General features: G+C 56.7%; 93 protein-coding genes, 2 tRNA genes and 1 pseudogene (1 of these 96 running past the window's edge). 45 read left to right on the top strand and 51 right to left on the bottom strand.

From position 1 onward, the window contains the following. Nucleotides 1-1,375, bottom strand: partial view of a 1,4-alpha-glucan branching protein GlgB gene (gene glgB, locus M2407_RS21370; protein ID WP_020837385.1) — the 5' portion only. It extends 812 nt beyond the left edge of the window; only the first 1,375 of its 2,187 coding nucleotides appear in the window; its start codon is at nt 1,373-1,375; its stop codon lies beyond the left edge, outside the window. A 496-nt stretch (nt 1,376-1,871) separates the two neighbouring features. Next, the gene (gene asd / locus M2407_RS21365; RefSeq protein ID WP_020837386.1) at nt 1,872-2,975 is read right to left on the bottom strand and encodes an aspartate-semialdehyde dehydrogenase; all 1,104 of its coding nucleotides are present in this window, start codon (nt 2,973-2,975) and stop codon (nt 1,872-1,874) included. Nucleotides 2,976-3,188: 213 nt separating this feature from the next. Between asd and M2407_RS21360 the strand changes: the two genes are divergently transcribed. Next, entirely contained in the window at nt 3,189-3,782 is a 594-nt protein-coding gene (locus M2407_RS21360) for a YhgN family NAAT transporter (RefSeq protein WP_041415736.1), read from the top strand. Between the two features lie 48 nt (nt 3,783-3,830). On the opposite strand, the gene gntK is transcribed toward M2407_RS21360, so the two are convergent. From gntK to M2407_RS21340, 4 genes are all read right to left on the bottom strand, one after another. Next, nucleotides 3,831-4,358 carry a gluconokinase gene (gene gntK, locus M2407_RS21355; RefSeq protein WP_020837388.1) on the bottom strand — a complete coding sequence of 176 codons (528 nt, stop codon included), beginning with the start codon at nt 4,356-4,358 and terminating at the stop codon, nt 3,831-3,833. 184 nt (nt 4,359-4,542) lie between these two features. Continuing rightward, the gene (gene gntT / locus M2407_RS21350; protein WP_046372451.1) at nt 4,543-5,859 is read right to left on the bottom strand and encodes a gluconate transporter; all 1,317 of its coding nucleotides are present in this window, start codon (nt 5,857-5,859) and stop codon (nt 4,543-4,545) included. 365 nt (nt 5,860-6,224) lie between these two features. Beyond that, nucleotides 6,225-7,220, bottom strand: a complete 996-nt coding sequence (gene gntR / locus M2407_RS21345) for a gluconate operon transcriptional repressor GntR (protein ID WP_020837390.1) — start codon at nt 7,218-7,220, stop codon at nt 6,225-6,227. A gap of 131 nt (nt 7,221-7,351) precedes the next feature. Further along, nucleotides 7,352-8,047 carry a pirin family protein gene (locus M2407_RS21340; protein WP_020837391.1) on the bottom strand — a complete coding sequence of 232 codons (696 nt, stop codon included), beginning with the start codon at nt 8,045-8,047 and terminating at the stop codon, nt 7,352-7,354. Nucleotides 8,048-8,433: 386 nt separating this feature from the next. Between M2407_RS21340 and M2407_RS21335 the strand changes: the two genes are divergently transcribed. After that, nucleotides 8,434-8,952: a GNAT family N-acetyltransferase gene (locus M2407_RS21335; RefSeq protein WP_122080407.1), complete on the top strand. Its 519-nt coding sequence runs from the start codon at nt 8,434-8,436 to the stop codon at nt 8,950-8,952. Beyond that, nucleotides 8,949-10,127, top strand: coding sequence for a P1 family peptidase (locus M2407_RS21330; protein ID WP_201895921.1), 1,179 nt, complete (start codon nt 8,949-8,951; stop codon nt 10,125-10,127). The genes M2407_RS21335 and M2407_RS21330 overlap by 4 nt, the downstream gene beginning before the upstream one ends. Before the next feature lie 60 nt (nt 10,128-10,187). Here M2407_RS21330 and iolE read toward each other — a convergent pair whose 3' ends face one another. The 4 genes from iolE to iolD form a co-directional block, all read right to left on the bottom strand. Beyond that, complete coding sequence (gene iolE / locus M2407_RS21325) at nt 10,188-11,084, bottom strand: myo-inosose-2 dehydratase (protein ID WP_046372448.1); 897 nt, start codon at nt 11,082-11,084, stop codon at nt 10,188-10,190. Nucleotides 11,085-11,144: 60 nt separating this feature from the next. Further along, entirely contained in the window at nt 11,145-12,029 is an 885-nt protein-coding gene (locus tag M2407_RS21320) for a sugar phosphate isomerase/epimerase family protein (protein ID WP_044554812.1), read from the bottom strand. Between the two features lie 39 nt (nt 12,030-12,068). Beyond that, a complete protein-coding gene (locus tag M2407_RS21315; RefSeq protein WP_046372447.1) occupies nt 12,069-13,082 on the bottom strand; it encodes a Gfo/Idh/MocA family protein in 1,014 nt (337 codons plus the stop codon). 64 nt (nt 13,083-13,146) lie between these two features. Beyond that, a complete protein-coding gene (gene iolD, locus M2407_RS21310; protein ID WP_116691632.1) occupies nt 13,147-15,087 on the bottom strand; it encodes a 3D-(3,5/4)-trihydroxycyclohexane-1,2-dione acylhydrolase (decyclizing) in 1,941 nt (646 codons plus the stop codon). A gap of 534 nt (nt 15,088-15,621) precedes the next feature. Between iolD and iolC the strand changes: the two genes are divergently transcribed. Next, a complete protein-coding gene (iolC, locus tag M2407_RS21305; protein WP_130016900.1) occupies nt 15,622-17,550 on the top strand; it encodes a bifunctional 5-dehydro-2-deoxygluconokinase/5-dehydro-2-deoxyphosphogluconate aldolase in 1,929 nt (642 codons plus the stop codon). Nucleotides 17,551-17,746: 196 nt separating this feature from the next. After that, entirely contained in the window at nt 17,747-18,583 is an 837-nt protein-coding gene (locus tag M2407_RS21300; protein ID WP_020837400.1) for a MurR/RpiR family transcriptional regulator, read from the top strand. Nucleotides 18,584-18,628: 45 nt separating this feature from the next. Here M2407_RS21300 and iolB read toward each other — a convergent pair whose 3' ends face one another. After that, complete coding sequence (iolB, locus tag M2407_RS21295; RefSeq protein ID WP_020837401.1) at nt 18,629-19,450, bottom strand: 5-deoxy-glucuronate isomerase; 822 nt, start codon at nt 19,448-19,450, stop codon at nt 18,629-18,631. A 178-nt stretch (nt 19,451-19,628) separates the two neighbouring features. Continuing rightward, nucleotides 19,629-21,134, bottom strand: coding sequence for a CoA-acylating methylmalonate-semialdehyde dehydrogenase (locus M2407_RS21290; protein WP_020837402.1), 1,506 nt, complete (start codon nt 21,132-21,134; stop codon nt 19,629-19,631). 553 nt (nt 21,135-21,687) lie between these two features. Between M2407_RS21290 and M2407_RS21285 the strand changes: the two genes are divergently transcribed. Together M2407_RS21285 and M2407_RS21280 are read left to right on the top strand one after the other, a co-directional pair. Continuing rightward, nucleotides 21,688-23,115: a sugar porter family MFS transporter gene (locus tag M2407_RS21285; RefSeq protein WP_046372444.1), complete on the top strand. Its 1,428-nt coding sequence runs from the start codon at nt 21,688-21,690 to the stop codon at nt 23,113-23,115. Between the two features lie 46 nt (nt 23,116-23,161). Next, nucleotides 23,162-23,998, top strand: a complete 837-nt coding sequence (locus M2407_RS21280) for a TIM barrel protein (protein WP_048760461.1) — start codon at nt 23,162-23,164, stop codon at nt 23,996-23,998. A gap of 68 nt (nt 23,999-24,066) precedes the next feature. Here the strand turns inward: M2407_RS21280 and fetB are convergent, their stop codons facing one another. The 5 genes from fetB to M2407_RS21255 form a co-directional block, all read right to left on the bottom strand. Next, nucleotides 24,067-24,840 carry an iron efflux ABC transporter permease subunit FetB gene (gene fetB / locus M2407_RS21275; protein ID WP_116691628.1) on the bottom strand — a complete coding sequence of 258 codons (774 nt, stop codon included), beginning with the start codon at nt 24,838-24,840 and terminating at the stop codon, nt 24,067-24,069. After that, nucleotides 24,827-25,504, bottom strand: coding sequence for an iron efflux ABC transporter ATP-binding subunit FetA (gene fetA / locus M2407_RS21270; protein ID WP_020837409.1), 678 nt, complete (start codon nt 25,502-25,504; stop codon nt 24,827-24,829). Before fetA ends, fetB begins: the two co-directional genes overlap by 14 nt. 184 nt (nt 25,505-25,688) lie before the next feature. Beyond that, a complete protein-coding gene (locus tag M2407_RS21265) occupies nt 25,689-25,970 on the bottom strand; it encodes a FaeA/PapI family transcriptional regulator (protein WP_041415077.1) in 282 nt (93 codons plus the stop codon). A gap of 15 nt (nt 25,971-25,985) precedes the next feature. Continuing rightward, entirely contained in the window at nt 25,986-27,152 is a 1,167-nt protein-coding gene (locus M2407_RS21260) for an FKBP-type peptidyl-prolyl cis-trans isomerase N-terminal domain-containing protein (protein WP_048760459.1), read from the bottom strand. A gap of 2 nt (nt 27,153-27,154) precedes the next feature. Beyond that, nucleotides 27,155-27,568 carry a hypothetical protein gene (locus M2407_RS21255; RefSeq protein ID WP_020837412.1) on the bottom strand — a complete coding sequence of 138 codons (414 nt, stop codon included), beginning with the start codon at nt 27,566-27,568 and terminating at the stop codon, nt 27,155-27,157. Nucleotides 27,569-28,331: 763 nt separating this feature from the next. On the opposite strand from M2407_RS21255, the gene M2407_RS21250 reads away from it, so the two are divergent. The 9 genes from M2407_RS21250 to M2407_RS21210 all read left to right on the top strand — a co-directional run bounded on the left by M2407_RS21250 (nt 28,332) and on the right by M2407_RS21210 (nt 37,355). Then, entirely contained in the window at nt 28,332-28,862 is a 531-nt protein-coding gene (locus tag M2407_RS21250) for a fimbrial protein (RefSeq protein ID WP_020837413.1), read from the top strand. A gap of 88 nt (nt 28,863-28,950) precedes the next feature. Beyond that, entirely contained in the window at nt 28,951-29,502 is a 552-nt protein-coding gene (locus M2407_RS21245) for a fimbrial protein (protein ID WP_048760457.1), read from the top strand. A 102-nt stretch (nt 29,503-29,604) separates the two neighbouring features. Next, a complete protein-coding gene (locus tag M2407_RS21240; RefSeq protein WP_259219650.1) occupies nt 29,605-32,106 on the top strand; it encodes a fimbria/pilus outer membrane usher protein in 2,502 nt (833 codons plus the stop codon). A 19-nt stretch (nt 32,107-32,125) separates the two neighbouring features. Then, complete coding sequence (locus tag M2407_RS21235) at nt 32,126-32,881, top strand: molecular chaperone (RefSeq protein ID WP_020837416.1); 756 nt, start codon at nt 32,126-32,128, stop codon at nt 32,879-32,881. Between the two features lie 11 nt (nt 32,882-32,892). Then, nucleotides 32,893-33,507 carry a fimbrial protein gene (locus M2407_RS21230; RefSeq protein WP_116691625.1) on the top strand — a complete coding sequence of 205 codons (615 nt, stop codon included), beginning with the start codon at nt 32,893-32,895 and terminating at the stop codon, nt 33,505-33,507. Between the two features lie 14 nt (nt 33,508-33,521). Then, on the top strand, nt 33,522-34,526 hold the full coding sequence (locus tag M2407_RS21225) for a fimbrial protein (RefSeq protein ID WP_128865306.1): 1,005 nt from the start codon (nt 33,522-33,524) through the stop codon (nt 34,524-34,526). A gap of 18 nt (nt 34,527-34,544) precedes the next feature. After that, on the top strand, nt 34,545-35,084 hold the full coding sequence (locus M2407_RS21220; protein WP_020837420.1) for a fimbrial protein: 540 nt from the start codon (nt 34,545-34,547) through the stop codon (nt 35,082-35,084). Nucleotides 35,085-35,106: 22 nt separating this feature from the next. Further along, nucleotides 35,107-36,741: a PglL family O-oligosaccharyltransferase gene (locus M2407_RS21215; RefSeq protein ID WP_187962036.1), complete on the top strand. Its 1,635-nt coding sequence runs from the start codon at nt 35,107-35,109 to the stop codon at nt 36,739-36,741. Nucleotides 36,742-36,743: 2 nt separating this feature from the next. Continuing rightward, nucleotides 36,744-37,355, top strand: coding sequence for a LuxR family transcriptional regulator (locus M2407_RS21210; RefSeq protein ID WP_122080418.1), 612 nt, complete (start codon nt 36,744-36,746; stop codon nt 37,353-37,355). 13 nt (nt 37,356-37,368) lie between these two features. Here M2407_RS21210 and ctlX read toward each other — a convergent pair whose 3' ends face one another. Continuing rightward, complete coding sequence (ctlX, locus tag M2407_RS21205; RefSeq protein WP_128865293.1) at nt 37,369-38,295, bottom strand: citrulline utilization hydrolase CtlX; 927 nt, start codon at nt 38,293-38,295, stop codon at nt 37,369-37,371. A 41-nt stretch (nt 38,296-38,336) separates the two neighbouring features. On the opposite strand from ctlX, the gene M2407_RS21200 reads away from it, so the two are divergent. Continuing rightward, entirely contained in the window at nt 38,337-38,852 is a 516-nt protein-coding gene (locus M2407_RS21200; protein WP_020837427.1) for an Lrp/AsnC family transcriptional regulator, read from the top strand. A 1-nt stretch (nt 38,853) separates the two neighbouring features. Here M2407_RS21200 and M2407_RS21195 read toward each other — a convergent pair whose 3' ends face one another. Then, the gene (locus tag M2407_RS21195; RefSeq protein ID WP_259219625.1) at nt 38,854-39,765 is read right to left on the bottom strand and encodes an arginase family protein; all 912 of its coding nucleotides are present in this window, start codon (nt 39,763-39,765) and stop codon (nt 38,854-38,856) included. A 240-nt stretch (nt 39,766-40,005) separates the two neighbouring features. On the opposite strand from M2407_RS21195, the gene M2407_RS21190 reads away from it, so the two are divergent. The 4 genes from M2407_RS21190 (at nt 40,006) to M2407_RS21175 (ending at nt 46,878) form a co-directional block, all read left to right on the top strand. Further along, complete coding sequence (locus M2407_RS21190) at nt 40,006-41,220, top strand: SrfA family protein (RefSeq protein WP_201895916.1); 1,215 nt, start codon at nt 40,006-40,008, stop codon at nt 41,218-41,220. Continuing rightward, on the top strand, nt 41,220-44,165 hold the full coding sequence (locus M2407_RS21185; RefSeq protein WP_259219613.1) for a virulence factor SrfB: 2,946 nt from the start codon (nt 41,220-41,222) through the stop codon (nt 44,163-44,165). Before M2407_RS21190 ends, M2407_RS21185 begins: the two co-directional genes overlap by 1 nt. Next, on the top strand, nt 44,162-46,360 hold the full coding sequence (locus tag M2407_RS21180; RefSeq protein WP_259219611.1) for a virulence factor SrfC family protein: 2,199 nt from the start codon (nt 44,162-44,164) through the stop codon (nt 46,358-46,360). Before M2407_RS21185 ends, M2407_RS21180 begins: the two co-directional genes overlap by 4 nt. 107 nt (nt 46,361-46,467) lie before the next feature. Then, nucleotides 46,468-46,878 carry a VOC family protein gene (locus M2407_RS21175; RefSeq protein ID WP_048760442.1) on the top strand — a complete coding sequence of 137 codons (411 nt, stop codon included), beginning with the start codon at nt 46,468-46,470 and terminating at the stop codon, nt 46,876-46,878. A 55-nt stretch (nt 46,879-46,933) separates the two neighbouring features. Here the strand turns inward: M2407_RS21175 and M2407_RS21170 are convergent, their stop codons facing one another. Beyond that, nucleotides 46,934-47,773, bottom strand: a complete 840-nt coding sequence (locus M2407_RS21170) for a putative oxygenase MesX (protein WP_122080423.1) — start codon at nt 47,771-47,773, stop codon at nt 46,934-46,936. Between the two features lie 312 nt (nt 47,774-48,085). After that, nucleotides 48,086-49,285, bottom strand: coding sequence for an NAD(P)/FAD-dependent oxidoreductase (locus tag M2407_RS21165; RefSeq protein ID WP_048760547.1), 1,200 nt, complete (start codon nt 49,283-49,285; stop codon nt 48,086-48,088). A gap of 301 nt (nt 49,286-49,586) precedes the next feature. Between M2407_RS21165 and pitA the strand changes: the two genes are divergently transcribed. Then, complete coding sequence (gene pitA / locus M2407_RS21160) at nt 49,587-51,089, top strand: inorganic phosphate transporter PitA (RefSeq protein ID WP_020837436.1); 1,503 nt, start codon at nt 49,587-49,589, stop codon at nt 51,087-51,089. A 75-nt stretch (nt 51,090-51,164) separates the two neighbouring features. Here pitA and uspB read toward each other — a convergent pair whose 3' ends face one another. Beyond that, nucleotides 51,165-51,500, bottom strand: a complete 336-nt coding sequence (gene uspB, locus M2407_RS21155) for a universal stress protein UspB (RefSeq protein ID WP_020837437.1) — start codon at nt 51,498-51,500, stop codon at nt 51,165-51,167. Between the two features lie 613 nt (nt 51,501-52,113). On the opposite strand from uspB, the gene uspA reads away from it, so the two are divergent. The 8 genes from uspA to M2407_RS21115 all read left to right on the top strand — a co-directional run bounded on the left by uspA (nt 52,114) and on the right by M2407_RS21115 (nt 61,286). Further along, on the top strand, nt 52,114-52,560 hold the full coding sequence (uspA, locus tag M2407_RS21150) for a universal stress protein UspA (protein ID WP_012147365.1): 447 nt from the start codon (nt 52,114-52,116) through the stop codon (nt 52,558-52,560). Nucleotides 52,561-52,818: 258 nt separating this feature from the next. Next, nucleotides 52,819-54,162, top strand: a complete 1,344-nt coding sequence (gene gdhA, locus M2407_RS21145; RefSeq protein ID WP_020837438.1) for an NADP-specific glutamate dehydrogenase — start codon at nt 52,819-52,821, stop codon at nt 54,160-54,162. A 338-nt stretch (nt 54,163-54,500) separates the two neighbouring features. Then, nucleotides 54,501-55,487, top strand: a complete 987-nt coding sequence (locus M2407_RS21140) for an autoinducer 2 ABC transporter substrate-binding protein (protein ID WP_020837439.1) — start codon at nt 54,501-54,503, stop codon at nt 55,485-55,487. 112 nt (nt 55,488-55,599) lie between these two features. Continuing rightward, on the top strand, nt 55,600-57,099 hold the full coding sequence (locus tag M2407_RS21135) for a sugar ABC transporter ATP-binding protein (protein ID WP_046374940.1): 1,500 nt from the start codon (nt 55,600-55,602) through the stop codon (nt 57,097-57,099). Next, nucleotides 57,092-58,081: an ABC transporter permease gene (locus tag M2407_RS21130; RefSeq protein ID WP_046374939.1), complete on the top strand. Its 990-nt coding sequence runs from the start codon at nt 57,092-57,094 to the stop codon at nt 58,079-58,081. Before M2407_RS21135 ends, M2407_RS21130 begins: the two co-directional genes overlap by 8 nt. Nucleotide 58,082: 1 nt before the next feature. After that, the gene (locus M2407_RS21125) at nt 58,083-59,036 is read left to right on the top strand and encodes an ABC transporter permease (protein WP_020837442.1); all 954 of its coding nucleotides are present in this window, start codon (nt 58,083-58,085) and stop codon (nt 59,034-59,036) included. Between the two features lie 13 nt (nt 59,037-59,049). Beyond that, complete coding sequence (locus M2407_RS21120) at nt 59,050-60,687, top strand: FGGY-family carbohydrate kinase (RefSeq protein ID WP_020837444.1); 1,638 nt, start codon at nt 59,050-59,052, stop codon at nt 60,685-60,687. Continuing rightward, nucleotides 60,687-61,286, top strand: a complete 600-nt coding sequence (locus M2407_RS21115) for an SIS domain-containing protein (RefSeq protein ID WP_130016910.1) — start codon at nt 60,687-60,689, stop codon at nt 61,284-61,286. Before M2407_RS21120 ends, M2407_RS21115 begins: the two co-directional genes overlap by 1 nt. 55 nt (nt 61,287-61,341) lie before the next feature. On the opposite strand, the gene M2407_RS21110 is transcribed toward M2407_RS21115, so the two are convergent. The 5 genes from M2407_RS21110 to M2407_RS21090 all read right to left on the bottom strand — a co-directional run bounded on the left by M2407_RS21110 (nt 61,342) and on the right by M2407_RS21090 (nt 68,472). Beyond that, complete coding sequence (locus M2407_RS21110) at nt 61,342-63,240, bottom strand: bifunctional UDP-sugar hydrolase/5'-nucleotidase (RefSeq protein ID WP_259219597.1); 1,899 nt, start codon at nt 63,238-63,240, stop codon at nt 61,342-61,344. A gap of 318 nt (nt 63,241-63,558) precedes the next feature. Then, nucleotides 63,559-64,317 carry a 16S rRNA (guanine(1516)-N(2))-methyltransferase RsmJ gene (rsmJ, locus tag M2407_RS21105; protein ID WP_128865301.1) on the bottom strand — a complete coding sequence of 253 codons (759 nt, stop codon included), beginning with the start codon at nt 64,315-64,317 and terminating at the stop codon, nt 63,559-63,561. An 8-nt stretch (nt 64,318-64,325) separates the two neighbouring features. Beyond that, nucleotides 64,326-66,362 (bottom strand): oligopeptidase A, encoded by a 2,037-nt coding sequence (gene prlC, locus M2407_RS21100; protein ID WP_259219588.1) that lies wholly within the window; start codon nt 66,360-66,362, stop codon nt 64,326-64,328. A gap of 120 nt (nt 66,363-66,482) precedes the next feature. Continuing rightward, nucleotides 66,483-66,944 (bottom strand): HIT family protein, encoded by a 462-nt coding sequence (locus M2407_RS21095; RefSeq protein ID WP_046374935.1) that lies wholly within the window; start codon nt 66,942-66,944, stop codon nt 66,483-66,485. An 85-nt stretch (nt 66,945-67,029) separates the two neighbouring features. Next, nucleotides 67,030-68,472 carry an amidase gene (locus tag M2407_RS21090; protein ID WP_259219584.1) on the bottom strand — a complete coding sequence of 481 codons (1,443 nt, stop codon included), beginning with the start codon at nt 68,470-68,472 and terminating at the stop codon, nt 67,030-67,032. Between the two features lie 109 nt (nt 68,473-68,581). On the opposite strand from M2407_RS21090, the gene M2407_RS21085 reads away from it, so the two are divergent. Continuing rightward, nucleotides 68,582-69,499 carry a LysR family transcriptional regulator gene (locus M2407_RS21085; RefSeq protein ID WP_259219780.1) on the top strand — a complete coding sequence of 306 codons (918 nt, stop codon included), beginning with the start codon at nt 68,582-68,584 and terminating at the stop codon, nt 69,497-69,499. On the opposite strand, the gene M2407_RS21080 is transcribed toward M2407_RS21085, so the two are convergent. Further along, complete coding sequence (locus M2407_RS21080; protein WP_259219582.1) at nt 69,491-69,898, bottom strand: ASCH domain-containing protein; 408 nt, start codon at nt 69,896-69,898, stop codon at nt 69,491-69,493. The genes M2407_RS21085 and M2407_RS21080 overlap by 9 nt on opposite strands. Before the next feature lie 135 nt (nt 69,899-70,033). Here M2407_RS21080 and M2407_RS21075 point away from each other — a divergent pair, with 135 nt between their 5' ends. The 4 genes from M2407_RS21075 to M2407_RS21060 all read left to right on the top strand — a co-directional run bounded on the left by M2407_RS21075 (nt 70,034) and on the right by M2407_RS21060 (nt 74,793). Further along, on the top strand, nt 70,034-70,876 hold the full coding sequence (locus M2407_RS21075) for a 23S rRNA (adenine(2030)-N(6))-methyltransferase RlmJ (protein ID WP_020837454.1): 843 nt from the start codon (nt 70,034-70,036) through the stop codon (nt 70,874-70,876). Between the two features lie 129 nt (nt 70,877-71,005). Next, nucleotides 71,006-72,358 carry a glutathione-disulfide reductase gene (gorA, locus tag M2407_RS21070; protein ID WP_046374911.1) on the top strand — a complete coding sequence of 451 codons (1,353 nt, stop codon included), beginning with the start codon at nt 71,006-71,008 and terminating at the stop codon, nt 72,356-72,358. A gap of 159 nt (nt 72,359-72,517) precedes the next feature. Next, nucleotides 72,518-73,012, top strand: a complete 495-nt coding sequence (locus M2407_RS21065; protein WP_020837458.1) for a molybdopterin-dependent oxidoreductase — start codon at nt 72,518-72,520, stop codon at nt 73,010-73,012. After that, nucleotides 73,009-74,793 carry an ATP-binding protein gene (locus tag M2407_RS21060; RefSeq protein WP_201895911.1) on the top strand — a complete coding sequence of 595 codons (1,785 nt, stop codon included), beginning with the start codon at nt 73,009-73,011 and terminating at the stop codon, nt 74,791-74,793. The genes M2407_RS21065 and M2407_RS21060 overlap by 4 nt, the downstream gene beginning before the upstream one ends. Here M2407_RS21060 and M2407_RS21055 read toward each other — a convergent pair. The 3 genes from M2407_RS21055 to M2407_RS21045 form a co-directional block, all read right to left on the bottom strand. Next, nucleotides 74,783-75,634 (bottom strand): helix-turn-helix domain-containing protein, encoded by an 852-nt coding sequence (locus M2407_RS21055; protein WP_044554851.1) that lies wholly within the window; start codon nt 75,632-75,634, stop codon nt 74,783-74,785. The genes M2407_RS21060 and M2407_RS21055 overlap by 11 nt on opposite strands. A gap of 466 nt (nt 75,635-76,100) precedes the next feature. Beyond that, nucleotides 76,101-79,202 carry an autotransporter outer membrane beta-barrel domain-containing protein gene (locus M2407_RS21050; RefSeq protein ID WP_259219566.1) on the bottom strand — a complete coding sequence of 1,034 codons (3,102 nt, stop codon included), beginning with the start codon at nt 79,200-79,202 and terminating at the stop codon, nt 76,101-76,103. A gap of 69 nt (nt 79,203-79,271) precedes the next feature. Further along, nucleotides 79,272-82,286 (bottom strand): autotransporter outer membrane beta-barrel domain-containing protein, encoded by a 3,015-nt coding sequence (locus M2407_RS21045; protein ID WP_409049659.1) that lies wholly within the window; start codon nt 82,284-82,286, stop codon nt 79,272-79,274. Nucleotides 82,287-82,887: 601 nt separating this feature from the next. Between M2407_RS21045 and M2407_RS21040 the strand changes: the two genes are divergently transcribed. Next, the gene (locus M2407_RS21040) at nt 82,888-83,130 is read left to right on the top strand and encodes a hypothetical protein (protein WP_259219558.1); all 243 of its coding nucleotides are present in this window, start codon (nt 82,888-82,890) and stop codon (nt 83,128-83,130) included. Nucleotides 83,131-83,183: 53 nt separating this feature from the next. On the opposite strand, the gene spy is transcribed toward M2407_RS21040, so the two are convergent. Then, a complete protein-coding gene (gene spy / locus M2407_RS21035; RefSeq protein ID WP_020837467.1) occupies nt 83,184-83,681 on the bottom strand; it encodes an ATP-independent periplasmic protein-refolding chaperone Spy in 498 nt (165 codons plus the stop codon). A 611-nt stretch (nt 83,682-84,292) separates the two neighbouring features. Between spy and pdeR the strand changes: the two genes are divergently transcribed. Beyond that, entirely contained in the window at nt 84,293-86,287 is a 1,995-nt protein-coding gene (gene pdeR, locus M2407_RS21030) for a cyclic di-GMP phosphodiesterase (RefSeq protein ID WP_046374906.1), read from the top strand. A gap of 16 nt (nt 86,288-86,303) precedes the next feature. Here pdeR and M2407_RS21025 read toward each other — a convergent pair whose 3' ends face one another. Continuing rightward, complete coding sequence (locus tag M2407_RS21025; protein ID WP_020837470.1) at nt 86,304-87,170, bottom strand: crotonase/enoyl-CoA hydratase family protein; 867 nt, start codon at nt 87,168-87,170, stop codon at nt 86,304-86,306. Between the two features lie 339 nt (nt 87,171-87,509). On the opposite strand from M2407_RS21025, the gene yhjD reads away from it, so the two are divergent. The 3 genes and pseudogenes from yhjD to M2407_RS21010 form a co-directional block, all read left to right on the top strand. Further along, a complete protein-coding gene (yhjD, locus tag M2407_RS21020; RefSeq protein WP_201895909.1) occupies nt 87,510-88,529 on the top strand; it encodes an inner membrane protein YhjD in 1,020 nt (339 codons plus the stop codon). A gap of 328 nt (nt 88,530-88,857) precedes the next feature. After that, nucleotides 88,858-90,180 (top strand): MFS transporter, encoded by a 1,323-nt coding sequence (locus tag M2407_RS21015; RefSeq protein WP_259219553.1) that lies wholly within the window; start codon nt 88,858-88,860, stop codon nt 90,178-90,180. Between the two features lie 99 nt (nt 90,181-90,279). Beyond that, nucleotides 90,280-91,047: pseudogene (locus M2407_RS21010) on the top strand (CDP-diacylglycerol diphosphatase); the annotation flags it as partial. Between the two features lie 29 nt (nt 91,048-91,076). Here the strand turns inward: M2407_RS21010 and M2407_RS21005 are convergent. Together M2407_RS21005 and pdeH are read right to left on the bottom strand one after the other, a co-directional pair. Beyond that, on the bottom strand, nt 91,077-93,110 hold the full coding sequence (locus M2407_RS21005) for an AsmA family protein (RefSeq protein WP_259219552.1): 2,034 nt from the start codon (nt 93,108-93,110) through the stop codon (nt 91,077-91,079). A 98-nt stretch (nt 93,111-93,208) separates the two neighbouring features. Continuing rightward, on the bottom strand, nt 93,209-93,994 hold the full coding sequence (pdeH, locus tag M2407_RS21000) for a cyclic-guanylate-specific phosphodiesterase (RefSeq protein ID WP_082144866.1): 786 nt from the start codon (nt 93,992-93,994) through the stop codon (nt 93,209-93,211). A 146-nt stretch (nt 93,995-94,140) separates the two neighbouring features. Here pdeH and M2407_RS20995 point away from each other — a divergent pair, with 146 nt between their 5' ends. Together M2407_RS20995 and M2407_RS20990 are read left to right on the top strand one after the other, a co-directional pair. Next, entirely contained in the window at nt 94,141-94,344 is a 204-nt protein-coding gene (locus M2407_RS20995) for a 2-hydroxymuconate tautomerase family protein (RefSeq protein WP_020837477.1), read from the top strand. A 165-nt stretch (nt 94,345-94,509) separates the two neighbouring features. After that, nucleotides 94,510-95,442 (top strand): sugar kinase, encoded by a 933-nt coding sequence (locus M2407_RS20990; protein WP_259219549.1) that lies wholly within the window; start codon nt 94,510-94,512, stop codon nt 95,440-95,442. Nucleotides 95,443-95,790: 348 nt separating this feature from the next. Here M2407_RS20990 and ilvC read toward each other — a convergent pair whose 3' ends face one another. Next, on the bottom strand, nt 95,791-97,266 hold the full coding sequence (gene ilvC / locus M2407_RS20985; RefSeq protein WP_046374902.1) for a ketol-acid reductoisomerase: 1,476 nt from the start codon (nt 97,264-97,266) through the stop codon (nt 95,791-95,793). A 168-nt stretch (nt 97,267-97,434) separates the two neighbouring features. On the opposite strand from ilvC, the gene ilvY reads away from it, so the two are divergent. Further along, nucleotides 97,435-98,334, top strand: coding sequence for an HTH-type transcriptional activator IlvY (gene ilvY / locus M2407_RS20980; RefSeq protein ID WP_020837481.1), 900 nt, complete (start codon nt 97,435-97,437; stop codon nt 98,332-98,334). 116 nt (nt 98,335-98,450) lie between these two features. On the opposite strand, the gene M2407_RS20975 is transcribed toward ilvY, so the two are convergent. From M2407_RS20975 to M2407_RS20940, 8 genes are all read right to left on the bottom strand, one after another. Next, entirely contained in the window at nt 98,451-99,152 is a 702-nt protein-coding gene (locus tag M2407_RS20975; protein ID WP_142816227.1) for a DUF2461 domain-containing protein, read from the bottom strand. Between the two features lie 21 nt (nt 99,153-99,173). Further along, nucleotides 99,174-100,718, bottom strand: a complete 1,545-nt coding sequence (ilvA, locus tag M2407_RS20970; protein ID WP_041415091.1) for a threonine ammonia-lyase, biosynthetic — start codon at nt 100,716-100,718, stop codon at nt 99,174-99,176. Nucleotides 100,719-100,723: 5 nt separating this feature from the next. Next, nucleotides 100,724-102,574 (bottom strand): dihydroxy-acid dehydratase, encoded by a 1,851-nt coding sequence (ilvD, locus tag M2407_RS20965; RefSeq protein WP_048762615.1) that lies wholly within the window; start codon nt 102,572-102,574, stop codon nt 100,724-100,726. A gap of 96 nt (nt 102,575-102,670) precedes the next feature. Further along, nucleotides 102,671-103,597, bottom strand: a complete 927-nt coding sequence (gene ilvE / locus M2407_RS20960; RefSeq protein WP_020837487.1) for a branched-chain-amino-acid transaminase — start codon at nt 103,595-103,597, stop codon at nt 102,671-102,673. 22 nt (nt 103,598-103,619) lie between these two features. Beyond that, nucleotides 103,620-103,877 carry an acetolactate synthase 2 small subunit gene (gene ilvM, locus M2407_RS20955; RefSeq protein ID WP_020837489.1) on the bottom strand — a complete coding sequence of 86 codons (258 nt, stop codon included), beginning with the start codon at nt 103,875-103,877 and terminating at the stop codon, nt 103,620-103,622. Then, nucleotides 103,874-105,520, bottom strand: coding sequence for an acetolactate synthase 2 catalytic subunit (gene ilvG, locus M2407_RS20950; RefSeq protein WP_020837490.1), 1,647 nt, complete (start codon nt 105,518-105,520; stop codon nt 103,874-103,876). Before ilvG ends, ilvM begins: the two co-directional genes overlap by 4 nt. Before the next feature lie 142 nt (nt 105,521-105,662). Further along, nucleotides 105,663-105,761, bottom strand: a complete 99-nt coding sequence (gene ilvL, locus M2407_RS20945; RefSeq protein WP_015962288.1) for an ilv operon leader peptide — start codon at nt 105,759-105,761, stop codon at nt 105,663-105,665. A 133-nt stretch (nt 105,762-105,894) separates the two neighbouring features. Beyond that, a complete protein-coding gene (locus tag M2407_RS20940) occupies nt 105,895-107,127 on the bottom strand; it encodes an MFS transporter (RefSeq protein WP_122080440.1) in 1,233 nt (410 codons plus the stop codon). 341 nt (nt 107,128-107,468) lie between these two features. On the opposite strand from M2407_RS20940, the gene M2407_RS20935 reads away from it, so the two are divergent. After that, nucleotides 107,469-108,992, top strand: a complete 1,524-nt coding sequence (locus M2407_RS20935) for a YifB family Mg chelatase-like AAA ATPase (RefSeq protein ID WP_128865712.1) — start codon at nt 107,469-107,471, stop codon at nt 108,990-108,992. A gap of 27 nt (nt 108,993-109,019) precedes the next feature. On the opposite strand, the gene M2407_RS20930 is transcribed toward M2407_RS20935, so the two are convergent. Beyond that, the gene (locus tag M2407_RS20930) at nt 109,020-109,358 is read right to left on the bottom strand and encodes a DUF413 domain-containing protein (protein ID WP_020837497.1); all 339 of its coding nucleotides are present in this window, start codon (nt 109,356-109,358) and stop codon (nt 109,020-109,022) included. A gap of 119 nt (nt 109,359-109,477) precedes the next feature. Between M2407_RS20930 and hdfR the strand changes: the two genes are divergently transcribed. Beyond that, nucleotides 109,478-110,305: an HTH-type transcriptional regulator HdfR gene (gene hdfR / locus M2407_RS20925; RefSeq protein WP_041415741.1), complete on the top strand. Its 828-nt coding sequence runs from the start codon at nt 109,478-109,480 to the stop codon at nt 110,303-110,305. A 4-nt stretch (nt 110,306-110,309) separates the two neighbouring features. On the opposite strand, the gene yjfF is transcribed toward hdfR, so the two are convergent. The 6 genes from yjfF to M2407_RS20895 form a co-directional block, all read right to left on the bottom strand. Next, entirely contained in the window at nt 110,310-111,302 is a 993-nt protein-coding gene (gene yjfF, locus M2407_RS20920) for a galactofuranose ABC transporter, permease protein YjfF (RefSeq protein ID WP_048762617.1), read from the bottom strand. Beyond that, entirely contained in the window at nt 111,299-112,300 is a 1,002-nt protein-coding gene (gene ytfT, locus M2407_RS20915) for a galactofuranose ABC transporter, ATP-binding protein YtfT (protein WP_170868584.1), read from the bottom strand. The genes yjfF and ytfT overlap by 4 nt, the downstream gene beginning before the upstream one ends. Before the next feature lie 17 nt (nt 112,301-112,317). Next, nucleotides 112,318-113,832: a galactofuranose ABC transporter, ATP-binding protein YtfR gene (gene ytfR, locus M2407_RS20910; protein ID WP_259219527.1), complete on the bottom strand. Its 1,515-nt coding sequence runs from the start codon at nt 113,830-113,832 to the stop codon at nt 112,318-112,320. A gap of 23 nt (nt 113,833-113,855) precedes the next feature. Beyond that, entirely contained in the window at nt 113,856-114,812 is a 957-nt protein-coding gene (ytfQ, locus tag M2407_RS20905; protein WP_020837505.1) for a galactofuranose ABC transporter, galactofuranose-binding protein YtfQ, read from the bottom strand. 315 nt (nt 114,813-115,127) lie between these two features. After that, nucleotides 115,128-115,203 (bottom strand) — tRNA-Trp (locus M2407_RS20900). Nucleotides 115,204-115,255: 52 nt separating this feature from the next. Further along, nucleotides 115,256-115,332 (bottom strand) — tRNA-Asp (locus tag M2407_RS20895). Nucleotides 115,333-115,343 lie beyond the last annotated feature (11 nt).

The following is a 115,343-nucleotide window of genomic DNA, read 5'->3' as shown; positions in this document are numbered from 1 at the left end:
CTTCCGCCAGCGTCACCGCGCCGGGGCGCTCCTTGCCGACGGTGTGGTTGGTATAACGCAGGAAGGCGATGGCCTCCAGGTTCTCGTTACCGCCGTAGTAATTCGGCACCCATTCGCCGTCAGCGCGGCTGTAATCACGGTAGATCATCGAGGCTACCGCATCGACGCGCAGCGCATCTATGCCATAACGCTCCAGCCAGTAAAGGGCATTACCTGCCAGATAATTACGCACCTCGTTGCGGCCATAGTTATAGATCAGGGTATTCCAGTCCTGATGAAAGCCTTCGCGCGGATCGGCGTATTCATACAGCGCGGTGCCGTCGAAGTTCGCCAGGCCATAGGCGTCGCTGGGAAAATGCCCCGGCACCCAGTCGAGGATCACGTTAATGCCGGCCCGATGCGCCGCAGCCACAAACGCCTTAAAGTCAGCCGGAGTGCCGAAACGTCGGGTCGGCGCGTACAGACCTAAAGGCTGATAACCCCAACTGCCGTCAAACGGGTGCTCGTTAATCGGCAGCAGCTCGATATGGGTGAATCCCATGTCCTTGACGTAATCAATCAGCTGCACGGCCAGTTCACCGTAGCTGAGCCAGAAATTATCGTCGGTGTGGCGGCGCCACGAGCCAAGATGCACTTCGTAGATAGAAATCGGGCGGTCAAAATCATTGGCCCGTTGACGTTGCGGGGTGTTTTCTACCACTTCAGGCAACGGAGTGACCAACGACGCGGTGTCCGGTCGCATCTGCGCTTCAAATGCGTAAGGATCGGCCTTGAGCTGGGTGTTGCCGTAGCAGTCGATGATTTCATATTTGTACAACTGCCCGGCCTTCACGCCCGGCAGAAACAGCTCCCAAATGCCATTTTCACGACGCAGGCGCATCGGATGGCGGCGTCCGTCCCAAAAGTTGAATTCCCCCACCACCGAGACTCGCTGGGCGTTGGGTGCCCAAACGGCAAAACTGACGCCTTCGACGTCATCGAGCGTGGCGAGATGAGCGCCCAAACGTTCATAAGGACGCAAATGGGTCCCTTCAGCCAACAGCCAACTGTCGATATCCTGCAGCAGGGTGCCGAAGCGGTAGGGATCGTCGACGATCTGTTGGTGATCGTGCCAGCGCACATCAAACTGATAGCGGAACGGCGTTTTACGGCGCGGCACCGTGGCGCTGAAAAAACCCCGCTCATCATCACAGTTCAGCTGCACCAATCGGCGGCCGGTTTGCTGATCCCGCAGCCAGACTTCGCTGGCGTCAGGCAACAGCGCACGCACCTGCAGGCCGTTGTCGACCGCATGCATGCCAAGCAGGGAAAAAGGATCGGCAGAGTTGCCGGAGAAAAGCTGATCAATCACGTCACGATCGGGAAGTACAGGCATAGTCTTCTTCCTAAGATTAAGAGCATGATTTATAAGAGGCCACGCAGCCCATCGCCTTTCAGGTTACAGCGGCGTTGGCTGTACCTTGAGATCCACAGGGCGTAACGCTTAATCCATAGCCGTTTTGGTTATCATGCAATTCATTCGGTTCCTAAAGCGTGATTACAGTCGGTTATTGATCAATTTTCACCCTACCGACCCGAATACCGCTCTTTATGCTTATTTTTGGTGCTGGCGAAAATTTATCCGCCAGCCCTTTAAGCATAGCTAATGTCAGTTAAAAACATTGCCGCATTACCAGGAAAAAGCTTCATTAAGAAAACTGCCAGCCTGACAGCGTCTTTGCGCTGCTGCCCGCATGGTGGAGTGCCGATGGCTTGTGTGCTTTCTCCCCTTTGCAGCGACTTAGTCCATAGCGCGCCGAAACGGAGAAAAAGGAAGAAAATAAGGCTTTTGAGGGCTGAAAGAGCTCAGCCCTCGGGAAGTACAGTTCAGGTTACAGCAGGATACGCAGCATGCGGCGCAGCGGTTCAGCCGCACCCCACAGCAACTGGTCACCCACGGTGAACGCAGACAGGTATTCCGGCCCCATATTCAGCTTACGCAGACGGCCGACTGGCGTATTCAGCGTCCCGGTAACCGCAGCCGGCGTCAGTTCACGCATGGTCAGTTCACGGTCGTTAGGGATCACCCGCACCCAATCATTGTGGGTCGCCAGCATCTGCTCGATTTCCGGCAGCGAAACGTCTTTTTTCAGTTTCAGGGTGAATGCCTGGCTATGGCAACGCAACGCGCCAACGCGCACGCACAGGCCATCAACCGGGATCACGCTGCTGCTGTTGAGGATTTTGTTGGTTTCCGCCTGGCCTTTCCACTCTTCGCGGCTCTGGCCGTTATCGAGCTGCTTGTCGATCCACGGGATCAGGCTGCCGGCCAGCGGCACGCCAAAGTTATCGGTTGGCAGTTTGCCGCTGCGGGTGGCCGCAGTGACTTTACGTTCGATATCCAAAATGGCCGATGCCGGATCCTGCAGCTCTTTCGCCACGTCTGCGTGCAGCATGCCCATTTGAGTCAACAGCTCACGCATGTGGCGCGCGCCGCCGCCGGAAGCGGCCTGATAGGTCGCAACGGATGCCCACTCGACCAGGTTGTTGGCGAACAGGCCGCCCAGCGACATCAGCATCAGGCTGACGGTGCAGTTGCCGCCGACAAAGGTCTTGATGCCTTTGTCCAGGCCCTGCTGAATCACGTCGCGGTTGACCGGGTCCAGAATGATAATCGCGTCATCCTGCATGCGCAGTGAAGAAGCGGCATCAATCCAGTAGCCTTGCCAACCGGTTTCACGCAGCTTCGGGTAAATTTCGTTGGTATAATCGCCGCCCTGGCAGGTAATAATGATGTCGAGCGCGCTCAGCGCATCAACATCGTAAGCATCTTGCAGCGTGCCCTGCTGGCCGCCGAATGCCGGCGCCGCAGAACCGTGCTGCGAAGTGGAGAAAAAGACCGGGCGAATGGCGTCGAAATCGCGCTCTTCCGTCATGCGTTGCATGAGTACGGAGCCGACCATTCCGCGCCAACCGATGAAACCAACGTTTTTCATATGACTGTCCTGCCTTGGAGGATGACTGCTATAAGTTGTGTGCACTATCTCTCCACCTTACAAAATGTCAGCGCAGGCGCAAAGTGAATTTATTCGATAGCTGAACGATTCTCAGCAATCCTTCTTATATACCCCGTTGTCTTTCAAGCCATCGGGGATGGGTTAGTGCGTGGGTCGGGATGGCCGACACGTTTTTCAGATGCAGAGGTAATGATGACAGAGATGATTTCCGTCACGGTGTTGCTGTTTTTAATCATGGATCCGCTAGGCAACTTGCCGATTTTCATGTCGGTACTCAAACATCTGGAACCGCGCCGACGCCGGGTGGTGGTGATCCGCGAATTGCTGATCGCCCTGTTGTTAATGCTGATATTCCTGTTCGCCGGCGAGAAAATTCTGGCGTTCCTCAACCTGCGAACCGAAACCGTGTCCATTTCCGGCGGGATTATTTTGTTTCTGATCGCCATCAAAATGATTTTCCCTACGCAGGAGGGCAACAGCAGCGGGCTTTCCGCCGGGGAAGAACCCTTCCTGGTCCCGCTCGCCATCCCACTGGTCGCCGGGCCTTCGATTCTGGCGGCGCTAATGCTGCTCTCGCACCAGTATCCGAACCAGATTTCACATCTGGTTGTGGCGCTGCTGATTGCCTGGGGGATTTCTGCCGCTATTTTGCTGATGTCGGACTTGTTCCTGCGCCTGCTGGGCAGTAAAGGCGTGAGCGCGCTGGAAAGGCTGATGGGGCTGATTCTGGTGATGCTGTCGACCCAGATGTTCCTGGACGGCGTGCGGGCTTACATGAAGCTGTAGTGAATAAACGGGCGCCTGTGCGGCGCCGGCTTAGGGTGGCAGCCCGGATTACTGGGCTGCAACATGCCGAATATAGGCAAGAGTATCGGCGACTACGCCATCCAGCGGCTGATCGATATCAATCGCCTGCACATCCGGCTCCTGCGCGCCCGGCTCTTCCAGGGTGGCAAATTGGGAAACCAGCATCTGCGGCTTGAAGAAATGCCCTTTGCGCTGCTTCAGGCGCTCTTCAATCACCGCCTTGTCACCCTTCAGATAGATGAAATGCAGGTTGCGGTTGCCTTCACGCAGGCGGTCGCGATAGCTTTTTTTCAGCGCCGAGCACACCAGCAGAGAGACGTCATTGGTGCGTTCCATGGCAAAGATAGCGTCATTCAATGCGGCCAGCCACGGGGCGCGATCGTTATCGTCCAGCGCATGCCCGGCGGCCATTTTGTTAATGTTGGCGCGCGGGTGCAGGTAGTCTCCGTCCAGCATCGCGGCATGAGCTTCATGGGCAACGGCGCTGGCGACGGCAGACTTTCCGCTGCCTGAAACGCCCATCAAAATAAATACGTGGTGCTGTGGATTACTCATAATGTCATGCCCTTACGGAGTCAGATGTACGTTCTGGCAACGGGATACACCGCCTGCGCCATCAAATGCGCCCCAAACTCAAAAGAATGTCCGACACCCCCACGGGGTGCCGGATAACCTCGCTATTCCCTTTGCATTTCAAGTGGCAGTCAACGCTGCGCCAACCTGAAAAACGACAGGAATATTAGACCACCGTCGCCAGCAGCAAACACCCTACCAGGCCGCAGACGGAAATGATGGTTTCCAGCACCGACCAGGACTTGATGGTTTCCATGATGCTCAGGTTGAAATACTCCTTGAACAGCCAGAACCCCGGATCGTTGACGTGAGAGAAAATCACGCTGCCTGAACCGACCGCGATCACCATCAGCTCCGGGCTGACGCCGGTAGTGGCGATCAACGGGGCCACGATGCCGCCGGCGGTGATCGCCGCCACGGTAGCGGAACCCAGCGCCAGACGCAGCGCAGCCGCAATCGACCAGGCCATCAGAATAGGTGAGACGTTGCTGCCTTCCATCAGGGCGGCAATGTATTTCTCCACGCCGCTGTCGACCAGTACCTGCTTGAACGCACCGCCACCGCCGATGATCAACAGCATCATGGCGATGATTTTGATGGAGTCGGTGATGGTACCCATCACTTCATCCATAGTACGGCCGCGGTTCAAGCCAAAGGTGAAGATAGCGATCAGTACCGCAATCAACGTCGCCATCACCGGATCGCCGAAGAACTCGGCAAAGCGCAGCAGGCTATGGCCCTTCGGCAGCACCATTTCCGCTACCGCACGCAGCGCCATCAGGATCACCGGCACCAACGAGGTGGCAACGCTGATGCCAAAGCTTGGCATTTCTTCTTCGGTGAAGATTTTCGGGTTATACAGGCCTTCAGGAACCGGCTTGTCGATGCCTTTCAGGAAGCGGGCGTAGACAGGACCGGCCAGGATCACCGTCGGAATGGCCAGCAGCGTGCCGTACAGTAGGGTTTTACCCATATCGGCATGGAAGATGGTGGCGATCGCCGTTGGGCCAGGGTGCGGCGGCAGGAAACCGTGGGTCACCGACAGCGCAGCCGCCATCGGCACGCCGACATACAGCAGCGGCACGCGTGCAGACGCGGCGATACTGAAGACCAGCGGCAGCAGCAGCACGAAGCCAACTTCATAGAACAGCGCAAAACCGACGGTAAAACCGGTCAGTACCACCGCCCATTGAATGTATTTTTGACCGAACTTCTCGATAAGCGTAGTGGCGATGCGCTGGGCGCCGCCGCAGTCCGCCAGCAGCTTGCCGAGCATGGCACCGAAGCCCATGATCAGCGCCAGGCTGCCCAGGGTGCCGCCCACGCCGGCCTTGATGGAGCCGATCACTTTATCGACTGGCATACCCTGAGCGATACCCACCGCCAGAGCAACCAGAACCAGAGAGATAAAGCCGTTCAGCTTAAAGCGGATCATCAGCAGCAACAGCAGCGCGACGCCGCCTGCAACAATCACTAATGGCATAATTTTTCTCCAACCTTTTTATCGCAGACTCTCTTTACGATAGGCCGTAAAGCGCGCGTTTGTTGTATTTTTAGGCTCTTCCCGGTGTTAGAAGACGAGCTGTAGGTGGTGCTGAGTCAAGGGTTCTATTTCTCCCTGTAGCGACCCTATCGCGCCGCTACAAGGTCATTGACCTCGTTGTTACCGGTATCATGATACCGGTAACAACAGCAGTGTCGGAACCGGGTAACGGGCTAAAATTCGCGTTCTGGGATAGAGATCAAACTTATGGGGGTAACGCGCGGTGGGCTTACAGATGACTAGCAAAACGCGCCGGGCGGCGCGATTTTCAAATTAAAATTGATGAAACAAAGAGTTAAAAGCGATCAGATGCTGCCGCCGGGGATCACGGTAAAACCGACGTCCACCATGCGCGGGCTGACCGTTTCGCCCCGCAAACGCGCCAACAGGCGTTCAGCCCCGATCTGCCCCATGCGTTCACGCGGCGTCAGGACGCTCGCCAGTTTTGGCACCATCACCTGACCGATATCGTGGCCGTGGAAACCGGCAATCGCCATATCTTTGGGGATCGACAGCCCTTGGCGCTGGCACTCAAAGGTCGCACCAATCGCCAGGTCATCGTTGGTGCAGAAAATACTGTCGATCTGCGGATAATCGCGCTGCGCCTGACGCAGCAGTTCGCCACCGGCGGAATAGGACGACGAACGCGCAGTCATGACGCTGTACGGCTCGAGACCGGATTCGCGCATCGCCTGTTCATAGCCCTGTTGTTTGATAATGGTACGTTCATCCTGACGCGCCCCGAAATACACCACGTGGCGATGACCGTGCGCGATGATTTGCTGAGTCATCTGGCGTGCCGCCTCAAAGTTGTTAAACCCCACGGCCAGGTCAATGCACGGTGAAACGCAGTCCATCAGTTCGACAACCGGGATCCCTGCCACCTCAATCATCTTCATGGTGCGCGGCGTATGGTGGCGTTCAGACAGGATCAGCCCATCAATGTTGTAAGACAGCAGCGAGGTCAGGCGCTGTTCTTCGCGCTCCGGCAAATAGCCGTAGTGCGCCAGCATGGTCTGGTAATTGTGCGCATCGGTGACGCTCTCGATGCCGCGCAGCACTTCGGCGAACACCTGATTGGTCAACGACGGCAGCAATACGCCAATGGCGCGACTGGTGGAGTTGGAAAGGATATCCGGCGCACGGTTGGGAATGTAGCCCAGCTCATCCAGCGCGACGGCAATTTTTTGCTGCAAGATGGCAGAAACCTGCTCGGGATTACGCAGATAACGGCTCACCGTCATCTTGGTAACGCCAACCTTGTCTGCGACATCTTGAAGTACCGGCCGTTTTTTCTTCATTATCAATGAACTGACTAACCGTGAATGGGCGCTCATTTTAGCAAAAAAAAACCGCTGCCGATATTGTTGGTTATCGGACGTCACAACGCAAAAAGGGCTCACTGTGTGAGCCCTCAGTATTTACCGCTTTATCAGACCGGCGGCAGATCGAACAGCAGAATTTCACTGTCTTCATCGGCATGAATCGACAGCGCAGTTTCATCCCACACCGCGAAAGCATCGCTGGTGCCGGCCTGCTGACCATTGACCACTACCTTGCCACGCACCACCTGGATCCACACGCGACGACCGGCTTCAATCGGGCATTCTGCCTGTTCGTCTTGCTTCAATGCCCAGCGGGACAGCGTCATGTCCTGGAACACTTTCAGTGAACCGTCGCGCGCATCCGGCGACAACACCAGTTGGCGGCCCTGTGGCGCATCAAACATGCGTTGCTCATAGCGCGGCTCCAGCCCGACCCGATCGGGAATGATCCAAATCTGGTACAGGTGCAACGGACGATCGTTATTGCCATTGTACTCGGAGTGACGCACCCCGGTGCCGGCACTCATGATCTGAAACTCACCGGCCTGGATCTGCTCTTTATTGCCCATGCTGTCCTGATGTTCTACCGTGCCGCTCAGCACGTAGGTCAGGATTTCCATGTCTTTATGCGGGTGGGTGCCAAAACCCTGCCCTGCGTCGATCACGTCTTCGTTGATCACCCGCAGCGCCGAGAAGCCCATAAAATCGGCATCGTAATAGTTGGCAAAGGAGAAGGTGTGCCAGCTATCCAGCCAACCATGATTGGCATGACCGCGATCTTCTGCCTTACGTAGATAAATCATATTCAACTCTCCTCAATGTTTTTTACAGTCTAGTCCTGGCAGCAGAATATGAAAGCGTAAAAAACTCATCCCTCTGTTCAAAAATTTAGATGGAGTTGCGAAGCCATTGGCAGGGAATTTGTTGAAGGCGGGTGAGCTGAAAACAGGCAAAAAAAAAGCCAGCACCCGAGCTGGCTAAGTAATACTTGGAAGCAATGTGAGCAATGTCGTGCCTTCGCAGCGAGGGTATCAAAGGTTGATACTCTCTCCGGAACGCATCGCAATAATAATCATTATCATTCGCACCTGTAAAGCGTTTTTTTAACCAATCCGGAATAATATTGACTCGACACAATAAACCGATAAATTCAGAGGTTATTCAACCGGTAAGCCAAAGGAGCAGCGTAATGAGTGAAATCGTAGTTCGTCACGTGGAAACGGCAGATGCACAGGCCCTGCATCAACTCTATTCTCAGCCGAAGGCTTACCGTGACACGCTACATCTTCCGCTACCGTCGGTCGAACTATGGCACAAGCGCCTCGCCAACCTCGAACCGGGCACGCATAGCCTGGTGGCCTGCATCGACGGACAGATTGTCGGTCAGTTGAGCGTGATGCTGAATCAGCGTGTACGCCGCCGCCACGTGGCGAGCTTTGGCATCGGCGTCGATGACCACCACCACGGCAAAGGCGTCGGCAGCAGCCTGATGAAAGCGATGATTGACCTGTGCGACAATTGGGCAGACATCGAACGCATCGAGCTGACGGTATTTACCGATAATCAGGCAGCCATCGCGCTATACCGCAAGTTCGGTTTTGAAATCGAAGGGACCAGCCGCGCTTACGCCATGCGCGACGGCGTACTGGTAGATTCTTACCATATGGCTCGCTTTCGCAGTGAACAGCAGAAAAAATCAGCCTCATGAGTGAGATAAAAAGTGATCCAGGGTCGGTAAACCGCCCCTTCACCGTCAGCCGTCGCACCTTCGTGCAAACGCTGGCCTGCGTAACGGGTGCTATCGGCATCCTCTCTCCCACCACCTTCCTGGGGGCCGCAATGCCAAGTTCTCCCGCCGTTCGAACCGGCACCCGTAACCTGATTACCGACGTGCCCGGCCTGAAGGTCGGGGTCGCTCAGGACAGCCGGGTGCGTACCGGCACCACGGTGATCCTGCCGGATAGCCCGGCGATCGCCGCCGTCGATGTGCGCGGTGGCGGCCCGGCAACCCGCGAAACCGATGCGCTGGGGGAAGACAATCTGGTGCAAACCCTTGATGCACTGGTGCTGAGCGGCGGTTCGGTGTACGGTCTGGCGGCGGCAGATGGCGTCGCAGCCTGGCTGGGGCAACAGGGGCGTGGTTACGCCCTTCGTCCGGCACCGGGCGTACCGGTCTCTCCCATCGTACCCACCGCCTGCCTGTATGATCTAAGCAACGCTGGCGATAAAAACTGGCAGCTCGACCCGCCCTATCGCCAATTGGGGATAGAGGCCGCCGGCAAGGCCGGCCACGACTTTCCGCTCGGCACCGTGGGTGCAGGCTATGGTGCCATGACCGGCATGGGCAAGCTGAAAGGCGGGCTGGGTTCGGCGTCGATCGTGGCGACCAATGGCGCTACCGTCGGCGCACTGGTGGCGGTCAATAGCCTGGGATCGGTCGTCGCTCCCGGGACCCGTGCCTTCTGGGCGACGCCTTACGAAATCGACGGCGAGTTTGGCAACGGCGGTGCCGCAGCGCTGGCGCAGTTGCATGGCCAGGGCGAAGACTGGATGCCAGAAGAACCGACGGGCGGCAGGAAGAACACCACCCTGGCTTGCATCGCCACCGATCTGGCGTTGACCCGGGTGGAGCTGAAACGCGTGGCGATGATGGCGCAGGACGGCATGGCACGCGCCATCCGCCCGCTACACAGCCCGTTCGACGGCGATGTGGTGTTTGCCTTATCCACCGGGCAGCGTGAGGTACAAGGCAGCCGAGAGCTGGCGGTGCTGCAGATAGGTGCACTGGCGGCGGACACCCTGGCACGTGCCATCGCCCGTGGTGTCTATGCGGCGACCCCATGGCCCGGCGGACAGGTAACCACCTGGAAAACCCTCGCCTGACGTTGCCAATAAAAAAGGGCGCATCGATGACTCGAGCGCCCCTTGCCGATCGCCTGCGAATTAAATGCCGGCGGTCTCTTTAATATAACGGCGCGCCTTCACCGCATACTCAAACGGGTTGGCCAGCGCCGGATCCTGCTCGGCCTCCACCACCATCCACCCTTTGTAACCGCGCTCATCCAGCAGTTTAAACACCGGACGGAAGTCGATCACCCCATCACCCGGCACGGTAAAGGTGCCTTTCTTCACGCCGTCGAGGAAGCTGAGTTTGTTGGCCTTTACCTCGGCCACCACGTCGTCACGCACATCTTTCAGATGCACATGGTTAATACGCGGCAGGTATTTTTCCAGTATCGCCATCATCGCCTGCTGGCTGCCTTCTGAATAGTAAGCATGGCCAGTATCAAACAGCAGGTAGACGTCGTCGTTCACCATGCTCATGTAGCGGTCGATCTCGGCGGTAGTTTGAATGCCGGTACCCATATGGTGGTGCAGACAAACCTGCATGCCCTTGCCGGCAGCAATCTTGGCCAGCTCATTGTAGCCATCGGCCACTCGCTGCCACTCTTCATCGCTGAAATACGGCTTCTCTTCGAACACCCCTTTGGTGGTGCCCTGAATGCTTTTGCTCTGCTCGGAGCAGCCAATCACCTTGGCACCCATCGCATGCAGGAAATTCATATGGTTAATAAATTCATCAATGGTTTTTTCTTTCAGACCATCGGCGAAGAAGGTGCTGAACCAGGCGTTGCAGATTTGAATGCCGCGGATATCCAGCATCGGCTTGAGCACCGCCGGATCGCGCGGATACTTGCTGCCCACTTCGCTGCCGGTAAACCCGGCCAGCGCCATTTCACTGACGCACTGCTGGAAAGTGTTCTCTTTGCCCAGGTCGGGCATGTCGTCGTTGGTCCAGCCAATCGGGGCGATGGCCAGTTTTACGTTGTCTTTATTCATTTTCAGCCTCAATCATAGGAGCAGCACGCCGGTGATTTCACACCCACGCAGCCGAGAAATTTATTTACCCAACAGCTCTTTTTCGATGCGCTCTCGGGTCGCTACCGCCTGAGTTTTCATTCGTTCCGGATAGCCAAACAGCGAGGTGCAGATAATGGATTCGCCGCCCACCTTAAAATTACGATTGGCAAATTCCATATCGCGCAACGTCTGGAACAGGGCATCGAAATCCACTTCCCCTTCGCCGATACCCATATGCTGGTGCACGGCGGCGTCTACACCCGGCGGGTTGACGATATAGCGGCAGTGCTTGGTATGGTTCATGGTGTCGGCGATCAACACGTGCGAGAGATCGTCACCGGCATATTTCAGCATGCCGGCCACGTCGCCCTGACCTTTGTCGTAGTAGAAGGTGTGCGGCACGCTGTAGAGATACTTCACGTGATCGCTGCGTAACGACTTGACGATATCGGCGGTTTCGTTGCTCAGCTCGCAGAAATCCCACGGGTGCGATTGGATTTCCATGCGGATGCCTTCGCGCTCGATAATCGGCAGCAGCTCCTCCATTGAGCGGTACCACAGTTCTTCACAGATCTCCGGCTCATTGGGGTTACCCGCCAGCTCGGTATTGATCACCTGCACGCCCATTTCCACTGCGATTTCAATCATCCGGCGCCAGTTTTTGACCGCCGCCTGGCGGCGATCTTCGCCCGGACCGGACCAGCGATACACCACGATAAACGAGGAAATCTCCACGCCGGTGGCCTTCAGCGCATTTTTGTATTCCGCCATCACTTCGCGCCCGGCTTTCGGATGCTTGTAGAACGGATTGATCTGCGGGTGTGGCGACTGCTCAATATACTGATAGCCCCAGTCCGCCACCTGCTCAACCATTTTAGTGATGCCAAGGTCCCTGATGACATCCACATCAAAAGCGATCTTCATGGTCATTCCTCTTTAAACGTAAGTGCGGCGCTCAACCCATCAGTTGCCGTAAAAAGCCGGCCGCGGCGGCAAGGTCACCGGCACAATTTCACCGCTGAGTTGCGCGGCCACGCAGGCGTCGGCAGTGACAGAAGCGGCATAACCATCCCAGGCGGAAGGCCCGGTCAGCTTGCCGGCCAAGACGTCATTGATAAAGCCTTGCAGCTCGACGTCATAAGCATCGATAAAGCGGTCTTTCCAGTCGGTCAGAATTTCGGTAGACAGTCGGGCGCCGCTGCGCATCTGCACCGAAGACGGCTCTGGCAGCTTGGCAATGCCGGTTTCACCCACCACCTCACACTGGATGTCATAGCCGTATTGGCAGTTAACGAAAATTTCGACGTCGATGCGCGTGCCTTTGGCGGTTTCGAACAGCACAATTTGCGGATCTTTCAGGTGCGGGAACGCCTTGGGGCTTTTACGCGGGAACACGACCTGCACCGAGACATAGTCGTCATCCAGCAGCCAGCGCAGCACGTCAATCTCGTGGATCAGGGTGTCGGTGATCGCCATATCCGTGGTGTAAGCTTCGCCGACGGTCGGGTTGCGGTGTGCGCAGTGCAGCATCAGCGGTTCGCCAATTTGCCCGCTGGTCAGCACCTGTTTTAACGCGCGGTAACCCTGATCGTAAGGGCGCATAAAGCCCACCTGCACCAGACGTTTACCGTGTTTCGCTTCGGCCTCGACGATGTTTTTGCAGCCCTGAGCGGTGACCGCCAGCGGCTTTTCACAGAATACCGGCTTACCGGCGGCAATCGCGGCCAACACGAACTCTTCGTGACTCGGGCCCCAGGAAGTGACCAGTACCGCCTGCACGTCCGCCGCATTGACCAGATCGTGGCCGTTGTCATACACCTTGGCGTCCAGCTTCAGGTCGCTCACCACCTTGGCGGCGCTGTCGCGATTGATGTCGTTGACCGCCACGATACGGCTGCCCTGCAACACTTTGCTGCAGCGGCGAATGTGATCCCGACCGATTGCGCCGGTGCCAATAACCCCAATGTTCAATGTCATTTTCGTTATCCTCTTCAAATAGTTGCGGCAGACGCAAGGTCTGGGTAATCAAACGGGATCCTGATCAGTAGTCGCGGGCCTTATCGATGTTTTCCTGCAGCTTGCGGGCCACGGCGACGATTTTTTCGCTGTCGGCAACCTGGGCACCGCCCACGCGCCACCAGCTGAGATATTTGTGCACCATGGTTTTTGGCAGCACCTTGATGTCCAGCAGGGTCGACACGGTTTGCCGACGGGCATCGGCCAGCGCTTCGATCAGCTGCTGCTCGGTGGTCACGCTGTAGGTCTTGCAACCGTAGGCCGCAGCCAGCATGGCAAAGTTGACCGGCACCAAATTGCCGTCGAGCTTGCCGCCCTGCGGGTTGCGAAAGCGGAACTCGGTGGTGTAGCTGTCCATGCCGTGTTCCATCTGCAGGTTGTTGATGCAGCCGTTGGTCATGTTGTCGAGCAGCACCACGTTGATTTTGCAGCCTTCCTGAATCGACGTGACCAGTTCGGAATGCAGCATCATAAAGGCGCCGTCGCCGACCATCGCATACACCTCGCGGTTCGGCTCAGCCAGCTTGACCCCCAGCGCGGCATTGACCTCGTAGCCCATACAGGAGTAGCCGTATTCCACGTGATAACCCTGTTCGCCGTGGTTGTGCCACACCCGTTGCAAATCACCCGGCAGGCTGCCCGCAGCGGCGACGATCACGCTGTCCTGCGGCAGATGCTGGTTCAGTACCCCCAGCACCCGGCTTTGGGTTAACAAGGAGTCGGTCTTTTCGATAAATTCGGCAAACACGCGGTCACGATCGAGGTGATCGTCAATTTCAGGAACAAAACCTTCTCCGGTGTATTCCACCGCATAAACCCGGGCGGTTTCCTGCTGTTGCGCGCTGCGTGCGTCGGCAATGGCATTACCCCAGCCGGCGCGATAATCTGCCTGTGCCAGCCGTTCGCTCAGTGCGGACAGCGCTTCGCGGGCATCGGCCAACACCTGCACGCCGTCGAGCTTGCCGGCGTCAAAAGCGCTGACGTTGATATTGAGGAAATCGACGTCCGGATGCTGGAACAGCCATTTTGACGAAGTGGTGAAGTCGGTATAACGGGTGCCCACGCCAATCACCAGATCGGCCTGACGGGCCAGCGTATTCGCCGCCAGACAGCCGGTTTCACCGATGCCCCCCAGGTTGAATTCATGGCTGCTAGGCACCGTGCCTTTGCCCGCCTGAGTTTCTGCAAACGGGATGTGGAAACGCTCGGCGAAGTCACGCAGCGCCTGGCCGGCCTGCGAGTATTTCACCCCGCCACCGCACACCAGCAGCGGGCGACGTTTAGCGGTCAGCAGCGCCAACGCATCCTCCAGCATGCCGGCGGTCGCCGGGCGGCGATCGAGCCGATGCACACGCTTTTGGAAGAAATAGTCCGGGTAGTCATAGGCTTCGCCCTGCACGTCCTGCGGCAGGCACAGCGTCACCGCGCCGGTTTCCGCCGGATCGGTCAGCACGCGCATCGCATTGATGCAGGCGCTCATCAGCTGTTCAGGACGCACTATGCGGTCCCAGTACTTGCTCACCGCACGGAAAGCGTCATTGGTGCTGATGCTGAGATCGTAAGACTGTTCAATCTGCTGCAGCACCGGGTCCGGCTGGCGCGAGGCGTAAACATCGCCCGGCAGCAGCAATAAAGGAATGCGGTTGGCGGTGGCGGTCGCGGCGGCGGTGATCATATTGGCGGCGCCGGGCCCGACGGAAGAGGTGCAGGCATAGATCTGCTGACGCAGCTTCTGCTTGGCGAAGCCGGTCGCTGCGTGGGCCATACCCTGCTCGTTACGCCCCTGATGCACCACCAGCTCACCGCTGTCCTGCTCCAGCGCCTGCCCCAGACCGAGGACGTTGCCGTGGCCGAAAATCGCAAAGATGCCTTTGACGAATTTGGTTTCCACGCCGTCGACCAACAGGTACTGGTTGTCGAGGAACCTGACGAGTGCCTGTGCCATGGTTAACCGGATCTTGCCCATTTACTCACCCTTTTAGATTAGTCTCGCCCGCGCCGGCACCAGCTGCATGCCGAACCAGATAAGCTGTGTGATACTCGCCGTCAGCAAGCGCTGTACCCTGCTTAAGCCGACAACCTGAAACGTGTTGGGATTATAAACAAATATATTTTTCATAAAATCACATTACAGAAGAAACATTTCATTTTGCGATAAAGATCCCATAATGATGAAAACCCCGTTTCATCCATGCCTTTAGAATTCACTGACTTAGCCACCCTTTCATCCGTTGAGGCGTCCGCTCAACACCGCCTGAACTCACAGCAACCCTTGGCACCATCAGCCTGTGACACCAAGGATACCCTTGCCGCCCCTCGGCGTTTTCACCTCAGGGCGGGCGGGGTTTTCGATGCCCTTTACCGTTGTAGCAACGGGGTTTTAAATGCATCACATTTTTGGGGTGTAAATTTCATTCAATCTTGAAATTGAAATTTTTATTCCTCATACTCCAAAAATGCTTCGCAGTCGGGGTTTCGCTTAATACAGAAGGAAACGGGTATGGCTACACAAGAAAAACAGCTTGATGTCATTTGTCTCGGGCGTATCGCCGTCGATTTCTATGCACAGCAAATCGGCGCACGCCTGGAAGATGCCAGCACATTCTCAAAATATCTCGGCGGCTCTTCCGGCAATGTGGCTTACGGCACGGCCATTCAGGGTCTGAAGTCCGGCATGCTGGCCCGCGTCGGCGACGAACATATGGGCCGTTTCCTGCGCGAAGAACTGCAGCGCGTCGGGGCCGACACCCAAAGCCTGATTACCGACCCCCAGCGCCTGACCGGCCTGGTGATCCTCGGCATTAAAGATCAGGAAACCTTCCCGCTGATTTTCTATCGCGAAAACTGCGCCGATATGGCGTTGACGCCGGACGATATCGACGAGGCCTACATTGCATCGTCACGGGCATTGGCCATTACTGGCACCCACCTGTCGCATCCGAACACCCGCGCGGCAGTGTTAAAGGCGCTGGAATACGCCCGACGCCACGGTCTGCGCACCGCGTTGGATATCGATTATCGGCCGGTGCTGTGGGGCCTGACATCGCTGGGCGACGGTGAAACCCGTTTCGTCGAGTCAGAAAAAGTGACCCGCGAACTGCAAGAAGTGCTACATCACTTTGATCTGATCGTCGGCACCGAAGAAGAGTTTCATATTGCTGGCGGCAGCACCGATACCCTGACCGCGTTGAAAAACGTGCGCAAGGCGACCCGGGCCACGCTGGTTTGCAAACGCGGCGCCCAGGGCTGTTCGGTATTTGAAGCGGAGATCCCGACAAGCTGGCAACAGGTCAAACTGCACTCCGGCGTAAGGGTTGAGGTACTGAACGTACTGGGTGCGGGCGATGCCTTTATGTCCGGCCTGCTGCGCGGTTACCTGAACGATGAAGGTTGGGATCAGGCTTGCCGCTATGCCAATGCCTGCGGCGCACTGGTGGTTTCGCGTCACGGCTGTGCGCCGGCGATGCCAACCAAGCAGGAACTGGATGACTACCTGCAGCGCGAACAGGAAGTGAAACGTCCGGATCGCGATGCGCGGCTTAACCATCTGCACCGGGTCACTACCCGCAAACAGCAGTGGCCGGAGCTGTGCGTGTTCGCTTTCGACCACCGCAAACAGCTGGCGGATATGGCGCGAGAAGCCAACGTCAGCGAGGAACGCATTCCCAAACTGAAAACCCTGCTGCTGACCGCGGCGCAACAGGCCGCCGAGGTTGCCGGGTTGCAGGGCAACAGCGGCATTCTGGCCGATACCACCTATGGGCAGGCGGCGCTGAACAGCATCACCGGCCAGGGCTGGTGGATTGGCCGACCGATCGAGCTGCCCAGTTCACGCCCGCTACGACTGGAGCACGGCAATATTGGCTCGCAGCTGATCGACTGGCCGCAGGAGCACGTGGTGAAGTGCCTGGTGTTTTACCATCCGCATGACGCCGCCGAGCTGCGTCGCGAGCAGGATGAACTGATTGGCGACGTGTATCGCGGTTGCTGCAAGTCCGGCCACGAACTGTTGCTGGAGGTGATCCTGCCGGAAAGCAACGCCGACAAGGCCGAAAGCTACTATCTGGAGATGTTGCAATATTTTTACACGCTGGGCATCAAGCCCGACTGGTGGAAATTGCCGCCGCTGAGCGCAGAAAATTGGCAGCGGGTGGGGGCTTTGATAGAGGCGAACGATCCATTCTGCCGTGGCGTATTGATACTGGGGCTGGACTCACCGGAAGAAACGCTGAAGGCCGGTTTCGCCGCGGCGGCAGACGCCCGTTGGGTAAAAGGTTTTGCCGTCGGCCGCACCATCTTCGGCCAGCCTTCACGCCGCTGGTTGCAGGGCGAACTGGATGACGCCGGCTTAATCGAGCAGGTGAAACAAAAATACCTGACGCTGATTGGCTTCTGGCGCCAATACCGCCCAACCTCTCACTCGTCTTAATCGACAAACCCTCCCCTTAAACGATTTTCGCCGCTTTAAGGGGATTTTTTTGCCGGTTTTCTGTGAAGTAACGCAACTTGCAATCGAATAAATCGCTTTTTGGTGAAATGAAACTTCCGCTCCATCTGTTAGAATGAGCTGTCAATAATTCAGGCGTCAGGCCAATACGCCTTAGCCCACACTGCGAGCCGAATGGATGAACAACCCAACTCAACTTTCGCTGTTACAGGACGAGATCCGCCACCGTTATGAAACGCTGAGCAAGCGTTTGAAACAGGTGGCGCGTTACATTTTGGATAACAGTAACAGCATTGCTTTCGATACCGTCGCCTCCATCGCCGCACAGGCCAGCGTCCCGCCGTCGACCCTGATCCGCTTTGCCAACGCGTTTGGCTTCAGCGGTTTCAACGAAATGAAACAGGTTTTTCGCCAGCACCTGATGGAAGAAACGGTCAACTACACCGAACGCGCTCGCCTGTTTCGCCAGACCTCTACCGACGATAACGTTGCGCCGGAAAAGCCGGCGGAAATTCTTAACGTTTTCACCATGGTCAATGCTCAGGCCCTGCAACAGCTGGCGATGCAAACCAGCCCCGAGCAGTTGGATCGCGCGGTTGAGTTGCTGAACAACGCCGAGAATATCTACGTGATCGGTCTGCGTCGCTCATTCAGCGTCGCCTCGTACCTCACCTATGCCTTGCGTCATCTGGAGCGCCGAGCCTTTCTGATCGACGGTTTGGGCGGCATGTTTACCGAGCAACTCAGCATGGTGAAACCCAATGACGTTGTGATCGCCATCAGCTATTCGCCGTATGCGCAGGAAGCGTTGGAGCTGGTGGAGTTGGGCGCCAAGCGTGGCGCACAGCAGATTGCCATTACCGACAGCCAGGTCAGCCCGCTGGCCGCCTTCAGCGACGTGTGCTTTGTGGTGCGCGAAGCGCAGGTGGACGGTTTCCGCTCCCAGGTCGCCTCTATGTGTCTGGCGCAAACCCTGGCGGTATCGCTGGCGCTGAATAACGCCAAAGAAGAGTAATACGGGCAGGATCAACAAGGCCCGGCTAGCCGGGCCTGATGCGAATTATTTCGCCGCTGGGTATCCGTCGCTATTAATCCAGGCGTGGTCTTTTTCCCAGGTGAATTTCCACAGGCGCACCGGCCCGGCCATCACGTTGAGATAGTAGTTGTCGTAACCGGCCAGCGTTGCCACCGGGTGGTAGCCGCGCGGCACCTTGACCACGTCGCGGTTATAGACCGCCATGCACTCGTCCAGCGACCTGTCGTCGGTATAGACCCGTTGCATGCAAAAGCCCTGTTCAGGCTGGATCCGGTGATAGTAAGTCTCTTCCAGATAGGTTTCATCCGGCGAATCTTCCTGATCGTGTTTGTGGCTAGGGTAAGAGCTGGTATTGCCCTCATCCGTGTACACTTCCACCACCAACAGGCTGTCGGCCGGCGCGCTGTCCGGCAAGATATTGTGTACCAGACGCTGATTGCGCCCTTTACCGCGCCGCTCTACGCCCACGTCTGCCGGAGTGATCAGCCGCGATGGCAGGTGCCCGTGGCCCGGCGCGCTGCAAACCGCCAACTCCAACGCACTTTCCGCGCGCACTTCAATTCGATCGTGATGCGGCACATACACCGCATAAGGCGGGGTGCGCTCAAACGGGCTCATCCGTTTACCGATGCTCGGGTATTCCGCTCGCAGGGTAGCGACAGAAGCGATACCGGCGACCAGCACCAGGCACAGTTCTTTGTCGCCGCTTTCCAACTGCAGCGACTGACCGGCTTCGAGACGATAGACGTCAAACCCGACAAAGCGCCAGTCGGCATTCTCCGGGGTGACGTGCTGGATGCGCCCCTCGGCATTTGGCTGCTGACATTTGGCGAGCAATGAAGACATGGTAATTCTCCCAATTAAGTATGAATAGACCCCAAATAATTGGCGTTGCATCATCGTAGGGGTGCTGCATGCCGCGCCCGCATTAATCGGGGCGAATTTATTCGCCCCCTACAGGGTGACTGGGCCAAATACACGCAGCCAACACAGATGCGGCTTGAAAGACGACGGGTATAGTGCCTTAACCCAGCGTCGGCATACTGTATTCAGACACCGTTTGCTGCCCGGTTGGCCAGCGGGCGGTGGCGGTTTTCATCCGGGTGTAGAAACGCACGCCGTCGGTACCGTGAACGTTTAATGCACCGAACACCGAGCGCTTCCAGCCACCAAAGCTGTGGAACGCCATCGGGACAGGCACCGGGACGTTGACCCCCACCATGCCGGCCTGCACTTCCTGCACGAACTGGCGCGCATAGTGACCGTTACTGGTAAAGATAGCGCTGCCGTTACCAAATTCATGGCTATTCACCGTATCGATGGCGGTCTGGTAGTCCGGCACGCGGACAATGCCCAACACCGGCCCGAAGATCTCTTCGCGATAGATACGCATCTCCGGCGTAACGTGGTCAAACAGGGTACCGCCAACGTAGTAGCCGTCCGGGTAACCCGCCACCTGATAGTTGCGGCCATCGGCCACCAGGGTAGCGCCCTCTTCCACGCCCAGATCGATATAACCCAGGACTTTCTTCTGGTGCGCCGAGGATACCAGCGGCCCCATCTCGTTTTCTTCGCCACCCTGTTTAAGCCCTGGACCAACGCGCAACTGAGCGATCAGCGGCTTCAGTCTGGCAATCAGTTTATCGGCCGTGTCGTCGCCGACGACCACCGCCACCGGCAACGCCATGCAACGCTCGCCGGCCGAGCCGAATGCGCCGCCCATCAGGGCATTGACCGTCGCGTCCAGATCGGCGTCAGGCATGATGATGGCCTGGTTTTTCGCCGCGCCGAAGGCCTGCACCCGCTTGCCGTGGGCACTGGCGGTAGTATAGATATGTTCAGCCACCGCAGAGGAGCCGACAAAGCTCACCGCCTGAATGTGGGGATCGGTGCACAGCTGCGCGGCTTCTTCGTTTGCGCAATGCACCACGTTGAATACGCCGTCCGGCAGCCCGGCTTCTTTCAGCAGTTCGGCCATGCGAACCGAGGCCGAAGGCACCAGCGCCGGGGGCTTGAGCACAAAGGTATTGCCGCAGGCCAGCGCGATAGGGAACATCCACATCGGCACCATCGCCGGGAAGTTGAAGGGGGTGATACCCGCGACCACGCCCAATGGCTGCATCAGCGAGAAGCTGTCAACGCCGCTGCCGACGTCCGCAGAATATTCGCCCTTGATCAGATGTGGAATGCCGCAGGCAAATTCCACCACTTCGATGCCGCGGGTCAGTTCGCCCAGCGCATCGGAATACACCTTGCCATGCTCGCTGACAATCAGCGCCGCCAGCTCGTCGCGATGCTGTTCCAGCAGCGCCTTAAAATTGAACATGATGCGCGCACGGCGCAGCGGTGTGGTGCGCGACCAGTCGGCAAATGCCTGGTGGGCCACGTCAATGGCCTGCTTCACCTCGGCGGCAGTGCTCTGCGTCACGCGGCGTTCAACCTGCCCGGAAGCCGGATTATGCACGTCGACGGTTTGATTGCTGCTGCTCAGGCACACCTGCCCGCCAATAAAGTTACCCACGGTTTTCATGTCTCACCCTCTTTTAAGTCCGCTGTCGCCTGACCGTCTGCGGCCGTAGCGTTTTCATCACACCGCTTGCCGGAGACTGCCCGCAAGCAGGCTAAATCCTGACCGGATGAAGCAAACTCTATTTCATTGAAAAAAAAGTTTCAAATAAATTATTTTAGAAAATTTGTTTTTAGTGCGGAAGGTCGCAGTTTTGCCACATCACCGTGCAAGGCCATTACATGAAGGAAAAAAAGCGGTCCCTGTGTTCACGCGCCAACGGCAGGGAATTAGCCCTGACTTTTATACAGAAACAGGCAGCCCACGGGGAAAGACGACCCGGCCAGACGCTAAAGGATCGCGCGGTAACGCTTGAGGGGCATTTGCGGTTTTTTTTGAACTGGATCTAAAAATCAATATTTCATTATTCACTAATTATGAAATAAATGTTCTTGTTTACCGAAGCGTTAACTCGACTATCACCGCCTTAATGACAGGCAGGGTCCAACCCCTTCCGCCTCCTCTTCCCTACAACCAACAGCGCGGGTGGAAGCCAGGAAAAAAATCGGAGCAACACATGTCATCTCAGCGTAAGCATAATACCGGGTACATACTGCGAATATGCGGCATTGCGGCACTTGGCGGCATTTTGTTCGGCTACGACACCGCCGTGATCTCCGGCGCGATCGAATCCCTGAAAACCTATTTTAATCTCAGCCCCGCCGAGACCGGCTGGGCCGTTTCCAACGTGGTGATAGGCTGCGTGGTCGGTGCCTTTGCCGCCGGGCCACTGGCCGGGCGATATGGTCGTAAGAAGGCCCTGATGCTGGCGGCAGTGCTGTTCACCATTTCGGCAGTGGGTTCTTCACTGGCGCCAACTTTCACCTGGTTTGTGATTTACCGCATTATCGGCGGTTTGGCGGTGGGTATCGCCGCGACCGTTTCGCCGATGTACATGTCGGAAGTCTCACCCAAAGACATGCGCGGCCGTGCGCTCAGCATGCAGCAATTCGCCATCGTGTTCGGCCAAATCGTGATCTTCTACGTTAACTTCAAAATCGCCAGCATCGCCAGTGAAGCCTGGCTGGTGGAGATGGGCTGGCGCTGGATGTTCGCCTCCGGCGTGCTGCCCTGCATCCTGTTTTGCATTTTGGTATTTATCATTCCAGAGTCGCCACGCTGGAGCGTGATGGTCGGCCGGGACGATCAGGCGCTGGCGATGCTGACCAAAGTGTCCAACGCCGAACATGCGAAAAAAGTGCTGCAGGAAATCAAAGACTCGATAAAACAGGATCAACAAGCCAGCCAGAAAAAACTCAGCTATGCCGATAAACGGGTACGCTTCATTCTGTTCGTTGGCTGCATGATCGCCATGCTGCAGCAGGTCACCGGGGTTAACGTAATGATGTATTACGCGCCGGTGGTGCTGAAAACCGTCACCGTAAACGCGCAGGAAGCGCTGTTCCAAACCATCTGGATAGGCGTGATGCAGTTGGTCGGTTCCGTCATCGGTGCCATGTTGATGGATCGCATGGGCCGCATCCCGCTGATGCGTTGGGGTACGCTGGGCGTCATCGCCGGCCTGCTGATCACCTCCTATGCGCTCTATACCGAGGCCACCGGCTACTTCGCGCTGTTTGGCATGCTGTTCTTTATGGTGTTCTATGCGCTCTCGTGGGGCGTGGGCGCCTGGGTCCTGGTGTCAGAAATCTTCCCCAATCGCATGCGCTCTCAGGGCATGAGCATCGCCGTCGGCTGCATGTGGCTGGCCAACTTTGTCGTGTCTCAGACCTTCCCGATGATCAACGATAACCCTTATCTGTTCTCAAGCTTCCACGGTGCCTTCCCGATGTGGGTGTTCGCCGTCTGCTGCCTGTTCAGTTACTGGTTTATCGGCCGCTATATTCCTGAAACACGAGGGGTATCGCTGGAAAAAATGGAGGACGTGGTCATGGCAAAACGCTATCGCCAACCTCAACCCGAAATACAACGCACGCCGCTGTAGCTCGGCAAATATCAGGCTTTATCAACTCATTCAGGAGTAATGCATCATGACCATTGCGCCAGACCGTTTTTGCATCAACCGCAAGATCGCGCCAAACCTCGATTTGGAACAGTTTTTCAGCCTGGTGAAAAAGTGCGGGCTCAACAAAGTAGAGCTGCGCAACGATATGCCGAGCGGCAAGGTGACCGATAACCTGAGCAACGATCAATTAAATGCGTTGGCAGAAAAATACGGTATCGAAATCGTCACCATTAACGCGCTCGGCATGTTTAACCTGCTGGACGATCAAGCCGCGTTGCTGAAAAACGCCGAGGCGCTGTTGTCACAAGCTCAGGCAATCCGCAGCAAGGCGCTGGTACTGTGCCCGCATTGCAGCGCGGGCGATAACCGCAGCGAAGAGCAGAAAAAAACCGACACGCTGGCGGCCCTTAAGCTGCTGGCTCCGCTGTTCAGGCAATACGGTGTACAGGGCTATGTGGAGCCGTTGGGGTTCGGTATCAGCTCACTGCGCTCATCGCTGCTGACGCAGTCCCTGATCCGGGATTCTGGCGCGCCGTACAAAATCGTGCTGGATACCTTCCACCACTATTTAAGCGACGTAACGCAGCCTGAATTTGATGCGCAAATTCAGATCGACGGCATTGGGCTGGTGCACCTTTCCGGGGTGGAAGATCGGCGTGCTAAAAGCGCATTAAGCGACGAAGAACGCATCATGCTGAGCGATAAAGATCGGCTGGAGAGCAAAAAGCAGGTGCAGGATCTGGAGCGCCTGGGCTACACCGGCATTTACGCCTTCGAGCCGTTTTCGTCGCAACTGGACAGCTGGACGGCAGCGGATATAGAACGTGAAATCCGTCAGAGCATCGCTCTGCTGCAAGGGTAGCGGCCGCAAAGGGGCGAGCATGCTCGCCCCTGATTTAACCGGGCGCCCCTACCCTTATTTTCTCCAGATTATTTCAACGTGCTGACCACCAACTGATGGCGCTCGTTGTAGAACTTACGGTAGGCCAGGTAGCAGGCGATGATGGTCGACAGACTGGCGGTCGACAACAGCATGAAAGTCACCATAATCTGGTACTTAATCGCCTTGACCGGATCGATACCGGCGAAGATCAGACCCGACATCATGCCCGGCAGGCTGACCAACCCCACGGTTTTGGCAGAGTCCACCGTAGGGATCAACGAAGCACGGATACTGTCGCGGATCAGCGCCGCCGAAGCGAACTTCGGCGAGGCGCCCAGGCTCAGCATCTCCTGAATCTTCTGCTGATCGCTTTTGAAACGCTGCCCCAGGTTGTTGTAGCACAGGCCAACTGCCACCATCGCATTGCCGGCCACCATGCCGGAAATCGGGATCACCTGCATTGGGGTAAACTCAATCGAACCGGTCAGTACCAGCACCGCCAACGTTAATACCGCGCCGGTGGTTATGGCAATAAACGACGTCATAAATGCGTGATCGATATATTTACTGCGCTTTTGCGCGTTGTAGGCAGCGTTAAAGCAGATAAACAGCACCATCAGCACCGTCAGAATGGCGTTATTTACATCAAAAATGTATTTCAGCACGTAGCCGACAATGATCAGTTGCACCACCGCCCGGCAAATACTCCAGATAATGTCTTTTTCCAGCGCCAGCTTTTCTTTATGGCTGATTAAAATAGCAATAATCACCAATACCATCGACAAAACCAAAGATTCATTGCTGATGTTATGCTGGTTCATTGGTCGTCTCCTGCGCCCGAGCGCCATGCGCACTCAAAGTAATCACATCATCCGCATGTTTGATTTCATCTTTATCATGCGTAACCCACAACACCGCGACGCCATGCTGCGCGACCAGTTGATGAATAATTTCATTAACGTTGCGTTTATTATCTTCATCCAGCGCACTGGTGATCTCATCCAATAACAGAACCTTGGGCATAAACTGCAGGTTACGGATCAACGAAATTCGCTGCTTCTCGCCGCCCGATAATTCGTTAACGCTTTTATCCAGCATATTTTCCGCTAGCCCAAAGCGCACCAGGTCGGCCTGCATCTTTTTCCTGTCCGGTTTTTGTTTGCGAATCTGGTAGGGCAACGCGATATTGTCATACACGCTGTCGCCAAACAGCGAAGGGGTTTGAAAACAGTACGACACCTGTTGACGATACTCTTCCGGCGGTATATCGGTAATGGCCTTACCGGCAAAAATAATTTTTCCACGGGTCGGGTCGATCAAGGAAGATACGATTTTTAGCAGGGTGCTTTTTCCGCAGCCAGACGGGCCGGTAATCAGTTTAAATTCGCCCTGATTCAGACCGAAAGACACGGAATCTAAAATAACCTGCTCGTCTATTTGATAATGAATATCATCCAATAACAGTATTTCTTTGCTTTCCTTCATTATAAGCACGCATCCATCATGAAAATATTTGCACCCAGGCCCTCAGTATACGGCCTCAAAAATTGCACTGCCAATGGCTGGTCATTAGTCGTAACAAAGGAGTCGGGCTGAGGCGCTTTTCGCTCCGTCAGCCCTGTGTTGATCCGCTGTGAAGGGTAGTCAAAATGACGAAACAGGAAAGGAATTACATTTTTTTGGGTGATGCACAAATATACCAGCGTAACGAATTATTGATGCTGCGATGAGTACAACGAACTTTACCCTCTTTTTCCAATGCCAATAACAGCGTGCGCGTGGTGTAAATATTTTCACCGCATTTGTCTGCCAGCTCCCTGGTTTTAGGCCAGTGTTCCGGTGCCGGAGGGTGATGTTCCCCTGCCCCCGACGCGCGCTCCATACAGAGTTTTCGTAACACGTTTAGCATATGTGACTTCCTGATTTCATATGTTATCGGCGCCTTGGCCATCGCGTACTCCTTGGGTTACTTTTGCCTGCTCCTGTCCTGCGGCAGCACGTCGGCCACGCGCAAGGTGTAAATCATCGTGGCGCCCGGGGGGATTGCGGGCGGGCTTCCTTTGTCGCCGTATGCCAGAACTGGCGGCACCACCAGCGTCATGGACCCATGCTTGTTCAATTTGCCGATGGCGGCGCGAAACAGCGGTGGATATTGCGACAAAGGCAAAGAGATAGTGGTGCCGGCCAAGTCCATATCCTTGATCACTTGCCCATCGGGCAGGCTCTCGCGTACCACGATATCGACGTTGTCATTGGCGTTTATCTGCCCGCTGCCGGCATAGTCCACACGGTAATAAAAACCGAGCGCATCTTTTTGCACACCAGGCTGCTTGGCGAAATCGGCGAGGTAGGTTTTACCCTCCCCCCGTATCGCCTGCTGTCGCTGCTGTTGGGCCTGCTGCAAGGCAGCGTCTGCGGCCTTTAGCGCGCGGTCGATGGCGGCATCATCCAACCGTTGCTGCCCCGCCAGCGTATCGGCAATGCCCGCCAGCAAGCGCGGGCGATCGGCTTCAATTCCCAAGCGGCGGTTCTCTTCCTGTAAATGCAGAATGTCACGCCCCAGCGAAACCCCGGCGGCGTAGGCCTGCTTATCGGCATCGCTGGCCAGCTCCGGCGGTTGTCGCTGCGCGGCTAGCTGACGGTTGAGCTGCTGCAACTGCTGCTCTTGCTGCGTGACGATCCGCTGCTGCCGTGCCAGAGCCGCCGCCATGGCGATCAAGTCTGGCGGCGTGGCGATGGCCTTACGGATCCCTTTTAACGCGGCCACCAGCGGCCGGATATCAATCGGGTCTGGTTTGGGTGTTGCCTTGAGGGCTGGCGCCGCCGGTTGAGCCTGAGCCGCCAGTTGCTGTTCCAATTGGCGGATGGTTTCGGCTTGCCGTTGCAGGGCCTGATTCAGCGCAGTCAGACGGGCGTTGTCTCCGCGCGTAACAGCGGCGGGTTTGGGCTTGGCAGTCACCGGCTGAGGCGCTGCAGGTGCACTTTCCACCACCGGCACCGCCTGCTGTTGCTCGGCAAATTTCAGCAATGCGGGAATGCCGTCATCCTTGCCAGGTGCAGTCTCTGCCGCCGATGCAGCGCCCCATACCAACAACAGCAGCAAAGCAGCGGCTCCTTCCGCATACCTTCTCATGATTACAGGCTCTCCACCCGGCTCGACAGATCGGACATCAGCTCATGCTCAACGTCGGCGCAGAATTTCTCGGTTTTATATTTATAAAGCGCATCTATGGCTTTACGGGTGCTTTCATCGACATTACTGCGAATGCCGGCATATCCCGAAGCGTTGGACAACAGCCCGTTAAAATAAGCAATCCGTTTCTGATAGCTTTGCGGATTAATATTCTTAAGTGAGTTGACCCGTTGCTGACAAAGCGCGATCCGTTGCTCATCAGTGTTTTCCTTAGGATTACTCTGTGAAACTTTTTTCATGGCAACCGTGCCGGTGCCATTTTTTCCTACGCAACCGGACAGCAGTAAACAGGACATTATCATCAGCGCCGTAGCGACGGCGGAACGGCGAGTTGAATCATTAATTATGGTAATCATTCCGTTTATCATCCCTTAATTATCACTTAGGTCATTATTATGTCGCGAAGCCCTGCTTTATCTGACTGCTTCTGATTAATCCTAACGAGTTAAATAACAAAAACGCACAATAACAGTCGGGCATTGGTAATAATCCGATACACATCTGTATTGTTATGTTTTTGTTAAAACTCAAAAAGAAATTATCGTAGCCACAATGAATGAAAGTCACATCCCAGGCCAGTATTACCGGCGCGTTCACCAATAAAAACAAAGAGTTAACTTTTTACACGCGATTAACGCGCAGAATTCATCATCTGCTGTCTGAGGGCGATATTATCAAAACAATATTGCTAATTGTAGTGCGAACACTAATTCTGGCGATCTAATATCTCGCATATTGCTATTTATATAGTCATTTATTCTGGATAATATTTGTATACGATCTATTGATTTTCAATTATATATATTTCTTTTTCCTTTTGGTTTTATATTCTGTATTTGACTTAACTTAATAAAAGCTATTTCCAACCGCACCTATTATTTGCAAGAATAATCCCAGCAAGACGCTATGGTGATATACCTATTTTTCTTTTATGGATTTCGCTTGTACGACTTCCAAAATATTTCGTTATTCACTCATGAATAACGGAGGGTGGCGTATTGCCCAGAGCAAAAGGATCTGGCTCCAACTACGGCGTCGGCGACATGACGTTGCCGCTGTTGTGGGGGATTTAGATGTGCTGTTCTTTTTATTTAAATACTCTCTACAGGAACTTGAGAAATGAAACTGAATAAATTAATGCTGGCAACCGTGATTGCTTTCGCTTCTGCATCTGTTGCTCACGCCGCATCTAACCAGGGCAGCGGTAAAGTCACTTTTACCGGTGAAATTATTGATGCGCCATGCAGCGTAGCACCGGAATCTGTTGATCAAACTGTCCCTATGGGCCAAATCAGCAGCCGTCTGCTGGCTAAAGAAGGCAAATCCAGCTCTGAGCCATTCAGCATCGAACTGAAAGATTGCTCTATTGCGACCATGAAGAACGTCCAGGTGACCTTCACCGGTACGCCGGATCCAGATAACAGCAAACTGCTGGCACTGAGCGGCACCGCAACCGGCGCTGGCATCAGAATCTATGACAACCTGCATTCCAAAGACGTTGAACTGGGCACCGCAACCGATGGTCAGGGTCTGACCGAAGGTAATAACTCCCTGAAATTCGCCGCTTATCTGCAAGGCAGCAGCGCTTCTGGCGCCGTGGTCCCAGGCGAATTCACCAGCGTTGCAAACTTCACACTGGCTTACCTGTAATCCCCCCTCGGGGACGCCACTTTGGTGTCCCCGTTTTACCTGCACGGACATTGGGTAACGGGACCAACGGCTACAGGGAGACGCCAGCATGACAAACCGGATTTCGGGCGTACTGCTTATCGCGCTCAGCCTTTGCAGCGCAGAGGCGACGGCGAAAAATCAGGGCCACGGCACACTCAACCTAGGTGGCGAGATCGTCGAAACCCCCTGCGGGATTGCCAGCGAAAGCCTGGACCAGACCGTTGATTTCGGCCTGATCTCGATGACCGATGCGGCATTGGATACGCAGCCGGTACTGATCGGCAGCCGCCGCAACTTTGAGATCAAGCTGGTGAACTGCGAATTGGCCAGCATCGTGAAACCCGACTTTATCTACCGCGCGGCCACCGTCACTTTCAACGGCATCGCCGACAGCCGAGATCCCGATCTCTTGGGGGTTTATGGCGAAGCCCAGGGCGTGGCTATTGAGCTACTGACCGCCAACGGCGTTCAGATACCGCTGGGCAGTACCACCGCGGATTACCAGATTGTCGCCGGCGACAACACGCTGCGCTTTGGCGCTCAGTTACGCATTCATCCCGACAGGGCCAGGGCCGGCGGATTCAGCTCACTGGCGAAATTCACCCTGTCTTATCTGTAAGTAACGCCTCGTTAGGCGGGTGCCGCCGTCAGGCACTGAATGACATCACGTATTACGTATTCAGGTCGTACAGGATGACCTGCTATTGGGCGCGGATTTGCCATGAGTGATTATTCTATGACGTCATTACTGACACGGAAAAAAATACCCCTTACCGTCATTCTATCTTTCCTCTGGGTGCATTCGGCTTTTTCCGCCACGGAATTCAATACCGACGTATTGGATATTGGCGATCGCAGCAAAGTGGATCTATCGCGTTTTTCCGACGCCGATTACGTCATGCCCGGCGCCTATTTGCTGGATATCAAAATCAACCAGAAAACCTTGCCGCAGCGCAGCATTCAATATTATCCGTCGCCGGATAAAAAGGATCGCTCTCGCGTCTGCCTGCCGCCGGATCTGGTCGAGAAAATGGCGCTGAAAGAAGACGTCCTCAAAAAAATCACTCTGTGGCACGACAACAGCTGCGCCGATATCAGCGGCATCAAAGGGGCAACCATCTCCGACCGCATCGGCGGCGGCGTCTTGGCCATCACCATCCCGCAGGCCTGGATGAAATATTCCGATCCGGACTGGACACCGCCGGAGCAGTGGGACGACGGCATTCCCGGACTGCTGCTGGACTACAGCATCAGCGGCCAGGTCGGCAAGCAGAGCCACAATAACAACACCGCCGAAAATCTCAGCAGCTACGGGACGGTGGGGGCTAACCTGGGCGCCTGGCGTCTGCGCGCCGACTATCAGGCCAATTACAATCAGCAGGCCGGCGAGCGCGATAACAACTTCGACTGGAACCAGATCTACGCCTACCGCGCGCTGCCGATGCAGGCTGCCAAGCTGACGCTCGGTGAAATCTTTCTCGACTCGGGGGTCTTTGATTCTTACCGCTTTACCGGTCTGAATCTGGCCAGCGACGAGCGCATGCTGCCGCCAAACCTGCAGGGTTATGCGCCGGAAGTACGCGGCATTGCCAAGAGCAACGCCAAGATCACCGTCTCGCAAGAAGGTCGTACGCTGTACGAAACCACCGTGCCCGCCGGGCCGTTTGCCATTCAGGATCTCAACAGTTCGGTACGTGGCCGGTTAGACGTGAAGGTGGAAGAACAAGACGGCACCGTCTCCACTTTCCAGGTCGACACCGCCACCATCCCTTACCTGACGCGCCCCGGCTATGTCCGCTACAACGTCGCGGTGGGTAAACCTTCGGCATACGATCACCGCACGCAAGGGCCACTGTTTTCCGCCAGCGACTTCTCCTGGGGGCTGACCAGCGCCTGGTCGCTGTACGGCGGCGCCCTGCTCGGCGGCGATTACAACGCCTGGGCGCTCGGCCTGGGTCGCGATCTTAACGTGTTCGGCGCCATGTCGGTGGACGTGACGCAGTCCATCGCCCGCTTGCCCAATGTGCCTACCGCCAGCGGCATGTCGTTCAAGGTCAACTACGCCAAGCGCTTCGATGAGCTGAACAGCCAGATCACCTTCGCCGGCTACCGCTTCTCACAGCGCAAGTTCATGAACATGTCGCAGTATCTGCAAGAGCGCTACAACGACTATGACGAACGCTACAACGGCCGCCAAAAAGAGCTGTACACCATTACCGCCAGCAAAACCTTTATGGCGGAAGACAGCGCCAAGGCGATCACCGCTTACCTGACCTATTCGCACCAAACCTATTGGGATGCCAGGGCGCAGGATCGCTACGGGTTATCCGCCAGCAAGCTGTTCAACGTCGGCAATGTCAGCAACGTGACCGCATCGCTGTCGGCCTACCGTACCACCTATCACGGCCGCACCGATGACAGCGTGATGCTGAACTTCAGCGTGCCGATCGGCGATCGCCGCCGGCTCGGTTACTCACTGCAAACCAGCAACAGCGACGTAACGCAGATGGCGTCTTACAACGACTATACCGACCCGAACAACACCTGGCAGGTCAGCGGCGGCTTTAACCAGTCCGGCAAATCGCTGGCTCGCGGCTACTACAGCCATAACGCCTCGTTCGGATCGCTCAACGCCAGCGCCTCTTACCAGCAGGACAGCTATTCGTCGATCGGCGGGACCTTCCGCAGCGGCATTACCGCTACCCGACACGGCATTGCCGCCCACCAGAACTCCAGCAACGGTGGCAGCCGGATGATGCTGGACACCGACGGCATCGCCGGGGTGCCGATCAACAACGGCCGCGCCTACAGCAACCGCTTCGGCCTGGCGGTGATCTCCGATATCACCAGCTACTACAACACCGACACCCGCATCGACGTCAATACCCTGGCGGACGACGTGGAGGCCACCCGAGCGGTGGTGCAAGGCACGCTGACCGAGGGCGCCATCGGCTACCGCCACTTTGAGGTGGTGAAAGGCAGCAAGCTGCTGGCCACCATCAAGCTTGCCGACGGCAGCGAACCGCCGTTCGGCGCCACGGTGCTGAGCGAAAAAGGCCGTGAGGTGGCGGTCGTGAACGACGGCGGCTCGGTCTACCTGACCGGCGTGCAGCCGCAAGAGCAGCTGGACGTCGCCTGGGAAGGCCAACGCCAGTGCCGCATTGTTATACCGGGCGCCGCCAAGCCGCTGGACCAGCTACTGCTGCCGTGCGCCAAACTGTAATCCGTAACGCAGAGAATTGATGATTATGAACAACGTTCCGTTAGCAAAAATGGCCGCGCTGGGCCTGGCTTTGACCGCAGCAGTACCGGCCGCCAACGCAGCGATATCGCTGGATCGTACTCGCGCCGTTTACCTCAGCGACGCGAAATCAATCAGCCTGAATATCGTCAACGAAAACAAGGAACTGCCTTTCCTGGCGCAGTCCTGGCTGGAAAACGAGCAGCACCAGAAAATCACTTCGCCGCTGGTGGTGTTACCGCCGTTGCAGCGGGTTGAAGCCAATGAACGCAGCGTGGTGCGCATCACCAAGACGCCGGAGGCCGATCGTCTGCCGCAAGATCGCGAGTCGGTGTTCTATTTCAACCTGCGTGAAATTCCGCCGAAAAGCAGTAAAACCAACGTGATGCAGTTGGCACTGCAAACCCAGATCAAACTGTTTTATCGGCCAAAGGCCATCGTCGCGCCAAAAGGCGAAGTGTGGCAGGAGAAGCTGGTATTTCGCAAAAGCACCGGCGGTTTCACCGTTGAAAACCCTACGCCGTTTTACATCACCCTGACCGGCATGACTCGCCAAACGCAGAAACAGGGCGGCGGCGCGCTGGGCGACTTCCAGCCGGTGATGCTGAAACCGAAATCGAGCGAAACCATTAAGGTGCGCGACAACGGCCTCAACAGCTTTGTCATCACCTATATCAATGACTACGGCGGTCACCCGGAGCTGCGCTTCGCCTGTAACGGCAGCGTGTGCAACGCCGTGCCCGAGACCAAAAAATAAGGAGATTCCGCATGGCTGAATTCACCGGCGGCCGCCTGCGGCCCCTGCTGATCGCCGCGCTGCTGGTTAGCGGCAGCGCGACGGCGGCAACGCCACTGGGCGTGATCCAAGGCACCACCGGCACCGTCAGCTTTCATGGCGGCCTGCTCAGCTCCCCGTGCAGCCTGACGCCGGACAGCCAGGATCAGTCGATTGATTTGGGTGATGTTAACGCGCGCGATTTTCAAAACGCCGGCGATCAGAGTGCGCCGGTACGTTTTCGCCTCTCGTTCCGCAACTGCCTGCTGGGGGCCAAAGCCTTGGCGGATAACCCGGCAGGGCAACGTAACGGCGATGCCGGGCAGCTCTATTTGCAGGGTGAACAGGCCGCCACGCTGGTGTTTCTCGGCGAAAGCGATATCAACAACCCCGACCTGCTGAAACTGAACGGCGGCGTACAGGGCATCGGCCTGCGTTTGAAAGATCAGCAGGGCCATGCGCTATCGCTCAACCAGCAGAGCCGGCCTTACATTCTGCAGCCCGGCAGCAATACGCTGTGGTTCAGCGCCAGCGTGGAATCCACGCAGCGGGCAGTGATGGCGGCCGGTTTTTCCGGCGTGGCGCACATTCAGGTGATTTACCTGTGAGGTTCACAAACGTGATGAAAAAAACCTACCTTAACTCCTGCCTGCCGCTGGCACTGGCGCTGACGGCTCCAGCCGTGTGGGCCAACGGCTACGTCACGCCGGACGGCGGAGCGAAACAGTTTTATATCGACCTGAATGAAAGCAATATCACCAACAAGGTCGGTTTTACCAAAGAGTTTCCCTATTCGTTAGGCGGCACTTATACCGGCAAGGTCTATTGCGACACCCCGATCCCCGTTAGCCCACACTTTTATAAGTCGGATTCGGCATTGCCTGCGTCCGAATACGGCAATGGCTATTTAAAACTGAATGACTTCCTGGACTTGAAAGCCGAAGTTTGGATCGCCGGCAATAAAAACGCCTATATCACCGTACCGTTTTATAACGAGTCCAATCTGCTCAACCAGCACTCCTGCAAACCGCCTTATTTGCAGGTCAATAACTATGGCAGTGGCTCCAAAGGCAAAATCACCTTCCGGGTACGCAAAAAAATTATTAACGGCGTACAGATCAATGACCGGCAGATCATCGAGATGTATGGCCGTTTGGGGTCAACCGACGCAGGTTTCGGCCCCAATCCGATGGCGCAGGTGTTTATTCAGTCCGCCATTCTCTACGTGCCGGATAAATGTGTGGTGAACGAAGGCCAACTGATCAACGTCGAGTTCGGTGAAATCGGCGGCAGCAATCTGAACGGCGCCAGCTACCCACAAAGTATCCCGGTGCGCTTCCAATGCGAAGGCGGCAGCTTCGAAGACGGTACGCTGAACATCAAACTGGCGGTCTCCGGCACCCCGGCGTCCTTCACCAATAACGCATTTAAAACCGATAAAACCGACCTCGGTATCGAGATCAAACATAACGGCCAGTTGGTGATCCCGAATGAGTTTTACCCGGTGCCAAATATCGGTAACGGCGGTAGCTGGAACCTGGTTGCCGCACCATTGGCCAACGGCGGTAAAGAAATCGCGGAAGGGGAATTCAACGCCTCTGCCACCATTGTGGCGGCCTTCGAGTAATTCAGGGAGAAACAGACGATGCGTTTACGCGCTTTAGCGATGCTCAGTTGCACGCCGCTACTCTTTTCGGCACTGCCGACGCTGGCGGATACCGAGCTGGTCGGCTCACCGCTGCAGTTCCACGGCACCGTGGTGAGTCGCCCCTGCAATATCGAACCGCAATCGGCCGATCAGGTGGTGGAAATGGACACGGTGATCGTCAAAACCCTGTACCGCTACGGCCATAGCAACCCGGTGCCGTTCAACATCAAGTTGACCGACTGTAAAACGGCGGTGTTTAAAACCGTCAATGTCACCTTCAGCGGGAACGAGGACAGCGAACTGCCGGGCAAGCTGGCGATTAATAACGGCGCCAACGGTGCCGCGATCGCCCTGTTTGACAGCAAGGGCGCGGACATTGATTTGAACCAGGCCACCAGCGCGGTGACGTTGCAAGACGGTGCCAATATTCTGAATTTCACCGCCTATGTGCAGGGCCATCCCAGCGCGATACAGAATAAAACCATTACCGAGGGTGAGTTCAGCTCGGTAGCCAATTTCGTACTGGCTTATCAGTAAGTCGGCGCCGCAGGAACACGTCATGATGTCCAAATCTAAAGCAGCCTGGTTATTCGGGCTGGCGGCATTTTATTGCCTGATCGCCATGCACATTTACTGGCCCAATCGCGGCGGCAGCGGATTCTATCTGCCGTGGAATCTGGTCGGCGGGATCTTCATCGCCCTGTTGATCATAGGTGCGATGCTGTTCAGCCGTCCGCCGCTGGCCACCTCCGGCTTCTTTAACCTGCTGGCGTCCGGCAGCCTGATTTTACTCCTGCCGCTATTGTGGGCTCAACAGCCCTGGTTAAGCGAAGCCTTGCCGCGCCTGATGGGATTGGTGCTGGGCGTTCTGGCCTACTTTGCGCTGCTGCAAATCCCGCTCGATCGCCGGTGGCGGCGCAGGCTATTGATGCTGCTGCTGGCAGCGACGGTTATCGAAGCCTTGCTGGGCCTGGTGCAATACAGTTTGCTGCAGCCGGGCAACTGGATGGGCTACAACACCCTGAAAAACCGCCCTTACGGCATCTTCCAGCAGTGGAACCTGATGGCCAGCTTTATGGCTACCGGCCTGGCGTTGGCGCTGTATCTGCTGAGCGCCCGTCGCCCTTTGTCGCGCAGTTTGCAATGGCTGGCCGCCGCCATGCTGCTACTGGCACCGCTGTTGTTGATCGTTATCGCCTCCCGCGTCGGACTGCTGGCGGCCCTGCTGCTGTCTCCGCTCCAACTGTGGATGTTGTACCGCCTTAACCGCCGACGCGCCGGCATCGCCCTGCTGTTGTTGATGGCCGGGGTAAGCGCCGGGCTGTTGCTGGTGATGCTAAATGGCGCTACGCGGGCGCTTATGCTGCCGGAACCGATTTTTTACCGACTTACCTACTGGCAAGAGGCGCTAGACATGATCGCCGAGCGTCCCTGGTTAGGTTGGGGTTACGGCCATTTTCAGCACGATTTTCTGCATCATTTTTACACCACTCACAGCAGCGGTATGGAAAGCGTTGCCATCAGCCACCCGCACAACGAGATATTGCTGTGGGGCGTCGAAGGCGGTCTGCTGAGCCTGAGCGGTATCACCCTGATCGTCTGGGGGCTATGCCGTTTGCTGCGGCACAGCCGCCCCGTTCCGCTACGGCCCGCGCCCTGGCTGGCGGCGTTGCCGATCCTGCTGCACATGATGGTGGAATACCCGCTTTATCTCTCCGCCGCCCACGCGGTGCTGCTGCTGGTGATTCTGCGCGTTAGTGACCTCCGACGCCGTTTGCGGCTGCCCTCCCATTCGCAGCTCCCGCTGCGGCTGACCACTGCGGGCATCGCTGCATTGATGGTGCCGTATCTGCTTAACGGCCTGCACAGCGCGCTGATCATTACCGCTGTAGAAAAAAGCGGCCTGCGGCAATTCGGCCCTATGAGCCAGGTCATCACACCGACGCCCTGGCAGGTCCGTTACGACTATGACATGCAGTTGCGACAGCTACTGCAATACCCGCAAACCCGCGATATGGCTACGTTGCTGAGCTACCAGCAATGGGCTGAAAACGAAATCCGCGTGCGGCCAGACGCCAATATTTACATCAATTTGATGGCGGTCAGCCGGCTACTGCAACAGCCCCAGCGAGCCGCCGATCTGCAACGCCAGGCCAAGCGACTGTTTCCGCACGATGCGCGCTTTGAGGAGTAACTATGCTTAATATCCGGTTCACCCTGTTGGGCAGCGATAACTTTTATCAGCTCGGACTGCGCCTGCTGGTAGAGGATTACCTCCATAACCTGAATGCAAGCAGCCGCGGCGCCTCGGCCGATTTGCTAAATATGGAGCCGATAGAAATCGTCTTCCGCACGCTGGAAGACAGCTGCGGCTGTGCCCGCTGCTACCAGAGCCCTTATCAGACGCCGCGCCATCGGCAAATGACCGTGCTGATCCTCAACGACCGAGATGCTCACTACGAGCACAAGCATCCGGCGCTGTTTAGCATTAATCGGCGCGATGATGATGCCGTCGTTCGCGCAAAACTGCAGCTGGCGCTGGAGCGCTTCTGCCAGCAGCCCTGGGTCGCCCTGCACGCCAGCGGCATCTGGAAATGCCGACAGTGCCGTATTGCCGCCCTGAGCAGCTGCGAAAAGAAGGTGCTGAAGCTGATGAGCTCCGGCATGTCCGCCTGTACCATCGCCGGTATGCTGCAGCGCAGCCAGAAGACCATCAGCGCCCATAAGCGCTCGGCGATGCGCAAGCTGAACGTCCACAAAAGCATTGAATTGAATAAGATGCTGCTGAATCAATTGGGATTGAACTGAGTGGCCGGCGCAGTCAGGCCGGTGCGAATTTACGCTGCAGGAAAATTTCCGCCAGCATGCACCGCGCCCCGCCGCCGCCCAGATCCTCAATGATATCAATAGGTCCAAGCGCCAGGCGCGCATAGCTGCCGATCAGCGTTTGCTGCTTCGGGGTGAAATGAGCCCAGGCCCGGGTGGACATGGCGTAAACCGGGTGGCCGTCTTTGGCGCGCAGCTCCAGCACGTTGCACGCAAAGGCCTCCATCTGGGCAAAACTGACATCGATAATGGTTTTTCCGCTGCGTGTGAGCGAGGCGATCAGCGCACTTTTTTGCGTTTCATTGCGGATGCTTTCAAGGCAAACAATGGCATATTCCGCACCGACGCTCAGCATCACGTTGGTGTGATAGATGGGCCGATTATGGCGGTCCGCAGCCTCGAACCAGACAATCTGGTAGCCGGAGTGTCGTTCAAATTCGCGGCCTACCTCCGGCGAACTGCGTGAAGACCGGCAGGCGTATGCCAGCTTATGCCGGTGATCCAGGATCAGCGATCCGGTACCCTCCAGAAAGCGCCCCGCCAGTTCGTGGGCGGAAAGATCAATTTGCCGTTCAACCACAAAGTCATTGGCGAGCTGCGCGATAATGTCCTGGCGGCGCTCCCGTCGTCGGTTCTTCGCTTCCATCGGAAAGATGAACAGGCTGCCGTCCCCCAGCAGAGCAATCCAGTTATTGGGAAATAACGCATCCGGCGTTTCCTGCCCGCCAGTATCCTCTATCACCGTAACGTCAATACCGGCTTGCGTCAGTGCGTCGACGTAATCATTGAAGGCAGTTAATGCCAACGTTGCCTGATTTTCATTATGTTCCGTGATTTTTTGAAAGAAGTTGCTGTGCCGGGTTTCTTGATTGGCGGCGAAGCCGAATGGCCGCACCATTAAAACGGATTGGGTGGTTTGCATGATGTTTCTCACAGGGTTCGGGATAGCGACGCCGCCCTATTATGGAAAATCAATTTGACGCCAAACAGTGTGATAACTGGCTAAATTGCTCTATATTTTTACAAATCGCCACTTCGAACCGACACTTTGACACCATGAACGATACCGACCGCCAAATCCTCGCGCTGCTGCGCGAAAATGCCCGTAGCTCGGTGACCGAACTGGCCAATAAGGTCCGGGTTTCACGCGCTACGGTGCAAAAAAGAATTGAGGCGCTGGAGGCGCAAGGGATCATTACCGGCTACACCATCCGTGTAAAACCGGGGGTGGAACATAACCGCATCCGCGCCTGGATGTCCGTGGCGGTCGAAGGCACCAAGGCGCAAAGCGTGTTGCAACAGCTGCGCGGCGAGCCCGCGGTGTTTACCCTGCACACCACCAACGGCAAGTGGGATATTTTGGTGGAGATCCGCACCGACAGCCTGGAGAACTTCGACAAAATTCTGGGGCGAATTCGGCGCATTGCCGGCATTTCCAGCACCGAAACCAGCATCCTGCTGTCGACACACAAGGCCTGACTTAAGGTTTGTGCCGATGGAACATCGCCGCGAGCATTTCCACGATCAATGCCGCGTAGCGGCCGTCGGGATCCAGATCCGGGTCGAATACCGATACCGTCATGCCGCAGCACAGCGGATTTTGCAGCAGCTTAGCCCCGATATTTTCCAGCCAAAGACGATCGATACCGGGGCTGCCGGGGGAATCCACCGCCGGCATCACGGCCTGATCCAGCACGTCCACATCAAGGTGCAACCAAAATCGCCACGCTGGCTCGGCGGCCAGCATCTGGTCGATATGCCGTATAATTTCCGCCCTGCCCATCAGGTTGGCGGCAAAAACATCGATACGCGTGATGGCAGTCTGATTGATATCCGGCCAGGCGAAGTCCGCGTCCCGGCACTCTCGCTCACCCAATTGTAAAACCTGGCGATCCGGTACCAGCGGCCCTGCCACACCGGGCCATTCGGTCAACAATGCCTCCCCGCGGCCGGTTGCCAATGCCAGATCCATCCCCGCCACCGCGCCCCACATCTGCTGAGGGTCGTAGTTGCCGGGATGACGAAAGTCGCTGTGCCCATCAATGTGCACCAGCGAAAGTGGCCCTGCGCGGCGCGCCCCCGCCAGCGCGCCCAACAAAATTGAGCAGTCACCGCCAATCACCAGCGGGAAGTCACCACGCGCTTGCACCGCGGCCACCTCTGCAGCCAGCTCTAAATTGAAAGCGCGAATGGCATGGCCATTCCGTATGCGGGTGCCCGAGGGGGCCAGCGGCGAATAGGTCGGCGACACTAACTCATGGATGGCCTCCGCCGCCAGCCGTTGAGCCAACCCCTGTGCCATCAGCGCCTGTGGCGCTCGCCAGGTACCGGGGATATGGCCGGGCCACAGAGGGCGCAGCCCCAGATTGGTCGGGGCCAGAATGATCTGCATGCGGGTCACCTAATGAAAAACTCTCTTCAAGCCAGCTTAGCCTATGAGTCGGTTTTCGCCTCACGGCATCAGGAAACAGGCTGCGGTATTGCCACGCTAAACCGGCTCTATGCGTTTTCTGCCTCGCCCATTAAAGCAAGAGGTGCCTTTTTACGCCTGTCCTTGGCCGTTTGCCGCTTTAGTTCGCGGGTTACCATGACCGTTTATGCGTTTATCGGTAACAGGACAAGGTGCTTGGCAGTGGGAAAACCCTTTTTACGCAGTGGCCGTTTGGATGATGTGCTTGCATTGGGCGAGAATGGACAGCCGGTTTACGCCTGCGCGTTGCAGCTGCGGGAAACTCTGCGCATTCGCCAACAGCAGCTGGCCGCTGATTGTCTGGCTATCCCGCAACCTAACGAGGCGGGCACTCACATTGACTGGTACTCGCCTTTCCCAGGAAAAGTCACCTCCTGGCTGGCGGCGAACGAGGCTCAACGCGCTCAGGCCGTGCACCTGTTGGAGCGTAGCCTGGCAACCTTCAACACCCTGATCGCCGAGACACAGACGACCGACCATCCCAGCCAACGCCTTTTCGGCGCCTTGTTAAGCAAGGCGATGCAAATACCCGATCCCAACCATGTTTATCTGGTCGACGATAAACCGGTGCTGACCTTTTGGGGCTTTATCAGGCCACAGGCACAGTGCCAGGACGATCCGCTGGCCTGCCTGCGCCCAGCCGAAGAGCCGGCAGAAAAACCGACGCCAATTGCCGCCACTCCGCGCGTAGCGGCGGCCCCCGAGCCTCAACCTGCTGCGGAACCCGAAGCCCTGACGCCAGAAATTATCCCCACGCCGGTGCGCCGGCCGTGGCGCCGCTATGTGTGGATGGCGCCAGTGATAGCGATCATGGCCTTGCTGGCGGGTTGGCTGAGCCAAACGAATCCCCCACCAGCCACATCTCCGGCGGTGCTGGTACCACCACCTTCGCCTGTCGGTGTCGCCAAGCCGATCCCCACGCTGCATCTGCCATTGGCGCACGCCACGCTAATGCCGCCGCCGCCCGTCCCGGTGGTGTTGCCGCCGGCGGACAAAAATTCGCTGGTACTGCCAGCCGAAGCGGTCAAGGCCGGCTCCACCCGTTTTCTCAACGGCAGATGGCGCGCGACGGTGGCGTTGAAAGATCCGCTGACCGGCAAACGGCCCAGCCTGCAATACCGTCTCAATAACGGCAAAGGCACCGCCAGCATCACCTACGGCGACGCCATCACCTGCCGGGCGCCGATAGAGGCCGGGCTGATGCAGTCAGGCAATCTGGTGATCAACAGCCGCACCAAAGCGCGTTGCAGCGACGGCAGCCGCTACCCACTGCCGGAAATCGTCTGCAGGCAAAATGAGACCGGCCCGGCGGAATGCACCGGCCGTTACGCTGCGGACACGGTTTATCCCATGACGTTAAAGCGCGAGAGTAAATGATGCTGGCCCCCCTTACGGACTTTAAAAACGCCATTACGCTGATTCAGGACAGCGGCATCCAATTTCTGGACTTTGCCCTGACGCCGGTTTTGGATGCCGATTTTCCGGGCAAGTTTGTCCGCCAGACGGCGAGTGGCCCACTTTTACGCCTGCAGTGGCATGCCGACAGCGGCAAATACCTGTTGCCCGCGCAGCCGGGGCAGGTCGATGAAGTGGTGCGCCCTGAATTCAGTTATCCCCTGCAGCAATCTTTGCGGCTGTTGGATAAGACCTGGCTGCCACTGCCGTTCTTTCGCTACACCCCTTCCGGGGCGTTTCTGGCCGGGCCGGAGAACTGGGCACGCATGCAGCTCCTTCAGTTGGACACCCCCGATCAGGACGGCAACTCGCTGCGGGTGGTGCTGGCATTCGATACCCGTATCGCGACGCCAGGCCTGGAGGCGTTAGCCCCGAGCGAAAGCGATCTCGACACCGGACTAAGCTTCGCGCTGGCCCACCGCAATCACGATCTGGGCGAGTTTCTCGATCTGACCTGGGTGGACGGTTGGCTGCGCGAAGTCTTTACCGAAGGCGCCACCACGTTGGAACAACGTGCCGAAGCTCAGATCTACACCGGGTTGAAAACTTTCGAATATCAGGCGCACTACCTCAACGTGTTGAACATGCTCGGCGACCAACTGGCGGTGCCGCAGATAAAGATCATCGCGGCCACGCTGCAGCAGCCCGCGGTCAACGTGGACGTGATTCTGGACGTCGGCAACTCCCACACCTGCGGCGTGCTGGTCGAAGACCATCCGGAAGAAAGCAACGGCCTGAAGCAGACCTATGAACTGCAGCTACGCTCGCTCAGCGCGCCGCACTGCGTGTACAACGAACTGTTCGAAAGCCGGGTCGAGTTTTCTCAGGTCTCGTTCGGCAAGCCCGGCCTCTCGTTCCAGAGCGGGCGCGACGACGCCTTTGTCTGGCCTTCCATCACCCGCGTGGGCCGCGAGGCCGCACAGCTGGCGCAACAACGGCAGGGCAGTGAAGGCACCACCGGTATTTCCAGCCCCCGCCGCTACCTGTGGGACGAAGAACGCTATGCGCCTGGCTGGCGTTTTAACGGCAAGCAGGAGCCGATGGCCACCGCCGCTCCCTTGACCACCCTGTTAAACGATGAAGGCGTTCCGCTTTCTGCGCTGCCGTTAGCGGAACGGCTACCGGTATTCGCCGCCCATTACAGCCGCAGCGCGGTTATGACGCTGATGCTGACCGAGTTGCTGGTGCAGGCGCTGATGCAGATCAACAGCGTCGCCCAACGGGCAAAAATGCCGAATGCCACCGCCCCGCGCCGCCTGCGAACTCTCATCCTGACATTGCCTTCGGCAATGCCGAAACCGGAACGGGAAATTTTCCGCCGCCGCATGCAGGAGGCGATTGGCCTGGTGTGGAAAGCCATGGGCTGGCACCCGCTGGACGCACCGTTCGACGGCAAGCAAACCCGCTTCCCCGTTCCGCAGGTGCACATGGAATGGGACGAGGCGACCTGCGGCCAGATGGTTTATCTGTACAACGAAACCCAGGTGAACTTCGCCGGCCGTACCGACGCCTTTTTTGCCAGCATGGCCCGGCCGGATCGCCCTTTGGCAGCCGATGAACCGGCAGGAAAAACGCTGCGTATCGCCTCCATCGATATCGGCGGCGGCACCACCGATCTGGCAATCACCCAGTACAGGCTGGACGATGGCGTAGGCAATAACATCAAGATCAACCCTCGCCTGCTGTTCCGCGAAGGCTTTAAAGTCGCCGGTGACGATATTTTGCTGGACGTGATCCAGCTGTTTATCTTGCCCGCCGTGCAACAGGCTATCGAGGACGCTGGGGTCGCGGCCCCGGTGGCCGTGATGGATAAGCTTTTCGGCAATGAAGGCCGCATGGACGGATTTTCCACCCTGCGCCAACAGGCCGCGCTACAGATTTTCATGCCTGTCGGGCGTGCGTTGTTGGCAGCTTATGAGGATTACGACCCGCTGGATGCCCAGGCCGAAGTGGCCGCCAGCCTGGGCGACCTGTTGCCTCAAGCCCCAACCCCGCAAGTGCTGGCGTTTATCAACGGCGAGATCCAGCGCGAAACCGGCACTTCTTCTTTCGATATTTTGCACACGCCGCTGGTCGTCCGCCTGGGTGACTTGCACAGCGCCTTCTTGTCTGACCGGATCGGCATTGGCCGCTGCCTGCGGCTGCTGTGTGAAGTGGTGGCGCTGTACGCCTGCGATGTGTTGCTGCTGACCGGCCGCCCGGCACGTTTCCCCGGCGTCCAGGCCCTGCTGCGCCATCTGCAGCCGCTGCCCGCCAGCCGCATCTTGCCGCTCGAGGGCTATCACACCCGCAGTTGGTATCCGTTTAACAAGCGTGGGCGTATCGATAACCCCAAATCCACCGCCGCCGTGGGAGCGATGCTGTGCCTGCTGGCCATCGACCTGCGCCTGGAGAGTTTTTACTTCAACGTTGGGGATTTCCAGCCCTATTCCACCGTTCGCCATCTGGGCATGCTGGACGGCAATAACATGCTGGCGGACGATAACGTCTACTATCGCGATATCGATCTGGATCGCGCCGATTTTGCGCTGGATCCCGCCGGCTGCTTCCAGTTGCGCGGTCCTTTGCGCCTTGGGTTCCGTCAGTTAGACAACCCGCGCTGGCCAGCATCGCCGTTATATACGCTGACCATCACCGATCCCCTGTTGGCACGCAAGCTGGCAGGCGATGCGGTCATCAGCCTGCGGTTGGCCATTACCGGCAGTGAAGCGCAAGGTGCCGAGGGCGTTAAAATTGCCCACGCCATGCTGGCCGACGGCAGCCCGGTTCACGCACATCAGCTACAGCTTAAACTCAATACCCTGGCTGCCAGCGCCTCTGGTGCAACCCATTACTGGATCGACAGCGGGAGCATTTATCAACGATGAAACCTATCACTTCAGACCCGATAAACCGCCTCAGCAACGGAATTATCCAGGCCATTGACTGGGTCGCCGGCGCACGGCAACAGTCCGCTCGCCTGGACCGGGAAGCCGATAACCTGACGATCCGTTTGCGCCGCAGCTACAATCAGGCGCGGAAGTTGGACACCGCCACACCTCACCGCGTCGCCATCGGCCTTTATGGTCATAACGCGGCTGCCAAAGCCCACCTCTTGGCGGCATTGGCCCCCGGCGCCGCGCTGCTTTCAGAGGATTGCCCGCTGGCAGTACGCTACTGCGCGCCCGCCGTCGTAGCATCTCCAGCTTATCCGGTGAGCATCACCTTGCTGGATAACGCGCAGTTGCTCGCCATGACGGCCAGTGCAGCGTTGATGAACGGCTTTCGCCCGGATGGAGACGCAAGAGCTATTGCCGCACACCTGAATACATTGGAACGCCATCGCCAGCCCATGGCGATTGACGGCATGGACAGCAATGCCATCGTGGCGCTGTGGGACACTCTTCGTCACCACGGCGGCAAATGGCAACAGGCGCTGGACCGCCACTTCTGGCCGCAGGCCGTCTCATTGGCCCCCTATCTGAGCATTGACGACCGGGCCCGCCTGTTCGCACCGCTGTGGGGTGAAGACCCGGCGCTGACCATGCTCTATCGTCAGTTGGCGCATAGCCTCCAGACGCTGGGCTGCTGCGAACGCGTACAGGCCGCCCTGCAAGCTTTGGATCCCGATACGGGTATTCAGCATGCCCACGCGGTCACCACGCCAGCCGAGGTGAAACTTTCTGTACTGACAGAAAACGGCGCCGTCGTGGATGTCGCGCAGGCCGATCTCGCGTGGTTAGCTGCCGAAGTGGCAACACCTCTGCCCGCTGGGCTGCCCGTCGACACTGAGCTTCTCGACATTCCCGCCAGCCTCCGTCGTTCAGAAGGCGATCTGACATGGCGTATGCAACAGGCCAAACGCGTCAATCTGCTGACCCACTACGCCGATAATCTACAGACCAGTCTGTTGCTGGTCAGCGATGCCGCCGGCACGCCACAGGAGGCCAGTCGAACCGGCCATGCGCTGGCCTATTGGGTTAAACGCACCCAGGGGGAAAGTGCTGCGGTACGCAGCCGTCGTAAGCCCGGTTTAATCTGGGCAATCACGCCGTTCGACGCGTCGCGCGAAGGGAAAGCCCGCCCCGACGACGCCGTTCAGCGCTACGTCGGTGAGCCCGGCGACAGTTGGGCCACCCTGTTGGCCATGGATGAACGCGACTGCCGCCGCATGACGGACTATTTGATGGCGCAGGCGCGCCCGGCATTGAAACAAGCGCGCATTCAGGAACTGCAACAAGAATTGCGGCGTGAGCTGAGTGAAAGCCTGCTCGGCAACTGGCTTGCCGCTGCGGATCCGCAGCGTGTGCAACAGCGTAGCCAAGAACTGCTGCGAGCCTTGCAGGCGCAGGCTGGAGCGCATGGTGAATTGCTGGAATGGCTGGTGCCGCAGCGCGACAGGCTACGCCAACTCTTCGTGCAGCAACAGCATGCTTCACCGGCACCGACTGTCGCCGCACCGCCGTTCGATATGGAGATCGACCTGTTTGGTGAGGAAGATAGCGCCGCGACCGGCTCGGTGGAACATGGGCGTTCTTCCTTTGCCCAAAAGGTATTCGCCGACTGGGTTAACCATCTGCGTTGCCTGCCGGACAATGCCCAACTGCTGATCCTGTTGGGCGTCGATAAACCGCAGTTGGAACTGCTGGTCGATGCGCTGATTAGCGCCGCCTGCCGTCTGGAGATTGACGCAACGCTGGAGCGCGCATTGGCTGCAGGTACCCTGCCGGAACAGGGGGAGGATCGTCAGGTCAGCCAGGCGCTGACGGTATTGAGCGATTTCGTTGCCTGGCTGGGCTTCCAGCAGCGCGAGGCGGCTTTGCGCCCCGCCAGCCGCATCAATCCCGGCCAGCCAATCTTTACCCCACCACCGCAGCCCGCGGTCGACTGGGGCAATCAGCAACGCTTGACCAAACTGGCGCCCACGCCGGCGAAAAATGCCGCCTTCTATATCTACGACTGGCTGGTCGGGCTGCAGCGGCTGCTGGCGGAAAATGCGCAGGCGGGCTCTACACTCGCAGCCGCGCCGCATGCCGCGCTGGAAGCCATAGTGGCAACCCTTGCCGGCAATGACGGGCACTGACAAATTCAGGTAGGGCCACGTAACTTAGTGCAGGTAACGACGCTGCAACGTGAAAGGCGACGGGTATATTATACTGATTAATTATCCGTCGATCTGAGGACATCAGCGTGCGCCCATTCAGCCTGAAGAAAATCGATCACCTGGTACTGCGCGTCACCGACCTGGAAAAAAGCCTTCAATTTTATACCCAGATACTGGGATGTGAAATCGCCAGACGGCGTCCCGATCTGGGGCTGGTGCATCTGCGCGTCGGCGTTTCCATGCTTGATCTGGTCGACGTCGAGGGCGTGCTGGGGAAAAAAGGCGGCCAGTATCCCGACGCTCGCCAGCAGAATGTCGATCATTTCTGTTTGCGCATCGATCCTTTCAACGAGGGCGAACTGTTAGCGTATTTGCGATCGCAGGGGATCAGCGTTGATCCCCCCGAATCCCGATTTGGCGCAGAGGGCGACGGGCCGTCTCTCTATTTCACCGATCCAGACGGCAATCGCGTGGAGCTGAAAGGCCCAGCGGCGTAGCGTCGCAAGGATATTCCGCAGAGTTGAATGATTGGCTCCCGCCGCCGGCTTAACCCTAGTGCCTGATACCGTGCAGCGCCATCAGCGCCTCGACGCAGGGCTGATGCTCAGCCACCCACCTGCGCGCCGTATTGTGCTGCTCCCACTTGATGTCCGTCAGGTGCGCCATGTCAAAACGCGGCATATCCTGCTGATCCAACGGATAAAGTTGCGGGCGTACGATTTCAAACATCGCCTGCCCGCAGGCTGAGATTGCCGCGATGACTTCGGGATCCTGCGTGGCAAGATCCTGTTTGAAGTAAAACCGGAAAGGATAAGCCGACGCAGGCGGCTGGACATGCCGGGAATCCAGCCCCAGGCTGCTGAGATAGGTATGCGTAAGCGAAGGAGCTTGCTCATTTGCGCTACGGGGGATCATGATCACCGGATAACTTTCCAGTACGCCGGTCTTGGGCGAGTCTTGCTTGAAAATAGAGTTGAAGAACGCCTGATCGACCGGAATTTCCGACGTATCCATGCCATTTTCAAGCCGATCGCGATAATACTCGCGCATCTGCGAAGAGAACATCACGCCGTAGCCGCTTTTTCCTGTGGGTTGAATATCGATTTTGAGGAAATCGTAAACAGGTAATGCCTGGCTATCCGCTTCATGTTCCGCACGGCAAAAAACCGACAAATACGACAATTGCAATGAGGCAGTGGGCAGCGCAGAAGGATAATTGCTTTTAAACAGCGTATTGGCGCGGTTCAGGAACCAGGTCAGGGCTTCTGGACCACTGTGTGCCAGATCGTTGATATTGTTATAGCGCAGGAAACCATTGGCGTGGTTTTTTAATTCTGTAACCTGAAGTTCTGGGGTAATAGGTATTTGCCGAACAAAGAAAACGCCACTCATAATAATTTCTCACTCGAAAACATGAAAAATAATTATAGATGAGGTTTTTCACTCGCTGTAAATAATAAAAATCAGGTTATCACTCATTAATTAAATTAATTTAAACAAAATAATTAAGCTAAAAATAATACCAAAAAATTTTATTTACAAATAATTTAAATACGACTAAATACAATAAATTGAATATCGACGGATTACTCTGTTTCGTGCGGTACGCATGATTTATTTATCGGTCTTACACCATAATTTTATTTGCTGCGTCGGTTCCGCCCGACGCAGCAAATGCCGGCTTTTACATCTCCCCGGCGGAAATTATTGCTTTTGAGCCGCCAGCGCCTGAGCGCAAGCCCAGGCAGAACTCCAGGCCCACTGGAAGTTATATCCCCCCAGCCACCCTGTCACATCCACCACTTCGCCAATAAAGTACAGGCCCGGCACCTTGGCGGCCTCCATGGTCTTGGAGGACAGCTCTTTGGTGTCGACGCCGCCGAGCGTCACTTCCGCCGTGCGGTAGCCTTCGGTACCGTTGGGTTGTACGCGCCAATTCTGCAAGGTTTCCACCAACGCTGTCTGCTGCGTCGGGTTCAGTTGCTTTAAAGTCGCTTCCGGCAGTTGGCCCAAGGTCTGCAAACATTCCACCAACCGCTTCGGCAGGTGCAGCGCCAGGGTATTTTTCAGGCTTTGATTAGGGTGCGCCTGACGTTGCTCATTGAGGAAGCCCGCCAGATCAAGCGTAGGAAGTAAGTTAACACTCACAAACTCACCGGGCTGCCAGTAGCTGGAAAGTTGCAATACCGCCGGCCCGGACAGGCCACGATGGGTAAACAATATGCTTTCGCGGAAGCTGACGCCGTTTTCTGCGGTGATCACTGCCGGCACAGAGACGCCAGACAGGGTCTGCAAATGCTCCAACAGCGGTTTATGCAGCGTAAAAGGCACCAGCGCGGCGCGCGTCGGCAATACCTTCAGGCCAAACTGCTCCGCCAGCTTATAGCCGAACGGCGTCGCGCCCAGGCCCGGCATCGACAATCCACCGCTGGCCACCACAAGTGAGCGAGCGCTCACTTTCTCACCATTCAGCGCCAGTTCGAAGCCTTCTGCGGTTTTTTCTACGCCCAACACTTCGCTGCGCAGGCGTGTCGTCACCTGACCCTGCTCACACTCTTTCACCAGGAGTTCGACCACCTGCTGCGCCGAGTCGTCGCAAAACAGTTGACCCAGGGTTTTCTCGTGGTAGGCGATGCCATGACGGTTGATCAGATCGATAAAGTCCCACTGGGTGTAGCGTGCCAGCGCAGATTTGCAGAAATGCGGGTTATTCGACAGGTAAGCGGCAGGCTCCGTGTACATGTTGGTAAAGTTACAGCGTCCGCCGCCGGACATCAGGATTTTGCGCCCCGGTTTTTTGCCGTTGTCGAGCAGCAGCACCCGGCAGCCGAGTTGCCCTGCCTGCGCCGCGCAAAACATGCCCGCTGCGCCCGCACCTATTACCACGACATCAAACTGTTCCACCTGCGCCTCTCTGAATAAAAACCACAATCGCGACAAAAGGCCGCTATTTTACGCCGTATCGCTACCGGTAACCGACAACTTTACGGCGGCAGATTGTAAAGCCATGCCGCCCTCAACGCCATAGTAAGAAAATATTACAGCGAGACATTCAGCATAACGCGCTGATATTTCATGTATTTGTCATACTAACGCCATCATTTCGTCATATCGAAATCAAAAAAACGTCATATTTTCCTTTTCCCCGGCCCCGGTTGTCACTGATAATGCGCGGCGTTCATGTCCACAAACTGGCGTAACGCTTATGCTGCATTTGTTCGCTGGCCTGGATTTCCATACCGGCCTGATGTTAATTCTCGCATTGTTGTTCGTGTTGTTTTATGAAGCCATTAACGGTTTTCATGACACGGCCAATGCGGTTGCTACTGTAATTTATACCCGTGCCATGCGTTCGCAACTTGCGGTTGTGATGGCTGGCTTGTTCAACTTTCTTGGCGTTATGCTCGGTGGTTTGAGTGTTGCTTACGCCATTGTTCATCTGCTGCCAACCGATCTGTTGTTGAACGTCAGTTCAGCGCACGGATTAGCCATGGTGTTCTCCATGCTGCTGGCGGCTATCATCTGGAACCTCGGCACCTGGTATTTCGGTCTGCCGGCCTCCAGCTCTCATACGCTGATTGGCGCAATTATCGGTGTGGGTTTAACCAACGCACTGATGACCCACACTTCGGTGGTGGATGCGCTTAACGTCCCGAAAATGATCGGTATTTTCCTGTCATTGCTCATCTCGCCGCTGGTCGGCATGATGGTCGCCGGGTTGATGGTGTTTGCCTTGCGCCGCTATTGGAGTGGCACCAAGAAACGCCAGCGTATGCACATGACCCCTGCGGAACGTGAAAAGGTCGACGGCAAACGCAAGCCGCCGTTCTGGACCCGTATCGCACTGATCCTGTCTGCTATCGGCGTTAGCTTCTCGCACGGCGCCAACGATGGTCAGAAAGGCATCGGCTTGATCATGCTGGTGCTGATCGGCGTTGCGCCGGCCGGCTTCGTGGTCAATATGAATGCAACCGGCTATGACATCACCCGTACGCGTGATGCCGTGACCCACCTGCAGCAATATTACCAGCAGCACAGCGACGCCTTGGCGCACGTGGTCACTCTGACCCCACTGGTGCCAAGCCCGGATGAGGACGTCTCGCCGGATAAACCTATCGAGTTCCACTGTGACAGCGCGCGCGCCATGCCGGCGATTGAGCTGACCCAGGGCTTGCTGAACAATCTGCAAAGTTACGATCAACTGACGGTAGAACAGCGTAGTCATCTGCGCCGCCTGCTGATGTGCGTAACGGATACCGCAGACAAGATCGCCAAGCTGCCGGAAACCTCGGCCCAGGACCAACGTTTCCTGAAAAACCTGCGTCAGGATCTGCTGCAAACCGTTGAGTATGCACCGATCTGGATTATCGTCTCGGTTGCTCTGGCGTTGTCACTCGGCACCATGGTCGGCTGGCGTCGCGTCGCCACCACCATCGGCGAGAAAATCGGTAAGAAGGGCATGACCTACTCTCAGGGCGTGTCGGCTCAGATGACCGCTGCCTTGTCGATTGGCGTTGCCAGCTATACCGGTATGCCGGTTTCCACCACCCACGTACTCTCTTCGGCGGTAGCCGGGACGATGATCGTGGACGGCGGCGGTGTGCAAAGCAAAACCGTGAAGAACATCCTGTTGGCCTGGTTGTTAACCCTGCCAATCTCGATTCTGCTTTCCGGTTCGCTGTACTGGTTGGCGCTTAAGGTGATCTAAGCAGTTTGCCTGGTGAGAAAGGCGGCCCTGGTGGCCGCCTTTTTCTTTGTCTGTTGCAGAAAGAATCGGCCGGATTCAATACCAAATCATCAGCGCAACCAGGCTGATCACCACCAGTCCGCACAGGGCTGAGGTCAGCATAAACTGCCCGCGCACACGCTCACAGCGGCGAATAAACTCCGGATCATGGTGCTCGACATAACGCTGCGAGAAGATATAGCGCACCAGCCGTATCTGCTTGCTCGGCTGGCCATGAGCGGTAAAGAAACCACCGCCGTCGACATATTGATACAGCAGCGGGTCACAGCCGCGCAGAACCACCAACAGCGCGCGCAGAGAAGAGTAATACCGCACCATGTTTAACACACACACCACACACAGAGCCCAAAACAGCGCGACAGTACTGATCATGATTGCCTCCTCAAGGCGTTGTTATCCACGGCGCTCCGCCGGGTCCAACTGCCCTACCTCTATCACCCATTACTGCTGGAGCTTACCGCTCCGATCCCCTTTGCACAGCACAGGCCGCGCATAACCCACCGCCTCTGGAAACACCCCATCGCCATGCAGATGCACACGCGCAGGTTTGATACAGAGGAGAAATGATAAGGCCTATAGTCATTATTGTAGGTTAATGAAACGCAAACTGGCCTGAGCAGTAGATAAAATTTACCGCAAGCCATCCATTTGTCATCCATCTATTGGTTATAACTGATAACCGCCCTGCCTGAGGCCGCCGGAGTTTTCCACTGCCCTAAAGGGCATTTGGGGCTATACTCTGTTTAAGAATGCTTATATTTCAATCGGTCAACCCAGCAACCGCATCATGGGCGATAGGCTTTTCTGCCCAGCGGGTGTAAAACTGACGGTAGGAAGATAAAGAGAGTTTTTTGATGCGGTGCAGTGTGATCGCCTCAACATATCATTGTGTTATCTGAATGATAAAATGAAACCTGAAGCGCCAGGCTGGTACGCTAAATGCCTGCTAACCTTTTAATCGGCATTATATGGAAGGAGTATTCTCATGGCTTACAAACACATTTTGATTGCGGTAGACCTATCCCCGGAAAGTAAAATCCTGGTGGAGAAAGCCGTATCTATGGCGCGTCCGTACAACGCCAAAGTTTCCCTGATCCACGTAGATGTTAACTATTCCGACCTGTATACCGGCCTGATCGACGTTAATCTCGGCGATATGCAAAAACGCATTTCCGAAGAAACTCACCACGCATTGACCGAACTGTCGCAGAATGCCGGCTATCCGATCACCGAAACCCTGAGCGGCAGCGGCGATTTGGCGCAGGTATTGGTTGATGCCATCAAGAAATACGATATGGACCTGGTCCTGTGCGGCCACCATCAGGATTTCTGGAGCAAGCTGATGTCCTCCGCACGTCAGTTGATCAACACCGTGCACATCGACATGCTGATTGTGCCGCTGCGTGACGAAGACGAAAAAGCCGAAGATTAAGTCGGCGCCGCTAAACAGACTTGCCCAACGCCCGCGATTGCGGGCGTTTTTCATTCCGCCGACATCAATAATCGCTTGATAATCAACCGCCCTCCAGTGATATAGTCGCTAAAGACACAACATCCTCCCCCAGGTTTTATCCATACCAATATTTATAAAAATAATGGGGGAAATTAATAGTATTACCCTATGAATTTCGGGCTGTAGCCGGGCAACAACGCGGCAGCTTGAAAGGCAACGGGTATAAAGGAGTTATCCATGGAAAATACCGTATCGGTAGAGTCTTTCTTGTCCTCGCTTCAACAACATAATCCCCACCAGCCGGAATTTTTACAGGCGGTCAGGGAAGTCTTCACTTCGCTGTGGCCTTTTATCGAGCGTAATCCGCGCTATCGCGAATATGCGCTGCTGGAGCGTTTGGTAGAGCCCGAGCGTACCATCCAGTTCCGCGTCAGTTGGGTCGACGATCGCGGCCAGGTGCAGGTCAACCGCGCCTGGCGCGTGCAGTTCAACTCCGCCATCGGGCCTTATAAAGGCGGCATGCGCTTTCATCCTTCGGTCAATTTGTCGATTCTGAAGTTCCTCGGCTTCGAACAGACGTTTAAAAACGCCCTGACCACCCTGCCGATGGGCGGCGGAAAAGGCGGTTCGGACTTTGATCCCAAGGGGAAAAGCCAGGCGGAGATCATGCGTTTCTGCCAGGCGCTGATGACTGAACTGTACCGTCACCTCGGGCCGGATACCGACGTGCCCGCCGGCGATATCGGCGTTGGCGGTCGTGAGGTCGGCTTTATGAGCGGCATGATGAAAAAGCTGTCCAACAACACCGCCTGCGTGTTCACCGGCAAGGGGCTTTCATTCGGCGGTAGCCTGATCCGTCCAGAGGCCACCGGCTATGGGCTGGTCTATTTCACCGACGCCATGCTGCAACGTCACGGGCTGGGTTTTGAAGGCATGCGGGTTGCGGTTTCTGGTTCAGGTAACGTGGCGCAATACACCATTGAGAAGGCACTGGAGCTGGATGCGCGTGTGATCACCGTATCAGACTCTGGCGGTACTCTGGTCGATGAAGCCGGCTTTACCACCGAAAAACTGGCCCATTTGGTGGAGATCAAGAATCAGCGCTATGGTCGCGTGGAAGATTATGCCCGCGAACGTGGCCTGACCTATCTGGCCGGCCAGCAGCCCTGGAACGTGCCGGTGGATATCGCCCTGCCGTGCGCCACCCAAAACGAGCTGGATTTGGCTGCCGCACAGACGCTGATCCGCAACGGGGTCAAAGCTGTGGCGGAAGGCGCAAATATGCCGACCACCATTCAGGCGACCGATGCATTCCTGGACGCCGGGGTGCTGTTTGCGCCGGGCAAGGCGGCCAACGCCGGTGGGGTTGCTACCTCCGGGCTGGAGATGGCGCAGAACGCCGCGCGCATCGGCTGGCGCGCCGAGAAAGTGGATGTACGTTTACAACATATCATGGCGGATATTCATCATGCCTGCGTGGAATACGGCGGCGAGGGTAAGCAAACCCACTACGTACACGGCGCCAATATCGCCGGATTCGTCAAGGTAGCCGACGCCATGCTGGCGCAGGGCGTGTTGTAACAGGTTCATAAGGTGATCTTGTTCACACATTGCTAAAATGCTTCAATGCCGGCGCTCAGTCCGGCATTTTTACCCCTGCAAAACCCGATTGCCCCGCCTCATTTGTTTTATATATGTAAATAATTATGGTTTTTATTGTTAATTTTATGATGATTTTTCGTGGTAAAATTACCACCACTGAATTATTAAACAATTAATTAACATTAAAACCGTCATATTTTTACTCCAATGTGCACAGATCACAATTTCCCAACTCTCGTTACGTCCCCTCTTCCATTCCTTTGTAATCTGCTCAGGTGGAAAAACAGCCACCCCTACAGATAAAAAAGGTACAGCGAATGAAATTTAACCTCGCATTATTAAATGCATGTGTGGTTTCTGCGTGCATGTTATCGACAACACCTGCCTTTGCTGCTGAAAAGTACGAGATTGCCGTGGTTGCCAAAGTGACCGGCATTCCCTGGTTCAACCGTATGGAAGTCGGCGTTAACGACGCGGCCAAAAAGCTCGACGTCAATGCCTACCAGACCGGGCCGTCCACCCCAGACCCGGCCGCACAGGTGAAAGTGATTGAAGACCTGATCGCCAAGAACGTCAACGCCATCATCGTGGTGCCTAACGACGCCAAGGTGCTGGAGCCGGTGCTGAAGAAGGCGCGCGAGAAAGGCATCGTGGTGCTGACGCATGAATCCCCGGACCAGCAGATTGGCCAGTGGGACATTGAAACCATCGACAGCGAGAAGTATGCGCAGGCCAACGTCGATGAGCTGGCGAAAGACATGGGCGGCAAAGGCGGCTATGCCATTTATGTCGGCTCGCTGACCGTGCCGTTGCACAACGCCTGGGCGGATTCCGCCATCAAGTACCAGAAAGCCAAATACCCGGACATGTTCGAAGTCACTTCACGCCTGCCGGTAGCGGAAAGCATCGATAAGTCCTACGCCACCACGCTGGATTTGATGAAAACCTATCCGCAGATGAAAGGCATTATCGGCTTCGGCTCCCTCGGCCCGATCGGTGCCGGCCAGGCAGTCGCCAAGAAACGCGCCAAGGACAAGATCGCCGTAGTCGGTATTGCCATGCCAGCACAGGCCGCGCCTTACCTGGCACGCGGCGACATCAAGAAAGCCCTGTTGTGGGACCCGAAAGACGCCGGTTATGCCCTGGTGACGGTGGCCGATCAACTCTTGCAGGGCAAAGAAGTGACCAAAGATTTGTCGATCGAAGGTTTGGGTAAAGCCGACGTCGACATGGATAAAAAAGTGATTCGGTTTAATAAAATTCTTGAAGTCACCAAAGATAATGCCAAATCGCTAGGATTTTAATTTTCAGTAATATTACGCCACACCGGGAAAGTCATGAAACAACGAAGGGCGCAATATAGTGCGCCCCGAGTTTCAGTCACTACCATAATAAAAACCTGCACAGGTTAACGCTATGACCACATCCACCGCATTTATCACCCTGGAAAATATCAGTAAGAGATTCCCAGGCGTGCTGGCCTTGGACCAGATCAACCTGACGCTAAATATTGGCGAAGTGCATTGCCTGGCCGGGCAAAATGGCTGCGGAAAAAGCACCATCATTAAAATTATTTCCGGCGTTTATCAGCCGGAAAAAGGCGCCAATATTTCGCTTGAGGGTAAACTTTTTCATTCTCTGACGCCGCAGCTGTCCGGCTATTACGGTATTCAGGTAATTTATCAGGATCTGTCGTTATTCCCCAACCTGACCGTGGCGGAAAATATCGCCATTCACCGCTACCTGCCCGGCGGCCATTTCTGGGTGCGCAAGCAGGTGATGCGCCAGACGGCGCTGGATGCCATGGCGCGCGTCGGCGTGCATATCGATCCCGACAAGAAAGTCGAAAAACTGTCGATTGCCGATCGCCAACTGGTGGCCATATGCCGCGCCATTGCCGCCGATGCACGGCTGGTGATCATGGATGAGCCAACCGCTTCGCTGACGCGGCAAGAGGTCGACGGCCTGCTGCGGGTGGTCAACGAACTGAAAGCGGCGGGCATCTGCGTGGTGTTCGTCAGCCACCGACTGGATGAAGTGATGGAGGTCGCCGACCGCATCAGCGTGATGCGCGACGGCAAGCTGGTCGGCACTTATCCCGCCAGCCAGTTGGACAGCCATGAGCTGGCGTTCCTGATGACCGGCCAACGCTTCCATTACAGCCAACTGCCAGCGCTGGCGTCCACCGACAGCGCACCGCTGCTCGAGGTTCGCAATCTCAGCCGGCGCGGAAAATACCAGGACATCAATCTTTCACTGCACGGCGGCGAGATCGTCTCGATCGTCGGGCTGCTCGGCGCGGGCCGTACCGAGCTGTGCCTCAGCCTGTTCGGCATGACCCGTCCCGACAGCGGAGAAATTCGCATCGACGGCCATCCGGTCCAACTGCACAACAACCGTGAAGCGGTGCGCCAGGGTATCGGCTATGTGTCGGAGGATCGTCTTACGCAAGGGCTGATCATGGAGCAGTCGATCTACGACAACACCATCGTCACGGTCTTCGATCAACTGCACACCTCGCTCGGGCTGCTGGACCATGCCAAAGCGACCGAGCTGGTTAACCGGCTGATTCGCGATCTGAACATCAAGGTTTCCGACAGCGCGCTGCCGGTAAAAACCCTGTCGGGCGGCAATGCGCAACGTATCGCCATCGCCAAATGGGTAGCAACGCAGCCGAAGATCCTGATCCTTGATTCGCCTACCGTCGGAGTGGACATCGCCAACAAAGAGGGGATCTACCAGATCGCCAAAGATCTGGCCGCGCTCGGCATGGCGGTGCTGATGATCTGCGACGAAATCCCGGAAGCCTATTACAACAGCCATCGGGTGATGGTGATGCGCAAGGGCGAGCTGATCGCCGAGTTTTCGCCGCACCACAGCACCGAACAACAGATCGCCGAGGTGGTGAATGGATAAGTCATTATTGGCCCGCCTGGCCGGCCGGCACGAGTTTTACCTGGGCCTGCTGGTGTTGTTGCTGGCAATAGGCCTGAGCGTCAGCACCAGCGAGTTTCTGACGCTGGGTAACCTGACGGATGTCGCCACCAGCTACGCCATTCTCGGCATTCTCGCCTGCGGCCTGTTCGTGGTGCTGATAGCCGGCGGCATCGACATTTCATTCCCGGCGATCACCGCCATCGCGCAGTACGTGATGGCCAGTTGGGTCATTCAACACGGTGGCGGCTTCCCGCTGGCGTTCGCACTGGCAATGGGCGTCGGCCTGCTGCTCGGGCTGGTGAACGGTTTTCTGGTCTACTGGCTGAAGGTGCCGGCGATCATCATCACTATCGCCACGCTGAACCTGTTCTACGGCTTACTGGTTTACGCCACCAACGGCACCTGGCTGTACGGTTTCCCAGACTGGTTTATGGATGGCATCAGCTGGTTCTCGTTCCAGGGGGCCGACGGTTATGACTACGGCCTGACGCTGCCGCTGCTGTGCCTGCTGGCGGTAATTATCGTCACCGGCGTGCTGATGAACTTTACCCGCCTCGGCCGCCAAATTTTCGCCATGGGCGGCAACCGCGATGCGGCGTCGCGCCTGGGGCTGAACCTGCTGCGGCTGCACTTCTACGTTTACGGCTACATGGGCATTCTGGCGGGTATCGCCGCGGTGGTGCAGGCGCAGATAACCCAGTCGGTAGCCCCCAACTCCCTGCTCGGTTTTGAGCTGACGGTGCTGGCTGCGGTGGTGCTGGGCGGCACCAGCATGACCGGTGGGCGCGGCTCCTTGACCGGCACGCTGCTGGGCGTGGTGCTGTTGGCCTTCCTGCAAAACGGCCTGACGCTGCTCAGCGTGTCGGCCTATTGGCACCAGGTGTTCAGCGGCGCGATCATTTTGATCAGCATCAGCAGCACCGCCTGGAATGAAAAACGCAAGCTGGCCAAGGAGCTATGACATGATCCAGTTAACCCGTCTGATCCCCAACGATCGGATCATCCGCCTGCAGAGCGCGATCATTATCGCCGTGGCGCTGCTGTTCGCCGGGCTGCTCGGATCGCGCTTCTTCAGCCTCGGCAATTTCCAGTCGATCGCCTCGCAGCTTCCGATCCTCGGCATGCTGGCGCTCGGTATGGGCATTACCATGCTGACCGGCGGCATCAATCTGTCGATTATCGCCGGTGCCAACGCCTGCTCGCTGGTGATGGCAGCCATTATCGTCAGCCACCCGGACCAACCGCTGTTTCTGGCGCTGGCACTGCTGGCCGGGCTGCTTGTCGCCGTCGCCATTGGCGCGCTTAACGGCGTGCTGGTCGCCTGGATTGGCGTTTCGCCCATCCTCGCTTCGCTCGGCACCATGACGCTGATCACCGGCCTGAATATTCTACTGTCCAACGGCGCGGTGATCTCCGGCTTCCCGGCGGCGATTCAGTATCTCGGCAACGGTAGTCTGCTCGGCATTCCGGTAGCGCTGCTGCTGTTCCTGCTGGTATCCGTTGGCCTGTGGCTATTGCTGGAGCACACCACGCTCGGACGCAGCCTGTATCTGATTGGCTCCAACGAGCAAGCCACCCGTTTTAGCGGCGTAAACACCGCCCGGGTACAGATTGCGGTCTATATTTTGTCCGCCCTGCTCGGCTGGGGTGCGGCGCTGCTGATGATGGCCAAATTCAACTCGGCCAAGGCCGGTTACGGCGAATCCTATCTGCTGGTGACCATTTTGGCCTCGGTGCTGGGCGGCATTAACCCGGACGGTGGGTTTGGCCGGGTGCTGGGTCTGGTGCTGGCGCTGATTGTGCTGCAAATGCTGGAAAGCGGCCTCAACCTGCTGGGCGTCAGCAGCTATCTGACCATGGCCCTGTGGGGCGGTGTGCTGATCCTGTTTATCGCATTACAGAATCGAAAAGCCTGACTGGAGAAAAACAATGGCGAGCTATTTTATTGGCGTAGATGTAGGCACCGGAAGTGCGCGCGCAGGGGTATTCGATCTCAACGGTCACATGGTCGGGCAGGCCAGCCGAACCATCGACCTGTATCGTCCGAAAGCGGACTTCGTTGAGCAGTCTTCGGACAATATCTGGCAGGCGGTGTGCAACGCGGTGCGCGATGCGGTCAACCAGGCCGACATCAACCCGATTCAGGTTAAAGGACTGGGTTTTGACGCCACCTGTTCTCTGGTGGTGTTGGACAAAGAGGGCCAACCGCTGACCGTCAGCCCGTCCGGCCGCACCGAGCAGAACATCATCGTGTGGATGGATCACCGGGCCATTACCCAGGCCGAACGCATCAACGCCACCAAACACCGGGTGCTGGATTTCGTCGGCGGCATCATTTCGCCGGAAATGCAGACCCCCAAAATGCTGTGGTTGAAACAGCATATGCCGACCACCTGGGCCAATGCCGGTTACCTGTTTGACCTGCCGGACTTCCTCACCTGGCGGGCCACCCAGGACGCCACCCGTTCACTGTGTTCGACGGTGTGCAAATGGACCTATCTCGGCCATGAACAGCGCTGGGACAAAAGCTATTTCAAACAGATTGGATTGGAAGACGTGCTGGAGCACGATGCCGCCAAGATCGGCAGCGACGTCAAAATGATGGGCGAACCGCTCGGCCACGGCCTCACCCAGCGTGCCGCCAGTGAAATGGGCCTGATTGCCGGCACGGCGGTCAGCGTCTCGATCATTGACGCCCACGCCGGGACGCTCGGCACGCTTGGCGCTACCGGGGTTTCCGGTGAAGTGGCAGATTTTAACCGCCGCGTTGCACTGATTGGCGGTACTTCCACCGGCCATATGGCGATGTCCCGTACCGCACGTTTTATTGGCGGCGTATGGGGGCCGTATTACTCGGCGATCCTGCCGGAATACTGGCTGAACGAGGGCGGCCAGTCCGCCACCGGTGCGCTGATTGACCACGTGATCCAGTCGCATCCTTGTTACCCGGAGCTGCTGGCACAGGCAAAAACCCAGGGACAGACGATTTATGAAGTGCTGAATGCCCTGCTGCGCCGCATGGCAGGTGAACCGGAGGAGATTGCCTTCCTCACCCAGGATATTCATATGCTGCCGTATTTCCACGGCAACCGTTCACCACGTGCCAACCCGACGCTGACCGGTACTCTGACCGGGCTGAAGCTGTCGCGTACCCCGGAAGATATGGCCTTGCATTATCTGGCGACCATCCAGGCGATTGCGCTGGGTACCCGCCATATTATTGAAACCATGAACCAAAGTGGCTACAGCATCGACACCATCATGGCCAGCGGCGGCGGTACCAAAAACCCGATTTTCGTGCAGGAACATGCCAATGCCACCGGCTGCGCCATGCTGTTACCGGAAGAGAGCGAGGCGATGCTGTTGGGGGGAGCGATGATGGGCACGGTGGCGGCCGGGGTATACGACACGCTGCCGGAAGCCATGAGCGCCATGAGTCGCATCGGTAAAACCGTGACGCCACAGACCAACAAAATCAAACGCTATTACGACCGTAAATACCGCGTGTTCCATGAGCTGTATAACGACCACATGAAATACCGCCAACTGATGCAGGAGGAAGCCTGATGCAGCAGGAATGGCAGCGGGCCACTGAAGCCTGGGCAATCTACAGCCGGGAACTGGCACAGCTGAGCCAGCGCATCGACGCACAAAGCTGGCAACGGTTGCTGACGGCATTGGCCGAGTGCCGGGGGAAAATCGTGGTCACCGGCGTCGGGACTTCCGGTATTGCGGCACGCAAGATAGCCCATATGCTGGCCTGCGTGGAACGGCCAGCCATCTACCTGAACGCCACCGATGCAGCACACGGCGATCTGGGCTTGTTGCGCAGCGATGATTTGATGATTCTGATTTCGCGCGGTGGAAATTCCGACGAATTGACCCGCCTGCTGCCAACGCTGCAGGCCAAGGGTGTGCCGCTGATCGGCGTGACGGAAAATCCGGATTCGGCGATCGCCAAAGCAGCACGGTTGGTGATCCGCACCGGGGTAGAAAATGAGATAGATCCACTGAATATGCTGGCAACAACGTCTATCGTGCTGGTATTGGCAATCTTCGACGCGGCCTGTGCCTGCCTGATGGAACGCAGTGGCTACGACAAAGAAACGTTGCTGGCGGTACACCCAGGCGGTGACGTCGGCAAGCGCTTGCTGCAGGGGAAGTAATCCACGGGTGTTGTTGGTAGGGCTCAGCATACCTACGCCGAGCCCATTATCTCTATCAGGCTTTGTTAATCGCCTCGAGAATCACTAACCGATCGCTCAGGCGTTTTTTCGCCACCGGATCGCTGGCGGCGGCCATTTCTGCCTTCAATGCCGCCTGTTGCTGCTGACGGGCCTTCGGCTCGCCGATCAGCAGTGGCTTCACGTTGAACGACGCGACATTGCCGTAGCGCCCATCTTCACTGGTAGGTACGCTGATTTTGCCGTCGTTCAGCAGTTTTTCGACGATTTTACGCTCACGCTCGTAGCCTTCCAACCCAACCAACTGCCAGCGCTGCACCGCCTGTCCCTGATACTGGCCTTTTTTCACTTCGGTCAGATAACGGATAGTCAGGTTGCGGATGGTTCCGGCCTCTTCGCCATATTCAGCCTTGCTGTCCGACAATACCGGGAACTGCATGCCTTCCAGCGCGCCGCCTTTTTGCGTCAGGTGCCCCATGCGATAGCTGTTCATGCCCAGACGGATCGGCGTGCTGTCAGTCACCGGCGTGCCGTCGGCCATGCGCAAATCACGGATGCGCTGCCCGACCGGTTGGCGCAGGTCGATTTTATAGGTCACGCCATCGAAGAAATCATTAGTGGAATACTTGGACGCGCGGCGCTGCGGGTTGAAGCTGTAGGTGACATCGCCGTCCTGCAGCTGATTGAAGTAGCCCGCCGACCATTCCATGTACTTCTTCAGCTCTTTGCCACTGAGTTGGTACACGGTGATCTCGCCGCCGGCATATTGATAATTGAAGGCGATATCTTTGGCCGTAATGGTACCGACGTTTAATTTCGGCCGGTCATTATCAATCTGCAGCGCGATCACCTGCGCCTTCGGCGCATAGTAACGGCTTGCTTCCTGATACAGTTTGCTGATGCCGGTATCCTGCACGTGTACCTGCGGGATCCCCTTCACGGCATCCGGTGGCACCAGATCCTGGCCGCTGAGCTGGGCAATCGGCCGGTTGGCGTTGGCGCGCAAAATCTTGTGATAAGGCTGATAAATCTCTTCCAGCTTTTTATCCGACGCGATGCCTTTGATTGGGTAGGTATAGCTGTCTTTGTTGATCAGCACGTACTTGCCGTTATGCTGCTCAAACTGCAAATCGATGCGCGACAGCGCACGGCCATATTTGTCCGGTTCGGTAACGATCACGCCGTTAATCACTTCTTTATCGACTTTTACGTGCATGTGCCCGGCGACGATCGCCGCCAGTTCCGGGTTCGCACGAGCGATATCGCCAACGCCGGTACCAGGGCGCTGGTTCTCGTTGTCGATGCCCATGTGCGCCACCAGCACGATAGCGTCCACTTCACCCTGAATTTGCTGAATGACCTGCTTCACCGCCTGCACCGGATCGGTAAAGTTCAGCCCTTTCACCCGGTCGGTGCCTTTGGCAAACTCTGCAGTCATCGGCGTATCCATGCCAATAATGCCGATTTTCACTCCCTGACGTTCAATGATTTTATACGCCGGCAGGTAGGGTTTGCCGCTCTCCCACAGAATATTGCCGGCCAATGCCGTGCCCTTGAACTGGTTCAGTGAGGTGGAAAGCGGTTTGAGGCCGAAATCGAATTCATGGTTACCCATCACCCAGACGTCATAGTCCAGCGCGTTAAACCCGAGGATCATCGGGCTGGTTTTGTCGTTTTTAAAAGTCTCGACAAAGTTGCCCTGGATGGTGTCGCCGGCATCGACCAGGATCACGTTGGGCTGCTTCGCCCGTACCTGTTGCACCTGAGTGGCGATTTGGCTCAGGCTGCCGGCCAGGTTTTCGGTGTCGGTCGAATAATCCCAGGGCACAAAGGTACCGTGCAGATCGGACGTGCCGAGGATGGTGATATTGACTGGTTCAGAAGCCATTGCAGAGGTACCCAGGCAAAGCAAAACAGTAAGGAGTGTCTTCTTCATTATCATCTAATTATAGGAAGGGGAACGAACAGGAATCATGCGATCTGGAACACAAGCTTGCCAGTATCTTTGCAAGGTAAAAAATAAAATTGGGAGGTGGATCAATGAATACCTCCCTATTTCGCCCTCTATGCCCTAAATAATTGGCGTTGTATCAAGGTGGCAAGTTTGTAAGTCCCCAGGAGCTTACTCAAGTAAGTGACTGGGGCGCACAACAAATCTGTCGGGAACAGATTTGAACAACGTTTGCGTTGGCCCCGTTAAGGGGCGAGGCCCATGGACGGGCCGAGTAGTAATGCAGCCAACACAAATACAGCCTCAAGTATGAAGGGGATAGGGCATATAAATATCGAAACGGTGACTCTTGGTGGTCGAGGCCGCATGCGCGGGCACGTTAGCCAATGGTGGAGCGTAATCCGGCCGTTTAACCACCACGCGCTTGGTCGCCAGACGGCGTGCCGGCTCCAGCAGACCATCGGCATCGTCGTCGCTGCCCACCAGCGACTGGAACACCCGCATCTCTTTCTTCACCAGCGCGCTTTTCTGCTTGTGCGGGTACATAGGATCCAGGTACACCACCTCGGGTGGTGAGTCGAGCTCGGCTAACGCCGTCAGACTGGAGGCATGCAGCAGAGTCATGCGCTCGCGCAGCCATGGGCCGATTTCCGCATCCTGATAGCCGCGTTGCAGTCCATCGTCCAGCAAGGCAGCCACCACCGGATTACGCTCCAGCATCCTCACCCGGCAGCCCAGCGAGGCCAGCACAAAGGCATCGCGCCCCAGCCCTGCCGTAGCGTCTACCACGTTTGGCCGATAGCTGCCCTTGATGCCGACCGCTTTCGCCACCGCTTCGCCACGCCCGCCGCCAAAGCGGCGTCGGTGCGCCATAGTGCCGGAAATGAAATCGACGTAGATCGCCCCCAGCTTGGGTTCGTCACGCTTACGCAACTCCAGACGTTGCGGCGTCAGCACCAGCGCCATCGTCGCGTCGTCGTCCGAAACCAACTGCCAGCGTTCCGCCAGAATAGACAAGGCGCCGGGATCGGCGCCTTCTTCACACAATAAACACACGCTCACCGGTGGGGTTATCCTTTAATGCCGTAATGGCGCAGCATAGCATCCAGCTGCGGCTCACGGCCACGGAAGCGTTTGAACAGTTCCATCGGCTCTTCGGAACCGCCACGCGACAGGATGTTGTCGAGGAAGGATTTACCGGTTTCGGCGTTGAAAATCCCCTCTTCTTCAAAGCGCGAATAGGCATCTGCCGACAACACTTCTGCCCACAGGTAGCTGTAGTAACCCGCCGCGTAACCGCCGGCAAAGATGTGGCTGAAAGCGTGCGGGAAACGGCCCCAGCTTGGAGAAGGCACAACCGCCACCATTTTTTTCACTTCTGCCAACGTCGGCAGGATCTGCGCACCTTTCTCAGGGCTGTATTCGGCGTGCATGCGGAAGTCGAACAGGCCAAACTCCAACTGACGCAGGATGAACAGCGCAGCCTGGTAGTTTTTGGCGGCCAGCAACTTGTCCAGCATCTCCTTCGGCAGCGGCTCACCGCTTTGATAATGGCCGGAGATAAACGCCAGCGCTTCCGGCTCCCAGCACCAGTTTTCCATAAACTGGCTCGGCAGTTCGACCGCATCCCATGGCACACCGCTAATACCGGAAACACCGGCGGTGTCGATTTGGGTCAGCATATGGTGCAGACCGTGGCCGAACTCGTGGAACAGCGTGGTCACTTCGTTATGGGTGAACAGCGCCGGCTTGTCGCCCAGCGGACGGTTGAAGTTACAGGTCAGATAGGCAACCGGTTTTTGCAGCTCGCCGTTGGCCTTGCGCAGGCTACCGACACAGTCATCCATCCAGGCCCCGCCGCGCTTGTTTTCGCGGGCATACAGGTCGAGGTAGAAGCTGCCGCGCAGCTCACCGTTAGCGTCGAACAGATCAAAGAAGCGCACTTCTGGATGCCAGGTATCCACATCCTTACGCTCTTTGGCAGTGATGCCATAAATGCGTTTCACCACTTCGAACAGGCCTTGTACCACACGTTGTTCCGGGAAGTAGGGGCGCAGCTGCTCGTCGCTGATCGAGAACAGGTGCTGTTTTTGTTTTTCGCCGTAATAGGTGATGTCCCAGGCTTCCAGCTCATCCACACCGTAATGCTGTTTGGCAAAGGCACGCAGCTGCGCCAGTTCCTGCTCGGCCTGCGGACGGGCGCGTTTGGCCAAATCACTCAGGAAACCCAGTACCTGCTCCGGGTTTTCCGCCATTTTGGTCGCCAGCGACTTGTCGGCGTAGCTGTCAAAGCCCAGCAACTGGGCCAATTCGTGACGCAACGCCAGCGTTTCCGCCATCACTTCACTGTTGTCCCATTTGCCGGCATTTGGCCCCTGATCGGAGGCGCGGGTAGCGAAAGCACGATACATTTCTTCACGCAGCGCGCGATTATCGCCATAGGTCAGCACCGGCAGATAGCTTGGCATATCCAGCGTCAGCAACCAGCCTTCCTGCTCTTTGGCCTGCGCCATCGCCTGAGCCAGCGCGCTTTCCGGCAGGCCGCTCAGTTCGGCTTGATCGGTGATCAACTTGCTCCAGCCCATGGTGGCGTCGAGCACGTTGTTGCTGTAAGTGGAACCCAGTTCGGAAAGGCGAGCGACAATCTCGCCATAGCGACGCTGTTTTTCCGGCGACAGGCCAATGCCCGACAGTTCGAAATCACGCAGCGCGTTTTCTACCGACTTGCGCTGCGGCACTGTCAGTTGATTGAAGGCTTCGCCTTCTTTCAGGCTACGGTAAGCCTGGTATAGCCCTTCGTGTTGCCCTACCCAGGTGCCGTACTCAGACAGCAACGGCAGCGCCTGCTCATAGGCGGCACGCAGGTCCGGGCTGTTTTTCACCGAGTTCAGATGGCCGACCGGCGACCAGATGCGCGACAGGCGATCGTCAGACTCCGCCAGCGGCTGACACAGGTTATCCCAGGTAAATGGCCCCGGTTGCGCGACAACGCGCTCTACCGCAGCGCGACAGTCGTCCAAGGCGGATTGCACCGCAGGCACGATATCTTCTGGGCGAATGGCGGAAAACGGCGGCAGGGAAAACGGAGTCAGCAACGGATTTGTCATAGGGCAGTCCTGATTAGCGTTGGGGCCCGCCACGACGGGCAGGCCTTAAAATGCGTATGAATATCTAACATGGTGCCAAGCGGCAGGAAAATCAATGGCCCGGCATTGATAGATAGTGCCTTAAACCGCACTCTGACGGATCTTCGCGGCCAGCACGGCCAGATGCTCGTCGTCAGCGCGCGCCGCGTCGTGGGACGAAAGGTAACCCTCATAGCGGTCGAAGAATTTCGCCGAGGTCGATTCGATAGGCTGCCACTGTTCCAGCGCAGCGGTACCGTGCATCGGGATCAGCTTGGCATGCACATGGTCGACGCCAAAACCTTCGAACACCATGCCGCAGCGGCCCACGTCGTCAAACGCCCGGTCGAGCAACTGCGCTACCCGCTTGGTCGCCAACATCAGCTCGCTGAGTACCTCGTCCGGCAACGCAAAGGCATAGCTCTCATAGTGCGCCTTGGGGATCACTACGCTGAAACCCTCGGTATTCGGATAAATGGAAAGGAACGCCATATGACTCTCGTCTTCCCAAATTTTATGGCACGGCACTCTGCCCGCCACCATTTCGCAAAAGATGCAGCTCATCGTCTCCTCCTGAATGGGATGGCGAGCCAAGAGCCCGCCGTAAAAAGCCTTTCAGCAACATAGCGGATATTTTGCCTTTTGACTGCTATTCCCCTGCATTTCCCGCCCAAACGGCCGGACGCCGTTGATGCCACGGCGCTGCCCGTTCCAGCTGCCCTGCCAACCGCAGCAATTGATCTTCGCGGCCAAAACCGGCAACAAATTGCATGCCTATCGGCAGATTATGCTGCGCATCATGCGCCAGCGGCACCGACATCGCCGGCACGCCTGCCACATTAAACACCGGCGTGAACGGTGAATGATCAAATAAATGCGCGGTCCACTCCAGGCCACTCATATCCGCCGTTCCGGTACCGTAGCGACCAATGCGCCAGGGCAAGTCAGGCATGGTCGGGGTCAACAACAGATCGTACTGCTGGAAATAGGTGCCCACGGCACGAGTCACCCGGTTACGCACCTCAAGCGCCGCAACCATATCCACCGCCCTGGCGGCCAACCCGTAGTGGTAACAGGCCAGCGTTTCCGGCTCCAGCATGTCGGTTGAAATCGCGCGTCCGGTGGTTTGGCTCAACCCCTCAACCCAACCGACCAGATTGGCGCACCAGATCTGCGCATTGGCGAATACCAGTTCCTGCCAGCTGACGCCGATCGGCATCTCCGCCTCAGTGACCTGATGGCCCAGCTCGCTCAGCAGCACTGCGGTGTCGTTGGTGGCCTGAACGATGTGTGGTGCAGTTTTCCCGCCATTCCACGCCTGAGTCATCATGCCAATACGCAACCGACCAGGCTCGCGGGTGACCTGTGACTGCCAGCTTTCTGGCTGCGGTGCCGTGTAATAAGGTTCGCCGGGATGGGGATGTTGTAGCGCATCCAGTAAAGCGGCACTGTCGCGTACCGTGCGACTCAGCCCCAATTGAACGCCAAAGCCGTTGAACACTTCATCCATCGCCGGGCCATGTGATACCCGGCCGCGCGTCGGTTTAAGGCCGAACAACCCATTGGACGAAGCAGGCACGCGAATAGAGCCTGCAGCATCAGTGGCATGCGCCATAGGCACGACCCCGGCAGCAACCGCCGCGCCAGCACCGCCGCTGGAACCTCCCGCGCTGAAATCAAGGTTCCAGGGATTGCGCGTAGCACCGTAAAGCACCGCTTCGGTGGTGGTGCTGAACGCCATCTCCGGCGTGGTGGTTCGGCCAAAGGTCACCAGCCCCGCGCGATGGATATTGCGCATCAGATAACTGTCTTCCGCGGCAATCTGCCCCTGCGCCAACCGGCTTCCCAATTCAAGACGCTTGCCGGCCATGCTGATGGCGATATCCTTGATCAGAAAGGGAACGCCTGACAGCGGGCCGCGCCTCTCCCACAGAGGTTGTGGCCAATGCTCCACCACCGCGTTGATCGCCGGGTTTACCGCCTCAACCGCAGCCCTCGCCGTTTGCTGCAGCTCTTGTGCACTGACTTCACCCGCCTGTACCAATGCTGCCAACCCCAGCGCGTCGTAGCTAACGTACTCGCTCAGTTTCATCGTCTCTTCCTTCATCCGTTATGGTTTCGCCGGCTTTTCCGACGTCCGTTCCAGGGTAGGAGGATTGGCGCTATAGTTGAAATTGATAGATTTAATACGAGGAATAGTTATCAACAATTTAAAGCGGGTCGATCTCAACTTGCTGGTCACGCTGGAAGCGCTGCTCAGCGAACGCAACGTGACGCGGGCGGCGGCACGCCTCAATCTGAGTCAGCCGTCGGTCAGCATTCAACTGGCCAAACTGCGCGAGATTTACCATGATCCCCTGCTGCTGCCCGGCCCGCGAGGGATGTTGCCCACGGCGCGCGCGCTAAGCCTGTTGACGCCTCTGCGCCAGACGCTGGCCGACCTCGGCCGCCTGCTGGCGCCGGAACACCCCTTTGATCCGCTGCTGGCTGAAATGATCTGGCAACTGGCCGCCGCCGACGCCGCCGAATATGCCATCCTGTTGCCGATGCTGCCCAAACTGCGGCAGGCAGCACCCCAATCCCGCCTGGCGATCCGCGAAGCATCGCCGAAACACATGAGTCGCGATCTGGCGGACGGCGTGATCGACCTCGGTTTTTTGTCCCGGGAAGAAGCCCCCGCCGAGCTGCGCCACCGGCAGTTGTTTCGCGAGGAGTACCTGCTGGTAAGCCGCCGTGACCATCCGTTGTTGCAAAGCCCCCCTTCGCTGGAGCAGTTTTGTCAGTTGGAGTTCGTGATGGTTTCGCAAGACGGCGGCGGTTTTCGCACCCTGATTGACACGCTGTTGGAAGAGCAGGGATTAGCGCGGCGTGTAGTGATGTCGCTACCGCACTTCTTGTTCATCCCCGCACTGCTGGCGAGATCCGATATGGTCGCGATGCTGCCTTCACGCATGCTGGGCGAACTGCTTGGCGACCTGCGCACCTGGCCGGCCCCCTTGGCAATACCCGGCTATGACATGGTAATGGTGTGGCATGAACGCTCGCACCTGGATCCGGCCCATGGCTGGTTGCGTGAGCAGGTGGTCAACGCCCTGGAGGCCCCGTCGATATCACTGTAAAACTTCAACCAGCTCAAACTGTTGAAACACCAGCCACATCTGGGGCGAGAACGTGCCTTCACGCGTAAAAAAATCCTGGTGCCCCTGCCGCCAGAACGCCAGGCTCTTATCCCCCTCACCTTCCTGTGCCGCCATCTCGGCCGTAACGTCGCAATAGCGAGTCAGCTTCAATGACAGGATCCTGATGACGCAGGCCGGTTCGCCGCGACCGTCAAGCACGACGTTGTAATCCCCGAGCATCGGCTCTTGCTCTTGCCGATATGCAAGATAAGAACAGCAGGTGGCGGTTTTTTGCCCCTCGAGCACCCGTTGCAACAGCTCGTCCGCCAGCATGGGGCTGTCGCCGAACGCCCAGCGAGACGCGCCAGGGTATTTAGCCAAAATGGCCGCTTTAGTCATCGCCTTTCTCCTTGATTGAAGGGCTGAGGTCACGCATTTCACTTTTTCCCGCCCAGACAGTTTATACTGTGCAGAATATAAGCCTTTATTCTGTTCAGCAGGCTCCGTCGGGAGCACAAGGAATTACCACAAGCCATGTTAAGTTACCGCCACAGTTTCCACGCCGGCAACCACGCCGACGTGCTTAAGCACACCGTTCAAAGCCTGATCATCGAATCGCTGAAAGAAAAAGAGAAGCCGTTCCTGTACCTGGATACCCACTCCGGCGCAGGTCGCTATCAGCTGAGCGGTGAACACGCCGAGCGCACCGGGGAATACCTGGAAGGCATCGGTCTGCTGTGGCAACGTGATGACCTGCCGCAAGAGCTGGCAGCCTACATGAGCGTAGTGCACAACTTTAACCGCACCGAAAGGCTGCGTTACTACCCTGGCTCGCCACTGATTGCCCGTCAGCTGCTGCGTCCGCAGGATAAAATTCACCTGACCGAACTGCACCCGAGCGACTTCCCGTTGCTGCGCAGTGAGTTCCAGAAGGACGAGCGTGCCAAGGTGCAACGCGCCGATGGCTACCAGCAGTTGAAATCCCAACTGCCGCCGCTGTCGCGCCGCGGGCTGATCCTGATGGACCCGCCGTACGAAATGAAAACCGATTACCAGGACGTGGTAAAAGGCCTGCAGGAAGGCTACAAGCGCTTTGCCACCGGCACCTACGCGCTGTGGTACCCGGTGGTGATGCGCCAGCAAATCAAGCGCATGCTGAAAGACCTGGAAGCCACCGGCATCCGCAATATTCTGCAGATCGAACTGGCGGTAAGACCCGACAGCGACCAGCGCGGCATGACCGCCTCAGGCATGATTGTGATTAACCCGCCGTGGAAGCTGGAACAGCAGATGAAAAATGTGCTGCCATGGCTGCACAAAACCCTGGTGCCGTCAGGCAATGGCCACCATTTGGTGAACTGGGTAGTGCCGGAATAAGCTTCCGGGGCGCGGCCTGCCGCGCCTTTACCCCACCTATCACAGCCATTGACGCAATCTTTGCGACAAACCTGCATCAGGCGTTAAACTCTTACGCTCTTCGATTCACACAATTCATGGAAATCCCAGATGACCAAACATTACGATTATCTAGCAATTGGCGGCGGCAGCGGCGGCATCGCATCGATCAACCGGGCAGCCATGTACGGCCAGAAATGCGCACTGATTGAAGCCAAAGAACTGGGCGGCACCTGCGTAAACGTGGGTTGTGTACCGAAAAAAGTTATGTGGCATGCGGCGCAAATCGCCGAGGCCATCCACCTGTACGGCCCGGATTACGGTTTCGATACCACCGTCAACGCGTTTGACTGGAAGAAGCTGGTCGCCAACCGCACCGCTTATATCGACCGCATTCATAATTCCTACGACAACGTGCTGGGTAAAAACAAAGTCGACGTGATCAAAGGCTTCGCGCGCTTTGTCGACGCCCACACGGTGGAAGTGAACGGTGAAAAAATCACTGCCGACCATATCCTGATCGCCACCGGCGGCCGTCCAAGCCACCCTGACATTCCGGGTGCAGAATACGGCATCGACTCTGACGGTTTCTTCGATCTGGACGCCATGCCAAAACGCGTTGCGGTGGTGGGTGCTGGTTATATCGCTGTAGAAATCGCCGGCGTGCTGAACGCGCTGGGGGCTGAAACTCACCTGTTCGTGCGTAAACACGCGCCACTGCGGACTTTCGACCCGATGGTTGTCGAGACCCTGGTGGAAGTGATGAACACCGAAGGGCCAAGCCTGCACACGGAATCCGTGCCAAAAGCCATCGTCAAAAACGCCGACGGCAGCCTGACGTTGCAGTTGGAAAACGGCAAGGAATTCACCGTCGACAGTCTGGTGTGGGCGATTGGCCGCGAACCGGCGACCGATAACCTGAACCTGGCCGTTACCGGGGTGAAAACCAACGAAAAAGGCTATATCGACGTCGATAAATACCAAAACACCAACGTAAAAGGGATTTACGCCGTGGGCGACAACACCGGCGCCGTCGAACTGACTCCGGTTGCCGTAGCCGCAGGCCGTCGCCTGTCCGAACGCCTGTTCAACAACAAGCCGGAAGAGCACCTGGATTACAGCAACATCGCCACCGTGGTGTTCAGCCACCCGCCGATCGGCACCATTGGCCTGACCGAACCGGAAGCGATTGAGAAATTCGGTGCGGACAACGTGAAAGTGTACAAATCTTCCTTCACCGCCATGTACAGCGCCGTGACGCAGCACCGTCAACCGTGCCGCATGAAGCTGGTCTGCGTGGGTAAAGAAGAGAAAATCGTCGGCCTGCACGGCATCGGTTTCGGCATGGACGAGATCCTGCAGGGCTTTGCCGTAGCCATTAAAATGGGCGCGACCAAGAAAGACTTCGACAACACCGTGGCGATCCACCCGACCGCCGCAGAAGAGTTTGTGACCATGCGCTAAGCTTGGGCACCCGCTAAAACTCAGGCCAGGTTAACCCCCTGGCCTTTTCTTTTGGTCCTCTTTACCCTTTACTTCGACACAAACCTTCATTTTCTGCCATTATTTTGCCTGATATATGGGCAAGGCTCATGCAAGCATCCGCGACTCTGGAGAACATTGATGCTGTTCAATCTGTTTAAAAACACGCTGTGGGCATTTTTTGCGCTGGCCATCCTTCAAACCAGCGCGCTAAGTTTCACCCTGGAAGTCGCGGGAAACATCGAAAACACCACCGATCCGGTAAAGAAAAGCTATCTGTTTACCGATAAACAACTGTTGGCAATGCCGGTGCGCAGCATCACCACCTCTACCTCCTGGACGCCGCAAAGAAAGTTCGAAGGGATTGGCGTGGCGGACATTTTGGCGCGCGTCGGCGCCAAAGGCAGCACGCTGACATTTTATGCGCTGAACGATTATTACATCGACGTGCCGCTGTCAGATGTCGAAAAATACAACATGATTTTGGCTTACAAAATGGACGGCGTCATGCTGAAGATCAGAAACTTCGGCCCGCTGTTTTTGGTTTACCCGAGGGATGCCGCCGGGCCTGAGTTAAATTCTCCGCTCTACAACTCGCGCTTCATCTGGCAAGTGGACAGGATCGTAATCAAATGAAGCTCACAGGGTTTAAAAGCGGCAGCAGGCTGGCGATCCCGGCTATCTTTGCCGCACTGTTTCTGGTTGCCTCTACGGTGACGCTGTATTACTACAGCGCGACCCTGTCGAAAAAAGGGTTGTATGCTATCGCCGGCACGCAGGAAAATTACTCCTGGTCGATCGCCAAATTCTCGATCAAGCTGGCGGAATTCGACACGCTGGTCGAACAGTTGAAAAACGCACCGCAGGTGGATAGCGAAGATCTTCGGCTCAAATTTGAAATCCTTTATTCGCGTTTTTACGTGCTGGAAACGGTCTCCGAATCCACCCAGCCGCTGTATGCCGAACCGGGTTATCCCGAAGTCGTCACGCACATGCGCGAGAAAATGGATCAGATTGATAATTTGCTGAACAGCCCGAAAATTGATTTCTCTCTGATTTCGCAGGCGATGAAGCAAATCAAGCCCTATGCGATTGAGATGGCTAACCTGACCGATCATGCCGAAGTGAAGCAGCGCACCGCGGCCTACGAAGACTATATCGAGAAACGACACATCATTTTCTATGGTCTGGTGATCGTGATGTTTTCAGTGATCGCGCTGATCGCCATCACGCTGATTGTGCTGCGTCAGCAGCGCCTGACCATCCGCCAGCAGGCCAAGGCGATTGAGGCGGAAAAAGCCACCCGCACCAAAAATGCCTTTCTGGGCGCCATCGGTCACGAGCTACGCACCTCGCTACAGAGCATCATGTCCGCCATTGATGTGCTGGTGAATACCCAGGTGTCGGCCGAGCACGCGGACACTTTCCAAAGGCTGGAAACCGCCGCACAGCAAATTGAAAGTCAGATGAAAGACCTGACCGATTACGCCCATCTCGACAGCGGTATGATGGAACTGCGTATCGCTCCCTTCGATGCCCAGCGGCTGGTTGAAGAAACGGCGAATGAAATCAAAACGCTGCGCCAGAAAGATCAGGTCACTTTGCTGTGTGAAGTGGAATGCGGCCATCTGCAGATACATTCCGATCCGCTGCGTATTCGGCAAATTATCGTCAATCTGCTGACCAATGCGTTCAAATACACCGAAAGCGGCACCATCACGCTGCATAGTTGCTTGCGCAGCCAGGCTACCGGCAGTTCGCTGATTATTGAGGTCACCGATACCGGGATTGGTATCGAAAAGGGAATGCTGGATCAGATATTCCGGCCCTTCACCCAGCTTGATCAATCACATACCCGCCAGTATGGCGGCGTCGGCATGGGGTTGGCGATTGTGCACGGGCTGGTGACGCTGCTCAACGGCACCATTACCGTCTACAGCGAGATCAAAAAAGGCAGCACCTTTATCGTCAGCATTCCGGTAGAAGTCAGTAACGAGGAAAAGTTGGGTGAAACACCGCTCCACCAGCAAAGTTTGCCGCAGAAACAGCAGCATATTTTGGTCGTCGATGACAATAAATCGGTGAGTGACGCCTTCTCGGCGCTGCTGGACAAGCTCGGCTATCAGCATGAGCTGTGCAACTCGTCTGAAAGAGCGCTGCAAAAACTGCTGCGGCGTCCTTACGACGCGTTGCTGCTGGATCTGCAAATGCCGGGAATCGATGGGGCCGCACTGGCTAAAAAACTGCGTGACCAACGTGGCCCCAACCGCCATATCCCGATTATCGGCATCAGCGCCTACACCCCTGAGCAACTGTCTGTCGAACAGCGGGCGCTGTTCGACAACTATTTAATGAAACCGGTTCGGCTGGACGCCTTGTCTTCCGCACTGGCTTCACTGCTCGCTACTAAAGGTTGAAGCACCGCAACAGTGCGGCTTCGATAACGTGAAGCCGCACGGGTTTTTCATAAGGGCCCAGCACATCATAGTCACGCATCGCCCTGGCGATTTCAGACTCCCGCTGGTCGGTACCCAGCTGACCGGTCAGCACTAAAACCGGCGCGTCTGGGTTATCCGACGCGCGGATGGTTTCAATACAGCGATCTGCCGTTTCCTGACCGATCAACCAGTCGACCACGTAACCATCGAACAGGCTTTGCTGCAGTGCCTGACAAAAGCTGCTGACGTCGTAAAATGCCACGGCATGGAAACCGCGCCCGTTTAGGTATTTGGTCAACTCATCGGCCGCCAGATGCGAATCATCGAGCACCGCAATGCTCAAACGCTCGTCTTCGACGGCGGCGGGGCGAACCTCTATCAGTTCCACACAATAGCGTTGCCCTTGCGGTGCATCATCCGCGCGATAAATGCCCCATTGCCCAGCCTGCTGCAGTGCGACATATTCCGCAGTCCGCCCGCCAATCAGCTCATGGCCGATATAACCGACGCAGGCTAATTCCACCCCGCCCACGTAAAAGATGGCATCACGTGCAATAGTTTGCGCGGAGACGTCATGTTCAGCACCGGTATCTACGATCGCAGCCGGCGTTTCCCCTAATGCCGCCGCGACGTCGTTAATCTGCTCCAGAGTCCAGGGACTTTGCCCTTTCAGCTTGCGATGCGCATGCGAAAAACTCAGATCCAGAATACGGCTGAGCTCCTTGGCATGCTGCCGCTTACCAATCCCATAATGTACAAACAGTTCCCTGACCCGGTTTGCAATCGACTGTGAATCGAATTTCTGATGATTGTTATCCATTTTTTCCTTCGATTTTTTTTGCTGTTTTTTCAGTCGTTTTCATACTTGCCGTGCAAAAAAGCGATCTAAAACTGGTATATGGTACAATGTATTATCTAAACATTGCTTGACATACCACATTATATAGTCAAACATGGTATCAGAAGAGACACACAGCAACACCACAATAAAAATATAACAATAGTGAAATCGCATCACCAATAATCACAATAACACCAGGGAAAGCTCATTTCGGTTGCTGTACTGAGAGAATGTATGCAACAGACCCTCACCGAAACTTGAGCCGTAGCGCTAATCTGTTTTACCCGCATTTGAACCGAGATCCGCAAGGGTCTCGGTTTTTTCTTGCCTTATTTTTATCTTAACCCTGCCACTCCACACCGCCGCCTGCGGGGAAACCATGCAAAAAAATAGGGCCAGCAAGCTGGCCCTGTGGGTTTAAATCCCGAAAGTGAAATGTGTTGGATCAGAACTTCCAGGTAAAACCGGCGTTGACGCTGTTGTCCTGGTAGTTTTGCGACAGCAGCCCGCCATAGCCCAGCGACAGCGTGGCGTTCTTGTTCACCGCCACTTCCGCACTGGCTTTCAGCACCGCACCGTCACGCGATGCCGACACGCTGTTCACCACGAACGGTGAGCTGCCGCCGTTGAACTTCAGCCCGGTACCGCGATCCAGATCGCCGTACTGATGCTGCCAACCCAGCTCGCTGCGCAGCGCCACCGCGGTGGTTTTGCTCGCTTGCCACTCGGTGTCCGCACGCAGCCCCAGCGTCGAGACCGTCGCGTCGGTGTGTTGCTTGTCACCGTGCAGCGCCGCCGCCCCACCGTCTTCCGCGATGCCGTTGTTCTGGAAGTTGATGTACGCCAGGTTGGCGAACGGCTCCAGATTCACCCAGGCCGCTTTTATGCTGTATCCCGCTTCGGCGAACACCTGCTCGGTGCGCGCACTGTACTTTGCGGTTTCGCGATCTGACTGCATGCCGTAGTTCACCGAGCGTGAGGTATCGAAACGGTGCCAGGTGTAACCCCCACCGGCACGCAGCGCCAGTTCACCGAACTGTTTGCCGCCGTACACCGCCAGGTGGTAGTTGTCGCTATCAGCATTCGAGCCATAACCGCCGTCCAGCGAAGTGCGGGTATAACCGGTCGCGACCCCTAACCGCCATTCGTCCGCCAGCGCCGAGTCCAGCCCCACCAGCACGCCGTAGGTGGATGCCTGATAGCCCGTGGCATTGGCATCGCCCGACGCGTGGTCCCAGGCCCCCAACAGCTGCGCCCAGGCGCCACCGTCGTCGTCAGCCTTGATGTCCGGCGAGGTCGCCAGCCCTTCCGCCTGACGCAAACGGCCGTTCAGCGCGTCGCGCAGGTAGCGGCTGTCGTTGACCTGTGCCGAAGCGATATCCGCGTGGATCTGCCCCGACAGTTGGCGGAACGCCTGCCGCGCTTCCCCCGCCGAACCGGCGTTGAGGATGCTTTCAAACACCGGATTACCCGCCGCCAGCGCATCTGCTGCTGCCGCCACCGCCCGCTCGTTCTGCGTTGCCGCCACGCTGGCGAAGCTGGTGTCATTACGGCCGACGTTAAGCGTTACCTGATTTGGCTGATAGGTCAGCCCGGTGCCCAGGAACAGGTAGTTCGGCGCCACGGAATCAAACTGCCCACGGATACCCTGCTGGGCGGTCAGAATGTTGTACTGCTGACCCAGCAGGCTGCGAACCTCGTTTTGCGACAGCAGGTTGCTGCTGTTTTCCAGCGATACGGTCACTTCACCGCCGCCGATCGTCGCCGATCCGTTACTTTGGATCCGATCGCTTTGGCCGTTCGCCGCCACTTCCACCGCGTAACGGGAGCCTGGTTCGAAGCGGACGTCACGAGTCACGTTCAGCGTGCCGATCGAATTGCCCGGTGCCACGGTACCACCGCTGCGGGCAGTTAACGACCCTAGCGTACCGGTGCCGCCCAGCACGCCGGCGTTTTGTACCGTCACGTCCGAAGTCACCGAGCCATTCACCGCCAGCAGGCCGGTATTGACCCACGTCGGGCCGGAGTAGGTGTTGTTACCGGTCAGTACCAACGCCCCCTGGCCCTCTTTGGTCAGGCCGCCATGGCCGTTGATATCATTGGAATACACTTCAAGCGAGCAGTGGTAGTCATCGCAGACTCTGGCATGCAACGTACCCTCATCGATGATCGTCCCCATGCCAGGAATGTTGGCGACAAATTGCGACGAGCCATAAGCCACGCCCGTCGGGTCCGGAATACGAAACTCCTCGGGGATATCATCGACGGTATAGAACATGCCCGGACCGTTAATCGCCTTGCCCAGATTGATCATCCCCCAGCCATACAAGGCATCGATGCCCGGAGCCCCCATATCGGTCGCGGTCGTTTTAAGCACATCGGCAATTTGCGCCGACGTCATGTACGGGAAACGCTGCAGCAATACGGCGACTGCGCCAGTCACGTGCGGCGTCGCCATTGAGGTACCGTTTTTATTGCCATAGTCGGAGACCAACTGGTTCGGATCTGAACCGTTGGCTACGGTGCTGTAGATTTTACTCCCCGGCGAGGAGACGCAGAAGCTGGCGGTATAGCCGCAACGCGAAGAGAAGCTGCTGATGGTGTAAGGCACGCTGTTGGTGGAGGCGTCATCCTGCGCGACGCTGGCAACCGACAGCCAGTTAGGCGCAATATCCGGCACAAAATAGGCCAGGCCGCTGATCACATCCGGTTGGTTGTAGTTACCGTCGTTACCGGCGGCGAACAGCACCAGAATATTTTTACGTGCCGCATCGATAGCCCCCTGATAACCCGCCCCCGCCAGGCTGCCCAGCAAGGGTTTCACCTGATCAAACTGTTCCTGCGCGTCCTTCAGCTCGAAATGCAGCGCATCGGGTTTCTTGCCATTATCCGAAAGAAAATCCGGAATGCTGACGCCCCAACTGTTGTTGATCACCCGCACGCCGTTGTTGATCATCGCCTGCCAGCCCGCGTTGGTCACGCTGCCATCCAGCCCGAGGAACTCACCGTAGGCCGGGCCGTCATTGTCGTTATCGACGCTGATGATTTGCGAATCAAAGGCGACGCCGTGCATGCCGGTCCCGTCACGGTTGGCACCGCTGATACCGGCAACGTGGACGCCGTGGTTACTTAACTGCCCCTGTGAACCACTGTAAAAATGGAAAGTACCGTCAAAGTAAAAACGATCGCCGGCCTTAATCCCCTCACGATGCGGATCGGTATAGGCGCGATAGCCTTCGGTGACAACGTTAGTCAGCTTGCCATCACCGGCAAATTCCGGATGCTGGTTCACCGGGGTATCGAAGATCCCCACCTTTTGCCCTTTGCCGGTATAACCTGCCGCGTAAGCCTCGTCGGCATGGATAGCCCCCAACCCCCAGTTAGCATTGAATTCATTGCTGCGCCAACTGGCCGGATCGCCGCTCTTCCCCCCTTCGGTATAGGTCGCGGCCTGTGCACCACCGGCGGCCAACAACGCGCATAACAGGGCGTTCAGTTTCCATGTCGGCGCCAATGCCGGTTTGTTGTTTCCTGCAGATTGCTTCATTCCCTTATCCCTTGTTGTTTTTGGTAAAAACCGCCCCAGCGGGACGGTTGTTCCGTTTGTTTTTTAAGATCAGAAATGCCAGGTAAAACCGGCGTTAACGCTGTTGTCCTGGTAGTTTTGCGACAGCAACCCGCCGTAGCCCAGCGACAGCGTGGCGTTCTTGTTCACGGCCACTTCCGCACTGGCTTTCAGCACCGCACCGTCACGCGATGCCGACACGCTGTTCACCACGAACGGTGAGCTGCCGCCGTTGAACTTCAGCCCGGTACCGCGATCCAGATCGCCGTACTGATGCTGCCAACCCAGCTCGCTGCGCAGCGCCACCGCGGTGGTTTTGCTCGCCTGCCACTCGGTGTCCGCACGCAGCCCCAGCGTCGAGACCGTCGCGTCGGTGTGTTGCTTGTCACCGTGCAGCGCCGCCGCCCCACCGTCTTCCGCGATGCCGTTGTTCTGGAAGTTGATGTACGCCAGGTTGGCGAACGGCTCCAGATTCACCCAGGCCGCTTTTATGCTGTATCCCGCTTCGGCGAACACCTGCTCGGTGCGCGCACTGTACTTTGCGGTTTCGCGATCTGACTGCATGCCGTAGTTCACCGAGCGTGAGGTATCGAAACGGTGCCAGGTGTAACCCCCGCCGGCACGCAGCGCCAGTTCACCGAACTGTTTGCCGCCGTACACCGCCAGGTGGTAGTTGTCGCTGTCGGCATTCGAGCCATAACCGCCGTCCAGCGAAGTGCGGGTATAACCGGTCGCGACCCCTAACCGCCATTCGTCCGCCAGCGCCGAGTCCAGCCCCACCAGCACGCCGTAGGTGGATGCCTGATAGCCCGTGGCGTTGGCATCGCCCGACGCGTGGTCCCAGGCCCCCAACAGCTGCGCCCAGGCGCCACCGTCGTCGTCAGCCTTGATGTCCGGCGAGGTCGCCAACCCTTCCGCCTGACGCAGGCGGCCGTTCAGCGCGTCGCGCAGGTAGCGGCTGTCGTTGACCTGTGCCGAAGCGATATCCGCGTGGATCTGCCCCGACAGCTGGCGGAACGCCTGCCGCGCTTCCCCCGTCGAACCGGCGTTGAGGATGCTTTCAAACACCGGATTGCCCGCCGCCAGCGCATCTGCTGCTGCCGCCACCGCCCGCTCGTTCTGCGTTGCTGCCACGCTGGCGAAGCTGGTGTCATTACGGCCGACGTTGAGCGTTACCTGATTTGGCTGATAGGTCAGTCCGGCCCCCAGGAAGGGAGAGAAGGTAGATGTGGAGGTAAACTGCCCACTGATACCCTGCTGGGCGGTGAGAATGTTGAACTGCCGGCCGATCAGACTGCCTGCGTTGCCCTGCGAAAGCAGATTGACGTTTTTTTCTTGCAACACCGCCACCTCACCGCCGCCGATCGTCGCCGATCCGTTACTTTGGATCCGATCGCTCTGGCCGTTCGCCGCCACTTCCACCGCGTAACGGGAGCCTGGTTCGAAGCTGACGTCACGAGTCACGTTCAGCGTGCCGATCGAATTGCCCGGCGCCACGGTACCGCCGCTACGGGCAGTTAACGAACCCAGCGTACCGGAACCGCCCAGCACGCCGGCGCTTTGCACCGTCACGTCCGAAGTCACCGAACCATTTACCGCCAGCAGGCCTTGATTGACCAGGGTTGGGCCTGCGTAGCTGTTATTGCCGGTCAGCACCAGTGTGCCGATGCCCAATTTGGTCAGGCCGCCATGGCCGGAAATATCGTTGCTCCAGACATCCAACCCGCAATGAATATCGTCACACACACGCTCGGTAGGTTTGCCTTTGTCCAGTACTGCACCGATGCCTGGCAGATTCACCACAAATTGCTCCGGGCCGTAGGCACCGCTCACGCGGAACTCCTCCGGGATATCCTGTTCGGTGACAAACATCCCCGGGCCGTGGATCGCTTTGCCCAGATCAATCATCCCCCAGCCGTAAAGCGCATCGATTCCCGGCGCGCCCATATCAACCGCGGTGGTCTTCAGCACCGAAGCCACCTGTGCGCCGGTCATATAGGGAAAGCGTTCCATCAGCACTGCAATGCTGCCTGCCACGTGTGGTGCGGCCATTGAAGTTCCGCTGTATTTGGCATAGCCGGTGGTCAGGTTATCTACGCTGTTGCCTTCGATAATCGAGCTGTACACCTTGCTGCCCGGAGCGGAAACACAGAAGCTGGCGGTATAGCCACAGCGGGAGGAGAAGCTGCTGATGCTGTAATCACCGGTGTTATTCGGATCCTGCAGGCTGGCGACCGACAGCCAATTCGGCGCGATCTCCGGCACGAAATAGGCCAAACCGGCCATCGCGTCCGGGTTATTCAGGTTGTAATCGTTACCGGCGGCAAAGATGGTGACAATGCCGCTGCGCGCCGCATCGATCGCCCCCTGATAAGCACCACCGGCTTTAGTACCGAGGATCTGTTTGATTTGGTCGAACTGTTTCTGCGCGTCGGCCAGGGTGAAATGCGGATAGGCTGGATCCTTACCACCCTGATCAAATTTCTCGGTAATGCCGATACCCCAGCTGTTGTTGATGATGCGCGCACCGCTGGCGATCAACGCATTCCAACCTGCCTGATATACCGCGCCATCGTTGCCGAGAATGATGCCGTCTTCCGGCCCCGGATCCCCGTTCTCCGCACTGATGATTTGCGCGTTAAATGCCACACCGTGCATCTCGCCGCCGTCGCGGTTACCGGCGGCGATGCCGCCTACGTGGGTCCCGTGCGAGCCGAGAGTGCCGTCGGAATCCACGCTTGGCGTGCCGTCATAGCGAAATGCATCGCCTTTCTTCACCGGGATATAGGGATCGGTATATTCGCGGATCCCCGTCGTGACCAGGTTGATCACTTTGTCCTGACTGCCGAACTCCGGGTGTTTGGCATATACCGGCTGATCGAAAATACCGAGCTTAACGCCTTTTCCGGTATAACCGGCGGCGTAGGCCTGATCGGCGTGGATGGCCCCCAGCCCCCATTCGGCATTAAATTCCTTACTGCGCCAACTGGCGGGATCGCCCTGCTTTCCGCTCTCTACATAGGGCGCAGCCTGCGCCCCACCGATGGTTGCCAGGCAAAAAAGCATCGCGCTCCACTGGGCGCGGCTAACGCCAATTTCAGGCCAGCCGAAGGCCGCCTGAACAGGCTTGACTCCTCTACGTTTATTTTCCATCCCAGATACCGTCCATTGTTGTTTGCAAATGTTTTATTGGTTTTTTTGTGTAACAGTTTCGTAACACCAAATAAATAAAGCACAACAATCTCAAGCGCGCCTTATGGGTCAATAAGGCAAACGCTTAACGGGGGAACGTCATTGTTAGAAAAAAGGAAGGAAAGACATAAGGATTTTGAATGACCGAAAACGGGCGAGAAGAATGAGCCCCTCCTGGCGAGATGAAAAGCTAATTAAATGATAAATAGAAATAAATCAAATAACAAAAGCCGACAAACTCGCCTCCGTCGACCATTAAAAAAAAGCATAAAATGCGTTTATTATTTCTTTTAATTATAAGAATTATCAATATTCACTCAGTGAAATATGCTGGTTTACACGGAGCAGACCATTGAAAATTGGATTATCATGCTAACGGTTTTTTGCTGTTCATCGCATCTTCTTCACCTTGCGGAATAATGACTTTCGCCAGTAATGAATGCCTGCACAGGCAAAGTGCGCTTCATGATCCCGGGTGGCGGTGGACCCACATTGGACGCGCCGTGGCAGCCGTTTCGGGATCCACAGGCGCTGGCCGTTTTTATCGATGCGCCGGGATCCACGTGCTGCCCACACAGCAAAAGATGTGTTGGTAAAAACCGCTTATCATATTAACGATCCGCATTTTGCCCAGACCGTGATCAAACAATTCCGCTCGGTTACTGGCGTGCCGAATGAGTTTCTTCCACGGGCCTTATCAACGGAAAAGGTTCTTTAATCCAAAAAAAGGGCCAGAGAATTAATCTGGCCCTTTTTACTTACCGCATGAAATTATTTCTGTTCAGTCGTCATTTTCGACTTCATGTTATTCATGTGGTCCATCATTTTCTGTTCGCGTTTCTGATAATTCTCATTGTATTGTTTTTTCTGCTCTGGGGTCAGCAGGTTGTACATTTTATTTTCAGCTTTGGCGCGCTCCAGCATATGCTCGGACTGAGTTTTGCTGATGGCGTCAATTTGGGCTTTCGCTTTGGCTTCATCGAAGCTGTCGGAGGCGACCAGGCTATGCAAGGCCTGACGCTCCTCTTTCATGCCCGCACCGCGTTTCTGATGCGACTCTTTCATGATATCGCGCATTTGTTGGCGCTGCTGTTCAGTCAGGTTCAGACCGGCGAATGGCCCGCCTTTACCCTCGCCCTTGTGGTGCATCATTTTCATCGGAGTGGCATCTGTCGTCGCAGGTGCCGCTGTCGTATCTGCAGCGAAAGCCATGGAAGCAGAACCCAGAGCCAGAGTAGAAGCGACAAATAAAGCGGTCAGTTTACGCATGATCATTTCCTTAAAATTATTCTTCATCAGGAGCGCTGTACGTGAACAGGCTCATCTTTCGTCGGAGATAATAATAGGCCGATAAACATATAGTAATGCGATGGTGTGTAAATTTATTAAAGCCCGAAACAGGTTTATTCGACAATAATGAATGAATTATGGAGATGTTGTTTATTATCTGGAAATTTTGGTTTCCCCTGGCCTGACGATCACCTGATTTTGCTTTCCCCCCGATGGGGTTATTCCTGTCAAAGCCCGTCTTTATTATAATTTAGGCTTATCCATTGCAACCGTCCTGCAACAAGATGACGACGGAATCGAAAGCAGCAATCGTACGAATCTCTCGAAAGCGCAGGTTCTCACTTACACTTAAGATTGTATCCACCCCCAGTGAGATCGTCAGGATCCGCTGCGCAACGCAGCCTTCTGCAGCGGCGGCAACGCGACGTTTACACTGCAAAACTAATTATTGGTTATATAATAGTTTCATCCTCTGCCCGTGAAAAACGTGTTATATGATGGAGATACGTGCACTACGGCCACTACCGAGCCAGAATTTGCTGCTGTGCCCATCGCACAGGCTGGCTGTCGTGCCATTTTGAGGAATCATCATGTTCGCAGACCAAGGCCCTATGCTTCTTAATGCCCACTTCGGCACCAACAGCCCATATTGGCGGTTGGCGTTTGACAGCAATGCCCTGGCGCTGTCGGCAGTGAAAGGCAAAACCCATATGGCCGTGGCGCTCAGCGCCATGCAGGCAGCCAAAATCCGCCGTCTGACCGGCATTACCGCCAGCCTTGATATCACCATCACGCTGGGGGGTGAGCCGATACATCTGCATCTGGTCGGGCGCAGGATCAATAATCAGGAATGGGCGGGTACCGCCTCGGCCTTCAGCGACACCCAATCGGTCGCCCGCGATCTGGTACACGGCCTGTCTTTTGCCGAACAGGTGGTGTCAGAAGCCAATTCGGTGATTGTGATTGTTGACCAACATGGTCGTATTCAGCGCTTTAACCGACTGAGCGAAGAGTACACCGGCCTGCACGAACATGATGTTATTGGTAAAAACGTCTTTCAGCTGTTTATGAGCCCGGAAGAAGCGGCGGCATCGCGGCGAAACATCGCCGGTTTTTTTCGCAACGGATCATCCTATGAGGTGGAACGTTGGATCAAAACGGTGAAGGGGGAACGGCTGTTCTTGTTTCGCAACAAGTTCGTCCACAGCGGCAGCGGTAAAAATGAGGTGTTCCTGATTTGCTCCGGCACCGACATCACCGAAGAGCGTCGCGCTCAGGAACGACTGCGGGTATTGGCCAATACCGACATTATTACCGGCCTGCCCAATCGCAATGCCATTCAGGACAAAATCACCCAGGCAATCGCCGCACGCGACGGCAATCATGTCGGTCTGGTGTATCTCGATCTCGACAACTTTAAGAAAGTTAATGACGCTTACGGCCATATGTTCGGCGACCGTTTATTGGTGGAGGTGTCGTTGGCGGTGCTTGGCTGCCTCGCGCCAGACCAAACGCTGGCTCGCCTGGGGGGCGATGAGTTTCTGGTGCTTGCCCAGCAGGCCGATCGCGAGATGCTGCAACGGCTGGCCCAGCGCATTATCGACCGCTTGAAGACCCCCTTTCGTATCGGCCTTATCGAGGTCTATACCGGCTGTTCGATTGGCATTGCGCTATGCCCCGAACATGGTAACGATCTCGACAGCCTGATCCGCAGTGCTGATACCGCCATGTACGTCGCCAAAGAGCACGGCAAACGCACCTATACCGTGTTCTCGCCGGAAATGAACAAACGCGTCGCGGAATACATGTGGCTGGATACCAACCTGCGAAAGGGGTTGGAACAAGATCAACTGGTGGTGTACTACCAGCCCAAAATCGAGGCGCTCAGCGGCAAGGTGTGCAGCGTAGAAGCTTTGGTGCGTTGGGATTCACCCGAGCGCGGCCTGATCCCACCGTTGCAGTTTATCTCTTATGCCGAAGAATCCGGTCTGATAGGCCCACTCGGGCGCTGGGTGCTGCAAACCGCCGCCAGACAGGCCGCACAGTGGCAGCGACAGGGCTTGAATCTGCGGGTGGCAGTGAATCTTTCCGCACGGCAGTTGGTTGATGATTCCATCGTTGAAGATCTCGCTCAGGTATTGCAGTGCAATCACCTGGCCCCCTGCCTGCTCGACTTCGAACTCACGGAAAGCAGCCTGATTGAGGATGAAAAACGTGCCCGCGAAGTGATCACGCGGTTACGCGATCTGGGAGCGCAGGTGCATCTCGATGATTTTGGCACCGGCTACTCTTCTTTGGCCCAGTTGGCCCGCATTCCGCTGGATGCCATCAAGCTGGATAAAAGCTTCGTGCGCGGGGTGAATTGCAATCCGGTTTCGCAGTCGCTGGTGCGCGCCATCGTCGCGGCGGCCGAAGCGCTCAGGTTCCGGGTGATTGCCGAAGGTGTAGAGACCGAAAGCGAAAATCAGTTTCTGGATGAAGTCGGTGTGGATGAGAAACAAGGATTTCTGTTTGCGCGGCCAATGCTCCCGGACCAGTTGGAACATTGGCTGCAATCTTATTGCCCGCATCCCTCCTCAGCCTGATGCGGGCCAGGTAATGTTAGCCTGCACGACGCAGGTTTAGCGTGTGGCGGTCTTGTAGCATAACCAGACGCTCGATATAGGCACGATCTTTCTCCTCGATGGTGAAGGCCGAATGCACCCAATCCTCGGTAATATCCATCAGCTCCGAACGCGTGAGCTGCAGCACCCGCTGACGGGCGCGTAGCATGGCGCGCATCCCGTTCAATTTGGGCCGGATGGTATCGATGAAGGTGCGGGTCGCCACATAAGCATCGCCGGGCTGGAACAACTGATCGACCAGGCCACGGCTTTCAAACCATTCAGCGGTGTGCGACTCGCCCCCCCAGATCAGCTCTTCCGCCAGGCGCATACCTGCCTTGCGTGCCACCAGCGAATATCCCCCCATGCCGGGGAACAGGTTGAACGCAATTTCCGGAAAACCCATCCGCGCGTTGTTCTGTGCCAGCACGAAATGGTGTGCCAACGCCGCTTCGAAGCCGCCCCCCAGGGCGCTGCCCTCCACCATCGCAATGCTGACCGCACCGGTATCAAACCCGCGCGCCGCCGCATGCACGCAGTCAATGCAGGCACGTGCGTAAGCCATCATCGCCTCGCGCTTGCGGTTTTTAATGGCCTCGGCAAAGAACTGCAGATCGCCACCGACGTTGAACATATTGGGCACCAGCGATCCGGTGACCCAAAAATCAAACTGCAATGAAGACTCTTTTGCTGCCTGCGCCAGCGTCATGATGTCTTCGATTAACGCCTGATTGAAGCAAGGGCGCGGTTCAGCACGCAGCAGCATCCACATGATGTGCCGTTCCTCCTCATAGTAGGCGGATATCTGGGTCAAATTGCCCGCTTCGGTAAACGGGCGACAGGTGGGGTGATTAAGTAATTTCATATGACCTTCCATTTTCTCTCGTGTTAACAGTTGAAACCGTTCCAGCCCCTACGGCTGCAGTTGCGCGGCGACTGGTAAACCGCCGCGCCACATCATGAGTAAACGCTTTCTTGGTGATGAAACAGATAAAAATTGAAGGTCGGAGAATGAAAAAAACCGCGCTGGAACGCGGCTGACATAAGAATTTTACCCATCGGCAGGCTGCAACATTTCACCGGGGGAGTGAACGCGCTAAGCTCACAAATTAGCCGGTTACCGGCCCCGGCGGCCAAAACGGCAAGCCTTTTGGCTATAATCACATTGAGACAGCCTATTTATCGTTAAGGATATCGTGACGTAATGCCTACAGGATCAGATAAAGACCCCCGTCAGCCCAACAGTGAAGCGCCGCAAAAACCGCTGATCGACATCAAGACCGGCCACCAGACCCTTGACCGGCGCATTTCCGGATTTTCACGCCTGGTCGAACGCATCAAGGCCTGGCCAAGCATCGCTCACCTGCTGCGCGCCACCGAGCGCTTTAACGATCGCCTGGGCAGCCAATTCGGCGCCGCCATCACCTATTTCTCGTTTCTTTCGCTGATCCCGATTCTGATGGTGTCGTTTGCCGCCGTCGGTTTTGTGTTGGCATCCAATCCGGACCTGCTCACCGGGCTGATCAATAAAATCGTCGGCAGCATCAGCGATCCGACCCTGGCCGGCACGCTGAAAAACACCGTCAATACCGCCATTCAGCAACGTACCACCGTGGGGCTGACCGGCCTGGCGCTGGCGCTGTATTCGGGGGTCAGTTGGATGGGCAACCTGCGAGAGGCGATCCGTGCACAGTCGCGTGACGTCTGGGAGCGCAATCCGCAGGATCAGGAAAAAATCTATTTCAAATACACCCGCGATTTTATCTCGCTCACCGGTCTGGTGGTGGCGCTGATTATCACCCTGACGTTGACCTCCATTGCCGGTTCGGCGCAGGCGGCGATCGTGCAGGCGCTGGGTCTGGAAGGCATAGAATGGCTGCGACCGGCCATGACGCTGATTGCGCTGTCGATCTCCATCTTTGCCAACTACCTGCTGTTTTTGTGGATCTTCTGGATGCTGCCACGGCATAAGCCGAAGAAAAAGGCGTTGCTGCGGGGCACGCTGCTTGCCGCTATCGGTTTCGAAGTGATTAAGTTTGTGATGACCATGACGCTGCCACAGGTGGCTAAATCCCCTTCCGGGGCAGCCTTTGGTTCGGTGATTGGGCTGATGGCGTTTTTCTATTTCTTCGCCCGTCTGACGCTGTTTTGCGCCGCCTGGATCGCCACCGCGCAATATAAAGAGGATAAAACCCTGCCAACCTCAGAACAATCCGCGCCGTAAATCAACGCAATCATACCGGCCACTTTCCTGTGGCCGGTTTTTTATTTTGCATTTAAGCAATTAAACCAGCATATAAAACCAATAAGAAACCCGATCGCCTGCCAAAACCAGCATAACAAACTACAGCCTAACTTTTCTTTTCGCCTTTTACAGATGTTCAGTCTGCGAATCATTCATTTGGCAACGTTAAAATCTATGCGGAAACGCAGTGATGAAACATTAAGCTTTTTAACCGGTTAATCGCCGCATTGTACAAAGTTTCGTCATTGAAAAGGCATTTTGCTGTGACTAAGATGGATTTTTACAAATTCAAAATATAAGAAATATTATGCAAGCCTCCATCGCACCAACTCTGGACGCCGACGACGCGTCAACACCGGTTAACTCACGCGGAAAAGTGATTGTCGCCTCGCTGGTCGGGACCGCTATCGAGTTTTTCGATTTTTACAGTTACGCCACCGCTGCGGTGATCGTTTTCCCGCATATCTTCTTCCCACAGGGTGATCCCACCACCGCCACGCTGCAGTCGCTGGCCACTTTCGCCGTCGCTTTCGTTGCGCGCCCTATTGGTTCGGCGCTGTTCGGCCACTTCGGCGATCGCGTTGGGCGTAAGGTGACCCTGGTCGCCTCACTGCTGACCATGGGGATTTCCACCGTGCTGATCGGCCTGCTGCCAAGCTACGAAACCATTGGTATCTTCGCGCCAATCCTGCTGGCGCTGGCGCGCTTCGGTCAGGGTCTGGGCCTGGGCGGGGAATGGGGCGGCGCAGCCTTGCTGGCCACCGAGAATGCCCCGGCCAGAAAACGGGCGCTGTACGGTTCCTTCCCGCAGTTGGGCGCGCCTATCGGCTTCTTCTTCGCCAACGGGACCTTCCTGCTGCTCTCCTGGTTGCTGACTGACCAGCAGTTTATGGAATGGGGCTGGCGCGTGCCGTTTATTCTGTCCGCCGCGCTGGTGCTGATCGGGCTGTACGTACGAGTGTCACTGCATGAAACACCGGTATTCGCCAAGGTGGCAAAAGCCGGCAAGCAGGTGAAAATTCCGCTCGGCACCCTGCTCAGCAAGCACCTGAAGGTGACGATCCTCGGCACCTTCATCATGCTGGCAACCTATACGCTGTTCTACCTGATGACGGTCTACTCGATGACCTACGGCACCACGCCGCAGCCGCTGGGCTTGGGCTATTCGCGCAACAGCTTCCTGTGGATGCTGATGGTGGCGGTGATCGGCTTTGGCGTTATGGTACCGATTGCCGGTCTGCTGGCTGACGCCTTTGGCCGTCGCAAGACCATGATCGTCATTACTCTGCTGATGATCGCCTTCGCCTTCCTGTTCCCGAGCATGCTGGGTTCCGGAAACCAGGCGCTGGTGATGGGCTTCCTGCTGTGCGGCCTGAGCATCATGGGGCTGACCTTCGGCCCGATGGGCGCGCTGCTGCCGGAGCTGTTCCCGACGGAGGTGCGCTATACCGGCGCATCCTTCTCCTATAACGTCGCGTCAATCCTCGGGGCTGCGGTAGCGCCTTATATCGCCACCTGGCTGGCAACGCACTACGGCCTGTTCTATGTCGGTCTGTACCTGGCGGCCATGGCCAGCCTGACGCTGATCGCCCTGCTGTTGATGAAAGAGACCCGAGACAAGTCGCTGTAACCCCGCTTACGCGGCCCCCATCAGGCGGGCCGCACTTCCCGTATTGTCTCCTGTCATAAAATCGGACTATGCTGAACGCTTCCTCTTTGACAGAAATGGAAATCAATAATGTCTCTGCGCCGCAGACTGTTTTGGTACGTTGTGCCATTGGTGGTGATCGCCATTGCGCTGGCTGGCTGGTTCTGGCTAATACCCTCCAATTCAAACGCGCTATGGCGTATCGTCAGCCAACAGTGCCTGCCCAACCAACAAACGCATAACAACCCTGCCCCCTGCGCGCAGGTCGACCCACAGGCCGGTTTTGTGGTGTTTAAGGATCGCAACGGGCCACTGCAGTATTTACTGATGCCAACGGCCAAAATCACCGGCATTGAAAGCCCGCAGGTGCTGGAAGCCACCACCCCAAACTTCTTTGAGCAAGCCTGGGCCGCACGGCATTTTATGGCGGATAAATACGGCAAAGAGATTGATGACGCCGATATTTCGCTGGCGATTAACTCGCAATATGGCCGAACGCAGAATCAGTTGCATATTCATATTTCCTGCCTGTTACCGGCGGTAAAAACGCAGTTGGCGCGATATGCGACAGAATACAGTGAACAGTGGGAACCCATGCCCGGCGGTTTACTGGGGCATGACTATCTGGTGCGCAAGGTCACCGCTAGTGATCTGAAAAAACAGGGGGCTTTCCGCCTGCTGGCGAAAGGGGTACCACGATCCGAAGGCCGCATGGGCAGTTTTGGCCTGGCAATGACCGCATTGCCGGGCGGCGACTTCCTGCTGCTGGCCACCGAGCGCAGCCTGCTGCCGTTTACCCTGGCCTCGGCGGAAGAAATTCAGGATCACGACTGCCGGGTTCTGCAATAAAAATGGCCCGCAGTGCGGGCCATTAGCGATCATTTTTTCTTCTTCATCTGCTGCAGAATTTGTCCGCACTGGTTCTCCTCACCGCCTTCGCTCGGCGAAACCAGCGCCAACAATGCCGCTGCCGGCGTCAGTACCACGCCCAACGCTACCGCAGCCGCACCGCGCGCAATCAGCGGACCAACCTTCACCCCAGCGTCCGGATGCGCGAAGGTGCCTTTCACATACAGCGGCGAACGCAGCGTCAGCACGCGCATCCCCTTACTTTCCGGATCGATGGACAGGTCCAGCCGCTCCGTGGCCAGATTGGTATTGCCGCTGATATTGATAATCGCGTTCTCGGTATCGAACACAAACAACCGCGGTGCCGCCACGCCGGTGCTGATCCCGATGTCCGCCGCCGCACAGTTAATGCCCACGACGTCGTCGCCAAAGAGCTGCGCTACCAGATAGTTACCGACGTTGAGCCCGAGAATTTCCATCAGGCTACGGCTGATAACCCCATTGTTAATCACCATCCGCAGATCGCCGCTGCTGGTCGCCAGCAAGTCCGCCACCGAGTTGCCCGTGCCGGTGAGTTTGGCATCGCCGTTCAACTGCCCCAGGCTACGTTTCATCGATCCCACGTTCGGCAACAGCTGCTTGAGCTGGAATTTCCGCGCGTGCATATCCACCCGACCCTGCATCGGATTCTTGCTGCCGTCGAGGCGCAGGGTGGCGTTGAGGTTACCGCCCGCCACGCCGAACCGCAGCGGATCCATCAGGATGGCGCCGTTGTTCAACTGCAGATGGGTATAGAGGTCGCTCAGCGGCAGCGAGCTGCCGTGCTCAATGCGCTTGGCGGTGAATTTGACGTCCGCATCCATCACCTTCCAGCTTTGGGTTTCAAACTTTTCTACCGGCAGCACCTTGCCGGCCGGCTGACGGCTTTTTTCGCCGCGTCCGGCTTTTTCGGTGTTGGAGTCCGCGCCAATCAACGGCGCCAGATCGGCGAAGCGCAGCTGCTTCGACAGTACCTCACCGCTTAGCTTCGGCCGGGGTTTGCTGGCGACATAGGTCAAATCACCGTGAATATCGCTGTCGCCGATTTTGCCGTCGAATTTTTGGTACTGGAATACGGCTCCGCCTTTCTCGTGCAGGCGAGCACTCAGATGACCATCGGTGGAGTAAGGCGGAGTATTCGGCAGCAGCACGCCGGTAAGGCCATACAGATTCCCCAGGCTGTCACCGGAGAATTTAAGCTGCAAGTCCAGCCCGCCGAGGTTCATCGGGTCGGACAGCGTACCTGCTACCACTACCCGGGTTGAGCCGGAACGCACATCTGCCTGCAGCGGGAATGGCGAGTCGGCACTTTGTAACGACAGCATACCGCCGATCTTGCCGCTGCCCGCCAGCGGCTCACCGTTATAGGTCCCTTTCACCTTCCAACCGAAAACATAGTCAGGCGTGATGGCTTTGCTGGCGTCTTTTTTGCCCGTCACTTCGCTGAACGGCAAAGGTTTGCCGAGCGGGTCAATCTCAGCGCGGAAATCGGCCTTCAGCGTGGCGTCTTTAAAAGCAATCTGACCCTTATCGAATACGATGTCATGAACGTTCACCGTCCAGTCGGACGGGGGCTGATTGGGATCGCCGGCCAGGTTAAAGGTCCAGTTATTCTCGCCATTGGCCAGACGCCGCAGGCTCGCGTTCGGCTGCTTCAGCCAAATACGCGGGATCAGCACCTCTTTGCCCAACAACGCCAATGGCGAAATGCTGGCTTCGACGCGCTGCAACTGGACCATAGTGTCGCCCGGGATATTTTCCGGGTTACCCAGCACGATATCTTCGGCATGAATACGCGGCCATGGCACCCAGGCACGCCAACCGCCTTCATCTTTGTCGCGCGTCCAGGCCACACCCAAGTCGCCACGGATAGCGAACGGACGGTGCAATTCGGCAGACACCTTGTCGTTAATGGTCGGTTTGAGGCGATTCCAGTCGAAGGCCAGCGCAAAGATCACCAACGCGACGATGATCAGCAGCACAATACCGCCCACCCAAGTGAACGCCTTTCCTGTTTTTGTCATAATGGCTCCCTGAACGCGAAACTTGCCAACAATTGATAAGCAACTGTTATCAAGCCTAGCCGAGGATAGGCCAGAGTTCACGCTTTAGGGGACGAGGATCAGGCAGCCGGCACGGAAAACAATCTGGGCAAGGTTTGCAGAGTGTCGAAATGGGCCGGACGGGAAAGGTAGTACCCCTGCGCCGCCAGGGCACCAGAGCGCTGCACCAGCAGCCATTCCTGCTCGGTTTCCACCCCTTCAACAATCACTCCTTCGCTGTGCTGGTTCATTATTCTGACCAGCGTGGAGAGCAGTTGAATGCCATCCTCCGTCTGCTTAAGCAGGGTGAACAATTCACGCGCCACCTTGATGTATTGATAGCGCCAGGTACTGACGGCGGAGAAATTCGCCAGCCCGCTACCGAAGTCATCCAACCACAGCCGCTCGGCCCCGGCAATCTGCTGCAACGGGCCGTTCAACGCCATTCCCGCGTGCTCCACCAGCTCGAAGCGCAGATAAGGCATGCTGGCAATCTGTCGTTGCAACACGTCGTGCCGCTGAAGCGCCTGCAATGCAATGCCGTCGATATTGACCGATACCATCAACGCGTGACGGGTCAACAACGGCTGCCAGTGCTGGAGCAACGTCAGCTGTTCCTGAATGATCTGCAGGCGCTTGCGCACGTCAAGGGCGGCAAAATAGTGCTCCGGCGACAGCGGTTTGTCCGGTGCGTCAGGATGAGACACCGCCGTCAGCAGTTCGAGTGCCAGCAGAGTGCCACAGGTGCGGTAGATCGGCTGAAAAGTATACTGCCGCCGGCATTGCCGCCAAAAATGCTGTGCTTTTATATGTGTGCATACGGCAAGGAATGGCGCCAGCAGACCAGAAATCATCTTGGTTGTCATTGGGACTATCGCCATCGAAGGGACATGAAAACGCTCAGTCTGCGTGATTGCTTCCCTGGGTTTATCGGCAGCAGGCGATAAAACTTTAAGCGGCGGCAAAAGCCTTCTACAGTGAATAGCGATAACAAAAAACCAAGGAAAAAAACATGCCCTACGTAAATATCAAAATTACCCGTGAAGGTGCGACAGCGGAGCAAAAGAAACAGCTGATCGCCGGCGTGACACAACTGCTGGTGGATACGCTGGGGAAGAATCCGGCCACCACCGTGGTCGTCATCGATGAAGTAGAAACCGACAACTGGGGCATCGGCGGCAAATGCGTCACCGAGCTGCGCGCAGCCGCTAAATAACGGCGGACTCTTGTCTGCGGATCGGGAAATTTTTCAGTTTCCCGATCGTCGTCATAATTAAATTAAAACGTTGTTTTATTTTCGTTGACTCCCTCGCCCCTTGCCTTGAGACTGGATGGGTTTCGCATTCATTCACCTTCTTCTTTCAGCCAGGGCTCGTTGACTATGACCACCCAGAATCTTGCCGTGATCGGCGAATGCATGATTGAACTGACGCAAAAAGGCGCGGACCTTAGCCGCGGCTTTGGCGGCGATACGCTAAACACCGCCGTTTACGTTGCCCGCCAGGTGGCAGAAAGCACGCTGCAGGTGCATTACGTTACCGCGCTCGGCACCGACAGTTTCAGCGATGAGATGCTGCACGCCTGGCAACAGGAGAAGGTCAATACGCGCCTGGTTCAACGGCTGGAAAACAAGCTGCCGGGCCTGTACGTGATCGAAACCGATGAGGCCGGCGAACGCACTTTCTATTACTGGCGCAATGACGCCGCCGCCCGTTACTGGCTGGCCAGCCCACAGGCGGAGACGTTATGCGAACAACTGGCCCACTTCGATTATCTATACCTTAGCGGCATCAGCGTGGCGATCCTCGACGCGGCCAGCCGCACCAAGCTGCTGGCATTACTGCGCCAGTGCCGCGCCAACGGTGGCAAAGTCATTTTCGATAACAACTATCGCCCGCGGCTGTGGCAAAACCGGGAAGAAACGCAGCAGGCTTATCGCGAGGTGCTGGCCTGCACCGATATCGCCTTCCTGACGCTGGATGACGAGGATTTGCTGTGGGGCAAACAGCCGGTGGAACAGGTGGTGCAGCGCACGCAGCAGTTGGGCGTAATGGAGATTGTAATCAAACGCGGGGCAGAGGCCTGCCTGGTGTTCAGCGCCGAAGGCACCGAATTTGAAATCCCGGCGGTACGGCTGCCGAAAGAAAAAATAGTGGATACCACGGCGGCCGGGGACTCTTTCAGCGCGGGTTACCTGGCGGTACGCTTAACCGGCGGCGATGCCGTGCAGGCGGCGCAGCGCGGTCATCTCACCGCCAGCACGGTGATCCAGCATCGTGGCGCCATTATCCCACTCGCCGCCATGCCGCAATGAATCCTGTTCCGTAGAAATGCGAAAGGCCAGCAATAATGCTGGCCTTAGTCTGATGACAAACACCCGAAAAACGTGGTTTTCGGATGTTTGGGGTAAATCAGAAGACATAATCCTTTGTTTTTATTCGTCCTCAGATCAGGACTTTTAACTGCATAGGACTTTGTCAGCAATCTGAGGCCAGCAATAATGCTGGCCTTTTTATTGGGCTCGAAAACCCATCTTAATACCCTATGGATTTCAGGTTGTAGCCAGGTGCCAAGCTATCTCATCCCCAGGAGCTTACCTTAGTCAGCGACTGGGGTGTGATAGTGCAGGTAACAACGCTACAGCCTGAAAGACGACGGGTATTTAGCCTGCTACCGCGATACGTTTCATATCCGTCATATAACCACGCAGCTTACGGCCAACGGATTCGATTGGGTGATTGCGCACCGCTTCGTTCACGTCACGCAGTTGCGCGTTATCTACAGAAGTCCCGGCCACGGATTTGCCCAGATCACCCGCCTGCAGGGTAGTCATGAACTCTTTCAGCAATGGCACTGCCGCATTGGCAAACAGGTAGTTGCCGTACTCGGCGGTATCAGAGATAACCACGTTCATTTCGTACAGACGCTTACGCGCAATGGTGTTGGCGATCAGCGGCAGTTCGTGCAGTGATTCGTAGTAAGCGGATTCTTCGATGATACCTGCGTCAACCATGGTTTCAAACGCCAGCTCAACACCGGCTTTCACCATTGCCACCATCAGTACGCCGTGGTCAAAGTATTCCTGCTCGCTGATTTTGCCTTCGAACTGCGGCGCGTTTTCGAACGCCGACTTGCCGGTCTCTTCACGCCAGTTCAGCAGCTTCACGTCATCTTCTGCCCAGTCGGCCATCATGCCGCTGGAGAAGGCACCGGAGATGATGTCGTCCATGTGCTTCTGGAACAGCGGCGCCATGATCTCTTTCAGTTGCTCGGACAGCGCATAAGCACGCAGTTTAGCCGGGTTGGACAGACGGTCCATCATCAGGGTGATACCGCCCTGCTTCAGTGCTTCGGTGATGGTTTCCCAACCGAACTGGATCAGTTTTTCTGCATAAGCCGGGTCGGTACCTTCAGCAACCAGTTTATCGAAGCACAGCAGTGAACCCGCCTGCAGCATGCCGCACAGAATGGTCTGCTCGCCCATCAGGTCAGACTTCACTTCAGCGACGAAGGAAGACTCCAGAACGCCGGCGCGGTGACCGCCGGTCGCGGCAGCCCATGCCTTGGCAATCGCCATGCCTTCACCTTTAGGGTCGTTTTCCGGGTGAACCGCAATCAGGGTCGGTACGCCGAAACCACGTTTGTATTCTTCACGCACTTCGGTGCCCGGACATTTTGGCGCAACCATCACCACGGTAATATCTTTACGTACTTGCTCACCCACTTCAACGATGTTGAAGCCGTGAGAGTAGCCCAGCGCCGCGCCGTCTTTCATCAGCGGCTGTACGGCACGCACTACCGAGGTGTGCTGCTTGTCCGGCGTCAGGTTAACCACCAGGTCGGCCTGTGGGATCAAGTCTTCGTAAGTCCCTACTTTAAAGCCGTTTTCGGTCGCTTTACGCCATGAAGGACGCTTTTCGTCGATAGCTTCTTTACGCAGGGCATAAGCCACATCCAGCCCCGAGTCACGCATGTTCAAGCCTTGGTTCAGGCCCTGTGCGCCACAGCCGACAATCACCACTTTTTTGCCTTTCAGGTAGCCGGCTTCATCAGCGAATTCTTCACGTGCCATAAAACGGCATTTACCCAATTGCGCCAACTGCTGACGCAGGTTCAATGTGTTGAAATAGTTAGCCATGGTGGTACTCCAGTTAGATGTTGTGTCTTGCATGTTATTTTCATTCCCCGCCTGTCTGTGCGGAGATTCGTTAAACTCAATGTATAACAGGAAACGCGTTGCTTAAATTGATATATTACGAATGTGATATTGCAATTTATGCAACACTCTTGCTGCGAGCGTACTGATATGGATTTGCGTGATTTAAAGCTGTTCCTTCATCTGGCCGAAAGCCACCATTTTGGCCGCACCGCCAAGGCGATGCACGTCAGTCCGTCGACGCTTTCCCGCCAGATCCAACGGCTGGAAGAGATCCTCGGGCAGCCGCTGTTTTTACGCGATAACCGCACCGTGCAGCTCACCGATGCCGGCGAGCAGCTAAAAGACTTTGCCCAGCAGACGCTGTTGCAATACCAGCAACTGAAGCATTCTCTCGGCCAGCACGGCCCTTCGCTGAGCGGCGAGCTGCGGCTGTTCTGCTCGGTCACCGCCGCCTACAGCCACCTGCCGCCGATCCTGGACCGCTTCCGCGCGCAACATCCGCTGGTGGAAATTAAACTCACCACCGGTGACGCTGCCGACGCCGTCGATAAGGTTCAGTCCAACGAAGCCGATCTGGGCATTGCCGGCCGGCCTGAAACCCTGCCCACCAGCGTAGCCTTCACCAAAATCGGCGAGATCCCGCTGGTATTGATTGCCCCGGCGCTGCCCTGCGCCGTGCGCAGCCAGGCATTTGCCGAGCAGCCCGACTGGGCCAATATTCCGTTTATCCTGCCGGAGCATGGCCCGTCGCGAAAACGTATCGAGCTGTGGTTCCGTCGCCAGCGCATCGCCAATCCGCTGATTTACGCCACCGTCGGCGGCCACGAGGCGATTGTTTCCATGGTGGCGCTGGGCTGCGGCATCGCACTGATCCCCGGCGTGGTGGTGGACAACAGCCCCGAGCCGGTACGTAACCGCATCTCACAGTTAGAAAATATCTCTATGGTCGAACCGTTCGAACTGGGCGTCTGCGTGCAGAAAAAACGCCTCAGCGATCCGCTGATCGACGCTTTCTGGCGCTTGTTATTAACGGTCAAAAATCCTTAACACGACACCATTGCTTTTAAACACGATCATTTGAAACGCGAGATAGAAATACCCCAGGGATTTCATGCTGCAGCTAGTGCAGCCAACAACGCTGCAGCTTGAAAGACGACGGGTATTTAGAGATCTGCCGGATCGACTTGTTTCATCGCCTCTACCTGCATCAACCAATGGTAAAGCGGCTCCAACTGCTGAAAAGCTTGCGCCAGCTTCTGCGTCAGCCCGGCGTTGAATAACGTCTCCACCTGGCTGTCGGTAGCCATCACCGCAAAAGATTTGCGGTTGTACCAGGTGGCAATGTCTGCCGCCTGCTCTTTAACCAGCGGGCGTTTGTAGCTTTCTCCCACCAGCTCGAACGGCGGCTGACAACAGGCCGCGACCTCGAGAAAAGGCTGCGGACGACGCTGCAGCGTATGACGAAACAGATCCATGGTTTGCTTGTTGGCACTGTAATAACCCAGCCCATAGCGCAACATGTCCGGCCCCAGTTCGAAGAAATAAACCGGGGCATCCTTCCAGTCTTTGCTCGGCCGTTTGAACGTCAACCACATGCGGCTGCGATAACGTGATTTATCGTGAGAAAAACGCGTGTCGCGGTGTATACGCGACAGCGTTTTACCGATCGCCGGGCGGGTTTCAAACTGCGGATCGATCGCCAGCATCGTCGGGGCAAGCTCAGCCACCAGCGAGCGGAACGGCGTCAGCAGCTCACGATCGTAAACGCCGCGGTTGCCTTCAAACCATTCCTTGTCGTTCTCGATCCGCACCTGCTGAAGAAAATTCAGGCCCTGCTGGCTAAAGCCGTTAAATTTATCCGTCATGCGCCGTCCTTGTCGGTTCCCTTAGCCCTGCAAAAAGAAGCGGAACGCCGGGTTATCGGTTTCATCGTGGCAGTCGTAGCCCAGCGCCTGCAAATGCTGCTCAAACTCAGGTTCGGTCTGCGACAGCTCAAAACCAGCCAGCACGCGGCCAAAATCGGTGCCGTGGCTGCGGTAATGGAACAGCGAGATGTTCCAATGGGTGCCCAGAGTTTGCAGGAACTTCAGCAGCGCGCCCGGCGACTCCGGGAACTCAAAGCTGTACAGCCGCTCGCGCAGGGGTTTCGAAGGACGCCCACCGACCATGTAGCGCACGTGCAGTTTGGCCATTTCGTCATCGGACAGATCCACCACCTGATAACCGTCGGCGTTCAGCTCGTCGATGATTTCCAGACGTTCGGCATGGCCACGCGTCAGGCGGACACCGACGAAGATGCACGCGTTGTCCGCATCGGCGTAACGGTAGTTGAACTCGGTCACCGACCGGCCGCCCAGCAGTTGGCAAAACTTCAGGAAGCTGCCTTTCTGCTCAGGAATGGTCACTGCCAGCAGGGCTTCGCGTTGTTCGCCCAATTCGCAGCGTTCAGATACATAACGCAAGCCGTGGAAGTTCAGGTTGGCACCGGACAGCACGTGCGCCAGGCGCTCGCCCTGGATGTTGTGCTGCTGAACGTATTTCTTCAGCCCGGCCAGTGCCAGCGCGCCGGAGGGTTCGGCAATGGCACGCACGTCTTCAAACAAATCTTTGACCGCCGCGCAGATAGCGTCGCTGTCGACGGTGATCACGTCGTCCAGATATTCCCGGCACAGGCGGAAGGTTTCATCACCGATGCGCTTCACCGCCACGCCTTCGGCAAACAGTCCGACTCGCGCCAAATCTACCGGATGCCCGGCATCCAGCGCCGCGCGCAGGCAGGCGGAGTCTTCCGCCTCCACGCCGATCACTTTGATCTGCGGCATCAGCTGTTTGATTAACACCGCAACACCCGCCGCCAGACCACCACCGCCAACCGGAACAAACACCCGGTCGAGATGCGCGTCCTGTTGCAGAAGCTCCATCGCCAACGTGCCCTGCCCGGCGATCACCGTTGGGTGATCGAACGGGGGAACGAAGGTCATGCCCTGCTTGTGCGAAAGCTCAATTGCCCTGGCCTTGGCTTCATCAAAGTTGGCGCCGTGCAACAGTACTTCGCCGCCGAAACCGCGTACCGCATCCACTTTGATGTCTGCGGTGGACACCGGCATGACGATCAGCGTTTTGATCCCCAGACGTTTTCCGGAGTAGGCCACGCCCTGCGCATGGTTGCCGGCCGAAGCCGTTACCACGCCGCGCGCTTTCTGCTCTTCGTTCAGGCTGGCGATCATGGCATAGGCCCCGCGCAGCTTGAAGCTGTGCACCGGCTGACGATCTTCGCGCTTCACCAGAATGGTGTTGCCGAGGCGCGAAGAAATTTTGCTCATGGCCTGTAACGGAGTGACCTGAGCCACCTCGTATACCGGCGAGCGGAGCACCGCTCGCAAATACTCCGCGCCGCAGGGGGCGTCGGGTAGGGGTTGCGATACCGCCATGATGCTTAGCCTCCCAGCTTGCTCTTGTCGCGTACTGCACCTTTGTCAGCGCTGGTTGCCAACATGGCATAGGCACGCAGCGCCAAGGAAACCTGACGCTCACGGTTTTTCGGTGTCCAGGCGCGATCGCCACGTGCCAGCTCAACTTCACGGCGTGCCGCCAGTTCGCTGTCCGAAACGTCCAGCACCATGCTGCGTTGAGGAATATTGATGTCGATCATGTCGCCATCTTCGATCAGCGCAATCAGGCCGCCGCTGCCCGCTTCCGGTGAAACGTGGCCGATTGACAGGCCCGAGGTGCCGCCGGAAAAACGTCCGTCGGTGATCAGCGCGCAGGCTTTGCCCAGGCCCATGGATTTCAGGTAGGTGGTTGGGTAAAGCATTTCCTGCATGCCCGGCCCGCCTTTCGGCCCTTCGTAGCGGATCACCACCACGTCACCGGCAACCACTTTGCCACCGAGGATAGCGTCCACCGCCGAGTCCTGGCTTTCGTACACTTTGGCCGGACCGCGGAAGGTCAGGTTGTCTTTATCGACGCCGGCGGTCTTAACGATGCTGCCGTCCTGCGCCATGTTGCCGTACAGCACGGCCAAGCCGCCATCCTGGCTGAACGCATTTTCCAGCGAGCGGATACAGCCCTCTGCGCGATCGTCGTCCAGCGTATCCCAGCGGCAGTCCTGAGAGAACGCCTGGGTGGTACGAATGCCCGCCGGGCCGGCGCGGAACATTTTTTTCACCGCCTCATCTTTGGTCAGCATGATGTCATACCGCTCCAGCGTCTGTGGCAGGGTCAGGCCCAGTATGTTGTTTACATCGCGGTTTAACAGGCCTGCGCGATCCAGCTCACCGAGGATCGCCAGCACGCCACCGGCACGGTGCACGTCTTCCATATGGTATTTCGGGGTGCTTGGCGCCACTTTACACAGGTGTGGCACCTTGCGTGACAGGCGGTCGATATCTTCCATGGTGAAATCAATTTCGCCCTCCTGCGCCGCTGCCAACAGGTGCAGCACGGTGTTGGTCGAGCCGCCCATGGCGATATCCAGCGTCATGGCGTTTTCAAACGCCGCCTTGTTGGCGATGCTGCGCGGCAGTGCGCTTTCATCGTCCTGTTCGTAATAGCGCTTGGTCAGGGCAACGATGCGTTTACCTGCGTTGAGGAACAGATCCTTACGGTCGGCATGGGTCGCCAGCAGCGAGCCGTTGCCCGGTTGCGACAGGCCCAGCGCTTCGGTCAAACAGTTCATTGAGTTGGCGGTGAACATGCCGGAACAGGAACCACAGGTCGGGCAGGCGGAGCGTTCGATTTGTTCGCTGTCGGCGTCGCTGACGTTCGGGTTAGCCCCCTGGATCATTGCGTCCACCAGATCCAGCTTGATGATTTGATTGGAGAGCTTGGTTTTACCGGCTTCCATCGGGCCGCCGGAAACGAAAATCACCGGAATGTTCAGGCGCAATGACGCCATCAGCATGCCCGGGGTGATTTTGTCGCAGTTGGAAATGCACACCATCGCATCCGCACAGTGGGCATTCACCATGTATTCCACCGAGTCGGCGATCAGTTCGCGTGACGGCAAGGAATAGAGCATACCGCCGTGGCCCATGGCGATACCGTCATCCACCGCAATGGTGTTGAACTCTTTGGCAACGCCGCCTGAGGCTTCGATCTGTTCTGCAACCAGCTTGCCCAAATCACGCAGATGCACATGGCCCGGAACGAACTGGGTAAATGAGTTGACCACCGCAATAATGGGTTTGCCAAAATCGTCGTCGGTCATTCCGGTCGCGCGCCATAATGCGCGGGCACCCGCCATGTTGCGGCCGTGGGTGGTGGTGGCGGAACGGTACTTAGGCATGCTCTTCACTCCAAATGTATTTATTACAGGCGGCGAACGAACCGCCTGGATATTCTTGTCTGTCTGTCGTTTTACCCTAACAGGTAACGTCGTTATTTATGGGTTTACCGGATCCAGCCAGCCGTATTTGTCTTCGGTCTTGCCGGTAAACAGGCCAAAGAACGCCTGTTGAATTTGTTTGGTCACCGGGCCGCATTTGCCAATGCCAACCTGGATGCCGTCGACGCTGCGCACCGGGGTGATTTCCGCCGCGGTGCCGGACATGAACACTTCGTCGGCCAGGTACAGCGATTCGCGGGACAGCACCTGCTCACGCACTTCGAAGCCCATGTCTTTCGCCAATTTGATGATGGCGTCGCGGGTAATGCCCGGCAGCGCGGAAGAGGTGAACGGCGGGGTGAACAACACGCCGTCTTTCACTTCAAACAGGTTCTCGCCTGCCCCTTCGGAAATATAACCGTGCACGTCGAGCGCAATCCCTTCCTGATAACCGTGGCGGCGCGCTTCGCTGCCCACCAGCAGGGAGGAAAGGTAGTTACCACCGGCTTTGGCCGCGGTGGGGATGGTATTTGGCGCCACGCGGTGCCAGGACGAAACCATCGCATCGATGCCTTGCTCCAGCGCCTCTTCACCCAGGTACGCGCCCCAAGGAAACGCCGCGATAATCACGTCTGTCTTGTAGCCGGCCGGCGGGTTAACCCCCATGCCGACGTCGCCCACAAACACCAGCGGGCGAATATAAGCGCTGACCAGGTTGTTTTTACGCAGCGTAGCGCGACAGGCTTCCATCAGCTCATCAACGCTTTGTGATACCGGCATGCGGTAGATTTTTGCCGAGTCGTGCAGGCGTTGCATATGCTCGCGGTGACGGAACACCACCGGGCCTTTATGGGAGTCATAGCAACGAACGCCTTCAAACACCGAAGTGCCGTAGTGCAGCGCATGCGACATCACGTGCACTTTGGCGTCAGCCCAGGGAACCATCTCACCATTGAACCAAATGTAATCGGCTTTCTTCGTCATTGTTCTTTATCCTTCTCACGCATCAGGCGCTTATTTGTTGTGATGTTTGCTGTTGGATCTCAACGCAGGAGACGTCCATCAGTTTGCTCAACTGAGATGACAGTAGATCCACCGGGCGCTGGCTGGCAACGGTCAATTCAATATTAATCTTGTCGGTATTTGACGCCGAAACCATATTCATAGCACAAACCTGAAAGCCACGATGACGCACGACGCGCAATACGCGCTCTAACATTTCAGGGCGAAAACGGGCCTGGATTGAGAGTTGATGCTGCATCATGAGATTTTCTCCAACATGGTTTCGTTACCGGCACCCGGCGGCACCAGCGGCCAGACGTTTTCGAGTTCATCGATCGATACGTGCAGCAGGTAAGGCCCTTCGCTGTTGAATAAGGCGTCGAGCGCGTCTGCCACCTGGTCTTTACGGGTGATACGCTGGCCGGGAATGCCAAAGGCGTTGGCCAACATCAGGAAATCGGGGTTATCGGAGAGATTGGTTTCGCTGTAACGCCCGTCAAAAAACAGCTGCTGCCACTGGCGAACCATGCCTAAACGCTGGTTATCCAGTAATACGATTTTCAGCGGCAGCTGTTTGCGTTTTATGGTGCCCAGTTCCTGTACGTTCATCATGAAGGAACCGTCGCCCGATACGCAGATCACCGTATCCTCAGGGCGCGCCATCTGGGCGCCAACCGCGGCCGGCACGCCGAACCCCATAGTGCCCAGACCGCTGGAAGTGATGAAATTCTCCGGGCGCTCGAAGGTCATGTGCTGCGCACTCCACATCTGGTGCTGGCCCACGTCGGTAGTCACCACGCTGTTGGCCGGCTTGCGCTCGGACAGCTGTTTCAACAACAGCGGCGCGTAGATCGGCTGGCCCGGATGATCATAACGCCAGGTGTGGGCTTCCTTCAGCTCAACCACCCGCTGCTGCCAGGCGGCAATCTTCAGCGGCTGCTGCAACGCCGGCAGCAAGGCCTTCAAGTCGCCCTCCAGCGCAACGTGTGCCTGACGCAATTTGCTCATTTCCGCCGGGTCGATATCCATGTGGATCACTTTTGCATGCGGCGCAAACGCATTCAGTTTCCCGGTCACGCGATCGTCGAAACGCGCGCCGACAGCGATCAGCAGATCGCACTCCTGCACCGCCAGGTTGGCGCCCTTGGTACCGTGCATGCCCAGCATACCGAGGTAATACGGGTGAGCAGCATCCGCCGCGCCCAACCCTTTCAGCGTGACAACGTTGGGCATTTGAGTCACCGCGATAAACTCACGCAGTGCCGGTACCGCCTGCGCCATGCCTACGCCGCCGCCGATGTATAGCATCGGTTTGTGAGCCTGCGCCAGCAACTCGGCGGCCTGCGCCACCTCCGCCGCCGGGTAATGCAACTCTTCGACGACCGGCACCAGGTGCGGGTGCAGCTCGCCGTGGGCCAGTTGGATGTCTTTCGGGATGTCGATCAGCACCGGGCCAGGGCGGCCGCTACAGGCGATGGCAAAGGCTTCTGCCATGATGCCCGGCAGCGCGTCCAGTGATTCCACCAGGAAGCTGTGTTTGGTGCAGGCCAGAGACAGGCCGAGAACATCGATCTCCTGAAAGGCATCGGTGCCAATCAGCGCGGAACCCACCTGGCCGGTGATGGCCACTACCGGAACCGAATCCAGCAGCGCATCGGCCAGGCCGGTGATCAAATTGGTGGCGCCGGGACCAGAGGTGGCGATACAAACGCCGACTTTGCCGGTTGCGCGGGCATAACCAATGGCAGCCATTGCGGCGCCCTGTTCGTGGCGGCACAGTAGGTGTTCTACCCCACCGTCATACAATGCATCGTAGACCGGCATGATTGCGCCACCTGGATAGCCGAATACCTTATCAACTCCCTGTGCACGCAATGCTTGTACTACCCACTGAGCCCCGTTCATAGTTATTTCCCCGCCTTACTTCGAAAATTGCAGGATTTTGTTCTGTTATTCATATTCTTATCCTCGCTTCACTTTTCTCTTGCCAATAAAAAACCCCCGGACCTTTCGGTGCGGGGGTTCTCTTGCGATTCCGGCTTGTTTTCTAAGCCATTCTTCGTCCAAGTGCAGCCCCGCACGGTGGGATAATAATCACCACCACGCTAATCACGACTAGGCTAATCACTTGGGCAAAGGCTTTCATAATGGGTTTGTTCACTGTGCTCGTTTCGAACTAATACCTACAGAGGTACCATAGTCCCGCGCGGCATGACAACACTTTTTTTGCGTTATTATTCGGCGCAATCTGGTCATACCTCGTGCAAAATGTCCGGTATTCAAACGTTAGCCTGCACGCCTGATGACTTCACGGCACCCGAGATCGCTTTACCGCGCGTGTCCTTGCCGAAGAACACCAACAACGCAATCACGATCGCCACCGTACCGGCAATCATCGCCATTGCCAGCCCATAATTATGGCCATGATGCTCGGCTATCGTCGCCTGCAGCGTGGCGTTGACCGAAGCAATCAGATTACCCAATTGATAAACAAACCCCGGCAGTACCGCGCGGGTATTGGCCGGCACCAATTCGGTAAGGTAAGTCGGCACCACGCCCCAGGCCCCCTGCACCATGAACTGCATCAGGAATGCGCCAATCCCCAGCATCAGCGAACCGCTGGAAAACGCCCACAGCGGGATCACCGGCAACGCCAGCAAGGCGGCAATGATGATCGCCTTCTTACGGCCGATTTTTTCCGACAGTGCCCCAAAGAAAACGCCACCAATGATTGACGCGATATTGTAGCTAATGGCAATGATACTGACGGTTTTAGGGTCGAAACCGTGCTGAACTTTCAAAAACACCGGATACATATCCTGAGTACCGTGCGAGAAGAAATTGAACGCCGCCATCAGCAGCACCAGGTAGCCGCACAGTTTCCAATGGCTCTTCAGCACCGGCAGCAATGCGCTGCTTTCCTTGCGTTCTCGGGCCGCCAGCCACACCGGCGATTCCTGCACGCAGTAGTAAATAAACGGCAGCAATAAAATGGGTGCCGCGCCGATTACGAACATGCCGCGCCAGCCAATAATTTCAAACAGCAGGCCATACACTACCGCCGCCAACAGATAACCAAAGGGGTAGCCGGCCTGGAAAATCCCCGACATCAGGCCACGTGAACGATCGGGAATGGTTTCCATCGCCAGCGATGAGGCCACACCCCAGATCCCGCCCATCGCCACGCCGTACAGTACCCGCAGCAGCAGGAATATCGTCAACGAGGGTGCCGCCGCGGACAGCAGTTCAAACACCGAGAAGAACACGATATTCAGCATCAAAATCGGTTTGCGGCCATATTTTTCCGCCGCACGGCCAAAGATCAGCGCGCCGATCGGGCGTACCGCCAGCGTCAGCAGGATCGCCAGCGTGACCTCTTCCATACCGACATGGAAAGATTGCGCGATATCGCTGAGCAGAAAGACCAGCACGAAGAAATCGAAAGCATCAAGCGTCCAGCTTGAAAAGCTGGCGATAGCTGCATTGCGTTGCAGCGGTGTCCAACCAAACATAATGTTATCCCTACCGTAGAGTACGAAGTCATGAGGTTTAGCGGCTGCCGCGGCAGAATGCAGCGGCGGTCGGATTGTGTTAAATAGGTGATTTTTATTTTAATCAATTGTTAAATACACCCATTTCCCCTCCGGTCGCAACATGGTTAGCCTGCTAATGTGTTGCAGCGTTCGCGTAATTGTTAAGGGGTATTGCCGCCCTTTGCGAAGCCCTGCACAAAAAAAGGCTATCTATCTGAAACCAATAATTTTAATTACGGCTTATCGCGCAAATATTCCAAGGGTAAAGCGCGACGTCGCAACACATCCCGCATCATATTGCCTTCAGCAAGGAGAGCAATATGTCACTGGCAGTGATCTATACCCGGGCCACACTGGGCGTTCAGGCCCCTTCGGTTACGGTGGAAGTGCATATCAGCAATGGGCTCCCCGGCCTGACGATGGTCGGCCTGCCGGAAACCACGGTTAAAGAGGCGCGTGATCGAGTGCGCAGCGCCTTGATCAATAACGGTTTCACCTTTCCCGCACGGCGTATTACCGTCAATCTGGCACCGGCCGATCTGCCCAAGGAAGGCGGTCGCTATGATCTACCGATTGCGCTGGCTATCCTGGCGGCTTCCGAACAGCTGCCAGCCGATAAGCTGGCTCACTATGAATTCCTTGGCGAACTGGCATTATCTGGCGCTCTACGGGGCGTCAGCGGAGCCATCCCCGCCGCGCTGGCCGCCATGGAGTCAGGACGGCAATTGGTTTTGGCGGCCGCCAATGGGCCGGAGGTGGGGCTAATTACGCAGAGCAAAACCCTGGTGGCGGACCACCTGTTGGAGGTGTGCGCCTTTGTGTTGGGTAAAGCGGATTTACCGGTAGCCCATGCGCCGCCGGCAATGAACAACGCGCCCGAACCGGCCGATCTGCAGGATATTCTGGGTCAGGAACAGGCAAAGCGCGCGCTGGAAATCGCCGCGGCCGGCGGCCACAACCTGCTGCTGGTGGGCCCGCCAGGGACCGGGAAAACCATGTTGGCCAGCCGCTTGAATGGCCTTCTCCCGCCGCTGACCGATCAGGAAGCACTGGAAAGCATCGCGGTGGCCAGCCTGTTGCATCATGCTGCGCAAGCGCTGCCATGGCGACAGCGGCCGTTTCGCGCACCGCACCATAGCGCCTCGATGGCCGCTCTGGTCGGCGGGGGTTCGCTGCCGAGGCCGGGTGAAATTTCCATGGCGCACAATGGCGTCCTGTTCCTGGATGAACTGCCCGAATTCGAAAGGCGGGTACTGGATGCGCTGCGCGAACCGCTGGAGTCCGGCGAGATCGTGGTTTCACGCGCCAGCGCCAAAGTCTGCTTCCCGGCACGGGTACAGCTGATCGCCGCCATGAACCCCAGCCCTACCGGGCATTACCAGGGCATGCATAACCGCGCATCGCCACAGCAGGTCCTGCGCTATCTGGGGCGGCTTTCAGGGCCCTTTCTCGATCGTTTCGATCTCTCGATTGAAGTGCCATTGTTGCCACCAGGCCTGCTTAGCAAAAAGCGCATTGCCGGTGAAAACAGCGCTCAGGTACGGGAACGAGTGCTGTTGGCGCGTGAAAGGCAGCTCAGTCGAGCGGGGAAAATTAATGCCCTGCTGAACAATCATGAGGTCGAACGGGATTGCCGACTTAACGACGCGGACGCGGATTTTCTTGAAACGACGTTAAACAGGTTGGGATTATCGGTTCGCGCCTGGCAGCGGATCCTGAAAGTGGCTCGCACGCTGGCGGATTTGGCGGGAGATCAGGCTATTGATAAGCGACACTTGAGTGAAGCGCTTGGCTACCGCAGTATGGATCGCCTGCTGCTGCAGCTGCACCGCAGCCTTGAATAATAATGGGGCCCAAAGGCCCCATTAAAATCAATCCTCGCTGTCGGTGTAATCTTCCACCGCATCAGCCTGCGGCTTACCGCCGGACAGAGTATGGAATTTTTTCGGGCGACGTGTGCGCGCCAGATATTTGGCCCATACTTTTTCCTGCTCGGTAACCGGCTCGCGCTCACCGTGGCACACTGCGACGAACAACTGTTCTTCTTCAGTGGCCGGCTGGCGTTTACCCGTATCCAGCTCGTTGAACGCATACCCGAAACGCTCTAGCAATTGCGCTTCTTTAATGGTGAAATCGCCGTGACGGGAGAACCCGCGAGGGTAATGTTTATTATCAAAAAATCGACTGGTCGTGGTGAAGCTATCCGCCATCTGACACGCTCCTAATTCTCTCATGGCCGTGCTGTTTATGGCGCGGAGTATTAGATAGGCTTGACATTGTGTAAAACAAAACATTTAAATCTTAACGATAAAAATTACTGGAGATGGGTGTGGATACCGAATTACTGAAAACCTTTTTGGAGGTCAGTAGAACGCGTCACTTTGGCCGAGCCGCAGAATCCTTGTACTTAACGCAGTCTGCCGTCAGTTTCCGCATCCGCCAGTTAGAAAACCAATTGGGCGCGAATCTGTTCACCCGTCACCGCAACAATATCCGCCTGACGCCTGCTGGAGAGCGGCTTTTGCCCTATGCAGAGAGCCTGATGATGACCTGGCAACTGGCGAAAAAAGAGGTAGTGCGTTCACTGCAACATACCGAGTTATCCATCGGTGCCACGGCGTCATTGTGGGAGGCTTATTTGACCCCCTGGCTGCAATCGCTCTATCAGCAGCGTGAGGCGTTGCAGCTGGAGGCCAGGGTGGCGCTACGGCACTCTTTGGTAAAACAGCTGCATGAAAGACAGCTCGATTTGCTCATCACCACCGAACCGCCAAAGATGGATGAACTGGCCAGCCAGCTGTTGGGGAATTTCTCGTTGCGGCTGTTCTCTTCCACCCTGCGCGATCAACATGCGCCAATGCCCTATATCAAGCTGGAATGGGGGGCGGATTTCCATCAGCAGGAAAGCCGCATGCTGGAGAGCGACACTCTGCCGGTGCTCACCACTACCTCTGCGCATCTGACCCGGCAACTGCTGGAAACCACCGGTGGCTGCGCCTTCCTGCCCAGTCAGTGGGAGAATGATTACCCGCAGTTAACCGCCATCGCCGAGATCCCGGCCATTATCCGCCCGCTGTACGCCGTCTGGCTGCAAAATAGCGACCAGCAGCCGCTGATCCGGCAACTGCTGAAAATACCTTTGAAAACCTCAGCATGAGGCGCTATAACGGCTTCAAACGAGGATGTCGGGGTTGGGTTCGCCTGCTGAGCCAAAACGCGCTTATCGCCTTCTGAAGGCCGATAAAGCAGAACAACAGAATACCGATAACGATTTTGGTCCACCACGAACTGAGCGTGCCGTCGAAGGTAATGTAGCTCTGAATCAATCCCTGGATCAGCACGCCAAACAGCGTGCCCAAAACGGTGCCCACGCCGCCGGTCAACAAGGTACCGCCAATCACGACGGCAGCAATGGCATCCAACTCCACGCCGCTGGCCGCCAGGGCATAACCTGCCGAGGTATACAGCGAGAAAATGATCCCGGACAGTGCCGCCAGCGTGCTTGAGAGCATATAAATCAGTACGGTGGTACGCTGTACCGGTACGCCCATCAGCGCGGCAGAGACCCGATTACCGCCGATGGCGTAGACGTTATGCCCAAAGCGCGTACGGTGCGCCAGCACCATGCCGACCGCCACAACCAATAGCATCACCAGCGCCAACAATGTAAAGCGCCCACCGCCCGGCATTTTCCAGGCATAGTTCGCCAGCGTCACATACAGCGGATGATCGATGGGAATCGACTCCTCTGAAACAATAAAACTCATGCCCCGTACGAAGAACATTCCGGCCAGCGTAATAATAAACGCCGGTAGCTTCAGCACATCAATGATCCAACCCATCAGCGCGCCGAACGACGCCCCCATCAACAGCGCGATGATGAACGCATAACCCGGTGCAATGCCGTAAGTTCCGATCAACTTGGCCAGCAGCACCCCGGTGAAGGCGATCACCGAGCCGACAGACAGATCGATACCGCCGGAAAGGATCACAAACGTCATGCCGACCGCGACGATGCCCAGAAAGGCGTTGTCAGTCAGCAAATCGCACCACACCCGCGTTGAGGCAAAGCCGGGAAACTGCGTAAGACAAAAAGCGTAGCCCAGAAGGAACACCAGGACGGTAATCAGCAGCGGAAGATTACGTTTGATCATGGTTTTCTTCTCCCAAGCAGGTGGCGCAGCGTGAAGCTGGGCGATTGCACCATCAACACCGCCAACACTACAATCGCCTTCAACACCAGATTAAACTCAGGCCGATAGCCGGACAGCAGAATGCCGGTATTCATCCCCTGAATAATTAATGCCCCCACTACCGACAGCAACAGGTTAAAACGACCGCCCAACAGTGAACCGCCGCCAATCACAACCGCCAGGATCGCATCCAGCTCCAACCACAACCCGGCATTGTTGGCATCAGCGCCACGGATATCCGCCGTGACGATAACGCCGGCAACGGCGGCGCACAGCCCGCAGATCACATACACCGCCATCACCACCCAGCCGGTGCTGACACCTGCATTACGCGCGGAACGCAGATTGATGCCTACGGCTTCGATAAACAGTCCCAACGCCGTTTTACGCGTTAACAGCCAGATCAACAGCAGCATGACCGCAGCAATGATCGCCGGCATCGGCAAATACATCAGCGTACCGCTGCCGAGCCACGCCAACCCCTCTCGCTCAAAGGTGACGATTTGCCCTTCGGTAATCAGTTGGGCAATGCCGCGCCCAGCCACCATCAGCATCAGCGTGGCAACAATCGGCTGTATCTGCAGCACCGCCACCAAAAACCCGTTCCACAGGCCACACAGTGCGCCAACCGCCAGGGCGGCTGCCAGTACATAGCTCAGCGGATGACCGGCGCTGGTCAGCGTTGCCGCCGTGGCACCGGCTATCGCCATCACCGCTCCCACCGAAAGGTCGATACCACCGGTGGCGATTACCAACGTCATGCCCAATGCCAATAACGCGACCGGTGCGCCGCGATTAACAATGTCGATTACGCTGCCAAACAGTCGACCGTCTTGAATATGCAGGGAAAAGAAATTCGGGGCGACCAGACTGTCGATAAGCAAAATCACCGCCAGCGCCCCCAGTTGCGTTGCTCCGGCAGGGATGACCCACCTGACTTTACGCGGCCCACTGGTCATGGAGAAACTCCTGAGGTTCATCCTGCCCCCTGTTGTGCGGCTATTACCTGCATGATTGCAGGCACCGTAATGGCGTTATGTTCAAGCAGCGCTACGTGTTTCCGGTCTCGAAGCACAACGATGCGATCGGCATAACCCACCAGTTCTTCCAGTTCGGAGGAGATCACCAACAATGCCAGACCTTCGTCACAGAGCTTTTCGATCAAGCGAATGATTTCGGCATGCGCACCAACGTCAATGCCGCGCGTCGGTTCATCCAGGATCAGAAAACGGGGTTTCGTCGCCAGCCAACGTGACAACAGCACCTTCTGCTGATTACCGCCGGACAGATACTGGATTTGCTGTTCTGGCCCAGGAGTACGAATGCCCAACAGTTGGATATAGCTTTCAGTAATGCGGGTTTGCTCTTTCAGCGAGAGCGGCCTTAGCCAGCCGCGTTGAGCCTGCAGGGCCAAAATGATATTTTCCCGCACGGTCGCAGCGCCGATGATCCCATCGGTCTTACGATCTTCGGGGCAATACCCGAAGCCGAGGCTGGCAGCGTTACGCGGCGTCCGGATGTTCACCGCACGCCCTTCGACTTTTACACTGCCGTTGTCGCGCGGTTTGATACCGAATATGAGCTGGGCCGTTTCGGTACGCCCCGATCCCAGCAGCCCGGCCAGCCCTACAATCTCACCCGGGCGAATCTGCAGATCAAAGGGCTCAACCATCCCGCGCCGCCCATAACCGCTGAATTCAACCAACGATGGCGCCTTTGAGGGTGTATGCTCGCTGCGTTTCAGTAATGACTCATCAAACGCGTGGCCGAGCATCATCTGTACCAGTTCCATACGCGGTAAGTCGGCGGTGGCTTTCGTTCCCACTAACTTGCCGTTGCGCAGTACGGTGATGCGATCGCTGATGCGGTAAACCTGATCGAGAAAATGGGTAACAAAGATCATTCCCATTCCCTGACTACGGAGCTGGCTGAGAATGTCCAGCAGCATGCTGACCTCTTTGGCATCCAGGCTGGCGGTTGGCTCATCAAGAATCAAGACTTTGGCGGACAGATCGACGGCCCGCGCGATAGCGATAATCTGCTGGATGGCAATGGAGTAATTACCCAGCGGCTGGCTGACGTCCAACTGCAGCCCATACCCCAGTAAAAGCTGCTGAGCCTGGCGCAGCAGTTTTTTTTGATCGATCAGGCCGAAGCGCGTGGGCTCTCGCCCGATGAACAGGTTGGCGGCCACCGAGATGTTCGCCAGCAGGTTAACTTCCTGATAAACCGTACCAATGCCCAGTGTCTGCGCCTGCGCGGTGCTCTGCGGGGCAATGGCGATGCCTTCCAGTAATACCTCGCCGGCGGAACGCTGATAAACCCCGGTCAACGCTTTGATCAGCGTGGATTTCCCCGCGCCATTTTCGCCCAGCAGCGCCATGATCTCTCCGCGCTGCAACGTGACATCAACCTGCTCCAGCGCTTTTACGCCAGGAAATTCAACGGATAATCCCTTAATCGTCAATAACGTCGTCTGAGAGTTAGCCATCTGCTGCTCCGCCGGTGAGTGGATTAATAGCCCATGCTTTTCTTCAGCTCGAACTCCTGTTTAGCCGTATCCGGTTGCAGCAGCTTGGACTCGGTCTGGATAAACTTCGGCGGCGGGGTACCGTCTTTTTTCATCGCCAGCAGCGCATCAAACGCCGGACCGGCCATATTCGGCGTTAGCTCGACCGTGGCATTGGCTTCACCGTTCATCATTGCCTTAAATATGTCAGGCACACCGTCGATAGAAACGATTTTGATCTGTGAGCCCGGCTTTAAACCCGCCTCTTTGATCGCCTGGATGGCGCCGATTGCCATGTCGTCGTTATGTGCATAAACGGCGCAAATATTTTTGCCGTTTTGCTCAGCCTTGATGAAGCTTTCCATCACTTCTTTACCTTTGCTGCGCGTAAAATCACCAGATTGCGAGCGGATGATCTTAACGTTGGCGGCGGAGGCTATGCCGTCAGCAAAACCTTTCTTACGGTTGAGGGCAACGCTGGCGCCCACGGTGCCCTGCAGCTCGACTACGTTGCAAGGCTTGCCGGCGACCTCTTTCACCAACCATTCTCCTGCGACTTTACCTTCGTGTACGCTGTCAGAAGCCACCGCCGCGGTATACAGCGAAGGGTCGTTTACCTCAATCATTCGGTCGAGCAGGAATACCGGGATCTTGGCTTCTTTGGCTTCCTGCAGCACAGGCGTCCAGCCGGTGGCGACAACCGGTGCAATGAAGATGGCGTCAACACCCTGAGCAATGAAAGATCTGACTGCTTTGATTTGGTTTTCCTGTTTTTGCTGCGCATCGGCGATTTTCAGCGTGATACCCCGCTTTTCCGCTTCCTGTTTCGAAACCTTGGTTTCCGCCGAACGCCAACCCGATTCGGAACCAATCTGTGAAAAGCCGACGACCAACGGTGCCGCCTGTCCCGTACCTACCAAAGCGCCAGTAATGGCGGCCGCTAACAGCAGACGTTTAACCATGTTGTTCTCCTCGCGTTGCCTTGGCATGGAACCACGCCGGGCAGGGATTATCGTTGTTGTGTATGCTGCATTTTTTCTGGTGAAGTGGGTGTCCTTAGGGTTGGACACACATTAGGTGTAGTCGAAAATCGGGCAGGAATAATGCGCGGCATCACATCACGGCAGAACAACCATTTTGTACATGGATCCAGCTAAAAATGTCTAAATTGGGAACGATTTCGGTGGGAGTTTTAAGCGATCTTTCAGGGGAATTAGGGGAGATGGGGAAATTTCACGCAAAAAAAAACCCTTCGCTTTCGCAAAGGGTTTCTAATATGGCAGGGGCGGAGAGACTCGAACTCGCGACACCCGGTTTTGGAGACCGGTGCTCTACCAACTGAGCTACGCCCCTAAATCTCGCTTAACATTATGCCCGCTAAGATAGCAGGCATAATTTAAATAAGTGGCGGAACGGACGGGGCTCGAACCCGCGACCCCCTGCGTGACAGGCAGGTATTCTAACCAACTGAACTACCGCTCCACCGATTCTTT

It is taken from the genome of Serratia sp. BIGb0234 (assembly GCF_024809915.1).
GTDB classification, from domain to species: domain Bacteria; phylum Pseudomonadota; class Gammaproteobacteria; order Enterobacterales; family Enterobacteriaceae; genus Serratia; species Serratia liquefaciens.
Note: the sequence above shows the minus strand (reverse complement) of the source record. Positions and strands in the feature narration are given on the sequence as shown.

Coding starts and splice junctions, on each gene's coding strand:
- asd (WP_020837386.1), bottom strand. CDS start 2,975: ATGAAAAACGTTGGTTTCATCGGTTGGCGCGGAATGGTCGGCTCCGTA.
- M2407_RS21360 (WP_041415736.1), top strand. CDS start 3,189: ATGACAGAGATGATTTCCGTCACGGTGTTGCTGTTTTTAATCATGGAT.
- gntK (WP_020837388.1), bottom strand. CDS start 4,358: ATGAGTAATCCACAGCACCACGTATTTATTTTGATGGGCGTTTCAGGC.
- gntT (WP_046372451.1), bottom strand. CDS start 5,859: ATGCCATTAGTGATTGTTGCAGGCGGCGTCGCGCTGCTGTTGCTGCTG.
- gntR (WP_020837390.1), bottom strand. CDS start 7,220: ATGAAGAAAAAACGGCCGGTACTTCAAGATGTCGCAGACAAGGTTGGC.
- M2407_RS21340 (WP_020837391.1), bottom strand. CDS start 8,047: ATGATTTATCTACGTAAGGCAGAAGATCGCGGTCATGCCAATCATGGT.
- M2407_RS21335 (WP_122080407.1), top strand. CDS start 8,434: ATGAGTGAAATCGTAGTTCGTCACGTGGAAACGGCAGATGCACAGGCC.
- M2407_RS21330 (WP_201895921.1), top strand. CDS start 8,949: ATGAGTGAGATAAAAAGTGATCCAGGGTCGGTAAACCGCCCCTTCACC.
- iolE (WP_046372448.1), bottom strand. CDS start 11,084: ATGAATAAAGACAACGTAAAACTGGCCATCGCCCCGATTGGCTGGACC.
- M2407_RS21320 (WP_044554812.1), bottom strand. CDS start 12,029: ATGAAGATCGCTTTTGATGTGGATGTCATCAGGGACCTTGGCATCACT.
- M2407_RS21315 (WP_046372447.1), bottom strand. CDS start 13,082: ATGACATTGAACATTGGGGTTATTGGCACCGGCGCAATCGGTCGGGAT.
- iolD (WP_116691632.1), bottom strand. CDS start 15,087: ATGGGCAAGATCCGGTTAACCATGGCACAGGCACTCGTCAGGTTCCTC.
- iolC (WP_130016900.1), top strand. CDS start 15,622: ATGGCTACACAAGAAAAACAGCTTGATGTCATTTGTCTCGGGCGTATC.
- M2407_RS21300 (WP_020837400.1), top strand. CDS start 17,747: ATGAACAACCCAACTCAACTTTCGCTGTTACAGGACGAGATCCGCCAC.
- iolB (WP_020837401.1), bottom strand. CDS start 19,450: ATGTCTTCATTGCTCGCCAAATGTCAGCAGCCAAATGCCGAGGGGCGC.
- M2407_RS21290 (WP_020837402.1), bottom strand. CDS start 21,134: ATGAAAACCGTGGGTAACTTTATTGGCGGGCAGGTGTGCCTGAGCAGC.
- M2407_RS21285 (WP_046372444.1), top strand. CDS start 21,688: ATGTCATCTCAGCGTAAGCATAATACCGGGTACATACTGCGAATATGC.
- M2407_RS21280 (WP_048760461.1), top strand. CDS start 23,162: ATGACCATTGCGCCAGACCGTTTTTGCATCAACCGCAAGATCGCGCCA.
- fetB (WP_116691628.1), bottom strand. CDS start 24,840: ATGAACCAGCATAACATCAGCAATGAATCTTTGGTTTTGTCGATGGTA.
- fetA (WP_020837409.1), bottom strand. CDS start 25,504: ATGAAGGAAAGCAAAGAAATACTGTTATTGGATGATATTCATTATCAA.
- M2407_RS21265 (WP_041415077.1), bottom strand. CDS start 25,970: ATGGCCAAGGCGCCGATAACATATGAAATCAGGAAGTCACATATGCTA.
- M2407_RS21260 (WP_048760459.1), bottom strand. CDS start 27,152: ATGAGAAGGTATGCGGAAGGAGCCGCTGCTTTGCTGCTGTTGTTGGTA.
- M2407_RS21255 (WP_020837412.1), bottom strand. CDS start 27,568: ATGATTACCATAATTAATGATTCAACTCGCCGTTCCGCCGTCGCTACG.
- M2407_RS21250 (WP_020837413.1), top strand. CDS start 28,332: ATGAAACTGAATAAATTAATGCTGGCAACCGTGATTGCTTTCGCTTCT.
- M2407_RS21245 (WP_048760457.1), top strand. CDS start 28,951: ATGACAAACCGGATTTCGGGCGTACTGCTTATCGCGCTCAGCCTTTGC.
- M2407_RS21240 (WP_259219650.1), top strand. CDS start 29,605: ATGAGTGATTATTCTATGACGTCATTACTGACACGGAAAAAAATACCC.
- M2407_RS21235 (WP_020837416.1), top strand. CDS start 32,126: ATGATTATGAACAACGTTCCGTTAGCAAAAATGGCCGCGCTGGGCCTG.
- M2407_RS21230 (WP_116691625.1), top strand. CDS start 32,893: ATGGCTGAATTCACCGGCGGCCGCCTGCGGCCCCTGCTGATCGCCGCG.
- M2407_RS21225 (WP_128865306.1), top strand. CDS start 33,522: ATGAAAAAAACCTACCTTAACTCCTGCCTGCCGCTGGCACTGGCGCTG.
- M2407_RS21220 (WP_020837420.1), top strand. CDS start 34,545: ATGCGTTTACGCGCTTTAGCGATGCTCAGTTGCACGCCGCTACTCTTT.
- M2407_RS21215 (WP_187962036.1), top strand. CDS start 35,107: ATGATGTCCAAATCTAAAGCAGCCTGGTTATTCGGGCTGGCGGCATTT.
- M2407_RS21210 (WP_122080418.1), top strand. CDS start 36,744: ATGCTTAATATCCGGTTCACCCTGTTGGGCAGCGATAACTTTTATCAG.
- ctlX (WP_128865293.1), bottom strand. CDS start 38,295: ATGCAAACCACCCAATCCGTTTTAATGGTGCGGCCATTCGGCTTCGCC.
- M2407_RS21200 (WP_020837427.1), top strand. CDS start 38,337: ATGGAAAATCAATTTGACGCCAAACAGTGTGATAACTGGCTAAATTGC.
- M2407_RS21195 (WP_259219625.1), bottom strand. CDS start 39,765: ATGCAGATCATTCTGGCCCCGACCAATCTGGGGCTGCGCCCTCTGTGG.
- M2407_RS21185 (WP_259219613.1), top strand. CDS start 41,220: ATGCTGGCCCCCCTTACGGACTTTAAAAACGCCATTACGCTGATTCAG.
- M2407_RS21180 (WP_259219611.1), top strand. CDS start 44,162: ATGAAACCTATCACTTCAGACCCGATAAACCGCCTCAGCAACGGAATT.
- M2407_RS21170 (WP_122080423.1), bottom strand. CDS start 47,773: ATGAGTGGCGTTTTCTTTGTTCGGCAAATACCTATTACCCCAGAACTT.
- pitA (WP_020837436.1), top strand. CDS start 49,587: ATGCTGCATTTGTTCGCTGGCCTGGATTTCCATACCGGCCTGATGTTA.
- uspB (WP_020837437.1), bottom strand. CDS start 51,500: ATGATCAGTACTGTCGCGCTGTTTTGGGCTCTGTGTGTGGTGTGTGTG.
- uspA (WP_012147365.1), top strand. CDS start 52,114: ATGGCTTACAAACACATTTTGATTGCGGTAGACCTATCCCCGGAAAGT.
- gdhA (WP_020837438.1), top strand. CDS start 52,819: ATGGAAAATACCGTATCGGTAGAGTCTTTCTTGTCCTCGCTTCAACAA.
- M2407_RS21140 (WP_020837439.1), top strand. CDS start 54,501: ATGAAATTTAACCTCGCATTATTAAATGCATGTGTGGTTTCTGCGTGC.
- M2407_RS21135 (WP_046374940.1), top strand. CDS start 55,600: ATGACCACATCCACCGCATTTATCACCCTGGAAAATATCAGTAAGAGA.
- M2407_RS21130 (WP_046374939.1), top strand. CDS start 57,092: ATGGATAAGTCATTATTGGCCCGCCTGGCCGGCCGGCACGAGTTTTAC.
- M2407_RS21125 (WP_020837442.1), top strand. CDS start 58,083: ATGATCCAGTTAACCCGTCTGATCCCCAACGATCGGATCATCCGCCTG.
- M2407_RS21120 (WP_020837444.1), top strand. CDS start 59,050: ATGGCGAGCTATTTTATTGGCGTAGATGTAGGCACCGGAAGTGCGCGC.
- M2407_RS21115 (WP_130016910.1), top strand. CDS start 60,687: ATGCAGCAGGAATGGCAGCGGGCCACTGAAGCCTGGGCAATCTACAGC.
- M2407_RS21110 (WP_259219597.1), bottom strand. CDS start 63,240: ATGAAGAAGACACTCCTTACTGTTTTGCTTTGCCTGGGTACCTCTGCA.
- prlC (WP_259219588.1), bottom strand. CDS start 66,362: ATGACAAATCCGTTGCTGACTCCGTTTTCCCTGCCGCCGTTTTCCGCC.
- M2407_RS21095 (WP_046374935.1), bottom strand. CDS start 66,944: ATGAGCTGCATCTTTTGCGAAATGGTGGCGGGCAGAGTGCCGTGCCAT.
- M2407_RS21090 (WP_259219584.1), bottom strand. CDS start 68,472: ATGAAACTGAGCGAGTACGTTAGCTACGACGCGCTGGGGTTGGCAGCA.
- M2407_RS21080 (WP_259219582.1), bottom strand. CDS start 69,898: ATGACTAAAGCGGCCATTTTGGCTAAATACCCTGGCGCGTCTCGCTGG.
- M2407_RS21075 (WP_020837454.1), top strand. CDS start 70,034: ATGTTAAGTTACCGCCACAGTTTCCACGCCGGCAACCACGCCGACGTG.
- gorA (WP_046374911.1), top strand. CDS start 71,006: ATGACCAAACATTACGATTATCTAGCAATTGGCGGCGGCAGCGGCGGC.
- M2407_RS21065 (WP_020837458.1), top strand. CDS start 72,518: ATGCTGTTCAATCTGTTTAAAAACACGCTGTGGGCATTTTTTGCGCTG.
- M2407_RS21060 (WP_201895911.1), top strand. CDS start 73,009: ATGAAGCTCACAGGGTTTAAAAGCGGCAGCAGGCTGGCGATCCCGGCT.
- M2407_RS21055 (WP_044554851.1), bottom strand. CDS start 75,634: ATGGATAACAATCATCAGAAATTCGATTCACAGTCGATTGCAAACCGG.
- M2407_RS21050 (WP_259219566.1), bottom strand. CDS start 79,202: ATGAAGCAATCTGCAGGAAACAACAAACCGGCATTGGCGCCGACATGG.
- M2407_RS21045 (WP_409049659.1), bottom strand. CDS start 82,286: ATGCTTTTTTGCCTGGCAACCATCGGTGGGGCGCAGGCTGCGCCCTAT.
- spy (WP_020837467.1), bottom strand. CDS start 83,681: ATGCGTAAACTGACCGCTTTATTTGTCGCTTCTACTCTGGCTCTGGGT.
- pdeR (WP_046374906.1), top strand. CDS start 84,293: ATGTTCGCAGACCAAGGCCCTATGCTTCTTAATGCCCACTTCGGCACC.
- M2407_RS21025 (WP_020837470.1), bottom strand. CDS start 87,170: ATGAAATTACTTAATCACCCCACCTGTCGCCCGTTTACCGAAGCGGGC.
- yhjD (WP_201895909.1), top strand. CDS start 87,510: ATGCCTACAGGATCAGATAAAGACCCCCGTCAGCCCAACAGTGAAGCG.
- M2407_RS21015 (WP_259219553.1), top strand. CDS start 88,858: ATGCAAGCCTCCATCGCACCAACTCTGGACGCCGACGACGCGTCAACA.
- M2407_RS21005 (WP_259219552.1), bottom strand. CDS start 93,110: ATGACAAAAACAGGAAAGGCGTTCACTTGGGTGGGCGGTATTGTGCTG.
- pdeH (WP_082144866.1), bottom strand. CDS start 93,994: ATGACAACCAAGATGATTTCTGGTCTGCTGGCGCCATTCCTTGCCGTA.
- M2407_RS20995 (WP_020837477.1), top strand. CDS start 94,141: ATGCCCTACGTAAATATCAAAATTACCCGTGAAGGTGCGACAGCGGAG.
- M2407_RS20990 (WP_259219549.1), top strand. CDS start 94,510: ATGACCACCCAGAATCTTGCCGTGATCGGCGAATGCATGATTGAACTG.
- ilvC (WP_046374902.1), bottom strand. CDS start 97,266: ATGGCTAACTATTTCAACACATTGAACCTGCGTCAGCAGTTGGCGCAA.
- ilvY (WP_020837481.1), top strand. CDS start 97,435: ATGGATTTGCGTGATTTAAAGCTGTTCCTTCATCTGGCCGAAAGCCAC.
- M2407_RS20975 (WP_142816227.1), bottom strand. CDS start 99,152: ATGACGGATAAATTTAACGGCTTTAGCCAGCAGGGCCTGAATTTTCTT.
- ilvA (WP_041415091.1), bottom strand. CDS start 100,718: ATGGCGGTATCGCAACCCCTACCCGACGCCCCCTGCGGCGCGGAGTAT.
- ilvD (WP_048762615.1), bottom strand. CDS start 102,574: ATGCCTAAGTACCGTTCCGCCACCACCACCCACGGCCGCAACATGGCG.
- ilvE (WP_020837487.1), bottom strand. CDS start 103,597: ATGACGAAGAAAGCCGATTACATTTGGTTCAATGGTGAGATGGTTCCC.
- ilvM (WP_020837489.1), bottom strand. CDS start 103,877: ATGATGCAGCATCAACTCTCAATCCAGGCCCGTTTTCGCCCTGAAATG.
- ilvG (WP_020837490.1), bottom strand. CDS start 105,520: ATGAACGGGGCTCAGTGGGTAGTACAAGCATTGCGTGCACAGGGAGTT.
- ilvL (WP_015962288.1), bottom strand. CDS start 105,761: ATGAAAGCCTTTGCCCAAGTGATTAGCCTAGTCGTGATTAGCGTGGTG.
- M2407_RS20940 (WP_122080440.1), bottom strand. CDS start 107,127: ATGTTTGGTTGGACACCGCTGCAACGCAATGCAGCTATCGCCAGCTTT.
- M2407_RS20935 (WP_128865712.1), top strand. CDS start 107,469: ATGTCACTGGCAGTGATCTATACCCGGGCCACACTGGGCGTTCAGGCC.
- M2407_RS20930 (WP_020837497.1), bottom strand. CDS start 109,358: ATGGCGGATAGCTTCACCACGACCAGTCGATTTTTTGATAATAAACAT.
- yjfF (WP_048762617.1), bottom strand. CDS start 111,302: ATGATCAAACGTAATCTTCCGCTGCTGATTACCGTCCTGGTGTTCCTT.
- ytfT (WP_170868584.1), bottom strand. CDS start 112,300: ATGACCAGTGGGCCGCGTAAAGTCAGGTGGGTCATCCCTGCCGGAGCA.
- ytfR (WP_259219527.1), bottom strand. CDS start 113,832: ATGGCTAACTCTCAGACGACGTTATTGACGATTAAGGGATTATCCGTT.
- ytfQ (WP_020837505.1), bottom strand. CDS start 114,812: ATGGTTAAACGTCTGCTGTTAGCGGCCGCCATTACTGGCGCTTTGGTA.